This is a genomic window from Acinetobacter vivianii (assembly GCF_014635885.1).
Classification (GTDB): domain Bacteria; phylum Pseudomonadota; class Gammaproteobacteria; order Pseudomonadales; family Moraxellaceae; genus Acinetobacter; species Acinetobacter vivianii.
In genome coordinates this window covers 57,272-172,614 of the sequence record NZ_BMDR01000002.1, presented here as the reverse complement: position 1 = coordinate 172,614, position 115,343 = coordinate 57,272, and the positions used below count along the sequence as shown (strand labels likewise).

The following is a 115,343-nucleotide window of genomic DNA, read 5'->3' as shown; positions in this document are numbered from 1 at the left end:
CCCTTAGGCCAATGGATGAGTCTATGGGTCTATGGCTTTAGCCTAGTCCTCTTGCTTGCGAGTTCTATGCTGTATCACTTTGCTGTGGATGAACGTAAGCGCTATTGGTATAAAAAACTGGATCATACTGCGATTTACTATTTGATTGCAGGCACCTATACACCATTTCTCAGTATTGCGATTCCAACCGCCAAAGCCCATTATTTACTGATTGCGCTATGGGTGATTGCCCTCATTGGCACTCTTTTTAAACTGGTCTTTATCCACCGCTTCCAAAAGATTTCCTTGGCAGCTTACCTATTGATGGGCTGGTTAGCGATTTTGGTGATGGATGATATGCAACGTTATCTGAGTAAGGATGCGATACAACTCTTAGTTGCAGGCGGGTTGGCTTATACCATCGGCACATTGTTTTATGCTTTAAAAAAGGTAAGATATACCCACGCAATTTGGCATGTTTTTGTGCTACTAGGGGCAGGATTACACTTTTTAGCAATCTACTGTTATGTATTATAAGTCCATATATAGCATTCAGTTTTTCTAAGTAAAACTGCATATTCAAAAGGAATTTTTCAAGACAGACTTCTGTTTCTTGAACGAATAACATGAAGGTCTCTTGTATGTCGTCAAGCACTACGACTGCCACCCCAGAAGTGGCCAGCAATTCAAAAGTACGGGTATTATTTGCCAGCCTTGTCGGTACTACGATTGAGTTTTTTGACTTTTATATCTATGCCACAGCAGCTGTGCTCATTTTTCCACATTTATTTTTCCCAGAAAGTAGCGATGGCGCTGCGGTTCTAAAATCACTGGCAACATTTGCCATCGCCTTTATTGCACGCCCAATCGGCGCTGCTATTTTTGGCCATCTCGGTGATCGGATCGGACGTAAAGCAACCTTGGTTGCAGCCTTGCTAACGATGGGTATTTCTACGGTTTGTATTGGTCTGTTGCCAACTTATGCACAGATTGGTCTTGCAGCTCCCCTGCTTCTCGCGCTATGCCGCTTAGGTCAAGGTTTAGGTCTCGGTGGGGAATGGAGTGGTGCAGTCTTATTGGCTACAGAGAATGCACCAGAGGGCAAACGCGCCTGGTACGGCATGTTCCCACAACTCGGTGCGCCAATCGGCTTTATTCTCGCAACAGGTTCATTTTTACTGCTCAATGCTTTTATGTCTGAACAGGCATTTATGACTTGGGGCTGGCGTATTCCATTTATTGCCAGTGCAGTATTGGTCTTGGTTGGCTTGTATATCCGTCTAAAGCTGCATGAAACACCTGCGTTCCAGAAGGTATTGAATAAGCAAAAAGAAGTGAATGTACCTTTCAAGGAAGTCATGACCAAACATTTGCCAATGTTAATCCTTGGTACCATCGCAGCAATCTGTACCTTTGTGGTGTTTTACCTCACTACGGTTTTTGCCCTGAACTGGGGAACTACAAAACTTGGTTATGCACGCGGTGAGTTTCTAGTCTTGCAACTGGTTGCGACCTTATGTTTTGCTGCGTTTATTCCGCTCTCTGCCATTCTTGCAGAGAAGTTTGGTCGTAAGAATACATCGATTGCTGTCTGTGTCCTTTCAGCATTGTTCGGACTTTGCTTTGCGCCGCTTTTAGGCTCAGGTAGCCCATTCTTGGTATTCTTGTTCCTGTGTATCGGTCTTGCGATTATGGGTTTAACCTATGGGCCAATTGGGACTGTATTGTCAGAGATCTTTCCGACTTCGGTACGCTATACCGGCTCTGCACTAACTTTTAATTTGGCAGGTATTTTCGGTGCTTCTTTTGCGCCTTATATTGCGACAAAGCTGGCTGAAAGTTATGGTCTAGGTGCCGTCGGTTTATATCTCAGTTGCGCATCAATCCTTTCTTTAATTGCCTTTTTACTGATTCGTGAAACCAAGCATGATGATGTAAATAATCAAATTTAAGCGCTTAATTTCAGATGATCTGTGGATAACCGATCCCGATCATCTGAAATACCATTCAATTTGTGCCTTTTTATCTTATAAAGTTGCTTTTCTGACTGCATTCTTCCAAATATTTTTTGTGCTAAAATAACCGCCTTTATTTTTTCTTAGACGATTGTGTTATGTACGCAGTGATTATCGTTGCCGTATTTTTAATCAGCTTCTTATATACCTATTTACGCGGTAAAGAGCGCTTAAAAGCATCTCGACAATTATTTGACCATTCGACATTTTTAGCGCCGATCAACATGTTTATGACGGGCTTTTCCAAATTGCCGAACCAACCTTTCTTTGATGTGGCTCAGTTCCCTGAACTCAAACCGCTACAAGATAATTGGGAAGTAATTCGCGAGGAAGCCATTCAACTACAGAATCAGATTAAAGCCTCTGAAAAAAATAATGATGCTGGCTTTAACACTTTCTTTAAACGTGGCTGGAAACGCTTTTATCTGAAATGGTATCAAGATAGTCATCCGTCAGCACAACAACTTTGTCCCAAAACCGTTGCCTTACTGGAAAGCATTCCATCAGTAAAAGCAGCGATGTTTACCGAACTTCCTTCTGGAAGTTATCTAGGTAAGCACCGTGATCCTTATGCCGGTTCTGTACGCTATCATCTTGGCTTAGTTACGCCAAATAGCGATGACTGCTTCATTGAAGTCGATCAGGAACGTTATAGCTGGAGAGATGGTGAAGCGACTGTATTTGACGAAACCTTCGTACACTGGGCTGAGAATAAGACCGATGAAACGCGTATTATCCTGTTCTGTGATATTGAACGTCCAATGAAATGGGGCTGGGCACAAAAGTTCAACCACTGGTTCGGTCGTAATGTCATGTCAGCGGCAAGCTCACCGAATGATGATCAGGACAAAACTGGCTTTATCAATCGCATCTTCAAATATGGCTATGCGGTACATCATTACGGCCGTGGTTTAAAAGAACGTAATCGCCCACTCTACTACGCATCAAAGTGGTTATTATTTGCGATTATTATTGGCCTGATCTTGTTGCCAAGTTTTCTTTAAGGCCATTTTAGCCACAAAAAAAGAGATGCGATTGCATCTCTTTTTTATTTTAAAACGATGACTTATTGAATCGCTTGAGCTGTTTGTGCGCCGGCAGTTTGTGCAGAAGCAGCATTCGCAGCTTGAACAGCAGTCTCACCAATCAAAGCAATCTTCGCCTTCTCTTGGCTTTTTGCAGACAATGCCGGGTTTGATGCCACAATACGATTGATGTTTGCAGAGTTTGCTGGTGCAATTGCCGCAGTTTGCAATACGATTGGACGGTTACCTGTTTCACCCAACGTATAGCGAATACCAGTACGTGGACTCACGACAGTCGTCACTTCACGTTTGACTTGTGCTTCTGCTGTGTTACTACCTTTTGCTGCCAATACTTTATCGACAGTTGTAGTTTGTGGTGCTTCAGCTGCAAATGCAAAACCTGACACTGCAGCACTTGCTAAAATTAAAAGTTGTAATGGTTTTTTCATTGTCTTCCCGCTTTTAATGCGAATTCAATCAAGATCTGTAAGTTCAATAATGAAACTACAAAGCTGTCATTGACTCAAGTTATTTATCGTAAAAAAGCAGAGTCCAATGCTCTGCTTTTTTATTTTAGTGCAATCTAAAATCCAGCTTTAGATTTTACCGTGACATTGCTTGTATTTTAAGCCTGAACCACATGGGCAAGGCGCATTACGGCTTTCTGGTACTGGGAATGGTGCATTGTCTGTAAAGCCTTCTGTTTCCTCAGAAGCCGTTACTTCACCTGTTAAGCCATCCACATCATCATGTTCAAATGAAAGACGCATTGATTCAGCCTGACGTTGTTGCTGAGCTTCAAGTTCCGCTAATTCTTCCGCAGTCGGTACATGAACACGAGATAAGTCAGTTACGACATCAGATTTAATAATACCCAACATATTTACGAATAAGTTGAATGCTTCTTTCTTATATTCTTGCTCAGGGTTCTTTTGTGCATAACCACGTAAATGAATCCCTTGACGCAAGTAATCCATTGCCGCCAAATGATCTTTCCAATGGCGATCCAGCGAATTCAACATAAAGTGACGTTCAAGCATTGCTGCCGACTCATCACCCATTTGTTCACGACGCTGGCGATAACGAGCAACCACTTCATCTGAAATACGCTCAATCAATCCTTCTTCATCTAAACGACGATCTTGATCCAGCCATTGCTGTACTGGCAATTCGATACCGAGGTCAGACTGTAACGCACCTTCCAGACCTTCGATATCCCACTGATCATGAATCGATTCAGGTGGAATAAAGTTAGCGATTAAGCCTTTTACGACTTCGTGATGCATTTCTTCGATATAGTCTTGTAGCGTACTTTCTGCCAGAACTTCATCACGTTGTGAGTAAATGATCTTACGTTGTTCGTTATTGACATCATCGTACTTCAATAGGTTCTTACGAATATCGAAGTTACGTGCTTCAACTTTACGTTGCGCATTTTCAATCGAACGGCTCACCATTTTGTGTTCAATCGCTTCGCTTTCTTGTAAGCCCATCGCACGCATCATGCCTACAACACGGTCACCCGCGAAGATACGCATCAAATCATCTTCAAGCGATAAATAGAAACGAGAGACACCAGGGTCACCCTGACGACCTGCACGACCACGCAACTGGTTATCAATACGACGTGATTCATGACGCTCAGAACCAATGATATGCAAACCACCCGAACTTAAAACGTCTTCGTGATCTTTTTCCCATTGTGCCTGTAAACGCGCTTCATCTTCAGGCGTCGCATTTTCAATTTTGGCAAGTTTTGCTTTCCAGTTACCACCAAGCAAAATATCGGTACCACGACCCGCCATGTTGGTTGCGATCGTAACCGCATTCGGACTACCCGCTTGCGCAATGATATCCGCTTCACGCTCATGCTGTTTCGCGTTAAGGACTTCGTGATGGATACCCGCCTGTAATAACTTGGCAGATAAAATTTCACTGGCTTCAATGGTTGCTGTACCAATCAGGATCGGCGCAACACCTTGCTGACGAATCTTGGTAATTTCTTCAATAATCGCAGTGTATTTACCATTACGGTTTAAATAGATTAAATCGTTATGATCGACACGTACCATTGGACGGTGGGTTGGAATAATCACCACATCCAGACCATAAATTTCTTTCATTTCCGCAGCTTCAGTATCGGCAGTACCGGTCATACCTGACAGCTTTTTATAAAGACGGAAATAGTTCTGGAAAGTTGTAGTTGCAAGTGTCTGGTTTTCTGGCTGAATTTCCATGTTTTCTTTGGCTTCAACCGCTTGATGCAGACCTTCCGACCAACGGCGACCTGGCATGGTACGACCCGTGCTCTCATCGACAATAATCACTTCTTCTTTTTGCGTTTGAGGATTAATACCAATGATGTAATGCACGTTCTTTTGATACAAATAGTGTGCACGGATTGCAGCAGTAACATGATGAACCAGATTCAGGTTGGTTGCTGAATACAGACTTTCGCCTTCAGCCAACAGCCCCATTTCAATGAGTTTCTGTTCTACTGTTTCATAACCCACTTCAGTCATTTCAACTGAGCGCTGTTTTTCATCTACCCAGAAATGTCCGCCATCAGCCACTTTTTCTTCTTTCTGTGGACGTAATGTTGGAGGAATACTGTTGATGAGCTCATACAAATGAGATGAATCTTCGCTTTGACCAGAAATAATCAATGGTGTACGCGCTTCATCAATCAAGATCGAATCGACTTCATCGATAATGGCATAGCTTAGGCCACGCTGTTTTTTCTCTTGTAGAGAAAACACCATGTTGTCACGAAGATAATCGAAACCGAATTCGTTGTTGGTACCGTAAGTAATATCAGAAGTATAGGCTTGTGCTTTTTCATCAGGCATTTGCATTGAGTAAATCACACCAATGCTCAAGCCTAAGAATTCGAATAATGGACGGTTTAACTCGGCATCACGTTGCGCCAAGTAATCATTCACGGTAATCACGTGAACGCCCTGACCACTCAATGCATTGAGATAACAAGCCAAAGTACCCATCAGGGTTTTACCTTCACCTGTACGCATCTCGGCAATTTTACCTTCATGCAAGGTAATACCACCAATCAACTGCACATCGTAGTGACGCATACCCATGACACGCTTTGCCGCTTCACGACAAACAGCAAAAGCTTCTGGCAATAATTTATCTAAACTTTCGCCATTACTAAAACGTTGTTTGAATTCTGGAGTTTTTGCAGAGAGGTCTGCATCGTTAAGAGCAGATATCGTCGGTTCAAGCGCATTAATTTGTTCAACAATTTTACGCATGCGTTTGAGCTCACGCTCATTTTTTGTACCGAAGATACCTCCGATCAGACTTGCCAACATGAATAAACTCTCTAATCCTGTTTGTTATAAGGTTCGTCAATAACAACAAACCCTAGGTCGGTTAATTTTTTCTTAGCTGTTATTATGGAGTCAGAAATAAGAACTACAAGTGCTTTGCATCCAAACAGGTAAAAAAATCTGCGAGGCGATTCTGACATCACACAACTAAAGAGCGTTAATGTAGCAAATTTGCATTTAACTTACATCGACTTCAATGTGAATTTCTGCTCATTTTTTAACAAGATCCATAAGCAATATCTCAAAAGTTCATAACAAAATACAAAAACAATAATTTTATTTATAAAGTGAATGCTGCATATTGAATGGAGAAACGACATAGAAAAAAGTATAGAGGACTGATCATGACATTACGTTTAGGCGACACTGCCCCAAATTTCCAGCAAGAATCAAGCGAAGGTACTATTGATTTTTATGACTTTTTAGGCGATAGCTGGGGTATTCTATTTTCCCATCCCGCAGATTATACGCCGGTCTGTACCACTGAGCTGGGTTACACAGCCAAGCTGAAAGATGAATTTGACAAGCGTGGTGTAAAAGCCATCGCCCTTTCTGTTGATGATGTGAAATCGCACAAAGGCTGGATTCAAGACATTAATGAAACCCAGAATACCACGGTTAATTTTCCAATTATTGCAGATAAAGATCGTAAAGTATCTGAACTTTATGGATTTATTCATCCCAATGCCAGTGAAACCTTAACTGTTCGTTCATTGGTCATTATTGATCCGAATAAAAAAGTGCGTTTGATCATTACCTATCCAGCGTCAACAGGGCGTAATTTCAATGAAGTGTTACGCGTAGTCGATTCACTGCAACTCACCGATAATCACAAAGTTGCAACACCAGCAAACTGGCAACAGGGTGAAGATGTGGTAATTGTACCGTCATTGAAAGATGAAGAAGAAATCAAACAACGCTTCCCGAAAGGCTATAAGGCAGTTAAACCGTATTTAAGACTCACACCCCAGCCTGAGTGAGGATCAAACGAGCAACGCTCGTTCCTGAGAAGCGACTAAAGCTTCGCAAGAAGGTGAACAGCTATGCTGTGAGTTAAGAGATTAAAGCGAAAGCTTTAATCGCAGTGCAAGACAAACGCAATGCGTAGTAATCAAAAACGAGCAACGCTCGTTCCTGAGAAGTGACTAAAGCTTCGCAAGAAGGTAAACAGCTCTGCTGTGAGCTAAGAGATTAAAGCGAAAGCTTCAATCGCAGTGCAAGACGACATATCCAGCCTATCTCACTGATAGGCTTTTTAATGCCAGACTCAAATTTGTTTTGGTATTTTTTAATCAATACGTTATAAGAATAATTCGATCCGAAACACAATAAAAATCATCATGATCTATAACATTCATCATCTGCATTGTGGCAGCTTCTGCCCTGTCTGCGCACCCTTATTCGGACAAAAAGGCTGGAAAGCTCATCTGGTTTGTCATTGCCTGTTGATTGAAACTGATCGTGGACTGGTTCTGATTGATACAGGCTTGGGCTTACAAGACTATTTACATACTGAACAGCGTCTGGGCAACCTGCTGACTCAATTTGGTTCTATCGTGCCGAACCTGAAACTCAGTGCCATTCAACAGATTCAGCAACTCGGCTTTAGTCCCAACGATGTAAAACATATTTTTGTGACGCATCTGGATTTCGACCATGCGGGTGGTATCTCTGATTTTCCCCATGCAACCATACATGTGCTGGCCTCAGAATTTAATGCGACCCAGACATTATCTGCCAAAGGGAAACTACGTTATAAAACCGAGCAGTTTAAACAGCATCGACATTGGAGCTTTGCAGAACATAACGATGGTGAAGACTGGTTCAATCTCCAGCGTGTGAAAGGCCTTCCGTTGTTTCAGGATGAAATTCTCATGGTGCCGTTGCTCGGACATACACTTGGGCACTCAGGCATTGCAATTAAAAAACAGGATGGCTGGATTCTCTTTTGTGGCGATGCTTACTTTTCCCACTTAGAGCTCAACCCTAAAAATAAACTCAGAGCACTCGACCTCACCGAACGCTTATTGGCTGAAGATAACCAGCAGCGTATGCATAACCTGAAACGCTTACAATATCTGGCTCAACATGAACCCAAGATTGAGTTAATTTGTGCGCACGATCCCGTTGAATTCAGTCGCTATCAATCCATCTTATGAAAAAAACACTCATTGCCCTGACACTTATTTCCACCCTCAGCATGGGTGGTTGCATGAAACATCCAAGTCTGGATGATGAACAACGCCCTAAAAACTGGGGAACATTGATTTCCAATACACATAACTTCTATCAAATCAGCAATGATGTGTTTCGTAGCGATCAGCCGAGTAATGAATTAATTCCAAGCTTAAAACAGTACAACATTGATACTGTCATCAATCTTCGTGCTCGAAATGAAGATGCAAAAGTTCTCAAAGATCAACCCTTTAATCTGGTCCATATCCCGATTTATACCTGGGCAATCAATCGTGAAGACTTATTACAAGCGATGCGTGCCATTCAAACCGCGAAACAGCACAATCAAAAAGTATTGATCCATTGCTATCATGGTTCAGACCGTACAGGTGCGACCATTGCCATGTACCGCATTATTTTTGAACACTGGTCGATTGAAGATGCAGTAAAAGAAATGAAACAAGGCGGCTATGGCTTTCATGTGATCTGGAAAAATATCGACCACTTATTTACCCCTGAAAATGTAAAATGGATTCAACAACAACTGTCGAATCCATCTCGTTAAGACATTTATTTTTTTATAGACAAAATGCTACTGATTAGATGAAAAGGTTTATTTAATCAATCGCATTTTGTCAATCTGACTAACTTAAATTCAGTGATGATAATTACCCAGCAAAGCATACTTGGCTTAATTTTGTGGTTTTTCAAAAGCAGAACTGCTCAGCAATACTTTCAAAATTTCAGAATTGCCACCGTCACTGTCGGTGACCAATAAAAATACTTCGCCATCAGGTCGCGACTCAAGCCACGTAATCCCTTCAACTTTAATGGGTAGCGTTTTGCTTTCTACATCCTGAATTAAATGACTCGATAAAGCTTGACCATCTGGAGAGAACAACAAAATAAAACTGCCCAAGACATCACCATCATCATAGGTATTTAATGTTTGCTCAACCGCAGCCGTGGCAATAATTAGTTTTTTATCCAATAAAAAATAGGCATCAGAAATCCCGCTTGCAGCACCCTCAATCTCAGGCAAGTTGAGATTGAACGAATTTATAAGCGCATTTTCTAACGATTTCTCTTGTTGTATTTTGGCTAAATCAAAGACTAAAACACCATGATGGCGATTAATATTACCCCGTTGAAAGATATAAAGATGATGACTATCTGAGCATACCGCCTCTATATTGAGGTCAGCTCCATTCGTTAATTCAGCACTGTTTTCTAAAAAGTGATAATCCACCGCATCTAAAAAATTTTCGACCTGATCATTGGCAGGATTATAGAGTAATGCTTGTTTACGATTTTCCGTAGAACCCGAACCCATAATCAATAACTGTGGCTGTCCGTTAAAGATGAGGCAAGTTAATGCTTCAAAATCAGGCTTTTTTTCTTTGCTCAGTGGGATAAGTGATATTGGCTCGGATTGTTCAAATAATGGAATTTTTTCAAAGACCGTTGCACTGACCATGCTATTGTTTCGGTTAGTTTTGAGTAAGTAACGAACATCATCACCCACAAAATAAAGATCCTCCCCCATACAAGCAACACCAGATAGTGCACTAATCGCAGAATCAGATTCAAAAATAATCCGTTCTAATATCCGAACATCATTTATGTTCACATTGTTTCCCCAATTCAAGAGAATACTCGCAGGGTAGCTAACGCCTGCGAGATTTTTCAAATTTGTCTAGGGGAAGATCAGCATTTATCGCTGGTCAAGCGGAACCCAATCAATCACCCAAGCTGATTTCATATTCAGACTATCATCAGACGTAATTTTCTTACGGGTAGTATCTGCCGTATCACGATCTTTGGCTGGGCCAACCATGATACGAATCCCTTTAGATGTCGGGCTAGTTGTCACCTTATAGCCTTTGGCGCGTAACTTTGAAACGACAGCATCTGCATTGGCCTGATTTGCAGCCAGTGCCACTTGCACCATCCATTTCTTATCGCCATTTTCCATAAGATCGCGAGCTTTTTCAGCTTCTGCTTTCTTGTCTGCTTCAGCCTTACGCTTATCTTCAGCAGCTTTCTTGTCTGCTTCTGCCTTGCGTTTATCTTCAGCGGCTTTCTTATCTGCCTCGGCCTTACGTTTATCTTCCGCAGCTTTCTTGTCTGCTTCTGCTTTACGCTTGTCTTCCGCAGCTTTTTTATCCGCTTCTGCTTTACGCTTGTCTTCCGCAGCTTTTTTGTCTGCCTCTGCCTTACGTTTGTCTTCCGCAGCTTTACGATCAGCTTCCGCTTTCTTTGCCGCTTCTGCTTTACGTTTATCTTCCGCTAGCTTTTTGTCAGCGTCAGTCGTCTTTTGCTGGTCTGCTTTTAACTGTTCCGCTCGCTTCTTTTCATCCGCTTTGCGTTTGTCTTCAGCAATTCGTTTTGCTTTTGCTTTTTCATCTTCAACCAGTTCAGGTGGAATATTGTCTGAACTTTCTTGTGCAGCAGTACGGCGTGCATTAATTGCCGCGTATTCTTCAGCTGCTTTACGAGCCGCCGCTGCTTCTGCTTGCTGCTGCATTTTTAAAAATTCAGCAGCACGCGCCTCTTGTTCAGCAACCGCTTTTTCACGAGAGCGACGTTGTTCTTCAAGCAAACGTTTTTCTGTTTCAACATCAACCGCTAAAGGTTGTAATGAAACCATTTCACTCTCTTGGGCAGGCTGAGCAGTTTTTGGCTTAGACTCTGTTTTGGGAATAGGATGAGTAACGTTAGCTTGCGTATGATCTTGCTCTATTTCTTCATTACCTTTAAGAAGTAATGCGGCCAATAAAACACCACCTCCTAATAGAACAACGCCACCCATCCAACGTTGTTTGTTATTCATCGACATTCTTCTAAATACTCCCAGACCGCTTCTAAAGTATGAAACGAACCACAGACTAAAATCAGCTGATTGTTATTACCTTGTTTCAGCACAGTTTCAAACGCTTGCTGGATACTGCCGAACTCATGGACCTGTTGCCCTTGCAATGCGTCTTGAATCTGTTGCACTGGTGCGGCTCTAGGCACATCTAAATTAGCAATAAACCAATCTTTTACTGTTGTTTTTAGTAAATCAGTGACAGATGGAATGTCTTTATCTGCCAACATTGAAAATACTGCAACAACTTCTGTGTACTGTTTATTGTATTTTAAGAATTTTCGCAACTGCTTCAATAAAAATTCGACACCATGCGCATTGTGCCCAGCATCAAAAATAACCGTTTTATCCTGAATTTGTCTGATTTCAAAACGGCCTTGTAGACGAGCCTGCTGAATACCCGTTGCAATGGCGTGTTGTGATACTTCAATCCCACTCACCAGTACAGCGGCAACCGCAGTTGAAATATTATCTAAGGCAAGCTGTCCAACGGGAAGCTTTAAAGTGCTACCAGAAGATGCAAATGACCATGTTTGACCATCTTCATCTAGCTGATAGAAATAATCTTGATTGAGTGTATATAACTGCGCTTGGGTTTCAACCACTTTATCTTGAATGGCTTGCGGAAGTTGTTGTTGCCCTGCAAAAACCACTGGAATATTCGGACGAATGATTCCCGCTTTTTCAAATGCGATTTTTTCGACCGTATCGCCGAGCCAATCGACATGATCTAAACCGATATTGGTAATGACAGCAACGTCTGGATCAATCACATTAACCACATCAAGACGGCCACCAAGACCGACTTCAAGCACCCAGACATCACATTGTTGCTGTTTAAAAATCAAAAAAGCAGCCAAAGTAGTTGCTTCAAAAAAAGAAAGACTTAACCCACATTCACGGCGAGCCTGATCGACTTGTACAAAAGCATCCACCAGAGACTGATCATCAGCCTCGACACCCGCCAGCTTCACTCGCTCATTAAAACGGTAAATATGCGGTGACTGATAAAGTCCAACCTTATAACCTTGTGCATTTAAAATTGCAGCTAAAGTTGTCGTGGTCGAGCCTTTACCATTAGTGCCTGCGACTGTAAATACTTTTGCCTCAGGTTGCATTACGCCCAGCTTTTCAGCCACAGGTATAACGCGCTCTAAACCTAAATCAATGCCTGTAACATGAACATGGCCCCAATAATCGAGCCATGTTGTTAATGTATCCGTTGAATGTGGAGCGTGCGGTTTCAAGGTAAGTTCATCAGTTTTGCAACAAGTCTGTATACAGTATCACGTAATGCGTGACGATGAACAATTTGATCGACCACACCATGATCAAGCAAATATTCTGCACGTTGGAACGGTTCTTCCAGTTTCTCACGTACTGTTTGCTCAATCACACGTTTACCCGCAAAGCCAATCATCGCCTTCGGCTCAGCGATATGTACATCACCCAGCATTGCCAATGAAGCAGTCACACCACCATATACAGGATGGGTCAATACCACTACATAAGGAACACGAGCTTCTTTCATTTTCTGGATAGCAGCCGCAGTACGCGCCATTTGCATCAAGGACAACATACCTTCCTGCATACGTGCACCGCCAGAAGCAGCAAAACAGATCATCGGTTGATGCAATGCAATTGCACGTTCAGCCGCTTGTACAAAACGGTCGCCCACAACCGTACCCATTGAACCACCCATGAAATCAAAGTCAAAGGCACAGGCAACAAGGTCTAAACCTTTAAGCGAACCTTGCATCACCACAAGTGCTTCTGTCTCACCAGTTTTGTCTTGGGCTTCACGCATACGATCTGGATAAGGTTTGCTGTCCACAAACTTTAATGGATCTTTGGCATTAAATTCCTGACCTAATTCGCCATTCACCTGATCAAAGAACCAGTTCAGACGATCACGTGCACGCATACGTAAGTGTTCATCACATTGAGGACACACATAGGCATTAAATGACATGGCAGTACGTGTCACTAGTGCATGGCACTCAGGACATTCAATCGTAGGCTCAGTAAAGGTCGCTTTAAATGTTTGCTGTTGATCTGCAACCTGAATACCAGGGACATGACGCTCAGTCCAAGGTGTTGAAGGGTTAAGAACCTTCCCTGATGTTAACTCTTGACTCATACTAACTCATCGAGCGCAGCTCGAAGCTCCTTCACTTTATTCACCGTCTGTTGCGCAGCTTCATCGGCTGGCAATGTCGCAAAAGATTTAACGAAAGCACTTCCTACAATAACGGCATCGGCAACTTGACCCATCGCTTTTGCAGACGCTGCATCACTAATTCCAAAACCGACGCCGACTGGCACATTAGTTTTAGATTTAATTTTTGCAATACGCGCTGCTGCTTCAGAAGTATCTAAAGTTGCCGCACCTGTCACACCTTTTAATGACACATAGTAAACAAAGCCGCTTGCCTGATTTACCACATGTTGAATACGCTGGTCTGTTGAGGTCGGCGCGAGCAAGAAGATCTGATCCATTCCATTTTGTTTAAGAACTTCACCTAATTGCTGAGATTCTTCAGGTGGTAAGTCCACCAAAAGCACACCATCAACACCACAGTCTTTCGCATAAGCAACAAACTTTTCATAACCAATGACTTCAACAGGATTTAAATATCCCATTAATACCACAGGTGTCGTTTGATCTTTTTCACGAAAGGCTTTCACCATATTCAATGCATCTAAAGTATTGGTTCCACCTGCCAAAGCACGTTCAGCCGCTAAAGCAATCACGGGACCATCTGCCATCGGGTCAGAGAATGGAAGACCCAGTTCAATGACATCAACGCCCGCTTCTACCATTTGATGAAGCAATGGAACAGTTACCTGTGGATGCGGATCACCTGCCATTACATAAGAAACAAGCGCTTTACGTTGCTGAGATTTAAGCTGTTCAAAACGAGTGGCAAGACGTGACATAGGATTATGCTTTCCTGATTTATATAAATTAAGGAGTTGTTTGTGGTCATTTAAAAACACTGCATTGTAACGCTATTTTTTGTTCATTGAACAGAGTTTGACGTGAATGCGACAGCGAATCCTGAGACTTACAACTCCCCTTGTACATTTATCTATATTTTGAGTTTTTTCTCAATGATCAAAGATTCCTAATTTCAGGCTTATCACGTAGCATTTTAGAAATCCGCCAAGCTCCTTTATACTACCCGCAATTTTTAAGTTTCCTTTTTATTTTTATGTCTGCCCACTCTCCGGAAAAAGTACAAAGCAATGCCCTTGCTTTGCTGCCGCTATTGGTATTTTTGATCATCTTTCTCGGGAGTGGTCTGTATCATTCAATGATCGGAACAGAATTTGCCTTCTATCAGGTCAAAGCACCTGTGGCTGCAATTCCAGCGGTGATTCTTGCCCTTCTGCTCTATAAACAGAAACTCAATAAAGCCATTGACGAATTCCTGCAAGGTGCCAGCCATCCCAATCTAATCTTAATGTTTATGGTGTTTATGCTGGCAGGGGCTTTTGCCAGTGTATCCAGTGCGATTGGCAGTGTCGATGCAACCGTACAACTCGGACTCTCACTGATTTCAGCTGAATATGTGTTGCCTATGCTGTTTATCATTGCAGCGTTTATTGCGACTGCAATGGGAACCTCCATGGGCACCATTGCCGCTTGTGCACCGATTGCCTTTGGTTTCGCGCAAGCTACTGATATTGCACCGATCTATGCGATTGGTGCGGTGGTCGGTGGTGCCATGTTTGGCGATAATTTATCGATGATCTCGGATACAACCATTGCTGCAACCCGTAGCCAAAATGTTGAGTTAAGAGATAAATTTCGGGTCAATGTCTGGATCGCCCTTCCTGCTGCCATTATCACTCTATTTGTTTATATAGCATTGAGCCACGATGCAGAAGCCATTCAATCACAGCATTATGATTTATGGCTAATTCTGCCTTATCTTGCAGTATTCTTCCTCGCTTTTACCCGTTTACACGTGTTAGCCGTGCTAATGATTGGTGTGATTTTATCGGGTGTAATTGGTCTGGTTGAAAAGCCTGAGTTTGATATTTTGAAGCTCAATAGCTCAATCTATGATGGCTTTGTCAGCATGTTTGAGGTGGCATTACTTTCCATGTTGCTGGGCGGGCTATCTGCTTTAATGCAAAAAGAAGGCGGATTGCAGTGGTTGATTCAACGTATTTACGCCATTACTCGCCTGTTTAAATTTGGCCGACAACGTGCAGGTGAATTCGGCATAAGCTTTCTGGTGGTATTCTCGAATTTGTTTGTGGCCAATAATACCGTTGCGATCATTCTTTCTGGCGATATGGCACGTGAAGTGGCAAAAGAATATGGCGTAGATCCTAAACGTAGTGCAGCTTTATTAGATATTTTTTCTTGTATCATTCAAGGGATTATTCCCTACGGCGCGCAGTTACTACTCGCCTGTTCGATCGCCAAACTCTCACCTATTGAATTGATTGGTAATATCTACTATTGCTGGATTCTTGCGATTTGCGCAGTACTTGCCATTGTTTTTAATTATCCACGTTTAAAAACATGTTAAAACCCTGTACGAATATGAGACTCGAAAATGTCGTTCACAACCTGAGCAAGCCAAAGCGACTAAAGCTTTGGTGAAGCGCAAGAATGAGGAAGTGAACCTTGCGGAGCTTCAATCGCTCCTCATGTGAATGACAATGGTTTTGCCTACTTTTGCCAAAACAAAAGTAGGTCGAACCGAAGGTTTATCCAATAATTAGATGAGAATACAACATGACTCCGTTGAGCCTCCCCCATTTAAATAAGAATTATGCCTAGTGAAAAGATTCATTTTAAATCTACAAAGATTTTAAAAACTGTCTAGGCGTAACACCTGTCCAACGCTTAAAAGCCCTCCCAAACGCACTCTGATCCGCATAGTTCAACCGCTCCGCAATCTCAGACAATGACCGACCTTGTTGCAAATACAACTTACTTTGCTCCAAACGATACTGATCCAGCACATCCTGAAAATTCAGTTCATAAGCTTTAAGCTGACGTTGTAAAGTACGTTCCGAACAATGCAATCGCTTGGCAACATAACTCTGCAATACCTCTTCCTGCTGCAATAAACCCTGTTCAATCAGGCTATGTATTTTTTGTCTAAATTGTTGCTGCTGAATTTCAAAAGAACTGACACTATTCAATGATTGCTGTGCTTGAGTGGATAACACCTGATTCAACTGTTGATCTGCGGCAATACTTTTTGCTTTTAAAATCTGATTAGAAAAACGGATCGCATACTGCCCCTGCTGAATCTGAATCGGACAGCCATAAAATTTTTCAAAATGATACAGCGCAGTATGGGGCGCGTAACCAAACTGGATGGTCTGCGGCGGAATCAGGTCATCTTGGACAATGGATTGGGCAATCTTGAAGATCAGGGCCAGATTCAATTCATACATTTCCCGATAATCACGATAAGAGGCACTCCACACAATTTGAATATAGTCTGGAAACTGCTGGACATCGAGCTGTTCTAAATTGGTTTGCTTAAAGACCAGAGAATAATAACGCTGTAATAGCTGCAAGGCTTGTTGTAGATCAATACTGGTTGATGCCAGATAGCCCATCAAACCCAAGTCCTGCAAATTGGCATGCTCTGCCAAAACTAAGGTAATGGGACGAGTGAAATGTGGTTGAGCAGCCTGTAATAACAAGACATAACGCTCGACATCAAAGTCTTTTTCATCTGGATTATCTAAACAGGCTTGAAAGTCTTTCCACAGTTCAGGTGCAACAACTTTAGATAAATCAACTTGTTCCTGTTGCAGCACGCGACTAAACAAACGCAAGTATCCGATTATTATTTTAACTGACATGGGCCAATCTCATCCTGAGCTGTCGTTATTTGTATAAAAATTGGCTGTAACTGTCAAAACATTTCATCGGAGTTTTTCCATACTGGCGACATGAAGAAAAATAAGGAATCGTCAAAATGAATGCACATGTTTCCTATCAAGTTGATCCTGTGGTCAGAACCAAACTGGACTTCCATTTAGAACAAGCACCCCGCTTCTGGTTCGGTGGCGATCCATTCCGTACCCGTATGTTTGATGCCCTCAGCCTGACCTTCCCCGATGGTGAGCGTTATTTTATTGAATGTGTCCGTTTATTCCGTGACAAAATTGATGATCCAGACTTGCAGGAACGTGTCGCTGATTTTATTCGTCAGGAAGCACAACATGGCATTGCACATGACAAAATGAACCAGATCATGAAAGATCAGGGGATGCCTGTGGAGCAGTTCACCACTCGCTTAAAGAAAATCTTTCGCTTTGAGCTCAAGAATCGCTCTCCCCAATACAACATTGCCATGACCGCAGCAGCCGAGCATTTAACTGCGCTGATGGCGGATACCTTCTATAGCAAAAAAGAGACGTTGGCCGAAGCTGATCCTTTTGTTCGCGCACTTTTTGCTTGGCATGCGATTGAAGAAATGGAACATCGAGATGTCGCATTTGATGTGATGCGAGAAGTTGGTGAAGTGCCTGAAGCAACCCGTCGCTTTGCCTTGGTCTTTACCACAGTGATGATGTTTGGTTTTACTCTCTATCGTACCGATGTGATGCTCAAAACCGATGGTTTTAATTTAAGACAACGTTTTGATATGGCACGTAAAGGTTTACCGTGGTTCTTTGGTCGTAACGGTATTTTGACGGCGAAAAGAGCACAATATAGCGACTGGTTTAAAAAGGATTTCCATCCAAATCAACATCCTGTTATTCGCCAATACGATGTCTGGATTGATACTTTAGCCAAGACCAATGATCCAATTGCTGCGGGTGAAGCTTTTTGGCAAGCAGGGCTTTAGTTCATTATTAGACATAAAGAAATCCCCTTCCAATTGAGGGGATTTTTATTTCCATCATCACCACTTCGCATAATGCTGTTCTAACAAACCATATTCATTATCTAATGCCACCAATTCGACTTGGTCATGCGCAATCGTCCCACTGACTTTGGCCTGCCATTGATTGAACTGACTGCCGATCAAACGCAAGTTAATATTCTCAAAACGGCACCAGCCTGTTTCCACCACCAAGTTTAAACATCCACCTAAAGAACGAATTGACCAAGTTTTTTCATCTTTTTGCTCAAATAAAACATCCGTCAGCGGATACAAACGTCCATTGACCCACAAAGCATTTTCATTACCAAAACTTTCATTCACACCTGATGCCAGATTGATACCAATACGGCGATCTTGCGCATCACGGAACTGGCAAGACAACCAGAACCAAGCCGTTTCAGGTCGCAGAAAACCACAGGTATCATCTAAAGCAGCTAAACTCTGTGCATTAAATTCAATCTGTTGCTGAGCTGGACTAATAAAAAAGCCCTCAACTGCCAGCGTGGTCTGCTTTTGCGTATAAGTCCAACCATTAATTCCTGTTGGGCTACATAAACTGAGCGCATCCGTACCTGCACAAAAAATTCGTGCTTTTAACTGAATTTCACCATGTTTGGTGACCTGAATATAACGCACGCCATTGGCATGTTGCATATCGAATTGATAGGCTGATTTTTTAAAATGGCTTTGACTAAATAACGGCTGTTCATCAAGATGGGTTTTCAATGCCAGTGGCTGGATTGCATTCCATTCAATCACTTTTTGAGTTTGATGATCATAGACATAAAAGAAACCATGCCCTGCCCAAGATAGATCGACAATCGCCACCCCAATGCTGTAGTGCTCATGCTGCAATCCGCAGAATTTAAATTTTTTATATTTAAGTTGCTTGCGCCAGCCTGTTAAGACCTGTCCATACGGCGTTTTATAAATATAGTCATCCAGATTGATTCTCGATGGTACCTGATCAAAACGTCCATAACGTGGCTGACCATTGGTTTGTATCAAATCCATTATTTCATTCCATGATTACGGGTTTGCATCTGCCTCAATAATAAAGCTTAAGCGGACAAATTTCCTCATCGTTTTGTCTGTAAAAATGATGAATCCTTTGCATTTTTACCACTAAATCCAAGTTTCTTCCGAATGATTCTAGCTCATAATTTCATCAAACATTCATACAGAAGTTTTATTTTAAAAACAATCTTATACCACTCGATCAAAAAACATGATGACTCAACAATTATTAAAAGCAAATGTACTCTGTCTCATGATGCTGTCTTTAACGGCGTGTAATGATGACAATAATGATAACGAAGTACCAACGCCAGAACGCAAAAACCAAAGTATCAATATCCTCGCCTTCAATGATTTTCACGGTAATCTGGAACCACCCAAACGCTTTATCGAAGCAGATGATCCAAGCGATAGTAGTAAAACAGTACGTATTCCTGTCGGTGGGGTCAGTTACTTTGCAGATGCGATAAAAAAGTTACGCTCCCAATACCCCAACAATGCTGTGGTTTCAGCAGGTGACTTGATTAGTGCCTCCCCCCTCACTTCATCGCTATTTTTAGATGAGCCGACCATCGAAACCATGAACGATATCCAGATTGATTTCAATGCGGTGGGTAATCATGAATTCGACCGTGGAACCGATGAACTTCGTCGTTTGCAAAATGGTGGCTGTCAGCAATTCACCAGTGCCAAACCGTGTCAAATTAATAAAGAATTTCCTGGCGCTAAATTCAATTTCTTGGCTGCCAATGTCTCGATGAAGGCGGATCCAAACAAAACCTTATTCCCTGCTTATAAAGTCAAAACCTATGGTGGCATTCCTGTTGCCTTTATTGGCATGACCTTGAAAGCGACGCCGAGCATTGTGTCAGCTGCGGGTATTAAAGATGTCAACTTTAATGATGAAGCGGATACGGTGAATGCCTTAATTCCAGAGTTAAAGAAACAAGGCATTGAAGCGATTGTAGTGGTGGTGCATGAAGGTGTTGCACCAAGTACCAAATTTAATAAAAAAACCTGTGATGGCCTCAGCGGTCCGTTACTCGGTATCCTTGACCGTTTAGACCCTGCGGTTGATGTGGTGGTTTCTGGTCATACGCACCAATCTTATATTTGTGATTACTCAACCAAGAATCCACAAAAACCGTTCTTACTGACTTCTGCGGGACAATATGGCACGGCGATTACCAACATCCAATTAGAACTGGATGGCAAAACGGGTAATGTCATTAAAAAGGATGCCAAACAAGTTCCGATTCAAAGTGAAGCCTACACCTCTGGCTCAACCACAGTGAACTTAACTGATCTATATGAGAAGTTTAATAAAACGCCAAGCATTGAAGCGATCCTTGATAAATATCGCCAAGCTGTCACCACCATTTCGGCGCGCGTGGTGGGTACAGCCAACGGTGTCATTAATCGTAATGCAACAGAAAGTGGTGAAAGCGCTCTCGGTAATTTAATTGCCGATGCACAACAAGCCATGGCATTAACTGCAAGTAATCAAGGTTCAGACTTTACCCTGATGAATCCGGGTGGTGTTCGTGCTGACTTATTGGTGAACAGCAGTAATCAGATCACTTTTGGTGATGTCTTTACAGTACAGCCATTTGGCAATTCGATTGTGACGCTGAGCCTAACGGGCAAACAAATCCGCGATGTGTTAGAACAGCAATGGTCTGGTGCCAATGCAGCCACGGTACGTATCTTACAGCCATCCAAAGAGTTCAGTTATTCCTATAAGAAAGACAACTCAACGTCACCGCGTGCCAGCAATATTTTAGTTGCAGGACAAGCTTTAAATGATACGAAGGTTTATCGTGTTACGGTGAACAGTTTCCTTGCCGATGGCGGTGATAACTTTACGGTATTAAAAGAAGGTAAAAATCCTGTCGGTGGTGGACAAGATATTGATGCACTGGAAAAATATGTGTCTCAATATTCTCCATTAACGGCACCAAAAACAGATCGAATCAAATTACTGCCATAAGCAGTATCCATAATAAAAAAATAGGGAAGCCACTGCTTCCTTATTTTCATTTCATATTGGATTAATCCAAAGTCAGATAGGTATTTTCCCAAATTGTGGGCCTAAACTCGCCTTGAACCAAATGGATATAACGCCCTGCAACATGATCTATCGGAAGACAATCATCAACATCCACGACACGATCCGTATGCGGCTTATACCAGTGTTGCTCAATAAATTGTTTACCTAACTGTTTTGCAGTCACAGCATCAGGTGCAACGACAAGATGATAGCGATGTAACTCACCAAATGCATCTGGCGTATATCCACCCAAATTTATTAAATATAGTTTTGGATCAGACGCTGATGGTGCAGCTTCTGAGAACTGAATTCGATAATTCACACCTTGCGACTGCACACCTGTAAGCTGTGCCCAAGCATCAATATGTAAACCTTTGAGTTCACCAAACCAAGCCTGTTTCAATTGTGGTGTAAGCTCTGGCAATGTCTCACCAATCGCCATCACCACATCATGTACTTCCATATTGGCTTTGGCATGTCGACCACCCAACATCACCATAAACAAACTTGGCATAGGAACAGCTTACATCTCGACCATTTCAACGCCATCAATGCGTGCAACCGTCATTAAATCTTTATCACCACGACCTGAAACCGTAGCAATAATGATTTGATCTTTCGACATGGTTGGTGCCAGTTTAGTGACATAAGCCATGGCATGTGAGCTTTCAAGCGCAGGAATAATCCCTTCGATCTGCGTTAAATCACGGAAACCTTGCAGCGCTTCATCATCATTGATCGGCACATATTCCACACGGTTCATATCTTTTAAGAAACTGTGCTCAGGACCTACACCTGGATAGTCCAAACCAGCTGAAATACTATGTGTTTCAATGATCTGACCTTGCTCATCCGACATCAAATAAGTACGGTTGCCATGTAATACACCCACATGTCCTGCATTTAATGGCGCAGAGTGTTTGCCTGTTTCAATGCCAAAACCTGCCGCTTCAACACCGTACATTTTCACATCCTGATCATTCAGGAATGGATAGAACAAGCCCATCGCATTTGAACCTCCACCCACACACGCCACTAAAGCATCAGGCAAACGTCCTGCTTGATCTTGGATTTGCTGGCGAGCTTCACGACCAATAATCGACTGGAAATCACGAACGAGTTGTGGATATGGATGTGGGCCTGCCACGGTACCAATCACATAATAGGTACTATCGACATTGGTCACCCAGTCACGCATCGCCTCGTTCATGGCATCTTTCAAAGTTTTTGAACCGCTTTGTACTGGCACAACCGTCGCGCCCAACAAACGCATACGATATACATTCATGGCCTGACGCTTCACATCTTCAGCGCCCATGTACACCACACATTCCATACCCAAACGTGCTGCAATGGTCGCCGTCGCCACACCGTGCTGACCTGCTCCTGTTTCCGCAATGATACGCTTCTTACCTGAAAGCTTTGCCAATAAAGCCTGACCAATGGTGTTATTGACCTTATGCGAACCCGTATGGTTTAAGTCTTCACGTTTCAGGTAAATTTGCGCACCACCGAGGTGCTGAGACCATCGCTCAGCATAATAAAGCGGACTAGGACGACCAACATAGAACGCAAGATCACGATCAAACTCTGCCAAGAATTGTGCATCATTCTTCATACGACCATAAAGACTTTCGAGGTCTTCAAGTGCAGCCATCAGCGTTTCTGATACAAAACGTCCACCATGAATACCGAAATGCCCTTGAGCATCTGGAAACTGGGTGTAGTCAATCACTTGATTTTTTTGACTAAGGCTTTGCTGATCCACGTTGGACTCCTTGCATAAATTTTTCAATCAGTTGTTGGTCTTTTATACCTTTTGCGGACTCGATGCCTCCGCTGACATCCACAGCAAAAGCTGCTGTAGTATCAATAGCTTCACTCACATTTTCAGGGGTTAATCCGCCTGCTAAAATTAGAGGAATATCTAGTTGGGGGAATTGCTCCCAATCAAAGCGATGCCCTGTCCCGCCTTTTAGTTCAGGATGCCATGCATCTAATAAAACTGCACTGGCACCCACTGCTTGATAGCGCTGGATTTCAGCCACAACATCTAAATCGGGTTTAACCTGAATAGCCTTATACCAACGACGTTTGCATTGTGCTGCAATGAATTGGCATTGTTCTGGCGTTTCATCGCCATGTAGTTGTAATACATCCAAAGGAACTGAATCAAGCACCGTTTGAATTTCTTCAGCGCTTGCGTTTACAAATAAGCCGACCAACTGTACATAAGGAGGAACTTGTTGTGCCAATATTTGAGCGTGTTCAATGCTGACATGACGTGGGCTTGGCGGAAAAAATACAAAACCGATTGCATCTGCACCTGACTGTACAACTGCTTGAATATCTTGTACTCGGGTAATTCCACAAATCTTGGCGCGAGTTCGCATCTGGTTTTGGCGCATGAGCTGTCCAATTTAAACTGAATATTTTTGAAACTCTCGCATTGTAATGCAATTTGGCCCACTTTGGGCAAAGTTCATTCTGAAATGCAATTGTTTAAAAAACGTTATCACTTTATACTTTGCGTAATCTTGCAACAAGTCTAAAGCAAATTCTTTTGCTTATAGGGAAGTTGGTGGAATTCCAACACTGCCCTCGCAACGGTAACACCGAATCACTCATCTCAGCTCAACGCCAAATCACTGCATCGGTATGATGTGGGAAGATGATGAGTAATATCATTTGTTTGATGATTATAGTGAAGTCCGGAGACCTGCTTGTTGTTTATTTCCACATTATCATTCACGACGGGTGAATGTCTGGAGTGCGCATGTCTACTGCTTTTCAACCAACTCGTTTAGTTGGGGCTATCGCTATTGCGATGGGGTTTACTTCACCAGCTTTTGCTCAAGATCAATCAACAGATAAAACTGCAACGCTCGATACAATCGTTGTGACCGCATCTCGTAGTGAACAGAAAATCAGTGAAGTTCCTGCACGTATCAATATTATTGAACCTAAAATTCTTGAGCAGTCTCCGATTGCAGCCTTACCGCAGCTACTCCAGACCGATGCTTCAATCAATATGGTACAAACAGGTGGCTATGGGCAAGCTGCTTCTATTTTTTTACGTGGTACCAACTCGAATCACACTTTGCTTTTAAGAGATGGTGTTCGTCTAAACTCAAATACCTCTGGTGCAGCATCGCTTCCTTTTATTGATACTACAGATATTAAGCAGATCGAAGTTCTCAAAGGTCCAGCCTCTGTTTTATATGGTGCTGATGCAATTGGTGGTGTCGTTCAACTCATTTCCAAAACGCCTGAAAAAACCTCTGCTTTTGTAACAGGTGAAATGGGTGAAAATAAAACCTATAAAGCTGTAATCGGTGCAGATTTAGCCGAAGACGGATTCTATGCTCAAATTCGTGGACAACGCCTAGAAACCGATGGTACGCCTGTTACTGACGCAAAAAATAATAAAAAGGCGAGCTTTGATCAGAAAGGTTATAGTGCAAAAGTTGGGATTGATAAAGCGCAATATGCGGCTTCTGTTGATTATAGCGAGAACCAAGGTTATAGCGATTACGATAATTACGGTAACTTGGTTTCTCAAGATTTTAAAAATGAAGCAATTAACGTAAAAGGCCGTTTCAATGTTTTAGATAACGTTGCAGTACATGCCCGCCTTTCACAATACAAAGATAATATTGATCAGAATACTTCTTCCGATTATGTACATAGTACAACTCAAGAAACTGAACTCTATACAAAATGGCAAATAACGCCTGCCCAAAATATTTTAGTTGGTTCAACCTTTAAAGATATTAAAGGTGATGTCTACTCAAAAAATCTATACGGCGGACAAGATGTCAAATATAAAGAATCTGTAGATACCATTGGTTATTTTGCTCAACACCAATATCAGCACAATGGCTTAGACACCCAAGTTGGTGTTCGTGTTGAAGACAATGATAAATTTGGTACACATACAGTCGGTCAAGGGGCTATTCGCTATCAAATATTACCTCTTACCAGCATTTATGCCAATGTAGGTTCGGCGTTCCGTGCACCAACTACAAATGATTTATATGCTATGTCTTGGGGCGCAAACCCTGATTTAAAACCAGAAGAGAGTTTCTCTTATGAGATCGGTGTAGATCAGAAATTAAATCACAATATTGATCTAGGCTTATCTATTTATCGTAATAAAGTGGATAACCTTATTAGTTTTCAAGCAGGCAAACTGATTAATGTCAACAAAGCAACCTTTACTGGTGGTGAGGCCTCTTTTAAATGGCAACAAGATGAACTCTTTTTAAGTACAACTTATGCTTATGTTCAAGCCAAAGATGATGAGACTAAAAAGGATTTGACTCGCCGCCCTCGTCAAAGTTTAACGTTGACAACGGGATGGGATGACGGTGTTTATGGGGTTTCAGCTTCTGTTGTCGCAAAATCAAATTCAAAAGACTTTGCAGACTACCCATCTACTACTCCAACTACAACACCAGGCTATGTTTCTACCAATGTTAATGCGTATTGGCAGGCAACACCTACGATTAAGCTATTCACTAATATCGAAAATATTGGCGACGTAAATTATAAAACCGCTTATAACGGTAATGGTGTGTACTATATCAACGGTGGTCGTCAAGCTTCTGCGGGTGTCACATTCCGTTATTAATCGTGCGCTAAAATAATAAAAACATTTTCTTAACTCCAGTTTCGGGGTAATGTTCTGACCGACATTATCCCCTTTTTATTTTCAGGATCAGAGAAACAGAACTATGGGACATCGTTTAAGTAAAATCTATACACGTACAGGCGACTCAGGCACCACAGGTCTCGGAGATGGCTCACGTGTTGCCAAAGATGATTTACGCATCGCAGCTTTGGGTGATGTCGATGAACTCAATGCAACCATTGGTGTGCTTCGCGCACAGATCAGTGCCAGCCAAGTTGAAAATAAAGCACACTGGGATAAAAGTTTAAGCCTGATTCAACATTGGTTGTTCGATCTAGGTGGCGAAGTCTGTATTCCCAATTATCACTTGCTTCAACCTGTATGCATCGACTTTCTGGAAAAAGAAATCGACCACATGAATGAATCTTTACCGATGTTAAAAGACTTCATTTTGCCATCAGGCACTTTGGCTTGTAGCTATGCCCATCAAGCACGTGCAGTCTGCCGTCGTGCAGAACGCGCTTTATTGTCAGTACATAATCGTGACCAAAATATTCAAGCGACTGCACTACAATTATTGAATCGCTTATCAGACTGGTTATTCGTTGCCTCACGTGCTTTACAGCGTGCCGAAGGTGGTAGCGAAGTGCTATGGCAAAAGAATATTAACGACAGTATCGATCAAGCATAACTTTTCAATAAAGGCAGAGACAAATGCGAATTATTGGTCATCGTGGTGCGCGTGGTGAAGCCCCTGAAAATACGTTAGGCGGTTTTCGTTATCTGCATGATTTAGGCGTACGTGCAGTCGAGTTTGATGTACGCCAATTGAAAGATGATCAATTGGTCGTGATCCATGATGATGACTTTGTTCGCACGGCGGGCCGCTCACAACAGGTTGAAAGCTGTAATTTATTAGAAGCACAGCAGTTCGATCATCGTCATCAATGGCAGGCATGGGCCTTTGAAGAATATACGCCTAGTCTTCCCCATGTCCTTGAGTGCTTAACTGACTTTGAGCATATTGAAGTTGAAATCAAAGCAGTTACAGACGATGCAGCGGCTGAACGCTTGGTCTATCAACTGCATCAAGATTTAAAAGGGTTTGAGAATAGCGCAACCATTACCAGTTTTGATGTCAAAATTTTAGCTGCCTTACAGCGTCATCACAGTCATTTTAAGCGTGGACTACTGGTTGAAATTCCAATTGGGGAATATGCGATTGAACTTGCCCAGCAATATGACTGCTGTCAAATTGGTTGGGGCGATGCTCTAGCAACCGATGAAATTATTCAACGGACTCAACAGGCGAATCTTGCAATCAGTGTTTGGACGGTGAATGAGGTTGAACGTGCCAAGCACCTGCAGCAGCTGGGTATTCAAGGTTTAATTACTGATGTTCCAAGTACCATGTTGCAACATTTAAAATAAGAAAAGGCGGAATAAATTCCGCCTTTTCTTTTATTTCTTACGCTGGGCCTGAATCAAACGTTGCCCTTTTGCATCTAACAAATATAGGTTTGCGCCATCTAGCTGGAAACGCTCAACTCGTTGAATCGCATCCATCAAATCCGCCTCTTGCGCTAAAGCGCGGTTACAGCTTTGATGCTGTGCCATCACATCAAAATCCAGTTTACGCTGGGTGAAATCATATTTATAACGACCATAAATATTGTTACAGCCCGTATGCCCTGAAACCATCTTTGAAATGGAATTGAGCTGAAAACCTGGATACTGGTTAAAGAACAAAGCTCGCTTGCCTTGAATGGTGGTAATTTGCCAATCCACATCTTGTACACCATCGGTACTTTTACGTACTTGCATGGTGGGCGGCTGTGTCACCCGTTTCGGCTGCAAGGTATTCTTTTGCGCTGGCTGAGGTTGGCTTTGGCAGGCTGCAAGCATGACAGCAGCAGAGAATATTAAAGTTTTGTTAAAAAATGCCTTCAAAGAAAAAATAGGATTTTTCATGGTATTTTGCTCAGACATTGATTTATTTCACCTTTTAATTCATTGATCAAATTTACAAATGAATTCTGTTACTGTTCTTTCGATACAACTGTACAATAATACTAGTGCTAATCGATTTGGACATGCTAATATCAGTGATAAAATAGCAATATATCGTCATGATTGGTTTTGCTATCTCGTTTAGTTTTATTATCTTGTACAAACAAGGTTTTTAGGAGCGCTGACGGATATGACTTCCGCCCCACTCAAAAAAAAGGCACCCATTAACTGGACTGCTAGCATTACCTTAATTGGCACACCAATTCTTGCCGCTATTTTAATCCCTTTATACGCTTATTATTATGATTTTAGTGTAAGTGCTTGGGTGAGCATGATCTTCCTTTTGGCACTTAGTAGCCTAGGAATTACAGCAGGTTATCACCGTCTTTGGGCACATCGTGCTTATGAAGCAGCTTTACCACTTAAAATTTTATTGATGATTGGTGGTACCTTTGCTGTCCAGAATAGTATTTTATTCTGGGCTTCAGGTCACCGTACCCATCACCGCCATGTCGATGATGTGGATCAAGACCCGTATTCAATTAAACGTGGTTTTTGGTACGCGCACTTAGGCTGGATGATTCGCGATCATTCGCCATCTGAACCTGATTTTAAAAATGCACCTGATTTGCTCAATGACAAATTAGTGATGTTCCAGCATAAATATTATGTGCCAATGGTTATCGCAGTTCATGTCGGTGTATTAGGCTTAATCGGTTGGGCGACTGGCGATATCTGGGGAGTGATTTTACTGGGTGGTTTATTACGTTTAATCATCAGCCATCACGTCACCTTCTTTATTAACTCGCTTTGCCACATGTGGGGCAAACGTCCTTATACCGATGAAAATACAGCACGTGACAACTTTGTCTTAGCTATTTTCACTTGGGGTGAGGGTTATCATAACTATCATCACATCTTCCAGTACGATTACCGTAATGGTGTGAAATGGTGGCAATATGATCCAACCAAATGGTTAATCTGGACCAGCTCAAAACTTGGTTTAGCTAAAAATTTACGTCGTATTCCAAGCTTTAATATCAAAAAAGCTGAGCTTGCGATGAAGTTTAAATATGCTGAACGCGATCTTGCGATTTATGGTCATGATGTCAATACCGACATCGTGCAAATGAAACAACGTATTGCACAAGAATACGAAGCATTTACCCATACCTTAAATGATTGGGCGAAGCTGAAAGAACAAGAGCTTCATGCCAAGAAAGCAGCAATGGCTGAAAAAATCCATCAAATGGATCACAAGCTGAAGGTTGATTTCCAGTTACTTGAACACCGTTTAAGTCATCACCGTGAATGTTTAGAAACCTTAATGCGTAACATCAAAAAAGCGCCTGTTTCTGAATAACAGAATACCCATAAAAAATGGTCTCAAATCGAGGCCATTTTTTATATCTGCGGTTTCATCTCTGCGTTTTACCCTTCCCCATTACATCCGTTAATTTGCTATAGTCATGATTCAGCTCACCATGATGTTTCAGTTATGCAATTCAATTCTCGCTATGATTCTTTAAATCCGAAGCTTTATCATCAGCAACAGCCGAGTCCGTTGCGTGGTGCCAAAGCAGGCCATTTCAATGAAGCCTTAGCGGATGAGTTGCAGTGGAGCGAAGAAGATAAAGCCAACTGGGTTGAAATCTGTAGTGGACAAAAAACCTTTGCTGAATTTCCACCGCTTGCCATGGTCTATGCAGGGCATCAGTTTGGACAATGGGCAGGACAACTCGGTGATGGTCGAGGTTTGCTCATCGGACAAATCCTGAATAAACACGGCGAAACAATTGATCTACATCTGAAAGGTGCAGGCTCTACTCCCTACTCACGTATGGGCGATGGTCGTGCTGTGCTGCGTTCGGTAATTCGTGAATATCTCGCTGGACATGCGTTAAATGCTTTGGGCATTGCATCAAGTCACGCAGTCGGTTTTACCAGCTCAACTCAGGGCGTACAACGGGAAACCCTAGAGCTGGGTGCAATGTTATTGCGCACGTCTGAATGTCATATTCGTTTGGGACATTTTGAATGGATCAATCAATACTCTCCTGAACTCTTGGCTGAATTTACACAAAAATGCATCGAATGGCATTATCCAGAATGTCTTGAAGCTGAAAATCCAATTCTAGCGTTTGCTGAAGCCGTGATTGAGCGTACAGCCATCATGATTGCCAAATGGCAACTGGTGGGTTTTGCACATGGGGTGATGAATACCGATAATCTTAATATTACAGGTTCAACACTGGACTTTGGCCCTTACGGTTTTATGGAACGTTTCCGTCCAAACTGGATTAACAACCATTCCGATTATCAGGGTCGTTATACTTATCAGAACCAGCCAAGTATTGGACACTGGAATCTTTGGACATGGCTGAACAATCTGATTCCATTAGCATCGACCGAAGACAAAGAACAGTTCAAACTGGATCTGGCAACTTGCCTAGAAAAATTTGAACCCACCTTTTTGCAACATTATGGTCAGGGCTTATGTCAAAAAATGGGATTACCGCATTTCCATAAAGATAGTCTGGATTGCAGCTTTGCCTTCTTGAGAATTTTGCAAACCGAGCAACTGGATTACACTCAAAGCTTTATTCGTCTACAACAACAAGATTACAAAGCTTTAAGAGATGACTGTATTCATGTCCAGCAGTTCGATGATTTCCTGACGCATTACCAGAATATCCGTCAACATCAGGATACCGATGAATTAGACCAGCAGATGCAACAGATCAATCCACAATATGTCCTGCGCAATCATATGGCGCAGAAAGCCATTGAGCAGGCTGAACGTGGTGATTTTAGTGAAGTTGATCGTTTATTTAAGCTGTTGAATCAGCCCTATCAAAAACAGCCTGATCTGGAAACTGAAGCAGATACGGCACCTTTACCAAGTGATGTACCAGAGGTAATGGTGAGCTGTTCATCTTAATTTTGATTCGTTGTGATTCACTTGGGTCGCTATTAAGGCTCAAGTGAGTTACTTATTTTTAAAAGAAGAAAATAATGAAAACTGGATTGATTGCTGGATGTGTTGTTTTAATCATTTTATTGGCACTAGCTTTTTATCAGTATGGCAAGTTCATCCCAACATTTGCAGCAACACATACGCCGCTTTCAACCGAAGAAATACAGCAGCTCAAACAAAATAAACCCGTGACCTCAATTGAAGTCTTTAAGAGTCAGCGTATTTTGCAATTAAAACATCAACAGGAAGTCATTCGCAGCTATCCAATGCGTTTGGGCTTTAATCCGATTGGACATAAACAGTTTGAAGGTGATGGCAAAACACCTGAGGGAACTTATTCGATTGATTGGCGCAATCCACAAAGCGCTTACTATAAGTCATTGCACATCTCCTACCCCAATAAAACTGATACGACCTATGCCCAACAACATAATCGTTCTGCGGGTGGCGATGTCATGATTCATGGTACGGTTCCGACACGTGCCACCTCATTTGCTGCAAGTGCGCGCTATATGCCACGCAAAGACTGGACCTTAGGCTGTATCGCGGTGACCAACTCGGATATAGACGAAATATGGCAACTGGTTGCTGATCATACGCCGATTATCATTCACCCATAATAGGGATAGCGCTCAGGCGAGTTTGCGGATAAAGGCGGTGATCAAACCGAGCAAGGCTTATTCAGGGGATAAGTTTCTAATCCAGAAATAATCTCATTCCAGCAATCCAGCTCATCACAAGTGATTGTAAAGTAATGTAATCTTATTTATAGCAGAATCCAGTGATGGTTCACTTAAAACGGGAAAAGAAGATAATTTCTACAAAACCTATAAGAAACTATCCACATTTTCTGTGGATAACGCTGTGGTTATCCACAGGATAAAACTTTTTGCAGTGCTCTACCCTTTATCCTCATCAAAACTTATCTCATATCAGCCTCTCTATACGAAGGAAAAGAGACGAGTTTATCTATAGAAACTGTTCCATATTTTCTTGGATATGAGCCACCACAGATCAATTAAAGCTGATTACTCATCTGGATATTCAAAACGATAACCCACGCCATATACCGCTTGAATCCATTCATGACGATTACCCGTATCAGCCGCCTCTGAAATCTTACGACGCAGGTTTTTAATATGGCTATCAATCACACGGTCTGCCACATCAAAGCTGTCTGGATTGATATGATCAAGCAACTGTGCACGTGAATAGACCTGTCCAAGATGTTCTAAAAACAGCTCCAATAAACGGAATTCGGTTGGCGTCAAGGTCAATGCTTTTTGTTGATACCAAATCCGTTGCTGAGCTTTATCGATACGGAATAAATCGTTTTGTTCCGGTTCCGCTTTACGTTCTAAACGGCGCAAAACAGCTTGGACACGGGCAACCAATTCTTTTGGACTAAAAGGCTTACAGATATAGTCATCTGCTCCCATATTTAAACCTAAAACACGGTCAATTTCCTCAGTACGTGCCGTCACCATGATGATCGGCAGATCAGACTGCTCACGTACTTTACGGCAGATGGTTAAACCGTCCATACGCGGCACCATCAAATCCAGAATCATCAAGCTTGGTTTACGTTGCTGGAACTGGGTAAAAGCATCTTGACCATCATGGAACATACTGACTTCAAAACCAGCAGCTTCTAAATAATCACGAACCAACTGTGCCAGTTCAACCTCATCTTCAACCAACATGATATGTTTCATGGTCTTCATCCTATCCATCATCCTCAACCAGAGAGGATCTAAAAGTTACGTATTTTGTTTTGGGAAAGTCAGTACACAACGTAATCCACCTAATGGTGAATGATCGAAAGTCAGTGAACCACCTAAAGCTTGTGCCAGTTTACATGATAAAGCCAAACCTAACCCTGTACCGCCTGTACTACGTGTACGTGAATCATCGACACGGTAGAAACGTTCACCCAGACGGGCCAGCTGCTCATCATTCATCCCCAATGGGCTGTCATCTACATACAATATCCATTGTTGCTCGTTTTGTTGAGTATGAATCTGTATTTTTCCACCTTGTTCAGTATAACGAACACAGTTCCCAAGCAAATTGACAATAATTTGTTTAAAACGATCACGATCTAAGGAGAGTAAAGCCCCTTCACCAGACAAGCTGACGTCTAGCTGATTTTGCTCAAAGGTTGATCTGAAATTTTCGACTTCTTGCAGAACCACATCCCACGGATTAACTTCAGCAAAATAGCATTTCAACTGTTGTGCATCGGCCTGAGCCAGATCTGCCAGATCCTGAGTTAATTTTTTCAAACTGCTCACCTGACGCATCATGGCCGCAAGGTGTTCAGGTGTGGCTTTACGAATCCCATCCTGCATCGCTTCGATTTGTGCCTGCAACACAGCCAATGGCGTTTTCAGCTCATGTGAAGTATCGGATACCCATTGACGGCGTGATTCTTCATGATGGTGCAAAATATCAGCCAAATGGTTGATCTGATTAGACAAATCACCTAGCTCATCATTACGTCTGATCTTAACCTGATGCTGATAGTTACCCCGCGTTAATTCTAGCGTTGCTTTTAACAGGCGCTGAATTGGCTTTTTAAAATAGGTCGCCATTAGCAATGCTGCAATCAAACTAGACAGCACGGTTAATGCATAGACTAAAAGCAAATAACGTTTTTGATTACTAAAGAAGTTAATACTGGATGCATCATCCTGATCAAGTACAGGTTTTAATCCCAGATAGCCTACCACCCGTTCATCCACAATAATCGGACGAAACGAGATTTGGTCCGTTGCGGGCTCACCAACAATAAACTGCTGATTTTCATCATATAAAGATAAACGCGAACTCAAACCTAAACGATCTGGAATTGAGACAAAACGCTTTTTACCATGCTCAACAGGCGTATTTAACTTATGCTCCTGTTTATCGTCTTTATCATCTTTCTTTAAACGGAACTGACTTGGACTGAGCGGAAAACGTAATCCTTCAAAGGGTTGATATTCGGAAGGTAAATTCTGCTTCAGAATTTTGAGTTCTTCATCATTAAATATCTGACGATTTCTCATCTCAACATTATTTTGCGCCAAAGTCGGCGAAAGACTCAATAAAGTATGGTCATTAAAATAACGTTGCTGCAAAGCGATATCATACTGACGGCGTAACCACCATTGAGATAGCCGGTCGTAGTCATCTGGCGCTGCGGTGCCCTCGATTTGCAAGATCTGCGCCTGAATAGCATTGCCCCAGTCGTGATAAACGGTATAGACATTGCCTAAGTTGGCAATGAGCCGATCCAGTTTCTGCATTTCGACATCGGCCACATAGCGTGCAAAGTTCTTTTGCATCGTCCAGTGCAAAACACCTAAGCTGATCGTAGCGATCAGTAAGGTGGTCAGTAATACCGTTAAAAACAGGCGTAAGGCTAAAGGGACACGACGAACATTCAAAAGCTTAATCTCAATAGTGTTCTATTTATGGATTGTAACCAACATGGTTCAAAAAAACTCTCCATTGTTTCTTCATCTTTATTATCTAATCTTTAATCATCAAATCACAACTGCTTATGCTGGATAAAACAATGAACAAGACAAAAATTGTATTGATGACCACCTTACTCGGTTCTGTTTTAGGTTTGGCTGCCTGTCAGTCGACCACGCCAGCAGAACAGTCAATGAATCGTGACCACCATCGTCACAATATGCAACGCGCACCGCTTACCCCTGAACAGCGTGCTGAATGGCAAGCGAAACGTGAACAGCGTTCAGAACAACGCGAACAAATGCGTCAGGAACATCAGGCACAACGCGCTCAGATCGAACAGGCATGTCAAGGTAAACGTATCGGAGAACGCGTGAACGTTCAATGGAATAAACGTGTGATTGAAGGCACCTGTGAAGTTCGTTTTACACCAGACAAATCACAATTCAAGCGTCAAGCGAATCCAACAACATAATCACCCTCTCCTCTCAGGCGCTTTCAAAGCGCCTTTTTTTATGCGTTAAATGATTGATTTTTCATTTACACAGCTGCTTACGATTTTACATGAACAGTTTCACTCAAATGCTGGAAAACCACCTACAATCTAAGCGCTTAAGCAGGCTGACCAACAAACTTTGACTTAGCAGTCACTAAGAAATGACCTGCAAAAGCTTGTACCGAACTATAACTTGTTGCACGATTAGCGGTACAAAATGGTGCTCTTGGGCACATTTATCATTGACTAAGATTATAACTCTGGTTTAACCAGTATTGAGGAACCCGCTATGCCACAATACAAAGCACCCTTACGTGATATGCAGTTCGTATTGCACGAATTATTAAATGCTGAAGCACATTACGCAAAACTTCCTGCATTTCAAGACACTGTAAGCCGTGAATTGGTTGATCAATACTTAGAAGCAGCGGCTGATTTCTGCGAGAACGAACTTTCTCCTTTAAACCAAGTGGGCGACCGCGAAGGTTGTACTTGGAACGACGGTGTTGTTACTACCCCGACAGGCTTTAAAGAAGCGTATCAAAAATATATCGAACTTGGCTTCCCGTCTCTTTCTGCTGATGAAGAGTTTGGCGGTCAGGCATTACCAAACTCTTTAGGGATCGCAATCTCTGAAATGGTGGGTACTGCAAACTGGTCATGGGGTATGTACCCTGGCCTTTCTCATGGTGCTGTGCGTACTTTAGAACACCACGGTTCTGATGAGCAAAAAAATACCTACTTACCAAACCTTGTTTCAGGTGTTTGGACAGGTACGATGTGCTTGACTGAATCTCATGCAGGTTCTGACTTAGGTATCATCCGTTCTAAAGCTGAACCAAATGCTGATGGCAGCTATGCAATCTCTGGCGAGAAAATCTTTATCTCTGCTGGTGAACACGACATGGCTGAAAACATCATCCATATCGTACTTGCACGTTTACCGGGCGCGCCAAAAGGTACCAAAGGCATTTCATTATTCATCGTACCTAAATTCCACGTGAATGCTGACGGTTCTGTCGGTGAGCGTAATGCCGTACGTTGTGGTTCAATCGAACACAAAATGGGGATCCATGGTAACGCGACTTGTGTGATTAACTTCGACCAAGCAAAAGGTTACTTGATTGGCCCTGAAAACCGTGGCTTAAATTGCATGTTCACCTTCATGAACACTGCGCGTATCGGTACTGCGGTTCAAGGTTTATCTGCATCTGAATCTTCTTTCCAAGGTGCTTTGGCGTATGCGAAAGACCGTTTAGCAATGCGTTCGCTTTCTGGCCCTAAAGCCCCTGAAAAAGAAGCTGATCCTATTATCGTTCACCCTGCTGTTCGCAACATGCTTTTAACGCAAAAGTCTTTTGCTGAAGGTGGTCGTGCACTGGTTTACTTATTGGCTCAATATGCAGACATCGTTGAAAAAGGCGAAACTGAAGAAGAGCGTAAGTTTGCTGACAACATCTTGTCTTTGTTAACACCAATTGCAAAAGCATTCTTAACAGAAACTGGTTCTGAATCTGCGAAGCACGGTGTACAAGTCTTTGGTGGTCACGGCTTCATTTCTGAACACGGTATGGAGCAAATCGTACGTGATACACGTATCGCTTGCCTATACGAAGGAACAACCGAGATTCAAGCGCTTGACTTGTTAGGTCGTAAAGTATTGCAAACTCAAGGTGCAATGTTGAAAGACTTCACCAAGATCATCCATAAATTTGTTGAAGCAAACAAAGACAATGCGGCGATGCAAGAATTCGTTGCGCCATTGGCTGCTGCAAACAAAGAATGGGGCGATATCACCATGCAAATTGGTATGCGTGCAATGCAAAATCCTGATGAAGTTGGTGCAGCTGCGGTTGACTACCTATACTTCTCTGGCTATGTAACGCTTGCTTACTTATGGGCACGTATGGCACTTGTTGCGCAAGAGAAATTGGCTGAAGGTACAACTGATGTTGACTTCTACAATGCAAAAGTGACGACTGCTCGCTTCTACTTCAAGAAGATCTTGCCACGTGTTCGTTCGCATGTAGACGTACTTTCAACTGGCGTTGCTCCATTGTTTGAACTTGATGCGGAACACTTCGCTTTCTAAACATAGTTTAGAATGAGATGCAACGTTCATCACAGAAAAAGGACTGGTCAGTTTTGACCGTCCTTTTTTTGTTTAATCAATGCTAAATTTATACGATTCAATTTATTTGTTCGTTTTATTTGATCATTTTGCACATGACGCTGTGCGTAGAAAGGAACGATTATGCCAATTTACAATGCTCCTCTAGCAGACATGAAATTCATCTTAAATGATGTATTTAAAGCAGAACAATTTTGGCAGGCGAATGAAAACCTGGCTCATGTAGATGCTGCAACAGCTGAAGCAATTTTAGAAGAAATGGCGAAGTTTGCCCAAAACGTGACACATCCGTTAAACCGTACGGGTGATGAAGAAGGCGCACGTTGGGAAAATGGTGAAGTTTTCACCCCAGCAGGTTTTAAAGAAGCATTCCGTCAATACGCTGAAGGCGGCTGGATCGGCTTAGGTGCAGACGAAGAATGGGGCGGTCAGGCCATGCCAAAAATGCTGACTGTACTGTCTGATGAAATGCTATTCGCAACCAATCCATCATTCATGCTCTACCCGCTTCTTTCTGTGGGTGCAGGTATGGCTTTAAACAGCTATGCATCACAAGAGCAAAAAGAAACGTATTTACCTAAAATCTATTCGGGTGAATGGTCAGGTACGATGTGCTTAACCGAGCCACATGCAGGTACAGATTTAGGGATTATCAAAACTAAAGCTGAGCCGAATGAAGATGGTACGTATAACATTACTGGTACGAAAATCTTCATCACGGGTGGTGACAACGATCTAGCTGAAAACATTATTCACTTGGTACTTGCAAAAACTCCTAATGCACCTGCGGGTTCACGTGGCATTTCATTATTTATCGTACCGAAATTCCTAGTGAATGAAGATGGTTCTTTGGGCGAGCGTAACCCTGTTGGTCCAGGCTCAATCGAGCACAAGATGGGAATCAAGGCATCTGCAACTTGCGTGATGAACTTTGACGGTGCCAAAGGTTATCTTGTCGGTAAAGAAAACGAAGGTCTTGCTGCGATGTTCGTGATGATGAACTACGAACGTTTATCAATGGGTATCCAAGGTCTCGGTGCTTCTGAATTTGCTTATCAAAATGCGGCACAATACGCGACTGACCGTTTACAGGGTCGTAGCGCATCTGGCGTTCAATCTCCAAACAAACCAGCAGACAGCATTTTAGTGCATGGTGATGTACGTCGTATGTTGCTCAATGTACGTGCCAACAACGAAGCATCTCGTGCATTTGCGGTGTATGTTGGTCAACAGCTCGACATCACTAAATTCTCAACTGATGCTGAAGCCGTGAAGAAAGCCAACGACCGCGTTGCACTTTTAACACCAATCGCAAAAGCTTACCTCACTGACACTGCTTTCCAAGCGACTTTAGATGCGCAAATGGTCTTCGGTGGTCATGGTTATATCCGTGAATGGGGCATGGAACAATGTATCCGTGATCTTCGTATTGCTCAAATTTACGAAGGGACCAACGGCGTTCAATCTCAAGATTTAATTGGTCGTAAAACCATTAAATGTGGTGGTGCATTCATCGCAGAATACATCACAGAGATCCGTGACTTTGCCAATGATCTAGATACGGATTTAAACTTTATTAAAGATGCAACTCTTGACGCTGCAACTGAAATTGAAGCGATCACCCAGTTCATCATTGAACAAGCAGCTGAAAATGCAGAGTTCCCGAACTCAGCTGCGGTTGATTACCTACATGCTGTGGGTTTACTCAGCTTTGCTTATATGTTCGCAAAAATTGCGGCTGCTGCAAAAGACAAATCTGGTGATTTCTACCAAAACAAAATTGCATTAGCGCAATACTTTGTAGATCGTATCTTGCCTGAATTAGATGCACGTTTAGCGAAAATCAAAGCAGGTCCTGACTTGATCATGAACTTCAGCGAAGATTACTTCACCAATCAAGCTTAAGTCGCATTCAATCATAAAAACTGCCTCAATCTAGGTTGAGGCAGTTTTTTTATGCCTATAATAAAATGTGACTTTCTAATTGATTCTGCACTACAAGAAGATGGGATGACCTGGGAAGTTTCGGGATGAGGTGGGATGGAATGCTTGAGGCTTAATGGTTTCGGCAGATTTTTAAAGGGCAAAGCGAATTTTTTTACTTTGCCCTTTTTTCTGCACTAAATTTCTAATATTCGTCGATGTATAAATTTATTTATTATTTATTTTGCACTAGCCAGGGAGATTTAAAGACACTGTCTTTAAGCATGACTCTAAAAAATTATTAATTCCTGAAATATCACTACCATAAACGTCCATTTCTATCTTAACTCCATTAAATTCCACTTTTAACGATGTACGTTGCGTTTCTTGTTCCTCTGTATTTTGATTAAAAAATTTGAGGATGTTTGAATCAGGCATATTAAGCAGCACTCCTTATAAGATTTTTAATTGAAAGTTCCAGTGCTTCTACGTTCGAAGCGTTGTCAATATACAATGTGTAAATGGCAATAATCAACAAGGTTTTCTTGTCCTGCGACATAGTGCGTCGCTGACTAGACAGCTCGTTCTCTACTAAATAAATTGCTGTATTTAATAGCTTTTTATCAAAATTCTGTGTATGAGAATCTGTCAAAGCTGTGTACAACATCACAATAAACTCGGCCTTTGCGTCAGGCTTCATACTCTTATGCTGATCATGTAATGCTTGTTCGGTAGTTTCAAATGCTTGTTGCAATTTAGCTTTATCAATCGCTGTAGTAATTGTTAAGCCTTCAGATTCGATTTTATTATCCTGGCTAGACTCAGCACTAACGTTCGCAATAGAAGCGCTGTAAGGCTCTCCTACACCATTCTGAATCCAGATTTCATCCGCACCAGTAGCCGTAGCAATTTTACTGGCAACGGAATTATGCATTGTTCCATTGCCTTTGTTGAAAATTCCAAATGCTGTTGACCTAGAAAGCCCCACTCTACCAGTCCAACTATATAGGGACTCTTTTTCACCTCTTGGCATCTTGCTATGCACCTGAAGGAAATACATCCGCTTTTGAATTGGTGTCATTTCTTGTTCGTAATTAAATTCTTTGAATTGCGAACATTCATCAAAATTAAAATCCGAATAACGAACAACTAAATTGCTTTTATTATCAGTCATTTGATAGAAACACCCTTAAATTTGTTCGTAAATTCAATTACGAACTATTTACAACGAACTAATTACGAATTAATCTAGCGTTAGATTCAACAAACGTTGATTCTAACGATTTAAAAAAAAGCCTTAAAGGCACAGGTTATGGAGTTCTTATGGGTGCTATAGCAACCAACCCAAGCGAACAAATTTGGGATAAACATGCGATTAAAGCAGAAATTTGCCGTAAAGGTAAAAGCCTGTCCGCGCTCGCACGTGATCACAAAATGCCTGAATCTTCTATAAGAAGCGCTTTGATTAAGCCAACTTTAGAAGCAGAGCTAGTTATTTCTAACTTTCTTGAAAAGCCTTTATATGAGCTATTTCCAGACCGTTGGACGAAAGATAACAAGCGTATTTATCCACGTTATCGCAAGAGTGAATGTAAATGAAAGCCTATTACAGCATTGCTGATTTACAAGCACTTGAATTGCCAGGTTTACCAACGACCCGCCGAGGATTAGAAAAATACGTCCTAAACAAGCAATTCAAGTATAGAGAAGTTGCTAGTAGAGGGAAAGGTGGAATTAGAAAGGAATACGAACTAAATGATGAATTAAATCAACAAATAGTTCTAAAGCAGATGAAAAGCGAAATTCTAACGTCTCCTAATTACGAACAAAAATTAGAGGTTGTTGTAGCTGACAGTAGTTTGCCAAACGCTAATGACTTATTGAACTGGCAGCGTGAAGTAGCTGAGAACCGTTTGTTCGTAGTTCGTTTTATCCAGGGAAATATTCTCAATGGTATTAAAAAAACTAAAGCAGTCGAAATGTTTATCGAACAAGCTGCCGCTAAAAGTTTGCCTGAAGATATTCAAACGGCTGTTCGTAAAGCGAATGCTAAAGCTGGAGAAGAAAGAACAATAGGCCGCCGCTCTATTTTTGAATGGATGAAAGCTGTTGAAGATGCTGAGAAACACAAAATTAATTTGTTAAGCGTTCTCGCACCTAAACAACGCGTTACCACTATTCCAGCTTGGGCAAGTGCCTTACTTAAAGTTTGGGGACAACCACAGAAACCGACATTAACTGCCGCTTTGGAACTACTTCCAAACTATTTAGACGGCAAGACTGAATGTCCGACTTACTCCCAGGCTTACCGTTTCTTAAATGAAAAAGTCGGCAAAGTAGAGTTACAGAGGGGCCGTATGGGTACACGTGAATTAAAGAACATCAAGCCTTTTATTCGTCGTGATACTGAGAGTTTATTGGCTACCGATGTTTATACAGCAGACGGTCACTGTTTCGATGCGGAAGTAGCTCACCCTATTCATGGCAAGCCTTTTAGACCTGAAATCACATCAATTATTGATGTTGCTACTCGCCGAATTGTCGGCTGGTCAATAGACCTATCAGAGAATAAATGGGCTGTGCTTGATGCTATCCGCATGAGCGCTACTGAATGCGGAATTCCTGCAATCTTCTATGTTGATAACGGCTCAGGCTATAAAAATGAACTGCTGAAAGGTAGAGCTAACGGGATTTTAAGTCGCTTAAATGTGACCGTTACTCACGCTTTACCTTACAACTCTCAAGCCAAAGGGATCATCGAACGTAGTCACAGAACGTTATGGGTTAAAGCAGCCAAAAATTTACCTACTTATATGGGTAAAGACATGGACGCGGAAGCAGGGACAAAATCTCATAAATTGACGCGATCTGAAATCATTAAGTTCGGTCAAGCTAAAAGCTTGATGGCTTGGACTGATTTTGTGAACTACGCGGCAGGCATTGTCGAAGCTTATAACAACAAACCTCATAGCAGTCTAAAGCGTATTACTGACCCAGCAACTATGAAAACGCGTCACATGACACCGTTGGAAGCGTGGTCGGTAGCTGTAGACAACGAGTGCCCTATTGACCGCGTTGACAATTGGGATATTGAAAACTTCTTTAGACCAACTGAAGAACGAAAAGTGCGTCGCGGAGAAATCGAGTTATTCAGCAACCGTTATTTTCACCGCGATCTTGAGCAATATCACAATGAAATTGTGCAGGTCGGCTATGACATACATTGCGCCGAACGAGTAACTGTACGTGACTTAGACGGCAGGCTTATTTGCGTTGCAGTGTGGAATGACAATAAACGTGATTACTTCCCTAAAACGGTTGTCGAGAAAGCGCGTGAACAACGAGCTACAGGCCGTCTACGCAGATTAGCTGTTAAGCAAGCGGAAGCTGTTGCAGAACTAAACCCTCAACAAGTTATTGAACATATTGAGCAACAAAGCGTTATCAATTTCCCGTTACGTCGATCTGCGGATCAAATATTTGCGGAAATGGATGCTTTACCCGTTCGCCAAGAAAAGCAAATTTTCGATGTGAAACATCTCATTCCAGATGAACAAGGTGAACAACAGGCCGATGACAAAATCACTAGATGGATGCGTTTAGATCAACAAATTTTAACAGGAGAAGCGCTAACCCAGGAGGATAGAAAGTTTTGGGAGTTATTCCAACAATCGAAGAAATTCAAGCTTTTATGTAATGAAGATAAGCAGTTGCAACAGCACATTGAATCTACTGAGCAACTGCGTTTATCCAATGGCCTTTAGTCTTGTTGGCGCAAAACTAAAGTGATGACTTTGAACAAATTAAGGATGTATTAAATGAATATTTCTGTCAATAACGGCATTGCAAAGACTCGTAACATTGCTCAGTGCTACGACGCTGTAGTTCGGACTTTGGAGCGCAATCCTAACCTTCCAGGACTGGCGGGGTTATACGGGCCTAGCGGTTATGGTAAGTCATTTGCAGCTAATCACGTTGCAACTATGACAGGCGCGTTTTACGTGCAAGTTAAGTCAACTTATACGCGGAAATCATTCCTGCAAGCCGTATTACGCGAGATGTCTATCCCCGTTCCAACAACCTTAAATGAAATGATGGAGCTGGCAAGTGCAGAGCTTGCAAAGACACGAAAGCCATTAATTGTGGATGAATTTGATCACTTGGTGAATAGCTCGAAGGTTGAAATTGTCCGTGACTTATACGAGGCATCACAAGGCACTATTCTGGTTATCGGTGAAGAATTACTACCGAAAAAATTAGAAAAATGGGAACGTTTTCACGGGCGAGTTTTGAATTGGGCTGGTGCGCTTCCAACCGATCTGAATGATTGCCTACTTCTTAAAGAAATCTATGCGCCAGACATTCAAATTGAACAGCCAATCCTTGAGCAGCTTATAGCGGCTGTTAAAGGTTCGACCCGTCGTGTCTCAAGCAACCTAGAAATGATGAATGAGCTTGCCCTAGAAGAAGGCATAGACCTCATCACCACTAAAAACTTTAAACATGTTTTACATCATGGCTTCTTAACGGGCGAAAGCCCGAAGCCTCGCACATTTTGATAACGGATTATTGAACAGATGAACACTCATGTAAAAGCAGTTAAACAAGCTCCATACGCCGCACCACGTCAGCGTCTATGGACTGCTATTCGCAAAAGCGCCGCTGAATTTACAGCTAAAGCTGTCTGTGAAGAAGCGAAAATGAAATATGCGAGTGCTCATGACTATATCAAATCTTTAGAACTGGCTGGATTTATCCAGGAAACACGTAGAGAGCAAGTAGAAGGTCGCTCTAAAGCGATTCAGACGATCTTTTACAAGCTGATTAATGATGTCGGTTATACCGCGCCAATGGTGCGTAAAAATGGCGAGATTGTTCAGGAAATGTCTGCCCACCAAGCGATATGGAACACGCTAAGAATCACGGGCCATGCCTTCACAGCAGATGAAATTGCGAAGGTATCTAGCACTGACACCCTTGAAGTTAAAAGTGGTTCTGCATCGTTATTTTTAAAAGCGTTGCTTGATGCTGGCTATGTGCGCATTACGAAGCAATCGACATACCGCAAAAATGGGCAAGCAAAGTATCAATTAAAGCCGAACATGAATACTGGCGTTAAACCGCCCTCTATACGTCGAGCAGTCCAAGTTTTTGACTACAACTTAAACAAAATTATGTTTCAAGACACGCCGATTCTGGAAGAAGAACGCAAATACGGCCTGTCGAAGGATGAGGAATTAAAAAATGAATAACGCAATCAAATTTGAAACGCCAGCAACAGTAAACCCTGTGACCTATCAACATGGTGACCGCGCTCGTCTTGTTGCTGAGTTGGATCATCAACGTACACGTACAAGACTAGCTGAACAAGAACTCTTTCACAGCAAGCAGTTTTACCGCTGGTTTATTGCAATTTTAGTTCTTCTCATTGTCGCGATGTACGGGGGGCTTTGGTATGCAAAAACTATCTTGCAAACAGCTTGCTACTGACCCTCTACCGCTTTGGAAACAGTTAGTAAATGAACGGATTACTGAACTTAAAAGCATTCAAAAAGTTGCTGATGAAATTGGATATGCCCGTCCTAGCCTGTCACTCGCTTTAAGAGACAAATATATAGGCAGTACGGAGAAGTTAGAAAAGAAAGTTTTACAAGTGCTTGGGCAAGTTAATTGCCCATTCCTTGAAAAGTCGATTAGTCCAACCGAATGCAGAGTGTTTGAGACAAGAGATGCACCAACACAGAACCCTTCCGAGATGCGCCATTGGCGAGCTTGCCAGGGATGTGAAGTAGGTATTAACAAAAGGGTGAAAAAGTGACCGACAAAAAGTTTAAGTCTTGGACAACTAAAGAACTGAATGACCTAGTCGTAATGCATAAGGCAGGAGACACGGTAGAAAAAATTGCTGAATCAATGGGCCGTACTACCAGCGCAATTAGAGCGAAAAAGGAGTATCTGCGTACTCACGGGCTAATTGAATCAACTAAATCACATTGGACTACAACACAAGTTAAAACGGCAATTGAAATGCACAACGCTGGGATTACCCATAACGAAATTGCTAAAGCGATTTCACGTACCCGTTGTGCAGTAACCAACATGATTCAACGCCTTGTAGAACAGGGGCAAATTAAGAAGGAATTAACGCAATGAACCACGCTGTAAACCATATTCCAGAAGGATACCGCCAAGATATTCGAGGCCGTTTAGTTCCTATCACTCAAATCAAAGCAATTGATATTGAACGCAGTGATTTAGTGGAACGACTGATTAATGCAGCACGAGAAAAACAGTCGATTTTGCGCGAGTTTAAAGAATTGGTATTTGCTGATATTGCAGCCTTTATTGAACTTTCAGCCGAGCAATATGATGTTGTTATCGGGGGCAAAAAAGGCAACGTAACGCTTTATAGCTTTGATGGCCGTTACAAGATCATCCGTCAATGCCAAGACTACATTCGTTTTGATGAACGTTTACAAGCTGCTAAGGCCCTAATTGATGAATGCATTCAGTTATGGGCTGCCGATTCTAACGATAACGTTAAGGCTCTAATTAATGATGCCTTCCAAGTTGACCGCGAAGGGAAAATCTCTACTGGTCGAGTGCTTGGCCTACGTCGTTTGCAAATTGAAGACGACAAATGGGTGCGAGCTATGAAAGCCATAAGTGACAGCATCATCGTGACCGATAGTAAAGATTACGTTCGATTTTATGAACGTGATGATAAAGGTGTCTATCAGCCTATTTCTCTTGATTTTGCCAACGTGTAAAGCAAAGGAGAACTTATGGGAACCTCAGCCACTACCCAAGCTTTTAGACGATTGATCCGTGAGACGCGGTCAAAGAGCGAGAGCGCAAACGCCTTTGATTTTTTAATTGAGAATGACCTACGTGTTGAGCATGTATTTAACCTCAGCGGGTATTACGAATATCACGTTCTCAATAAAAATAATGAATGTATCGCTAAGAATACTGCCCGTCCATTAGCCATTCAATCAGCAATGAATATCCTTCGATAAAAGCGAAACACAGGCAAATGCCTGTGTCTGCCAGCCGTCGTGGGCTGGTACTGACGAGCAGCGAGGTCTTATGCAAACTTTTTTATTATGCGTTGTAGTTTCTATTGTTTTTTATCTTGTTGGATATTCCAGTTGTTTAAGTACCTATTACCAACGGGCTGAAAAAAAAGAACCTTTTGAAGCTAAAGGAAAAATCTATCGCATGGTTGAAATTCAAGTTAAGGAAACAGAATAGATGATCAAAATTGAAGATTTAGAAAATTTACCGCCTGAAGTGGTGGAAAGTTTGGGAGAAGTAGCGTGAAGACTATGAGGCTTACAGATCAGGAAGTTCGCAAGATTTTAGAAGGCCGTTCTGAGATACACCATCAAAAAGCTACACGGGCTTTCCAGCTTAAAGCTATTCGAGTTGCAAATGATTATTTCGAATGGTGTAAGGAGAAAGGATTCTATACGCCTGATTTCGGAACTTTTGTTAATTCATTTTGCTATGAGGAAGATGATTGCAAAATCATGTGCGAAGCAGTTAAACAAATTTGGAAGCTGGTATTTTCATTTCAAATTCCAAAGGAGAAACCTCAATGTTAATTATTGCGTATTTCGTTGTGTTTTTTATTGGTGTGGTTGCCTGTTTTAATGAGGCTAAAACTGATTTAGTCGCTCTTAAAAATAACGGCTTAACTGTATTTGAAAAACGAGCTTATGCGGCTAAAGCTGGGGTGGCAATTGTTTTAGCTGTAGCGGGCTTAGGTGGATTAATACAAGCGGCAATGAAGGTGATCTAATGGCTACCCTATCAAAAGAAGATAAAGCGTTTGTGCTTGAGCAGCTTAATTCACAGCTTAAAACGGTAAATTTAAAATGTGATGAATTTAAAATCAGCCTGGCACTTGAACGTTTTGAATTAAAACTGATTGTCGGAATTTATGTTAACGATAAACTTGAGGGCAAATGGTTTACCAAACCTGAAGATTATCCATTCACAAAATATTTGCCTGTCAAAAGGAAAAATAGATATTCCCCATTAAAAAAACAGAAAATTATTAAGCTCTATGGAAAACGTAGAGCTTATAAAGAATTTCCCGATCTTGATGAGGTTATAGAAAGACCCTGGCCTTTCTTTAATACGTCGCGAGCAGCTTTAAACCATTTGCTTAAAGTTAGTGATTCTATCGAATTAATTAAGGAGTCAACGGCTCGTGAAAGTCTTAGCAAAATTGCGTAAAAGCCGTATTGCTGCAATTCACATGGGTAAAAACAAGCTCGGACTCGATGAAGAAACTTATCGAGACTTGCTTGAGCAGGTCGCTGGCAAGCGATCTGCTAAAGACATGACCGATGATGAATTGGTAAAGGTTTTAAAGCACATGGAAACACTGGGTTTTTCTAAACCAGAGTTCGGGCAAAAGCCTAAAGCAGCACTTACCAAACAACAGCTTATTGATAAAATTGAAGCCTTGCTTGCTGATAGCGGCAAACATTGGAATTACGCTCACGGATGCGCGCGTAATATGTTTAAAAAAGACCAGGTTCAATTTTGTACTGAATATGAGCTTTGGAAGATAGTTGCTGCTTTAGAAATAAATAAAAAAAGGAGCGCTTCAAAATGAAACATGATGAGTTTCTTGACAAACTACCAGAGAATTTAAGGATTATTATTCAGTTAACAGACTATCGCACAGCTATGACTTTGATTAATCAATTCGGTGGGACAGATTATAAGTTTCCCCCATTGAAAACCATTAAAGAAGATCATGAGCTTGCAGAGTTATTAGGATTTAATAACTTGATTAAATTATGTCAGTTCTGGAATGGTGATACTGTTTATATTCCAAAGTCTGACCGCTATATAGGCTTATTGCGTGATGAGCGTATCAAACAAGATTTAAACGAATTAGGAGCATCAACCGATATACAAGATCAAATAGCCAAAAAGTACAAAGTTACTGCCCGTTGGGTTAGAAACGTTAGAAAGAAAATGTTAGATAAAGATGAAAGTAAAAAACCGAAAACAAACCAACTTGATTTTTTCTCATAAGCTGAGTAAGTCAAAAAATACCGCCTTTATAGGCGGTTTATTTTTGGAAATTGTTCCAATAAATAATTTATCAAAAGGCTCAAATAATAATCAAACGATAAATATGAGTTTTTATAAAAATGCAAGTTACGAAGAATTTCACAATTGCAGAATTATTACATAGTAATACTGCTGTTCGTAAAGGGCTGGATAACACCCCTTCTGTAGATCATCGAGCAAATTTAATCACTGCATGCCATGAGTTATTTCAACCCGTGCGCGACGCATTGAATAAACCAATGTTGATCAGTTCTGGATACCGTTCCCCTTCCGTTAACAGAGCTGTTGGCGGAAGTAAAACCTCGGCTCACTGTGTCGGCTATGCAATTGATTTTATTTCCCCTTCTTTTGGTGAACCCGCAGCGGTAGCAAAATTTCTTGCCAAAGAGTTGCCTAAACGTGGAATTAAGTTTGATCAAATCATTCTTGAGTTCGATCAATGGGTTCACATCGGGTTTAAGAATCAATCAGGCGAGCAACGCGGACAAGTTTTAACCGCTAAAAAAGTTCATGGTGTCACTCAGTATTCTAACGGGATCAAATAATCATGGCTAAAAAAATTAAACGTCCTATTCGCCCTCTGTTACAACTTAAACGGGTGGAAAAACACATTGCTGAAAATAAGCATATGTCGGGCTTAATTAGTAATCTATATAACGAGCAAAGCGGCAAACTCGATTACTCATGGAAAGACGGCTATAGCACTGGCGTAAAAGATACTGAGGGCCTTTATAAGCCTCAAATTAAAGAGAAAGACGCTAAACTGCTTGAACAGGCTGTAAAGCATCAAAAATCAATCACAAAATTAAAGTCGGAACTTGAGGCTAAAGAATCAACAAATCAAATAGCTATGGTTCAAGGAGAGACTTTAAAAACAGGCTTCTTAGTTCCAAATTGGAAACACGGGTGGAAATGGATTTCCACATGGTTATTTGCATTAATTGGATATATCCAGTTATACGGTATTCCACCCGAATTATTGCAGTTACTTCCTGGCTCAACACAGCCACAAATTACGGCCTTATTGGCTGTCATGGGCTTCGCTTTCCGCTTTGTTAATCAAAGTAAGCCTACCTCTTTAGAACCCCTTCCAGAAGATAAGGGGGGTGCATGACCCTTACCCTTGAGCCGTACCATGTTTTTCTGATTGTTACAGCAATCATTGGTGCATTTTTCACTATGTTCAAAATGCTGGGTTCGCAGATCAATGCGAACCTTCAGCACAATTTTGCGGCCACCAATGAACGCATTGAGCGGGTGTCTAAACAAAATGAAAAAAGCCAAGACGATTTACGAGAACTTGAACGGAAGTTTCACCAGTTCGAAGTCAGTCTACCTAAAAACTATGTGCATAGAGACGACTTTGTTCGTAGCCAATCAATCATTGAAGCCAAGTTAGATAGCGTGGCCTCAAAACTGGAAACAGTTCAAATCAGACAAGGGGTTTTAAAGTGAGTGACTTAGATAAAGCACGACGAGAAGGTACACGCTGGCTTTTACTTATTTCATTAAACAGAGCGCGTCCAATTGGTTGCTCGGATGCCATTTTATTGGATGTTGTAAATGCCCTTTACCCGCGTACTACGGTTGTGGAATTACATAGCCAGCTTGAATATTTGCAAAATAAAAAACTGGTTGAAATTGATCGTAAACCAGATGGTCACTGGAATAGCAAATTAAACAGTGAAGGCATTGACGTGGTTGAATACACGACAGAATGCCCGCCAGGTATTGCACGTCCTGCAAAGTATTGGGAAGGTAATTAACTATGGCGCGTGAATCTGCAATCGACTCATTAAATCCCGAAGATAAGCAGTGGCTTGATCGTCGTTTCATGGACTGTGGCTTTAATGGCTATGAAGAAATTGCAGCCATTCTTGCTGAACGTGGCTATAACATTGGTAAATCTAGCATCCACAGATACGGCCAAAAATTAGAACAAAAACTTTCAGCAATTACGGCCAGCACTCAGGCAGCTTTATTATTTAAAGATGCCATCAAAGATGACGGTGAGGCCCTAAACTCTGCCATGCTTTCAATGGTTCAATCTGGCTATTTCGAGTGTTTTATTTCTTTACAAGAATTGAATGACGAAATGCCACCTGAAGAACGTCTAAAGTTGTTATCAAAAGTTAGTAAAGGCGTTGCGGAAATTTCAAAAGCTTCTGTAAATCAGAAAAAATGGGAGCTGGAAGTTAGAGACAAAGTCGAAGCTGCTGCTAAAGCTGTTGAAAATATCGTTAAAAAAGGCGGCTTATCTCAAGAGTCAGCGGATGAGATTCGTTCAAAAATTTTGGGGATCACTAAAAAATGACAATGAACCCTACTCCTTTAGCTGATTTATTGCCTGATTTTAGCCGCGCTCCTGCGGTCTTATTGCCGTATCAGCAGGATTGGGTTGCGGATGAGAGTCCGTTAAAAGTAGCTGAAAAATCTCGTCGTATCGGCCTTACATGGGCCGAGGCCGCAGACGTGGCCTTAATCGCCTCAACCTCTCCCGAAGCTGGGGGGCAGAATATCTATTATGTTGGCTACAACAAAGATATGACTGTGGAATTTATCCAGGCGTGCGCTATGTGGGCAAGAGCCTACGACTTAGCCGCTGCTGAGATTGAGGACGGTATTTGGGAGGATGGGGATAAACAGATTCAAACGTTTATTATCCGTTTCCCTAAATCTAATCTGCGTATTGAGGCGCTTACAAGCCGCCCTTCGAACTTACGTGGCCGTCAAGGCATCTTGGTCATAGATGAGGCTGCCTTCCATGATGATTTAGATGAATTGATTAAGGCCGCAATGGCGTTCTTAATTTGGGGCGGTAAAGTTAGAATTATTAGTACCCATGATGGCGAAGATAATCCTTTTAATACGTTGATCCAAGAGATTAGGGCGGGTAAACGTAAAGGCACAGTACACCGAACAACATTTAGTGAAGCCGTTCAACAAGGCCTTTATAAGCGAGTTTGTTTACGGAAAAACATTGAATATGATCCTGACGTCGAGAAAGAATGGGTTGATGAAATTTATGCTTTCTATGGTGATGGGGCAAATGAGGAATTAGACGTTATTCCTAGTCGTGGCGGTGGCAAATGGTTAAGCCAATCACTACTAGACAATAGGAAAGACGCGTCCATTCCAGTTATTAGATTCTATCCGCCTGAAGGATGGGACAACTTTGACCAGATTAAAGAAGATACTCGTAACACGGAAGTAAAAGAGTTCTTTAATGAACATCTAAAGCCGCTTCTTGAAAAAATTGATCCAACAAGCAAAAACTTTTATGGGCTGGATTTCGCACGTAAAAAAAATGCCTGCTCAATGTGGATTTTGACCGAGGATAAGAACTCAAGAAAGTCATGTCCTTTTGTTTTTGAAATGTTTAAAACGCCATACAAACAACAGGAAGAATTTTTAAAACTCATCGTTAAGATGCTCCCCCATTTTTGTAAAGGCGCGCACGATGCTGGAGGTAATGGCGGCTATTTAGCGGAAGCCATGCAAGTAATTTACAGTGACCGCATTGAGGCCATTTCATTAACTGAAAGTTGGTATAGGCTCAATACGCCTCATTTCAAGGCTTCGCTTGAAGATGGGGACATTATCAATATGCCAGCAGATCAAGATATTCTCGAAGATCACCGCGCTTTCGTAATGATCAATGGTGTCGCCCGCATCCCAGCTACAGGATCGAATAGCAATAATAAAGATCGTCACGGTGATAGTGGAATCGCTCATTTACTTGCTGACTATGCAACTTGCCACCCTGAAGCACCAATCGAGTTCAAGGCAATTCCAACTGCTGAAGAACTTGAAACAATGGATGATGATGACTTTTGGGACTTGGGCGAAGGACTTTGGTCACAGATTATATTTGTGGAAATAATTCCATTTTTACTTTTTATCTTTGGATTTAAGCTGTTTAGAACGGGGTGACTATATTTGCTGACACAAATATAGCCTCCCTTGACAATCTAGGTGTCTCAAGCGCAGCCCCGTTGCTCTGTACAAAGCAACGTTAGGCTATCAAAAATTCTAACGCTTTTGCACAAGGTTCTAACATGCAGCTTATTAATTGCCGATCATGTGGTCGGCTTTTAGCCAAAGGGACTTATATTTCTTTAGAAATTAAATGTTCACGTTGTAAATCAATCAATTCTTTGAGCGTCCAGAACGCCCCGCTAGATTGCCTAGAGCAACTTTCGGAGTGTCATAATGACAAGCCTAAACCCAAAAGCCCCCGCTAAAAATGGCTATAAATATAAGCCTCAGTGGGGCGTTTTAATTCATTGCAAAGATGAAAAACATCAACAAGCCATCTATGAAAAAAATAAGTCTAAAGGACTTAAATGTAAGGTGCTGTCTTTATGAAAATAGATATTCATCATTCATGCAAAGATTTTGAAAGCTATCGTGCAGCGCGTGTAAAGAGCTTGTTTAATGTCGAATCTGGCGCTGACGTTTCTATTCAAGCCGACTTACCTATCGAGGACACAGGCTGGAAAATAGGTGTGATCGTCGGGGCAAGTGGTACTGGTAAAACCAGTATTGCAAAACGCATTTGGGAGAATGTAAATATCTATTCTCCAGATTGGTCAATTGATAAGGCAATCATTGATGACATTACACCAGATCAACCATTTGAAAGTGTGCCTGCTGCCCTATCCGCTGTGGGCTTAGGTACTGTCCCCGCCTGGTTGCGCCCTTATCATGTTTTAAGCAACGGTGAGCAATTCAGAGCTAACCTTGCCCGCGCTGTATGTGAAGCACCTGAACGGTTAATTATTGATGAGTTTTCATCCGTAGTGGATCGCCAGATCGCTTGTATAGGTGCTGGAGCATTTGCTAAAGCTTGGAAGCGAACCAACGGCCAAGCCGTGCTTGCTACATGCCATTATGATGTGCTTGATTGGCTAGAACCAGATTGGGTATTTGATACCAATACGGGCCAATTTTACGGGAGGTCGGAAAGGCGAAGACCTCATTTCAAAATGGAAATCTTCCAAACAAACTGGAAATATTGGCCTTTTTTTGAAAAGCATCATTATTTGAAAATGCCTCACATGATAGCTGCAACAAACTATGTCGCTGCTGTAAATGGAGAGCTGGTAGCTCATTTGGCTGTATCTACAAGACCAGGACTTATCGAGGCCCGATCTTGCAGATTAGTTGTTTTACCTGAATGGCAAGGTGCTGGTGTCGGTATGAGATTTTTAAATGCAGTTTCGGAAATGTGGCTGCAAGGTGAAAATCGTTATGAGAAACCCATGCGCACAATATTTCATACTTCCCATCCTGGCCTAGCATCCGCATTGCGTCGAGACCCAAAATGGACACAAATTAGTGGCCGCTTGATTGGTGACACCGCATCCAAAGCACTAAACGGTAACGCTAAATATGGTGGACATTGGCGGGCCGTACAGGGCTTTAGATTTTTGGGGAGCAATTACCATGATTAAAGTAATGGTTGTAGGCCAGAAATGGTTAGCCGAGCAAATACTTTTGCTCTGTATGGATGAAAGTTATGAAGTGGCGGCGGTAGCTCCCCCCTCTCATGATGACCGTTTAGCTAAGACCGCAAAAGGCTTTGATATTCCCGTTAGAATCGCGCCTAAGCGATTAGATGCTAAGGACGTGCCTGATGATATTGATTTAATTCTTTGCGCTCATACGCATTGTTATATCGCCGCTGAAGCAAGACAGAAATGTAAACTCGGCGCAATAGGTTTTCATCCAAGCTTGTTGCCAAGCTATAAAGGAAAAAATGCGATTCAAGATGCCATCAATGCGGGTGAAAATGAAACAGGAGGAAGTATATTTTTACTTGATGACGGCTGGGATACGGGACAAGTCTTATTTCAGCAAACTTGTATGATTGGCTCTCAAGATACAGCCCAAAGTTTATGGATAAATAAACTTGCTCCAATGGCCCTAAATATGTTTCGGGAGCTATTAATTAACCTGCAAGTTAAGGAAGCACTTCCAATGTAATTTAGTACCCTATCTATTCACCATTAAGCATGATTCGAATTGTGCTTAATGGTTTAGGTTATGGGAAAAAAAGACAAGAAAAAAACGAGTTCTAACGAAGCGTTAGAAACGCGTCAAACCTCTGATATAGGCTGGTTTTCTACTCAATTTCAGGAACACCCCGTTCGTGGGCTGACACCTCAAAAACTACACCAGTTATTAACGAATGCCGAAAGCGGTGATTTAAGTGCTCAGGCTGATTTATTCTGTGACATGGTTGAACGGGATGCTCACTTATATTCAGAATATTCAAAGCGTAAACGCGCGGTTACTTGTTTAAATTGGGGCGTAAGAACTAGAAGAAATGCAACCCCTGAAGACGAAAAAATTGCAGCAAATCTAGCTGATTATTTTGATGATTTTGAAGGCTTTGAACAAGTTTTACATTCTGCTTTAGATGCCATCGGACACGGCTATTCTGCTCAAGAAATAACATGGGAGAATCAGGACGGAATATGGCTGCCTAAATCTTTCGAATTTAAACTCCCGCGAATGTTCACAACAACTGCCGATAATCCTAATGAATTAAAACTTGCAACAACTGGCGGGGCTGAAACACTTTGGGCTTTTGGATGGTTCGTTCATAAGGCTCAGGCAAACAACGGCTATCTTGCTCGAACAGGACTGCACCGTATTTTAGCCTGGCCTTTCTTATTTAAGAATTATTCTGTTAAAGACTTAATGGAGTTTCTAGAGATTTACGGCCTGCCTATGCGAATAGGTAAATATGCTGTTGGAGCAACTGAAGAAGAAAAGACAACTTTACTAAGAGCGGTCATGACTCTTGGTAGAAATGCTGGAGGGATTGTTCCACAGGGCATGGACATCACTTTTGAGGAAGCGGCCAAAGGTACGGCTGACCCTCACATGGCAATGATCAAATGGTGTGAGCTGTCGCAGTCAAAGGCGATTCTTGGAAGTACGCTTACCAGCCAAGCTGATGGAAAGTCCAGCACAAACGCTTTAGGGAAAATTCATAATGAAGTTCGTTGGGAATTAACCGAGTCTGACGCTTTACAACTTGCGCGATCAATAAATGATTCAATCATCACTTATATCATGCAGATCAATTATCCAGACATACCGCCTCATCGTTACCCACAATTCTATTTTGACCTTACTCAAAACGAAGATTTATTAGTTTATGCGGAAGCCTTGCCTAAACTTGTTGATATTAATTTGGAAATTCCAATTGATTGGGTACATCAAAAATTAGGCATACCAAAGCCAGAAAATGAAAAAACAAAAATTCTAAAACGCTCTCCTGCTGTTAATTTGGCTGCAAATAGTTATCAGCCTTTTATGCAATTTGCTGGCTCGTCAGTGGTAAAGGATCAACCACAATTGCCGTTAGAAGAACAAGCTTTACTTAGTCTGCTTAATGAACAATCAGAACAAAGCCAGGAAGTCGCAGAAAAATGGCTAAGCGGGTTAATGGCAAATCTTTTAAAAGGTGAAACGCCTGAAGAAGCTTTAGAACTACTGGCAAATGCTTACCCTAATGAAGATGAGCCAGCACTCCAGGAAAGACTTTCAAAGCTGATTTTTGCTGCTGAAATATTCGGCAGATTAAGTATTGATGCGGAGGATAGTTGATGCCCACCCCTCAGAAACCTGAACTAAACGCATTGTTTAATTTGCCTCCAGCAGATGCTATCGACTATTTGAAAAAGAAAGGTTTTAAGCTTGGGTGGGATTGGCACGAGACTTTAGATAACGCCCATAGTCGAGCTTTTACAGTTGCAAAGATTGCAAAAATAGACCTTTTACAAGACATTCGAAAATCATTAATTACGGCATTGGAAACTGGTCAAAGTTTTGATAAATGGAAAGATCAGCTTGAGCCTACATTAAAAGAAAAAGGATGGTGGGGCCGTAAAACTGTAATTAACCCCGAAGGCCGTGAACAAGAAGTTCAACTAGGTAGCGTTAGAAGATTGCGTACTATTTACGATACCAATATGCAAAGTGCATTTGCTGCTGGAAGATATAAAGCCATGATCTTGGGGGCTGAACGCCGCCCATATTGGGAATGGAGACATATATCTGTTAAGAACCCTAGACTAGATCATAAGGCTTTAGATGGGCTATTACTTAGATACGATGACCCTTTTTGGAGTGTAGCTTATCCACCGTGTAAGTTCGGCTGTAAGTGTCGTGTTACTGCCCGATCCGCTCGTGAAGTAGAAGGAAAGGAAATTTTAAGCTCTGAGGGCCACCAATCAGAGGTTACGGAAATCATCGGTAAAGACCGCAATACTGGCGCTGATATTGTTGCAAAACGGACGCAATTTAATATACCGACAAAAGATGGAGAGTTATCATTTTCCCCAGCGCCAGGCTTTAACGGTTCTCCAGCTACTAGCCATCTAATAGATAAAGTTTTATCTGATCGGGCAATCAAGTATTTAGGTAATGAGCAAGGCTTAAATTTGATTGAAGAAATCGTCACTGCTCCCAATCGCTTAAAGGGACATGAAGCTTTTATTAATAACGCCTTGAGCTTTGGTAAAACGCAGAAACAAACAAGTACAGTGGGCGTAATCAAAAGCAGTGAAGTGGATTTTTTAAAGTCTAAAAATGTGACTGTAGAAAGTCCCATCATGATTATTAGTGATCACCTATTAGTGGGCCAGAAAGCGAATAGACATGGTTCGGCTGGTAATGCGCCAACAATACAAGAATGGTTAACGTTACCTCAGCACTTAAAGAAACCAGATCAAGTGGTGTGGGACGTTAGTAATGAAAGTGTCTTGTTCCTGCTTCCTGTTTTGAATGAGAACCAAACAGAGTATTCAGACGAGTTTTTGAAACTTTCAGTACGTTCAAAAAATGGAGTAATGGAGATTGTTAGTATTTTTAAAGTTCAGAAAAAAGCGATCAAAGATGGACTTAAAGCAAAATTTTATGAGGTTATCAGATAGGAAAGAATGGCGGATGACTTGCACATCATAATGCTGAACAGTGATGAACTGAACCGCAACCTTTCTATTAGGAAACTACCATTCTTCTATGAGTATAAATTATGAACAGTGTAAATTTCAACAATAGTGAATTAACACGTATGTTTAATGCTGCTGCTGACAAGCTCGATGATCCAACTGAATTGGGCCACGCTATAGCAAACAGCTTTTTAACGATTGTTGAGGATAATTTTGATTCTGAAGGACGTCCAGCCTGGCACAGCTTATCGCCCGTTACACTGGCAAGAAGAAAGCCAGGTAAAAAACTATTTCAATCGGGTTCATTGCGCCGCAGTGTAAGCACCAACGTAACGAGAGATAGTGTTGTGATTGGTACTAATGACCCCAAAGCGCCTACTCATCAATATGGCGCTAAAAAAGGTCAATACGGAAGAACTAAGCGAAATGCCCCAATTCCCTGGGGGAATATTCCAGCCCGACCATTCCTTCCAATGAATGAAAATAATGATCTACAACCAGAGGCGGAAGAAGCAATTTTTGATGATGTAAGTTATTTCTACGGAAAGTTATTCTGAAGGTGCACGTAAAAATACGTTAGATAGCCGTTAGATTCTTTTATTTTTGATACTTGGGAGCTGTGATAATGAATCATAGCTTTTCACCAATCCCCCCTCTTAAAACGCCTTAAAACTTAAAAATTAAAACCTAAAAATTAGGAAGCTTTTCCAGTCTTTTTTATCAGCTCATTTTTCCATACTGAAGTCTCTGAAATTTCATACTTCAAATTATGAATAAGACTTTACTTGCAGCGACATGTTCATTCGAATTACCAGATTTTCAGGATTACTTAGTTTTAATCCCTGAAGGCATCTTTCGAAGTGAAATTGACGGACGCCCTTATGATGCACCTCACTGGATTCTGACTCCAGAACGAGGCCATTTAATTGCGGCAGCTCTCAATCAGCGTGAAATAGATACTGTAATTGATTATGAACATGCCACTTTAAAGTCTAAAAATAATGGAGAGGCCGCCCCAGCCGCAGGCTGGTTATTAGCTGGCGGATTTATTTATAAAGAAGGAGTCGGATTATGTAGCTCTAAATTTGACTGGCTAGAAAAAGCAAAAGCTCATATCGAGGCCAAAGAATATAAATATCTATCACCCGTATTTTTATATAACAGTGCTGGTGAAATCATCACCCTCATTAATCTTGCTTTAACAAACACTCCTGCAATTGAAAATCTGCAAGCAAAAATTGCTGCCGCAGCTCAGGAGTTTTTTGCTCAAAATTTACAGGATTCCACAATGGATGAGTTATTAGAACATTTGCGCTGGATGCTTAATTTGCCTTTGGCCGCAACTCCAGAAGAAATCAAAGCTGAGTTGTCAAAGCTTCAGCAACAAATTACTGAAAAAACGGGTGTGGCTGTTGCAGCTAATAGCCAAAACCTTTTTGACGCTGTAGCCGCTATTGACCAACTTAAAGTTGCCGCTAATAGCCAATCAATAGACATGACTAAGTTTGTGCCAATGGATGTATATCTTGAGGCTAAAAATGAAGTTACCCAGGTGGCACAAAAAGCCCAAGCAAAAGAACTCGATGATCTGATTCTGGCCGCTTGCTCAGATGGCCGCTTAACAGGGACTAAAACAATTGACTGGATTAAAAAACAAGCTGTTGAAAATCCAGAATTTGCAAAGGCCCATATTGAGGGCTTGCCCAAAATGGCTGCTTTAACTCAGCAGCAAACAAAAATCAGCCCAACCACCCCACCTTCAACGGACTCGTCTGACCCATTGCAAGAAGAAGTTTTAAGTGCATTAGGCGTTAGTAAAGCAGACGTTGCCAAGTACGGAGCTTAAACATGACCGCTACTAATGAGCCAATCAATACCGATTACCGTGATGGAATTTTAATTCCAGTCGCCCTGGCAGCATCTACAGTCGTTCTTATGGGTACGTTTGCTGTCGTCAATGCTGAAGGTTACGGGTTAGCGTCTTCCGCAGTCGGTGGACTAGATCAAGTATGTGTTGGTGTCTGGGACGCTGATGCAGAGAATACTGGTGGAAATGGTGAGGCCGTTGGCCTTGTTCGCCGCAATAAGCAATTCCTTTTTGCCAACTCAGCCGCAGACCCAGTTACTCAGGCTGTTTTAGGAACGCAAATCTATATCGAAGATAACCAAACCGTCGCAAAAACTGATGGCGCTGGTACTCGTTCGGTTGCTGGGCGTTTTATGGGTTTTGATGAAAATAACAATGTTTGGGTGGAGATCCATTAATGAAATTTACAGCAGAGAATGCAAAACAGGTTTTGGCTCATTTATTCACGGGCATTAAATCTACTTTTAACAAGTCTTTGAATGAGACAGAAGCAACTTGGCAATTGATTGCCACTGAAGTTCCTTCTACTGGATCGGCAGAAAATTATGCCTGGTTAGGCAAGTTTCCAAAACTGAAAGAATGGATCGGTGAAAAGACAATTAAACGTCTGGAAGGACACGGGTACACAATCAAGAACCGAAGCTTTGAATCTACAGTTGCGATTCATAAGCATGAAATTGATGACGGTGAATTAGTAGGTGTCTCGACAATTTTTGCCTCAATGGGTGAAGAAGCAAAACAGTTTCCACAAGACTTGGTTTTTGAAGCTTTAACAACTGGCTTTAAAAATAAATGTTATGACGGCAAACCGTTCTACGCTACCGACCACCCTTATGGTGAAAAAGGTAAACAATCTTTTTCTAATAAATTAACGAAAAAATTGTCATACGCAAGTTTAGCCGACGCAGAGGCAAGCTTTGGCGCTGCCGTTGAGTTGATGACTGGCCTTAAAGATGAAAATGGTCGTAGCCTCAAAATTAAGCCTACGTTATTGGTTGTCCCGCCTACGTTAGAAACAACGGCTACAGCCCTTATGACTGTTTCAAAATTCGCAGATGGTACAGAAAACATCTACAAGGGCAAAGTCGAAGTCCTGGTCGATGCTGGCCTTGAAACAGATACCGAATGGCATTTATTGGCTACCAAGAAAGTGATTAAACCGATCATTTTCCAAAACCGTAAAAAGCCTGAGCTTGTTTCAAAAACAAGCTTGGAGTCTGACGACGTGTTTAATCGTGGCGAATATGCTTTTGGTGTTGAAGCTCGCGGCGCGGCTGGTTACGGCTTGCCACAGTTAGCAGTTGGATCAACTGGTACTACCTGATTGTAAGGGGATTAGGAATGGCTTATGTAACTCTTGAATTAATGATTGAAACGTTCGGTGAAAAAGAGCTAATCAGGCTTACTGACACTGAAAGACCTTATACCCAAGCAATCGTAATGCCCAAGCTTATGCGCGCGATTAATGCCGCAAATAGTGAGATTGACGGATATATGACTCGTTACCCTCAACCGTTAAAAGTCATTCCTCCTTCCCTTCAAATGACTGGCTGTGACTTAGCGCGTTACCACGCCTGTATTGGTAACGCAGTTATGAGCGAAGAAATTGAGAAGCGTTATGACAAAGGCGTTAAAAATTTAGAAAAACTTTCTAAAGGTTTAACAAGTCTAGGCGGTTCTCCAGCGGGTGAAAGTAAACCATTACCAAGCTCAAAAAATAGCGTGGTACTCAATGTGGGTAGACGCGATTTTGGAGGGAATAGCTGGTGAGTTCTGAACTTGATCTTGCAGTTATTGAACAAGCAATGAAAGACCTTATGGCCGAGCAAGTTAAGTCGGGCAAGTGGGACTGGTTATCTGAAGGCGCGATAGTTAGCTATGGCGGTGAATTTAATGATGACTTTGAGGAAGTCGTTAGATTATTTCCCGCTATTTGGGTGACGTTTAAAGGCAGCGGTAAACCCAAAAAGACTGGCTTTAACCAGACAGAATATCCAATCACTTTTGTTGTTCTAGTTGGCTCGCATTCCACAAAAAATGAAGAAGCCCAACGGCATGGTGACGCCGATAATATCGGCACTTATCAAATGCTGGCGAATGTTCAAAAACTGCTTATTGGTAACGATCTATCAAGTGAAGGTATTGAAGGACTTGCTCATTTTGAGCTTGGCCCAACCAAAACCATTTTTAACGCAAAAACTCAAGGATTAGCAGCCAGCGTTCTTGCTCAAGAATTTCATACTGAATACACAATCATTGCTTCAGATCGTGACCGCGAAGAAGAAGCAACCGAAGCTGAATTGCGTGTTGTTAATGTCGATTACTACTTTGCGCCGAATGACGGGATTAGTGACGAACAAGACACCGTGAATTTAAAGGAAAAATAAGCCATGACAATTCCTCAAATTAAAACGCCAGGGAATTATTTCGAAGTAAATACAAATACCCAGCGAACAGGTTTACCAGCAAATAACCATAAAGTGTTATTTATTACCAATGATATTCAGTCGCCCCCACTACTTGAACCTGATCAAGTAATGCCCACTCAATTGGGGGGCGGTAATTTAATGCCTGTAGATATTTATGACAAGGCTCAAGCTGATCGTATTTTTGGTAATGGGCCTGAAGCTCCACCAAGTGAAGCAGCACGCATGATTACAGCCGCAATTAAGACGAATAATCTTGTGCGAGTGCAATGCCTGGGAAAGCGACTACAGGTGTCGTAATAAGCTGTTCTGGCGCAACTAATTCTTTCAAGTTTGCAATGGCCGTTAGACAAAATACATCGCCTGCCCCCGACGCTCTAGTAACTATTGTTGACGGAGTGGAGCTGCCATTTGATACGCCACCATTGGACTGGAGTGCTTCAAGAATATTGGAGGAAAATTATCCCTATGAAGTGCCTGAAGGCTTCACTGTAGGTTCGGGAGTCTCACAAATCATCAACTTGGATAATATACCTCATCGCTTTGAGGTCAGATCAAGAAGTGATGATTTGCTGGTTTTTCTTTATGACAACCCGACAGCAATTAAATTGGATAATGCAAACAAACACGTTGGCGCGTGTATGGCTCCAGGCTTATCAACAAACATTAATTTTACAATTGATGATAATGGGTTATTTCCTGCTGATGGTATCTATTCTGGCACTCTTTCACCGCCTGTTCTCAATGCCGATATTTATTTCAAAATTGAGAAATACACATTAGACGGGATTTTTGCTGGAGTTATAGCCACTAATAGCCGCGATGAGGGTATCTATCTTAGCGAAGATGGTTCGCATTGGTATGCAAATTTAAACAATCCTAACGGCTGGATGCCACGACCAGACGCCAGTAGTTTTCAAGATGATGCTAAATATGTAATCGCCATAAACGGGAACCGCGCTCAACGTGAATATATCGTTGATTCATCTTTAAATTGTGAACCTACAATACTTGAAATTCCAGCTTTAACGATTCCAGAAGTCGGCAAGAAGTATACATATTCATATCGAGTTAATGGAGGCAACGTAATCACACTTGAAGAAACTGCTGGAGGTGCGCCTTCGCAAACAGTCTTCACAAACATTCTCGCTTATTACGGATTCTTTAGTGACTTAGTAACCAGCGATACAGGGCCAAGAGCTTTTAGAGCTAAATATGGTGAACCAGTCAAAGGCGGTTCACGTACTGACCCGAATTTTATCCAGGCTCAATCAAACACGATTGAATTTTTATTAACTGAAGGCGCAGAACACGACCTGATTAAAACCATTTTTGGTCAAGCGGTAACAATCCATTCTTGTGCGATTGTAGATTGGAAATAAAAAGGAATAGAGATGAGTACCATTCAAGAAGTAATTGCTCCACTCGGTCATACTATCATTGCGTTATCTTCCCCTCCTAATGATGAGGTAGGAGACAATACTATCCGTGCATGGATTGACCATATTAATTCTGTCGGAAACCCAATTAACCAAAAGCCTGTTATTTTGGTGATTCCCTTTTCTGATGTAGAAGAAGCGGAAAATTATGCAGCTCAAGTTGATGTTGAAACATCATATCGCGTGCTTTGTGTTTGCTATCATGGGGCGTATGGTTATGAACCAGAACTGGCAGCGGCAATGGCAGCGGCATTAGCAGATTCGAATGATCCTGCTGTCCCTTTTAATGGCGTTAATCTAGGCGGCATTCCCGCTGTTGAGGATCAATATCGACTTACTTTTGAGCGTATTGAAGCAGCTTTAAACAATGGCATTTGTATGATTGATACTGGCGCAGATGGTGTACCTGAAATCTTGCGAGCCATTTCAACTTATCGTGTTAATCCTGATACTGGAATTGAAGATGATTTAATGCTTGATATTAATGGAGCTTTAATTGTCGACTATACACGCAAAGTAATTCGTACTGACCTTTCAAAAGAGCGCCGACGTAAAAATACGGCTGCCCAGCGTCGAAATGTACGCTCAATTGTTCTAAAGCGTTTAATTCAGTTGGAAGATGCTGAAATATTACAAAATGTTAGAGCAAATGCAGACCAACTTACGGTAACTGAAGACCCTAATGATCGTTACCGAGCCAATGTTTCGATTCCTACTGATTGGGTGCGAGGTATGCACGTTATTGGTACAACTTTAAATATTTATTAACTCGTTAGAGTTATCAAAAAGGACTGCTTAGGCAGTCTTTTTTTATGGAAGTATTTCCACCTGTATTAACTGACCTATTCAAGAAAAATAGTCCTATCAATACTAGAGGTTAAAAAAATGGCTAAGAAGGCTGTTGGTTTAATTGTGATGAGTGTCGATGGCGAAGATTATGCTTGTTCAGACTTCGGATCGACTAAGGCTACAGGTAAAAAACCTGTACCAACAATGAACCGCACGGGAAAAATTCAGCATACCGCTTCAGGAATACAAACCTACCAGTTGCGTGTTTCTGTTGTGATCCCTGTAGGAAAGGACACCGTAGATTGGCAGAACATTGAAGATGCCCGTATCTCTGTCGAATCACCTGATGGCGGTTTCCGAGAGACTTACATTGATTGTTCTACAGTCGATGTATCGGATAGTTATAACGTTAATGGTGAAACAAGACGTGATTTAAACATGTTCTGTTTAGACTATTTAGATGAAACATTCTGAGGTTAATATGCAATTAGGCGTAACTGATTTTTTACCTGTGGCCCTAACTATTTTAGTAGAAGGTAAACCTTTAAGCTCTAATAAAGTTGAGCTTATTGACATTAATGCGACAGACCTTTTAAAAGCGCGTTCGGCTTCAGTTGGCGGGCAATTTTTACATTTAATTGATCTTTCTGCGAAAACTAAATTGATTGATGCGGATGGGAATAAACATAATATTCCTTACGAGGTTATCGCCAACGCCTCCAGTACAGTTCTCAATCAACTGGAAAGCATGGAAGGCGAGCTACTTGCAAAGCTGAAAGCCGAGAGTATAGAGACGTAATTAATACTATTAACTTATTACAAAGTTGCGGTATGGATATTCTAACTGCTCAAAAAATGCCAATGCTTCATGCATTGGCTTTTTTATCAGAACGAATGAATCTACAAAATATGCTCAATAGCGGGCGGCAAGACAATACCCGTGAAGACCCTAGTGCGGAATATGAAGCATTTCAAAAGCATTATAGTTCAGAAGCAAGACTACCCAAAGAAGGCGGTGAAGAATGAGTAATTATAACGTTTCACTCACTTTGCAGTTGAAAGGCAATGGCGGACAAGAATTAAAAAAAATCTCTGATGAACAAGTTAGAGCCGCAAATAATATTAATGCTCAGTGGATGCAAATTGGCTCTGCTCAGGCTAGATTTGTTAATACGGCAAGAACTGGTACACAAGTTACCCTTAATACAGTAAAGGTGAGTGATCAACTATTAAGGACTCACAGAACCGTAGAGCAAGTTTTAGAGCAGCAGACTAAGCAGGCATCCATTCAAGCCAAACTGTTGGCACAGCAAAAATCTAACGCTGAACAAATGGCTGTATTTATGCGACGGGTAGAAAAAGCTTCTGAAGGAACATCCGTACATGCCACAAGGACTTCAAATACCTGGAAAGAAACCGCTACTGCTGTTCTGAGTATATACGGCACTATGCAGGCCATTAATGCCCTTAAATCAACTGTTACCTCGAACCTAGACTTTGAGCGTGATTTAGTTGAGATGAAGCAGAACGCGGGCATGTCAAAAGCCCAAGTTGAAGAAATTAGAAAGCTGGCTATTTCTGCGGCCCCTACTACGTTACAAAGCCCGCAGGACATTCTGATGGGTGCAAAGTCATTTGCCAGAGCTGGTGATAAATACTCGGATATTAAAGGCAATACTATTGAGGCAGCACGTGCCGCGACTGTATTTAGGGCAAGTCCAGAACAGATCGCAAATATGGATTTCGATTTACGGACAAAAATGAAAGTTCCTAACTCAGAAATCCCAGCCGTGAATAACATGCTTTATTATCATGGTAATGCAGGACGTTTTGAGGCTCCAAGTTTTGCCCAATTTGCCCCTGAGATGCTGGCAGCAATGAGTAATGTCGGTGTAAAAGGAAAAGGCGGTATTAACTTTACTGGTGCATTGACACAAGTCTTAATGAATAATGCGTCAGTAAACGAGCCAGGTAAAGTTAAGACTTTTATCGAACAAGGTTTAGGCCATATCACGACACCACACTATGTAAAAGGCTTGGCGAAATACGGTATTGATGTGCCGAAATATATGCCTAATGGTCAATTCTACGGTGAAGATGGTACGCAGGGCCTCCTTGATTTAACTGAGGCTATGAAAAAGAAAGGATTAACAAACCCTTTTAAGCTTGCAAAAGCGGGATTCGCAGACCAAGAGACACAAAAGTTTTGGCGCGCGATGATGCAATATTCTGACGAGATTAGAGCGGCAATGAAGAAAGGTGACTTAGCCGCTAAAAATGATCAGATCGGGATTGACCTTAAAGAAATGCAGGACACTAATTTCGGGAAGGTTAAAAAGGCTCAAATCACAACTGAACAATTAAAGCTTGGGGACGCTGGACAGGACGTTACTCAAACAGCAGCTAAGGGCGCACAATTCTTTTCAAACAATCCGATCACGACTGGCCTGCTAACTGCGACGGCTGGTGTCGGTGGATACTATTCTTATTTACAGTTTAAAAATACTATTCCTCAAATGATGGATGATATTAAAGCTGGTTCAATTTATAAGAATATGCCTGACACAGTAGTGCAGAAAACAGCTCTTGGCATCAATGAGCGTGTCCCAAACACTGCTAAAGTTGTTCCTGAAATGGCGGGCCTAAAAACGGCTGCGAAAATTGCTGGCCGTGTAGCGACGCCTTTGACGGTGGGTGTAGGCGCTTACGATGCATACGACGCTTATAAAGACCCTAATCTTACTCAGAAACAAAAAGACGTTAGATATGGTAAAGCGGCGGGCGGTACTGCTGGCGCGTTAGCAGGCGCTTGGGCGGGCGGTCAAGGTGGCGCTGCACTCGGCACAGCTATTTTCCCTGGTGTCGGTACAGCTTTAGGCGCATTACTCGGAGGGATTGGCGGAGGTATCGGGGGCTGGTGGATCGGTGATCAAGCAGGTGGAAAAATTACTGAGACAATAACCAGCTCAAATGAAAATCAAGTTGATGCAATTAAGAATCAAACCGATGTATTATCACGCAAACTAGATACTTTGATCAGCGCGACAAATAATAGACCTGCGGCTAGTTTCCCTGGTTTATCAATGCAATCATTATCAAATAGTGCAGTGACCGAAGAAAAAAGGCACGGTGCAATACCATATAAATTAGGATAATTTTAAAGGGGACGTTATGCGGATATGGTTAACAATGGTTATTACTTGGAGCTGGTACTGCTTTATTAATAAAGAATATGCAGCTAATTTAAGTAAACCACTTTTGGAGCAGTTGGATATTATTCCAACTAATCATTTCTTTGCCTGTGTAATTGTTTTCGCTTTAATCTATCCAGTAGTAAATATGGTTTTGGGTTTTGTCGATACTTATGCCAAGAAAAAAGAGCTTTCTAAGACTTAAATTAAAGGAAGTGTTTCCACATGAATTGGATCAAGTTTTGACAAAAAATAACCTCACTATCAGTGAGGTTTTTTTATGGGCTGGAAAGATGATCTGCAAGATGCAAGTTTTAGAGGGGTAAAGTTTGCATGTACTTTAACCAGTGATTCTGGTTCCAAAACTCTTGCTATAAAACAGGCCCCTTATACTAATAAAGCAAAAATTGAAGACATGGGAAATAACCCTGATCGTATTCAAATTGACGCTATTTTTGAGGGGGATAATTATAAAGTATTCCTTGAGGCTTTATTGGCCGCAATAAAAGCGACTGGCCCTGGTGAACTGATCCACCCTATCTACGGTTTAAAGAATGTCTACGTTGATAATCATTCTGTTAATCATGTTGCGGATGAAATCAATTTTTGTCGTGTGTCGCTATCTTTTGTGGAAGCTGAAAGCAAAGACCGTCCTTTGTTTATACCTGTTTCAACCACAGCAAAATTAGACTCTAAAAAAATTATAGATTCGCCTTTGAAGACGTTAGAAAAAGAATTAGATAATTTAAAAAGAACGAATCCTAATAACTTTTTTACTGTCGTTAATAATATTAGGAAAGGTATAAATACTGCCCGTCAATATGTCGGTTTAGTAAAAAAGACTGTTAATAACCTTTTATCTCCATCCGAATTAATTACTGGCCTAGTGGATGATGTAACTAGGTTAGTAACTTTTGATACCAGCATTTCAGCTATTACAAAATGGAAGGATTTATTTAAGCGCATACAACGTTTTGAGAAGCTTTTCACAGGTGATGATTCCCCTGCCGAATTAAAGCACGTATGGCGCGCTGTTAGAGTTGCTAGTGTTGTTGGAGTAACCCAACAAGCCATTGAAACTTTGAAAAAAGAAATGGCTGATAACGACGATTTAAGCTTTACACCGATTGATCTAAATATTATCCGACAACAAAACCGATCTGTTCTACAACAGGCAATTAATGCTGAAAGAGAACAGTCGATAACAGATTTAGAGTTTGAATCAATCGCTCAAATTCAAATCTATAAAAATATTGCAGATCAAGTGCATTTGCAGATTCAAGAATTAATCGAAGTACGCCCGCCCTTGATAAAAACAACTGTCCGTGTGCCTTGCACAATGCATTTTTTAGCGCATTTTCTGTACGGTGATTTTGAACGCGCTGACGAAATACAACGCTTAAATCCTGACTTGCAACTTCCTTGCTTATTACAAACAGGTATGGAGCTTAATGTCTATGCACGATAACTCAGGAAAAGAAATCCGACTTCTTATCGGCGGTTATGAGATTAATGATTGGGACAATGCCTCAACAGATAGCCAGATTGAAACGCCTGCTGAAGACTGGAGTTTAACTCTATTTAGGAAAGAACCTAACGCCCTTCCGAAATCTATTCACGGGGGGATCGCAATTCAGCTTCTTTATGGGGATGAAATTATTCTAACGTCTGTTGCAGACAAGGTTTCTGAATCAATAACTCGTAATGGCTACAGCCTAACAATTTCTGGCCGTGATCTAGCAGGCCAGCTTATCGACTGCTCTGTTCCTATATTCAACGGTAAGCAACTAACCTTAGAAGAACTATTAAGCCGTTATATTCTCGCTGGCGACCTCAGTTCATTAATTCATGACATAAAAATTCAAAATGACAAATGGTTAAAAAATAAAGTATCTGTTGAGCCAGGCGAATCTATTTGGGACGCTGTTGCAAAAGCCGCCCAAGTTACGGGACAGCATGTTTGGCTTGATGAGGTAGGTACATTAAATATTGGTGATCCTTTTGCTAAACCTTATCAAGTCAAAGAAGCTTTACGCTTAATGTGGCCGTTAGATAATTTTAATAATGTATTAGAACTTCATTACGACAATGATGTTTCAGGTGTCTTTACCGACATTCATTTAATGGGGCAAGATGCTGATGCAAATAGCATCGTTTCAAAGGTAACCTCACCTACGCAGTACACTCATAAAAGACTCAAGATCATCACACTAAATGATATTGAGACCAAGTCAGAGGCAGATGCTACTTTAGAAAAAATAAAAAGAGACAACGATTTAGAAGCATTTAATCTCACAGCACTTGTGGACGGATGGACTATTGACGGTAAGGCTTGGAAAACGGGCTGGTTCGTAGACGTAGAAACAAATGCTCTTTCTAACGCCACTGCAAAATGGGCTGTTTTAGGACGTACTTTTAATCTCTCCAGAACTGACGGTAAAACAACAAGACTGACTTTAAAACGCCAGGGCGATTGGGCACAGCCTTTAATTTACAAAGAGCCGCAACCGAAAAAAAAGAAAAAAAACAAGAAAAAAACTGAGGAGACTGCTGAATGATTAGCGCTATCAAATCTCAAGTCCATAAAGCCATTAAACAGATTCGTTTACCTCTAAACGGACTGATTGCTCGCGGCGGCTCTAAAACTTTACAGGTTAAAGGTCACGAAGGCGAAGTACTCCAAGATATTGAGTTAATTCAGCAGATTGGATTCAACTCTTATATCCCTGATGGCGCAAAAGTCGTTGTTATACCTCTTCAGGGAAAGACCTCTAAATCCATTGTTATAGGCACTGCTGGCGGCACTGTAGTTGTCAATGTTGGAGAGGGAGAAACTTGCGTTTATGACCAGTTCGGACATCACGTATTGCTCAGGAAAAACGGCATACAAATGAAAGGTGACGTTGAAATCATCGGCGGCGGTTTAACCGTTGAAAAAGGCATTCAATCACAAGGTGATGTATCAGACAAAACAGGCTCAATGCAGCAGATGAGAGTCACTTATAACATCCACCTACATGGCAACAGTCCTCTACCTTCTAAATTAATGGAGTAATAAATATGGGAACTATAAATTTAGAAACTAAAGATTACGTCCTAATCAGTTTAGACGCAGCTTTTAATGACGATATTGTCCAAAGCGTTTGTTTAAGGTTAGGCGTACACCGAGGCAAATATTGGGCTGACCCTAACTTGGGAAGCCGCCTTTATCTTCTCAAAAGATCGAAAGATGTACCGAGAATGATTCAACTGACTCAACAGTATGCGGAAGAAGCTTTAGAAGACTTAGTACCTGGTCGCCTGCAATCTTTAACAGTGAAGGCCAGCCAATCCACCAAACAAGGGATTGATTTAGCTATTGATATTGTGCGCTTAACAGGCGAAGCGCAATCAATTCCATATTTCGTATCTTTAGGCGGTTAAAATGGCTTATTCAATTAGAACTTATAACCAGATTAAAAACTTAATTACTCAGGAAATCCGTAATAGAACTGGTTTAACTGTTAAAGATGATTCTGATGCGGGTATTCGCGCTGACGGAACGGCTTCCGTTGTAGAAGGACTTTATCATCATCAAATTTACATCCAAAGACAGCTTTTTATTGCCACAGCGGATGAACCATTTTTATATATTCATGCAGAAGAATTAGGACTCCCGCGTTCTGGAGGTGATCAGGCTTCAGGTACGGGCCTAGCAAAGTCAAATATAGACTTAGTAATCCCCGCAGGCAGCAAGCTAACGAATGGCAGATCATATTATTGGACTGTCGTTTCAGACGTAGAGTTACAGGCCAATATTCCTAAATCAATTGATGTGATTGCAGATCAAGTCGGTGCAAGCTGGAACGCTTCAGGTTCACTTACGTGGGTAAGCCCTCAAGCTGGACTTGAAGGGAATATTACTGAGGTATCTATTGGCGGGGGTACTGATGGCGAAGAACTTGAGGATTGGCGCACAAGATTATCTGAAAGAAAGCAATTGGGTATCTCACGTGACCGTAAAGCCGATTTAATCAAACTGCTTGAAGACATTGAAGGCGTACAAGACGTGTACCCATACCCTAAACGACGTGGACTAGGGACTTTTGACGTGGCTATTACAGCAGTAGGAAATCCGCCAACTTTGCCTAGCCAGGCTTTAATAGAAACTGCACAAGCTGCTTTAGATGAATACGCAGGCTTTTGGGTAGGCGGTGAGTGGAAAGTCTACTCTCCTTCAGAACAACTTGTTTCAGTTACAGCGGTAATAACAGGCAACGCTAATTTAGTCGACGTTCGAAATGTTATTAAAGACTATTTTGCTGAGCTTGCACCAGGGAAACCATATTTAGCAGCAATACTTTCCTCAAGAATCGTGGCATTGGCTGGGGTTACAGATTTGGCTTTAACTCCATCTCAAAATATCACCCCTTCTGTAGACTGGATGCACACACGCTGGTTGAGATTAGGTTTATTAACGGTGAGTGCAGCGTGATGACTTTAGAACAAACAATTAAGCAATATGCGCTGGTTTTACGGCAACTTTTACCTCCTGGCATGTACGACAAAGCACCGAATACAATCATTAATGACGATGTTTATGCGCATGCTAAAGCATTAGCTCAATGCGATTTAGACGGCAAACGCTTGTTAAATGTTTTGGAAGCAATTCCACCTGAATTGCTTGAGGAATACGAGAGAGAATATGGCTTACCGTTAAAATGCCAGACGAATGTACGGACATTCGATGAGCGATTAGAGCTGGTACGCTGGATCAGAAGTACAAAGAACGTGTTTAACAAAACTTACCTTGAACAGCTTTTAGCTATTTTTAACGTTCAATTAGTTGAGCTTGTTACTTTTAAACCATTCAAATGTATTAGTGCTTGTAATGCTCCCGTAAATACTGAGCAGCTTAGATATAAGGTCAAGTTAAAGCTTCGAGAACCTGTACTGGCTGATATGGACTGCATTATTGAAAACTATCTGCCAGCTTTTTTACGTTATGACTTGGAGTATGTTTAATGAATCGTATTGATGGAGTTGGTGCACGTCCCAATTTGAATGGTATTGGAAAAAATGGCTTTCATGACAATGCCGATTTACCCAATCAAGATGCTACACATTTAACACCAAAATGGTTAAACCAAGTACAAGAAGAACTTTGCAATCTTCTGGAAAAAAACGGTGTATCTTTAAACGACGGATTGCAAGACCAGCTTTATAATTTACTGGCTACTGAAGCTGATTTGTTGGCGCTTGCTACTGCTACGCAACAGAAATTAGACCAAGAAAAAATAGAACGGCAAGATGCTGTTAACTATGTTCAACAAAATTTGAATGATGCTATTAATGTCGTCCATGACAGAATTAATGCCATTAGCAGATTGATTATTAGGCCGCTTAGTAGCGCAACTACAAGATACCCTGTTCATTATCAAAACAACCCAATCAACTATGATGCTGTTTTAATTAGCGCGCATTATCAACCTGGTGGTGTGTTAAAGCAGACAATGAGAGTGCACTCTACTCTTGGAGATGCGAACTTACACGTTTATTTACCTGTCGCCTCGGCCGCGATTGTACATATCAACACGACCTACCAATCTGCTGGTTACGGCAGCAAGGGTGATGATGATAGTTATAGCCGTCTTGTTGATCTCTATGAAGAAGGCCCTGTAGGTGCAAAACAGAATGTGATAGTTGTTAGAACCGACTACGTTAGTCCAGAAGACCCTACAAGCATTCACCGCTGGATATGGATCGAAGTTACCAGCGCGGGATATACACAAGTCGTTAATGACTTAAATGACTATCCTTATAGTCGCAACAATTAAGTAAGGCCGTCGTTATGTTTAAAGAACGTGATTTTGAAACAGGGCAAGTTGTCCATAAGCTGAATAATTTAAGTCGAACGAATGAGTCCTTAGAATCCACGATAGAAGATTTATCAGAATCCAAACTTGATAAGATTGATTATAAGAAACTTCATCTTGGGACTTTCACCAGTAAAGCGGCGTTAGATTTAGCTTATCCTGTAGCAGAGGACGGCAATTCAGCAGATATTGATAGCGGTTCAGGCTTCGATATTATGCGCGCTATATGGGACGCTACAGATCAGAAATGGGTTGTTCGCGAGGTTAATAACGCATCTAATACAGATCAGGTTCCTGAAGGAAGTTCTAATTTATACTTCACCAGTGAACGCGTTAGACAAACGCCGATAGGCGCGTTAGATTTTTTAGATAGTTCACGCATCGGCCCTAACGATTCAATTAATACTATTGCCCGTAAACTGCAAGCGCAGCTTGACCGTTTAGCACCTAAATGGATTCCTATACAAGATATTAGTGAATGGGTTAACCCTGAACTAAATACTGCACATCCTGCGCACCCTTTACGCTTTGCTATAATCGGAGGGGTTTTATTTGTTAGTGGTATCTTCTATTTAGGCGGATCAGACTTCAACTTATGCAGGCTAAAGCCAGAATACAAGATGTTTAATAATGCTGGAGTAAATGGCAATAACAATTTAGAGTCTGTCAAATGCACGGTGTTGGTGACTGGTTCTGTTAATACCTTCTTTTCGCAATGTCCTAGCGGTCACGCCATCGGCAATATTGCTCAAACGTATGACAATATCCAGAACCTACGCACTTCTCGCGTCGGCGATTCAATGATCGTAAATGGATTTCTAGGTAAGCTGATACATTTTCAGTAAGATGATAAGCGTTAGAGTTAAAGTGCAAAATACACTTGCTCTAACATTTTAAAAAATATACTAATTTAGTGCAAAATAACCTATAAAATATTAGTGCAAAATCAAATATAATTTAGTGCAAAATTCGCCGAAAACTTACATAAAAACAGCATAAAACTTGCATATCATTCCAATCATCATGTTGAGCATATAAATCGCCATGTCGAATTCAAAAGATAAACTTGAAGGCTTACCTCGTCTACTTGATCGCTTCGGTCACTACGCAGTTGAAGCCTTTCATTATTTAGCCCTGTTTATTATCGGCTGTATGATTGCATGGTCAGCCGTACATACCGTGATTGAGATTCTGACGGTTAAACAATACGCCACCATTGATGATATCTTGCTGTTGTTTATCTATCTAGAACTAGGCGCCATGGTCGGGATTTATTTCAAGACCAATCATATGCCAGTGCGCTTTCTGATCTATGTCGCGATTACTGCACTGACCCGTTTGCTCATTGCTGATATTCAGCATAATCATAAAGCGTCGATGGATTTAGTCATTACCACAGGTTCGATCCTGATTTTGGCAGTTGCGATTCTGGTGGTGCGTTTTGCATCGTGGAACTACCCTTCTGTGATTCGTGGCAAAGATCAGGAGCAACAATTGCCTTCCAATAAAACGCCTCGACCGCAAGATGATGAATTGGCATAAATAAAAAAAGCAGGCGGATTGCCTGCTTTTCTCATATGAGGATTATGCCACTCGGAAGATACGATATTTGGAATCAACCAGTACATATTTGCCTTGTACCTGCATCCAATTATAGCCACGTGGTGGCTGATAAAGGCGATGGTAGCGATAATTGGATACCATATAACGATTACTACGGAATTCTGACGGTAAACGCTCACCACGTTTGAAGTTGATACGTTGACCATAATGATTACCGCGATCACCATTTGACCAGCGCGGTTGTTCACGGTGATCATGTCGATGGTCATAACGATCATAGCGCTGATCATAACGGTCTTTATGATCATTATTCCAACGGTTTGAATCTGCCATTGCTGATGCAGATACACCGAGCATGAGTGTTGATACAAGCAATACGACGGTCTTTTTCATTGTTTGATCCTCTGTTTTTTCGATCTGAAATCAGATTAAGAAAAACTCTAGGAGAAAGCATGAATAAAACTCGCGACATTGCAAAGCTTTGTAATGAATAGCGAGAAATTGTGGAGAATACTCTCTATTCAAAATTTAAAAACAGATGTCAAATCAGCGAATAATCTCAATGGTAAAGTTATCATTGGTCACTAAAAGATAACGTCCATCAACGACCACCCAATGTCGACCACGTGGCGGTTCACGCAAAGAATAATAATCCCAATCCCGCACTACATAGCGCTCGCTACGGAACTCACCCGGTAATTCATTTCCCACCACAAAGGACTCACGGCGATAGCTGCGGTCATATTGAGTCTCTGGATAATATTCAATCCGAACGCCGGGGCGATGGTTCGAATGAGGATAATAGTTATTTTGATTCGGCTGATAATAATAGCCTTTCGGTGGCGCAGTGGGTGTCGCGCGCTGATTCGAGAACGCAAATGGGTCTTGCGCAGGCGGCTGATAGGCAGGTGTATTCTGATGATAAGAACGGCGTTCTACCCCGCTATATCCACCCCACGCATTATCGGCATAGCTCATTACAGGGAGACCGCTGAGTAGGCAGACCAAGCCATAGATATAAAGTTTAGATTGCTGCATCATGATCTCCCAAAATCAGAGTATGCTTTTATTTTAGAATAAAAAATAAGCGCCACTGTTGTAATAATATTTTTTCAGACTAACTGTTTAATTCCATGGATAAAGAGCAGCTCGCTATAGCCTCTATGAGATATGTTAGAATCAATTTTTTGGTTTTGAGGCAACATCTGTGGCTGAAATGAATTTTGATCGTCTCTATCAATTTTTCTGTAAAGTTCCTAGCGTACAAGAATCCCGTATCGTGGCGCATGGTGCAGATGGTCAGCATGCATGGTGGTTTAAGTTCAATATTGATGTTGAACATCCATTAGCATGGCAAACAGTTCAGGAACTGGGACATGTCCTCAATTATTTATCGACGAATGAGCGTCTTCCCACCCAATTTTTCCCCGTATCACCACCGCCCTATATGAACGGTGAAGCCAAAGATTTTCTGGCTTGGGTGATCCAGTGTAATCATCCAGAATTTAGCCCAGATATCGTCTGTGACTGGTTAGAAGCGCGTTTACCTAACCCTGTCGATGATGACAGTCAGTGGAAAATCAAAACCGATTTAAGTGAACTGGATCAGTTAGCAGATAAAGATCTGGATCAATTAATTCCACCGAGTCCTTAATTTTTTATTGATCGTGTATTTCTTTCAACAAGCTGAATACCAAGTAAACCTCCAAATTCAGCTTCTTGAACTCTCGTTCTGAATCACGATAAGTCGTAACCCAAATATTCTTGTGGTGATTCAGAATAAGGTAAAATCAGATAATTATTTTTTAAAATCAAGTCTTTCATTGCCTTTTGATGAGATAAATCTAAAGGATAAATCAAAGCGAGATCCTGAATTAAATCTTCAATTTTTTCTGCATTAAAATCTGCTGTTTTGATCCAGCCTAACAACGCCGCTCCAAGTCCAATAAATTCGAAGCCATAATGCTGCATTTTCTGAATTAGCGCATAATTCTCAAAAGGATCAAAATCACAAGAAAAATAGCCATTCGGCATCATCGCCAACTTCAATGCTTCTGTTTCAACAACAGCCACTTTAACCATGATTTCAGTATGAGTAGAGATCAATAGATGTTGATTGAAATAAACGAGCGCCTCTAGATCACTTTCATCATAGTGCTGCATTTTTCCAGCCAAGCTTTCAAAGCTCCGCTGGTGATCTAGATGACTCAGCTGTTGCACATGATGTTGAAACAATAAAGGTGTGACAATATTACTTTCAATCAGAAGACTGTCTCGACTTCCAAGATCTTCGATTCCTTCAAAATATTGACGATCGTCGAAATAAAGTTGCTCACCCAATTGAGCATGCATAGATGTGTATTCTGCCTGTGCCCTATCATCCAGAACCAGAAACACTTTTTTAGGGTAAACCTCCTGTTTAAGGGAGCGATAGCATTCCAAGAGTTCTGCCCAACTTTGAATTTCAACAATATCTGCATAATGATTGAATTGATGTACATCTAAATCAATCTGCTCATCCTGTCTGATATTGAGTTTAATTTTCGCCATTGTGTAGAACTCTATTTATGCTGAATTAAAAAGTGGATAACCCTGACCATTCCATAAAACGATAGATCCAGTATTTTACTTTTGACTCATCAGCATATTTTGCATAATCCACTGTGATTTGACGTGCATTGGCATTACTCCATGCTGCATCAAAGTATTGCCCGGCATCTTTAAACACTGGCGCTTGTGCTGAACCAATCACACGCATATCAGTTTCAAGATTATAGTTTTTCAGATTACGTGCCGTTAAGTTGGCAGAACCCAGAATCATCTCAGCTTGCTGTGCATTGTATTTAAGCAACATCTTGCTATGGCACTGTTCACCACGAGTATCGCACCAACGAATTGGAATACCAGCAGCATTGAGCTCTGATGCAACTTGGCGATTCGGCATGCCATTCTTCTGACGGCCAAATGCATCTTTATTCGGATCGATCATGATACGGATGTTGACACCACGTTGCTGCGCTTGTTTCAGTGCTTCAATAATATTGCGTTCCGACAAATAGAACATCGCCATATCCAGATGCTCTTTACTCTTGGCTGTCTGAATCATCTTCAAGATGCCATCATAAATGGCTTTTTCAGTCAGCACTTGCACCTGCGGCAAGGTTTTGTCTTCGCTCACCCCACCCATAATCACAAAAGGACTAGACCCCTTTGACATGTTGGCAACGGCTTGTTCAGTCTGTAAGACATCAATCGCGGTTGGCCCATCCACCACCAGTGCAACATTACTATGATGCGAACTGCCATCATGCGGATTGGCAGAGGTCACCAAACTTTTCCAGCCCTGTTCGGTATCAACCACCAAAGTTTTACGATGATTGGCCTTGAAGTTGAATAACTCCAGATAACTACGCAAGGTAATTTTTTCATCACCAAATGGGCTACTTAACCAGCCACCTTCAGGATTATTACCCAAATTCTGACAGCAGATATACCAAAAACCTGACCAAAGCGGATTAGAAGCGCGCAATGGTTTTAAATCGGTTTCGATCACATCCACACCTGCTTGACGCAACTGTAGATAATGTTTCGGTGTCATCCCGCCATAAACCGAATTAATCGGATCGGTTATCACCACAACTTCAACATTTGGATGCAAACGACGCTTAACGATCAACGCATCTGTCAACTCTTGCATCAAAGGAAATTGCTTAACCTTTGACTTTCCCACTTCCTGATTAAACAGGAACATATCCAGCACAATCGTGGTCTGTGCCTGATCAATTAAATGGAAGACTTCCTTGAAAATATGCTGATCGACCTGTTGCTGGCCTTTTGCATCGATATAGGTCTGATCGGCTAGAAATTTCACATTGGCATGACGCAACTGCCCAGTAAAATCCAGCCCTTTCGGGAGTGGTTTTACTGTGTGGTAGACTGCCGAAGCAATGTACCCAATCGCAAAAATACTCAATATGACTGCCATGTAACGTCGACCTGACCAGTTTAATTTTCGATGGATTCGTTGGAAGATACGCATATAAACAAAAAAAGCCCTAGCCTAATGGTCTAAGGCTAGAGCTTATACTTTGATTTTTCAATAAGATTTAAGTGAAAAATTAGAAGTTAAAATTCACACCAACGGTAAAGTTACGGCCCACTTGTGGAATCGTTGATAAGAATGATGCATGTTGGTAAACCTGATCATCCAGCAAGTTATTGGCATTTAGATAAACACGATAATCACCGACATTGCTGTATTTACCTGAATAAGCCACACCCAGATTCAACATGTTATAGCTTTGCGTATCAGTTTCATAAGCTGCAATCTTGTCTTGCTGGAACACGTGGTAGTATTCAGCTGAACCGCTAAAGCCATCACCAAAGTCCGCATTTACTTTTGTTCCTAGACGACCTGCTGGAACACGCGGGGCATTTTCATTGTCGATTTTGCCGCGAACATAATCACCGAATACACCCACTTTATACATGTCCGAGATCTGATAACCCGCTTCTGCCTCAGCACCATAGAAACGTGCCTGATCCTGCGTATATTTGACCAAACGGAAATCTTTATAACGGTCTAAGGTTTGAGCGTAGATATAGTCATCAAACCAGTTGTGGTACACATGTACATGGTAGTCAAATTTGTCATTGTCATAATGGAAACCCAATTCAACATTATTTGACTTCTCTTTACTTAAACGATCATTACCCAGCTCATAAGTATTGGTCGCGAAATGTCCACCATTGGCATATAGTTCTTGTGCTAAAGGTAAACGCTCCTGATGTGAGGCAACCAACGAAAGTTTATAGTCTGGTGCAAACTCCCAGTTGGCAGCGCCTGAAACCGAGAAGGCTGAACCGTCAAAATCTTTTTTGCTTGAGTCATCAATATCAATTTTTTGTTTTTCTGCGCGTGCTGCCAGCTCAACATGGACATCATTAAATTGTGCATGCTCTAAGCCAAAGATGCTCCACTTCTTGGTGGTATTCGGTGCCAAGAACGCTTCTTCACCAGTGAGTTCCAGTTTCTGTTGACCATATTGCGTTCCAATCACCCCTTCCCATGGGCCAATTGGATTATGTACCAACTCTAAACGTCCATCATAGCCCTTGTTTTTAAAGCGCGTAGCGATGGTATCTTCTTCAATTTCATCGTGTTTATAATCGGTATAACTCGCTTGAGCACGTAACTTTTTAAAGCCTGCAAATGGATCATTCAGTTCTGTACGCACATCATAGCGCTCAGATTTTAAGTCAATCCAAGGTCCTGTGCCATGTTCATGGTCGTGATCCTCATGACCATGATCATCGTCACCCTCACCATGATCATGCTCGCCGCAATGTAAATGAGGGAGTCCAGAAAGATGTGCATGGCAGCTTTCATATTCATGGCTATGCCCCGGCAAACCATATTGATCTTGGCGATTGCTATAAGAAATGCCCGTAAAGCCACGATCATAAATCCAGGATAAACCGACATTCACGGTTTGACCTTTGGCAAAGGTATTGTCTACACGGCGCTCTCGCTCTCCTTCATGTACATAATCTGGAGCGATATAATCATTGGCTTCACGCTTTAAGCCCTCGACACGTAACGCAACCTGATCACCCAGACCAACGGTTACGCCCGCAGTTGCCAGCTTTTCATCACTTCCAGTGTTGTAACGTAAGCCAACATTACCTTCGTAACCTTTTCCAGGCATTTCTGTTGGAATCTTGCTATCGGTGACATTGACTAAACCACCGACTGTTCCTGCACCAAATAATAAAGTTGATGGGCCACGAATCACTTCAACCTGCTTTGCCAATGCAGGATCGACTGTTACCGCATGGTCAGGAGACAAGGTAGATACATCAATGTTTTCAGATGAGTTTTGCAGCACCTTAACGCGCGGCCCATCTTGTCCACGAATGACAGGACGGCTAGAACCAGCACCAAACTGATTTGAATAAATGCCAGGCTCACTGCTTAGCGCTTCACCAATGGTGACAGCCCCCTGTTGTAAACGTTTTTCATCTACCACAGTATCTGCAACAGCAAAATCTTTTGAGGTTTGCTCAAGCGGATGCGCTTTAATTCGTATGGTATCTAAGGTGGTAACTTGTTCATTTTCGGCTGCAAATGTAGATACAGATACAACAGCTAAAATGGATAAGGTCAAAATATTTTGCGGAAATGACATACCGTGTCCCGAATCAGTTGATCGTTATTTTTTGTTATATTATAACATTTCATTTAATTTGCAATAAAAAACAGTGGAACAAAGGACATTTGCTACACTGCTTATCCATGATTCAATGAATGGTCGTTTTCTAACGATATGCCTTTTACACTTTCCCATGCAGTTCTCGCTCCGCCTTTATCCAAATTAAGTCAGGGTCATTTGCCTGTTGCAGCACTGGCAATTGGTTGTATGACACCTGATCTTTATCGATTATTTACGCAAGAAAATACACCTTTAACACACCAATGGGCAGGTATCTTATTTCCGAGCCTGCCATTGGGCCTATGCTTTTGTTTAGTGTGGTATTTAATCTATCGTCCTGTGACTTATCGTTGTCTTGAGATTCAAGATCCTTTAAATATCAAGTCACTGGATGATTTTATTTCTTTCAGCTTTTTGAATTGCATTGCACTTATTATTGGAATTAGCACACATTTAATCTGGGATGGCTTAACCCATCTTGATTTTCGAACATTTGCTTTTAAAGGGATTCTGGCCCATAACATTTCATTTTGGGGTTTTAGTTATCCATTACATTTTGTCTTACAGATTGGCTCTTCAATTATTGCCTTGCCGTTTTTGATAAAAATGTGCTGGGATTATTATAAAACGCATAAACATCATCATCCCGTTCCCTCTAAACTCAAGGGATTTGCACTCATCAGTATGATTCTTTCCATCTTATATGGGCTGTTTTCAGTATTTGACTATAACCGTCATATCAATACTGATCTTTGGAATACTGAACGCTATTTTTTTATTGGCAAATCGATTAATGAATTTACACAAGCTGGCTTAACTGTCTTTACCATGGCTTGTCTATTATTCTTGTTTTTGGATCGGACTAGCCGTATGAAAGCATTTTAGCAAAAAGCGTCTGTTTAAAATTCGCTTGAAAACATTAAGACTTGAGACTATACGTTCAACAAGGCATAATCTCCCCTTCATTGGTGCTGCGCTGTTTACGCATTCACCTTCTACAGCCAATATAGTTTGGATAAATAATTCAATATGATGCGCACTCATTACTGTGGCTCTTTAACTGAAGCCCAAATCGATCAAACAGTTACTTTATGCGGATGGGTTCATCGTCGCCGTGACCATGGCGGTGTGATTTTCCTTGATATGCGTGACCGTGATGGTCTTGTACAGGTTGTTATCGATCCAGATACCCCTGAAGCATTCGCAACAGCAGATAAAGCACGTTCAGAATTTGTTTTAAAAATTACAGGTCGTGTTCGTCGTCGCTATGAAGGTACTGAAAATGCCAACATGGTGAGTGGCCAGATTGAAGTTTTAGGTAAAGAGATCGAAGTTCTTGCAGCTTCTGATACTCCGCCATTCCCATTGAATGACGAAAATACCAATATTTCAGAAGAAATTCGTTTGAAATACCGTTTCTTGGACATCCGCCGTCCAGAAATGTTAGAGCGCTTACGTTTCCGTTCTAAAGTGACCAACTTGATCCGTAACTATTTTGAAGATCATGGTTTCCTTGACGTTGAAACACCAATTTTGACACGCGCAACGCCAGAAGGTGCACGTGACTATTTAGTACCAAGCCGTGTTTCAAATGGTAGCTTTTATGCGCTTCCACAATCACCACAGTTGTTCAAACAGTTGTTGATGGTTGGTGGTATCGATCGTTATTACCAAATTGCTAAATGTTTCCGCGATGAAGATTTACGTGCGGATCGTCAGCCTGAATTTACCCAAATCGACGTTGAAACATCGTTCATGAGTGACGATGACATCATGGATTTAATGGAAGGCTTAACCGTTAAAATGTTCAACGAATTATTGAATGTAAAATTCGATAAGTTTGAACGTATGACTTACGCTGACGCAATGCGTGATTATGCATCTGACAAACCAGATATGCGTATTCCATTGAAACTTGTTGACGTTGCAGACTTGATGCAAGACGTTGAATTCAAAGTTTTCGCAGGCCCTGCAAAAGATCCTAAAGGCCGTATCGTTGCTTTACGCGTACCGGGTGCTGGTTCTTTACCGCGTAGTGCAATTGATGAATACACCAAATTCGTAGGCATCTACGGTGCAAAAGGCTTGGCTTACATTAAAGTCAACGAACTTGAAAAAGGCATCGAAGGTCTTCAATCACCAATCGTTAAATTCATCGAGCCAATCGTACTTGATCTATTGAAACGTGTTGGTGCCGAGAATGGCGACATCGTTTTCTTTGGTGCAGATAAAGCCAAAGTTGTAAACGATGCGATGGGCGCACTTCGTGTGAAAATCGGTCATGATCTTAATCTTGCAACTTGTGAGTGGGCACCACTTTGGGTTGTTGATTTCCCAATGTTTGAAGAAACTGATGATGGCAAATGGACCTCTGTTCACCACCCATTCACACTTCCAAAGTCAAGCGTTGAAGAAGTGAAGAACAATCCAGGTGAAGCACTTTCTGTTGCCTACGACATGGTATTGAATGGTACTGAAATCGGTGGCGGTTCACTTCGTATCTATACTTTAGAGATGCAAAAGGCAATCTTTGAAGCTTTAGGTATTGGCGAAGAAGAAGCAGAAGAGAAATTCAGCTTCTTACTCAATGCATTACGTTATGGCGCGCCTCCGCACGGTGGTTTGGCATTCGGTCTTGACCGTTTGATCATGCTCATGACAGGTGCATCTTCGATTCGTGATGTAATTGCATTCCCGAAAACCAAGACTGCTGAATGTCCATTGACTCAAGCACCTGCGCCAGTTGAAGCAAATCAATTGCGTGACTTGGGTATTCGTTTACGCGAAAAGCCAAAAGCTGAAGAAAAATAAACCTTGAGTTTATGCTTCAACAAAAACCCTGCACTCTGCAGGGTTTTTTTATAATCCCTAGTTTTGCTTTGAGATCATGGCCGCTAATGGCATAATAGACTGCTTTTTATTGAGAGGTCAGTCTTATGGCAATGCGTCCTGATGTACGTCGACATACAATTATCATTATTGTGTTTTCACTTGCTCAATGGTTCTTTATGCGTTACATCCTGGCAAATGAACTTTTCAATATGGATACCAACCAACGCATTTTATATTTCTGCGTAAGCAGTCTGGTAGGCGCTTTACTAATTTTTGTTGCACTGATTTATATGGTGCTTAAAGGCAACGCCGATAAATAAGACCCATTAGAATGTCTTTTTACCCTACTCTGCTCCGTATTTTACCCCTCCCATTTTTGCGTAGTATCGCAAAAGTGGCGGCTTACTTTATCAATCAAAACCCGAATAAAAGTATGCTGTGGAAAACCAGAGTCAATCTTGGGCTGGCTTACCCTGAACTCAGTCAAGAGCAGAAAGAACGGCTTGCACGAGAAAGTGTTACCAAGCAATGTTTCAGTTATATCGAATCTGGAAAATGCTGGGCAATGCCACCCGAATGGAGCATTCAACAGATTCATACTGTGCATCATCTGGAAGTCCTGACCGATGCGCTGAGCGATCCTCGCGGTGCACTGATCATTACTCCGCATCTGGGTACATGGGAAATGATGAATGCATGGGTACATCAATATGGCATCCCGACCATCATGTATAAACCCATGAAAGATTCAGGATTCAATGCTTTTGCATTGCATGCACGTCAACGCCTTAATGCAACCTTAGTGCCGACAGATGCTTCAGGTGTCAAAGCGCTATTTAAGAATCTAAAACAAGGTGGTTTCAGTGTGATTCTGCCTGATCATGTTCCCGATCCGTCTGGCGGTGTCGTGGTTCCTTTTTTCGGAATTCCCTGCCTAACCAGTACACTGGCCAGCAAAATGGCTCAAAAAACCCAATGTCGTCTGGTGGGATTAAGCTGTTTCCGTCGTGAGGATGGTGAAGGATTTGATGTGTATTGCGATGATCTGAATGATCCAGCACTTTATGATCGCGACATCGAAGTTGCAACGACTGCACTCAATCAAGCAGTTGAACAGATGATCAACCGCTTTCCTGCTGAATATATGTGGGGTTATAAACGGTTTAGGGGTGGTGATAAGACTGTCTATAAATGAATTACAGACAGCTCACGTAGATTCATAAAAATCTAATTATTTAAACTTTACCGTTCGATAAGCAGAGAGCTTCGTCAGCTTCAAGATTTGCGAAACTAATCTGAAAAGTTCTCTTTTAACTTTTAGAGATAGACTTAATTTCTTCTTTTGTTGCAGTCGGGCTAACTTCTCAGCTCTATGGCGGACTGAACGGTCTTCTTCCAAATGACTTGGTAAATTATCATATTTATTATAAACATAGAAATCTTGAGCACAAATCGCTGGAGTGATTTGATAAGTTTCATACTTCCCATATTTAACATCACAACCAAACAGGATGTGATCTACAGGTACCAATTTTGGCATATTCGCAATAAGTGCAAGATAATGTTCAGCTGCTGCTTTTGATAAAATATAACCAGCTCCACCTAAATGCATCGCCTTAAGGTGATATAAGCTTCTACCATCTTTTGATAATTTTGGGAAAAAAGCCATATCAACTTTTTTATCGAAAGCTTCTAATTTAATGATATGGACGTCTTCAGGGATCCATGAAAAATCACTAAAAAAATTCTGTATATTTTCACCAAGATAAATATCATCTTCGAAAATAGCCATATACTTCAGATCAAGATCAACAATCTTTTTCCATAGCATGACATGGCTTAACAAACAGGCAACCTCCCCTTTTGTTAAGTCTCCACGTCGACTTAAATCAATCTCGACACTTTTTGCAGCTTCGTCAGATGTGACTGGGGTGATTGCATCATAAAAGTTGAAATCAACTAAATATTTTTTAAATTCCGCTTCAATATGTTGTCTTCTCTCAACCGCAGAATCCAAACTAATGACAAAAATACTCACTTAGACAACCATCATGCTTGAGAATAAAAATCAGGATTATACAACTAAACAGTATAAAATGAACTACAAGGAAATATTCGCACTATGCGAAATCAAAAATAAGCCCTGATTAAACCAATATAACGCTAATTTACTGCTTATTACGCTTCATGAATTTTAGCTTGGTTTTATAAGGAGACTCTTTCAACTGAGTTAAAAAGCGGTTCAGTTCGCGCAATAACTTCTTCAATCCTTTGACCTTAATTTTTTCTTTATTACGCCATTGCAGACTGGTTTTAAATTTTTGTTCTTCAGGATTTAGAATATAGTCCTGAATACATAAAGCTGGATTCAATTGATAGATTCCAAGCTCGCCTTCATGAATATATTTTCGGAAAACAATTTGGTCAACATGATCAAGTTCATTCTGGCTTTTCATATAATCTAGAAGCGCCACCGCTCCTTGATACGACAAGATATAGCCAGCAGCACCTAAATGAGGTTTTTTTAACTTCCTCAAAACGAACTCTTTATCCTTGAAAACTTGTATTTTTTCCAAGTCTAGAATCACACTTTTATATGATTTTTCCAGCTTAACAATATCACACCGCAACCAGCTTGAATCTGTTAGGAACAGCTCTGCATCATGGCTCAAATGTACATCATCTTCAAAAATTGCGATCGCAGGAATTTTTTCATCAATAACTTTTTGCCACAAAGACACATGGCTCAATAGGCATGCCAATTCATTTCGGCTGAGATCACCTTGACGAAGAATCAGTCCGATTTTTTCAGCTTGAAGATCAACCTGAGGAGGTTCAATCGCATCAAAAAAATCAAATGCAATTCCCTTATCCCCAAACTGTTCTTCAATATGCTTCCTACGATCAGAAGCCGATTTTAAGCTAATAACAAAATTTTTCACTTGAAAGTCACTCGACGAGCAAACAGAGTAATTTTCAATTGTGTCGTAATTCGAGATAATTCGACCAGAATTTTTTGTAAACCGTTGGCCTTGTTTGCGTGCATTCTTTTCTTTCTTTCAGAGGTCAACTGGCTTTTCAGTTGAATACTGGTAGAACGATAATGCAAGATGGTATCTTGAATGCATAATGCAGGCTGCATTTGATACATCATAAAATTATGATTTTTAACAGCATATTCGAACATAAAATTATCTAATGGAATAATATAATCCATTTTCTTAATTTCATTTAATAGAAATTTTGCCCCATCAAATGAAAGGATATAACCTGCCGTACCTAAGTTTTTACCTGTTAATTTATAGATCTCACGCCCTTCCTGAGGAAATTGCTTCTGCTTAGGGCCAAGTATTACTTTGGGCGTAAATGCTTCTAATTTGACTAAATGCCAATCTTTCTCAATCCAATCGAATTGATTTAGAAAGAAATCTGCTTTTTCACCCAAATGAATATCATCTTCAAAGATAGCCATGTAAGGAATATCTTCCTCAACAATTTTTTTCCATAAATGGACATGGCTCATAAAACAGGCAAGCTCCCCCCGAGCAATATGATTTTCATGCACACTGAGTTTCATTGCTTGCGCATCCGAAGCTGCAATATCAGGTGTTACAGCATCGAAAAAGCTAAATTCTATGCCCTGTCTCTCAAATTGAGCTGAAATATGCTTACGACGCTCGATTGCGCTTGAGAGACTTACAACAAACTTTTTCATATCGGGATAGTAATAATTCATACAAATTAGGCCACATGCCTGTAGGCGCTAAGAATACTTGTTTTTGATTATGATGTACATTATTTCAGATACACATCAATCGAGATGAGAGGGAATCTCATAAATACTGGATAAAAAATAGTTTTTTAGCTTTAAAGTACATTCTTCACAAACAAGAGTTACGCTTAATTTAATTAAATTCAATTACTTAAAAAACATTAAATATTAAGTTCTAATACCAAGATTACTCAACACGTCCTTTTCTAAACAAAAATACGCATCAAAACTAAAGCTTCTTTCTCTCATTTGAGCCATAAAAGCAATATACTGAAGCAGGCTTAACAAAGCCCAAGTCTAAGTACTATGCTTTTTATGATCACCTAAGCTCAATTGAACCGAAAAACGCTTAAACAGTGATAAGGTCCATAAGAAATATCGAACTTTAAGATATGGGAAAAAGTTGATTTTTATTTGCTTGGTCTGTTTACTTTTTATTTTTACTGGCTTAAGCATATGTAAAACAAATGATTGCAGAGGTGTTCTCCACGTTATAGTTTTTAACAGATTCAGAGTGGCTTTCGGTTTTTTTAAAAAATCTAGCCATGAAGTCTTCATCGCAAATAAAGGCACACTACGACGATGTGATACATCGACAGCCAATTTGATCTCCGCCATTTCCTTAATGTCATGACTATTGGGATGATCACAAAAAATATTCACCCAAGAAACAAGCTCCTGCCCTTCAAGATAAATAGGTGTTTGCCCAAACATAGCTTTCACATCAGCAAAGAACATTTCAGCACCTTGCACAATCTGAGCATAATTATCTTTAATGATTCGCTCATCTGTACTTGGTTTATCCTTATAGATCGCTTGGCCTTCTCGTGTAACACCCTGAATTGAAAACTCAGGCGCACTTAAAAGTAGCTCCACAAATTTCCAGTTTTTAGTAAATACATTCGGATCGAGTATATTTAAATTATTCGGTATAAACGTCTCAAATGCATATTTCTTGGTTCGATAAGGCAAAAACGTTGACCAATAGAAGCCTTGAATTGGTCGCTGTAAAACATCTTCCAACATTTTTTGTGAAGTAAATGCGACGGTCTTACTATCAATCAGACCAACGCTTTCCTGTTTATTCACAATTGCATCGATATAGACATGATAATCTGCATACATTTCTTTGGCATAAGACTCAAACTTAAGCTTATGTATTTGAATAAATTCGTGATAATCATTTGCTTTGATCAGAGAGTTTGCATCTCTTAGCTCCCGAATATCTGCATATTTCTGGCTATAGAAATCAACAATTGGTTGGGCATGCTCAATATTACGCTTGTCATAATCCAATCGATAAACCAGATTCAGTAAACGTGGTGCATAAACATAACTTGTCTTTATCTCACCACAATGGAAATGTTCAAAAGCTTTTTGTAGTAAAAATCCATCTCGAGCAACAAATAGAAGATGGTCGAGTTGTTTCTGCTGAGCTGTTGTTTCAATCCATTTGGTATAACCATAAGCCAGAGGGGCTGCATAGGCATAACCAATGTCGTCCCAATATTGACTACTGTCTTGTTGCAAAGTTTGCTTACGCCATCTTATTGCCAACATGGCCACCAGAATGCTTTTGCCTAAACTTGGGACATTCTGTTCAGCAAATCGTCTTGCTCGCTCATTTATAGCTAAAAACTGATGTGCAACCTGTTTATATAAAATTGCCTGAATACCTAATTTTGCTGGGGTTCTAAAATCACCCTTTTTATTGTCCCCAATATGTACAATATCCTGCGGTTTCACTTGTAGATCCTGAAAGACCTGTTCAAATAAGGTCCCTTTTTTCTTAGTTTTGCCATAGCAGCTAGACACATAGAGATGCTCAAAAGCATGAAATTCATTTTTAATGAGTAATTGACTAAGGTCTTCATATGAGTGATACATGTCTGAAATGACGATCACTTTTTTGTTTAACTCAAGCGCATAATCCCAAAGTATTTTCATCTCAGGATTCGATTGAAGAACCATAAGTTCCCAATTTAATTCAATTTCTTTTGCGCTTGCAAAACGTGCTTCAATTTCATTATAAATGTCGTCATAACAAATCTCCTGTTTATCAGGATTTTTCTTTCGGGCACTGAGTTCTGCCTCTCTTCGGGCAAATGCAAATCCCTCTAGACATTGATCAATCTCAATGTGTAAGAATAAATCACGAGGAGAGAGATATGGACGTAATAACAAAGTATCAAATATATCAAAAGAAACAACTTCAGCTCTGGCAATCTTTTTTTTGGTTTTTTCAATAAATGTATTTGTTATCACTACATTGCCTCACATAAACACTTTACAAACTCATCACGACCAGAGAAATATTTCAAAAATCGTCACTCTTTTTAGACTATAATTATGAATACAGCCTTAAAGATGGAAGCTAGGAATGTCTAACTCCACAATTAAAATTTTTGTCGGTTGCGATCCCAATAACTGTGATCTAGAACAAATGATGGTACTGGACTATAGTGTCCGCAAGCATACCAAACATCCCGTTGAAATCATATGGATGCAACTCAGCCACGACCCAAATAGTCCATGGTATACCAATCAACAGACGGGTGAAGGCTGGCATACTGAGCATTGGGCGACTCCTTTTTCAGGTTTTAGATGGGCAATTCCAGAGTCATGTAATTTTCAGGGCCGTGCCATTTATATGGATGCGGATGTGGTCGTGTTATGCGATATCGCAGAGTTATGGGCACATCCTAAAAAAGACGATGCCATGGTGATTGCCAAAGGTGGAAAGAACGCTGCCCGATTGTGTACCTGTGTCTGGGACTGCGAAAAGGCGAAAGCGTATCTACCGCCATTAAAAGAAATACAGGCAGATCCAGAAAGTCACAAAAAATTGATGCGTTTGCTAAAAGATAAACCGAAACTGGTTCAGCCTTATCAAGATTCGTACAACAATATTGATGGAGAAGAATTAGCAATTGAACAGATCAAAATTCTTCATTATTCAGATATGGGAACTCAGTTCAGTCATAAATATTCTTTACCACGCTTAGAAGCTGCAGGTCAAAAACACTGGTTTGACGGTAAAATCATGCCTCATCCGAGAAGTGATCTGACACAGCTCTTTGATCAATATTATGAAGAAGCATTAGCAGCGGGCTATCGTCCAGAAAATTATCAGATTGAACCATTTGGTGATTTTTCTAAAGCCACTCAAATTCATTATCGTGGAAACAAAGTGACACGTCCTGAAGATAAAAACTGGTTTGCCCGTTCTGTACATAATTTAAAAGCCAAGTTTAAAAAGAAAAGTTTTTCTTTAGATGACTAACATAAATGGAACTAGGTCGTCTCCCACGGGCATCTAGTTCCATTCTTCCTGATGATATTTTATAAATGGTTTTTTTAAATGATCCACTTCTTCTCAGGTTCTATTTCCAGAAGTATTTATAAATTAATTTATAAAATTTTCTTTCCTAAAGCGGCAAAGCATAACCGCCGTTACTGGCCTCTTTATAGCGTAACAAGAGATCAATACCATCGTATTGAACAGATTTATTATAAAAAACAATTAGTTTCTTACAATCTTGCACCACATCAGATTAACCATAAGAAATGCATGCTAGTGGCGGCTGGCCCATCTATTCAGCAACTAGATCGCGAAATTTTGCATCGTACTGACATTGATTATATTGGGGTCAACGGCGCAATCGCATTTGATTCAATCAAATTTTCCAGCTATATCATTATCGATCATAACTTTGTTGGCTGTCGCTTTGATCTTGTTCAGAAAGTCCTGAATACAGAATGTACATTTTTCACGACACCACGTTGTCTAGATATAATTCTCAGACAAGTTCCGATAGAAGATATTCGCTGTCAGATCAAGACGATTGAAACCATTACAGATAATGTCACTGAAGTTTTTTTAGATCGCGCAAAGCATTTCGATCAAAATGAAAAAGACTTTTTTATTCAGAATGGTTTTGGATTTTCACAAGATATTTTCAAAGGAACCTTCGACTACTTTACGGTAGCGTATGTGGCTCTTCAGGTGATCTACACCCTAAGTTATAAAGAAATTTATATTGCTGGTCTGGATATGAATAACTTCACACAACCGCGTTTTTACGAAAGTAGTGAACGTCAACAACCCACCACCTTAAACCGCCATGTTAACGAGGTATTTCAAGCCTTCGATGTTGCTGCAAAGCTGTTTCAAGAAAAAGAGATTAAAGTTTTTAATCTATCTCAAACCAGCGCCATACATGCCTTTGAGAAGATTGATCCAAAAACCTTGCTTTAAACTGTGACAGATCTTGTTTTAGATATCGAGTAATGAACCTTCCAGATACATCCCTTTTTCATAATAATGACTGAGGGTTTTTCTTTCCTTACCTGCAAGCTTGATCAGTTTTGGCATTTCAGTTGGTGGATAGTGAATTGCCATATCAATAAGTACTTTTTCTTTGACCCATTGGTGCTTGACCTGAAAATACAGCGCATTCTTATCGCAGTTAATTAAGCACATACTTGGTAAATGATTACGCATCACTTTCTGACAAGCCACATACGCGACCAGATATTCCAGCCGGCCAATATGCTGAATCAAGTCCTGATAATCAGGCTCTGTTTCTTTGAGTTTTTGCAGATAAGCTTTGGGCGTTAATTCAATCGCCGTAACCAGTTCATCAAACCAGTACTTAAAAAATGGATTTTTTGCAGCACTTGCCAACAACCAGTTTTCTAAAACAGGAGAAGTTTTGATGGTCGTGTTCTTGGCACGATAATAAGCAAAACTATTGGTCTGGGTCTTTTTAACCAGATCCTGAATCCAGTCTAAAGACTCATATACAATCGTACTGGCATCTAACCAAATACCACCATATTGATAAATCAATTCAAAACGGAGTAAATCGGCCTTTTGTTGCGGCGTTGCCTTAGGAAAGCGACCAAAATCAATATCACAAAAGCTTTTCACGGTATCTGGTGTGAGAAAATGAACCTCATAATCAGGATTGGTCTTTTTAACCTGTTCAACACATTTTTCCACAAATCCAGCCAGTGGCCCTTCCCAATACATCCAGATTTTCTTTGGGATGATCGCATCAACACTTGTTGGATTAAGCACAATCAGATCAGCTTCATTGTCTATGGCTTCATTCACCCCTCTCTTTTTATTCGAATACATCGTATAGAACTTCAAGAGATAGAATATTTTTTTAAATATTTTCATACAGGTCACTCAGCCATATTTTTAAATCACTTCAGTTCATCTTTGCACTGAAGTGATTTGCCTCGACAATGTTAATTAAAAGTAAAGATGCTTGAATGCGTAAAAACGATCACGCCACATACGTTTCTGTTTTTTTAGGCCATGAGAGGCATCACGTTTTTCCAGATCTTTACGCTGAATTCCCTGTGTTGCAACCGTGCCCAGAATATCACTGTCCAGACCAGCAGGTTTCACGAACGGCTGCCAGACTCCGAGTCCTTTTCCGTTTTTACTGAGCCAGCCCTGAAAGAAAATATCGACAGGGACATGAATCTCTTTCCCGAGTCTGACAAACTCCTCAGCGCCTTTTCTTGACCAGACCAGTCCCACACCACGGATCGGGAAATAGTAGGCATGCCACAAGTTATAATGCTCCATCTGAACAATATCCTTGGCAAGTTTCTTCTTTTTCGCTGCCAGATTCACGACATACCAGTCCAGCGCTTTATGCTGATCTAGATAATTGAGAAGTGATTGCAGATTACTCTTAAAATTCGGTAGAACATGTATATCATCCTCCAAAACCACCAGATAATCGGCGTCTGTTTCGAGAAATTTTTCAACACAACCATAATGGCTCAAATAGCAACCCAGCTCTGAGTTGATCAAGCTACGGCCCAAAATCCGTTGCGCCTCAGCATCATCGTATTGTTTAAACTCAGAGAGCGCTTTGCCACGACCATCGTAGGCAGAAAAACGAATAAATGGCCAATCTTGTTGCTGTAACTGTGCTGTTGCACTCGCCAGACGTTGATCACTACCATCCAGATTAATCAGATAAGTTACGACTTTCATTATTTATCCTTCGGCTGTTTGAGCCAATAAAACGTGTGGTAAGTAGCCCGCCAATTTCTGATTTAAAGCATGATAAATCTGCTGGGCTGCTGTATCACTCAACTGATCCAGACTTTGCATACAACCATATTTAATCTGTTCATTGCCCAAGCTTTGCAAGAAACTGTTTAAACTGCCTTCATTTTTCAAATAAGCAATTTCAAGATCAGGTTTTAACACGGCCTCATTAGACTTAATTTTTAAGTGATTCATCAATGAAATCGGGTTAATTTGCTCTACACTGCGGAATTTATACTGAATCTGTTTTTCCAGAAACTCAGGATGAGCAAGCAAATAGTCTTGCAGAATTTTACGATCTACTGCATGTGGATAATGGTGAATTTCAAAAAACTTTTTAAATCCAAGTCTATCGGCCCCTAACATTTGCGCAATCATATGTTTGGGTTGAATCGGCTTGGCAAAATACTGGTTTAATAATTGGCGATACCAGAGCTTGGCCTTAAGCACAAAACTACTTTGCCAATGTCCGTAAATCACCATTTTCTGATCGATAACAATATCTTCTAGTTGCGCAGGCGCATTAAAGAAAAAGTCATCATTTAAATAGAAAAAGTAATCCGATAAGCCCTGAATATTCCATAACATGGTTTCAATGGAACGGGTATTAAAGGTCGGAAGATATTGTTCATAACCAGCAAAAATTTCACGATGGTCAACAATACGAATCTTGCCTGCCTCACAAATGCCATCTGTTACGAAGTCATCAATCCATTGTGGTTGCTGAGCATCCGTCACAATGTAAATATGACGGCAAAATGGAACGTACTTTAAAATCGATGCAACGTTATAATAAATTTCATGGTTACTGGCAAAGCGGGTATCGCTCACTGCATCAGAAGCTTGTTTTTTACCCTGATACTGGAGGCGTTTTTGCTTTAACTTTGGATCATTACCATCTACCCAGGCAATCACCACATCAACCAGTTGCATCATTTCACTCATCAATTCACTCTTAAACAATTAGAAAGCCCGAAAATACGGCTAAAGATGTTTAATCTAATGACCTATGATAACACCACTGATCTATTTACCGTCAGCCTCTTTTCGTAATAGCTTCCAGAGCGAACAAGTCAATCATTTCTTATAAATCAATATATTATATTTATTCAGTATTTTACTGTCTTAGATGAAGCATGCCGTCTATCTTCTTATCGTATTTTTCCTGTACATAAACATCAGCTTAAAAATCACAATCTTTAACAAAATCAAACCTTTTGGAATCAGTTAGTAAAAAAATATATTACATTTTAATTAGACGAATTTAAGCATTTTTACTATAATTATCGACTACTTTTATGGGATTAAACCTTTTTTTAAAATGATTAACTATGACTATTTTGAATATCAAGCAAAAGTAATTAGAACTAAATTTGTCTCAGATAAAAAGTATCTCACCAAACGTTTTATGTGTAAGTTGGGCTATACACCCGACTTTGGCGCGCCCAAAAGCTTTAATGAAAAAGTCACGGCGCGCATGATCTACGAAAGAAGTCCGTTATTGACTAAACTGGCAGATAAATGTGCCGTCAGAGATTTAATTTCAGCAAAAGTCGGAAATGACTATTTGGTTCCTCTGGTTGGCGTCTATGGCTGTGCTGATGAAATCGATTTTGAGCAACTACCCAACCAGTTTGTTCTGAAATGTACCCATGACAGTGGTAGTGCCAAGATTTGCCGTGATAAAAGCAAACTTGATGTCACCACGGTCAAGGCGAAAATCAAAGATCACTTGAAAAAGAACATGTATTTCAGAAAACGTGAATGGCACTACAAAGACATTTGCCCCAAAATTCTGATTGAACAATATGTTGATTTATATGTCGATCCAGCAACCCAGTCAGTCATTACCACCTGTCGTGTTCACTGTTTTGAAGGGCGTCCAGAATATCTGGAAATTGATGTACAAGATACCCAAGGTAATGACTATTCAAACATGTATGATACTGAATGGAACTTACAGCCATTTCGTGTCGACCTGAAAGATAACTCACCCGATGCTTTAGCCAAGCCACCACAATTGAAAAATATTATCGAATTGTCAGAAAAACTCTGTTTTGCGTATGGTTATAGTCGAGTAGATTTCTTATTATCTCAGGATCACGTTTACTTCAGTGAAATTACGCTCACCCCAAATGCAGGACGAATGGTGATCACACCAGTAGAATGGGATTTAAAACTCGGTTCACTCTGGCTATCCTATTAACCGTCCATCATGTATTTCGAATCTGTTAGGTACTTATGAAAATAGCTATTGCTGGAACTGGATATGTGGGGTTGTCAAATGCGATGCTATTTGCACAACACCATGAGACCATTGCACTTGATATCTTAGAAAGCAAGGTAGAACTACTAAACAATAAAGTATCACCGATTCAAGATCATGATATTTCGCTATTTTTAAAAGAAAAAAACTTAAATTTTACAGCAACAACCGACAAGCAACACGCTTTTCAAAATGCTGATTTTATTATTATTGCAACCCCCACTGATTACGATCCACAGACCAATTACTTCAATACACAAAGTGTTGAAAGTGTGATTCAGGATGTGCTCGCGATTAATCCTGCCGCGACCATGATTGTTAAATCAACCGTTCCTGTGGGTTTTACCGAGCACGTTAAAAACAAATACCAGACTGAAAATATTATTTTTTCGCCTGAATTTTTACGTGAAGGCAAAGCACTGCACGATAACCTCTACCCATCCCGCATCATTGTTGGAGAGCAATCTGAACGTGCCCAGCAATTTGCAGACTTACTGGTAGAGGGTGCAATCAAACAGGATATTCCTGTACTTTTGACTCATTCAACCGAAGCTGAAGCGATTAAGCTGTTCGCCAATACCTATCTGGCCATGCGTGTTGCTTTCTTCAATGAACTGGACACCTACGCGCAAAGTTTCGGTTTAGACACCAAGCAAGTGATTGACGGGGTTTGTCTTGACCCACGTATTGGCAGTCATTATAACAATCCATCGTTTGGCTATGGCGGCTATTGCCTGCCAAAAGACACCAAGCAGTTGCTCGCAAACTATAACAATGTTCCAAGTAACCTGATTAAAGCAATTGTCGATGCCAACCGTACCCGTAAAGATTTTATTGCCGATTCAATTATCGCAAGGAATCCAAGTACCGTCGGTATTTATCGTCTGGTAATGAAAAGCGGTTCTGACAATTACCGCGCCTCAGCAATTCAAGGCGTGATGAAACGTCTGAAAGCCAAAGGTATTGAAATCATCATTTACGAGCCAACTTTTCACGAAGATAGCTTCTTTAAATCGAAAGTTACGCAGGATCTAAATGAATTTAAGCAATCATGTGATGTGATTATTGCCAATCGCCTCTCCAATGAATTGCTAGATGTACAAGATAAAGTTTATACACGAGATATTTTTGGAGGCGATGAATGAAAGTTCTAGTCACAGGCGCTGCTGGATTCATCGGCTTTAGTGTTGCACAGAAACTGCTTGAACGTGGTGATGATATAGTCGGTTTTGATAATTTTAATGATTATTATGATCCAAGCCTTAAAGAAGCTCGTGTCAAACAATTACAACAAGTGGCTGAAAAGAGTGATACCGGTAGCTTCACACTGATCAGAGAAAACCTGGCCAATAAAGCAGTGGTTGACCAGTGTTTTAAAGAACATGCTTTTGATCGTGTTATCCATTTAGCCGCACAGGCAGGCGTGCGTTACTCGCTTGAGAATCCGCATAGCTATGTGGAAAGCAACCTGATTGCCTTTACCAATATCTTGGAAGCATGTCGCTACGCAGAAACACCTCACCTGACCTATGCAAGCACCAGTAGCGTGTATGGGGCCAATACCACTATGCCATTTAGCGAGCAGCATGGTGTTGACCACCCTCTACAATTCTATGCTGCAACCAAACGTGCCAATGAATTGATGGCGCATAGCTACAGCCATTTATTTAAACTTCCAACGACAGGTCTACGTTTCTTTACCGTATACGGGCCATGGACACGTCCAGATATGGCACTCTTTAAGTTCACCAAGCATATTTTTGAAGGTAAACCTATTCCAGTGTTTAATCATGGCAACCATACCCGTGATTTCACCTATATCGACGATATTGTGGAAGGGATTATCCGTACCAGCGACAAAATTGCGACACCTGATGAAAACTGGGACAGCAATCATCCAAACCCTGCAACCAGCAATGCGCCATTTAGAATTTTCAACATTGGCAACAATCGCACAGTGAAGTTGATTGAATATATTCAGGCGATTGAAAAAGCTGCTGGTAAAGAAGCAATTTTAGACTTGCTTCCGCTTCAGCCTGGTGATGTCCCAGATACCTTTGCGGATAGTTCGGCACTGGAAGACTATGTTAATTATAAGCCCGCAACCTCGGTTGTGGACGGCGTGAAAAACTTTGTGGATTGGTATCGTCAGTATCACAACATTTAAGTAAGCACCCTAAATGCAAAAAAATCAGGCAAAGCGCCTGATTTTTTTATTGCTATCATCACTAATTTTAGCAATGACACCTATTTAGCTTACTGCCAAGATTCTTTGATCCAATCCGATGGCAAGACATAACGATACCATTTACCGCCTCCACCACTGATCGCATCAGGTGGATTGATCTCGCCATGGAAAATAATAATTTTTGCACCTTTAGGCTTAACGGGTGGCTGGAAGTAAGCAAAAGGAACTTTTCTTAAACAATGGTATTTATAACTCTTACACCAGTCTTTATCCCAATAGCTGAGCTTGCCTTCTTTGTGCATAAACCAAGACAGGTATTCCTGCTCGTTACGGAACTTCTCGCGAATTTCATTAAAGTTCTCGCGGAAATATGGCAGAACGTCAGGGAAAGCACCCAGTTTAAAACGATACACTGAACTATTGCCGGTAATTCGCCATGGACGTTTCCAGTCATGAATCACCAGAAACTCACCTTCGGCCTGAAAGAAGCAATCAATATTATCGACAATCACCACGTCCAGATCGATAAACAACGCATTGCCTTTTAAACCATATAAATCAGGTTCAAAGGTCGAAAGCTTGTTCCAGCCCCGTTCAGGGCTACCTGCAGGCAGATCCAGTGATGGAATCGGAAAACATTGAATATTAGGATCAATCCCATCAGTACGGTCAGTCAAACATACCATTTTAAATGGCAAAGTCAGATGACGTTTGACCATGTTATAGAGACGGTTAACGTACTCGGCACCATATTTGGTTCCCCATTTCATACACAAAATGACATTGTCTTCAGGAGTTGCCGAATCTTGTTGAATATCTACCATCTGATAACCTTAATTGCTTGAGATATGCTGTCCCGCTTTAGATAAAACTTAAAAACGTTCAGACATATGCACTGAATATATTGCCATCTTAGCATAGAGCCTAGGCTTTTTTTTACTATTAATTCGTCAATAAAAAAGCGAAGCCTAAGCTCCGCCTTTGCGCTGATTTGAACTTATTTGATATAAGTTAACCAGTGTGCATATTTCTCATTACGGCCTTGAACCGCATCAAAGAAAGTCTTCTGGATTTCAGTGGTAATCGGGCCACGTGAACCACAACCGATTTCACGGTCATCGTATTCACGAATTGGTGTGACTTCAGCCGCTGTACCTGTAAAGAATGCTTCATCTGCAATGTAGAATTCATCACGCGTGATACGACGCTCAACTACTTCATAACCCAAATCTTTGGCAATGGTAATAACTGTTTGACGGGTAATCCCTTCAAGTGCACCACCAGCCAGATCAGGTGTATGTAACACACCATCTTTGATCAGGAATACGTTCTCGCCCGCACCTTGGCAAACAAAGCCTTGTGGGTCAAGCAACATTGCTTCGTCATAACCTGAGCGAGCAACTTCCTGATGCGCCAGAATCGATACCGTATAGTTACCACATGCTTTTGCTTTACACATGGTCACGTTAGGATGATGGTGCGTAAATGAAGAGGTTTTTACACGAATACCACGTGCCATTGCCTCTTCACCTAAATATGCGCCCCAACCCCATGCCGCAACTGCTGCATGAATGGTGTTTTCTGTCGCTGCAATGCCAAGCTTTTCAGAACCAATCCAGATCAATGGACGTAAGTAGCAAGAAGCCAGTTTATTTTCACGCACAACATCAATTTGTGCTTGTTCTAATGTCGCTTGATCAAATGGAACATTCATTTGATAAATTTTTGCTGAATTTAATAAGCGCTTAGTGTGATCTTGCAAACGGAAGATTGCGGTACCATTCGGTGTTTCATAAGCTCTGACGCCTTCGAAGACACCCATACTGTAGTGTAATGTGTGAGTCAGGACGTGAATTTTTGCATCACGCCAATCAACCAATTTTCCATCTTGCCAAATAAAACCATCACGATCAGCCAAACTCATCGCACATACTCCATTTTCTTTTTTACACAATTATTCACTTTCCAATGCTATCGCAGTTGGATCAATTAATCTTTGCCATAACTTGCAAACGATCTCGCGGGTATCGTGCCAATCCGCAGCATTAACTTGCATAGATTGGTTTGCAAGTGCTAAACGGTGGCTCTCAGCTCGTTCACGGAGATAAGCGTGTATTAATGCTGTGGCATCTTCACTGGATAAGCAGCCTGCTTTAGCAGCATCTTCTAGAATTCTTACATTATCGGAAAAATGGGCGAGATCTGTATTCGTCCCACTCCATGCAAGTACAGCATACTGTGCCATAAATTCGATATCAACGATACCACCTGAGTCCTGTTTTAAATGAAAAATACCATGTTTTTTTTGCTCAGAAGATGATCCCAAATGATCTTTCATCTTTTGACGCATTTTTAACACTTCTTCACGCACTTCATTTTCATCACGAACTTGCGTCAGGATCTGGCAGCGAATCTGCTCAAATTGCTGGCATAAACTTTGATCACCCGCAATTGAGCGGGCACGGACTAAAGCCTGATGTTCCCATAACCATGCGTTTTTCTGTTGATACTGTTCATAGGCTTTTAAACTGGTGACCAGCATGCCTGCTTCACCCGAAGGTCGCAGGCGCGTATCAATTTCATAGACACGTCCATCAAGAGTTTGCGTGGTCATCAGCGACATAAACTTCTGTGCCACCCGAATGGCAAACTCTGCCCCACTAATACCTTTGCGACCATCCGTTTCACTTTGCTCTTCAAGCGCATGAATAAATACCAGATCCAGATCTGAGCCATAACCCAGCTCAATACCACCTAATTTCCCATACGCAATCACAGCAAAGCCTTTACGATCCAGACTACAACGTTGCCCATCATTGCCCAAAGGATAACCATGCCGCGCAGCGACAGCTTCATAGGCCAAGCGTAAGGTTGCCTGTACGCTGACTTCGGCAATATCGGTAAGTGCATCCGACACTTTCATTAAAGGACTTTCGGCCAACACATCACTGGCAGCGACCGTCAATACATTGCTCTTTTTAAATAAGCGCAATACCCGCATCTGATCTTCGACTTGGTCAATCTCAATCCGCAGTAATTGCTGACGCAGAGAATCTTCCAGATCCTGACGCTGCGGCAGACCAAAATCCATGGACAGGAATTCATCTAAAAGTACGGGATACTGTGCCAGTTCTTCACAAATCCACGGGCTGACAGTCGACATTTTTACCAGTCGTTGTAACGCACCACGGCTTTCCATCAGCATCACCAGATACACGGTACGGCGTAATACAGATTCGACTAAAGGCATTAAACGTAATAAAGCCACTTGCGGCTGATCAGACTGTAAAATCGCTTCAATCAAATGTGGCCAAAATTTCTTTAAGCGCTCTAAGGCACTGGCAGGAATTTTACGTAAGGCTTGTCCATGCCAGAAATTTTGAATCAGGTTCTTGGCATTGTCATCAAGTACCGCATTGAGTTTTTGCTCAAGCTGAACGAAATCATCCACAGGTTCAGAAAATTCTTTTTCTTGAATCAATTGCTTAAACTGGACTTTGACCTTGTCACGCTTCTTATTCAATACCTCTAGGAATGCAGGCCAATCTGAAAAGCCTAATGTATCCAGCATCCGTTGTCTCAGTTCAGGTTCCGTTGGCAAAGATTGGGTCTGCTGATCATTCAAGGCCTGAATTGCATGCTCCACCCGTCTTAAAAATAGATAAGCATCTTCCAGATCAATCACCGCTTGCTGATCCAGCAACTCCGCTTCACCTAAATGATGCAAATTGACCAGACATTGACGATCTTGCAGTTCACGCTTCGATCCACCGTAGATGAGCTGGAACACCTGCACAATAAATTCGATTTCACGAATCCCGCCTGCACCAAGCTTAATATCCTCTTCGATATTACGGCGCATGACTTCACGCTCAATCATCGCCTTCATTTCACGCATAGCTGCGAAAGCGGAATAATCAACATAACGGCGAAATACGAATGGCCGCGACATGTCCAGTAACTCTGCACCCGCTTTGCCGCCCGTAATCACGCGTGCCTTAATCCATGCATAGCGTTCCCATTCACGCCCATGCTGGCTCAGATATTTTTCCAAACCACTATGGCTAATTGCCAAAGCCGAGCCATCGCCCCACGGACGCAAGCGCATATCGACACGGAATACAAAACCATCGGCAGTGATGTGATCCAATAGGTAAATTAATTTCTGTCCCCACAAAATGCAGAACTGCTGTACATCAATACATTTACGCCCATTGGTTTCACCCTGTTCATCAAAGGCAAATATCAAATCGATATCACTAGACAGATTCAGTTCTTGAGCGCCCAGCTTACCCATGCCAATGACAATCAGATCCTGCAACTGGCCTGAATAACCGATCGGTTCGCCATGCTTGGCGAGTAAAGGTGGTAATGCAAAATCTTTGGCGGCACAAATACTGGCATCAGCAAAATCAGATAGTTCTCGCGTCAGTGTGACCACATTGGTTAATTGATTGGCATCTTGCCAAATCCAGCGAAACATCAACTTGGCACGTAAAACACGTAAAGCCTTCATCCATGCTTGTTCATTACTGCATTCAGCCACAGCCTGCTGAACTTTTTGATAGATGGTTTCAGTCGACAATGCATCAAGGAATTGATCTTGGTTATAGTCTTGTTCTAGTTCTGCTTGGTATAAATTTAAAACTTGTTCAGCGTATTGGCTTGCGACCAAGGTTTTTTGTAGCTGTTCCGCATTCATATAAAAAGGCTCGACTGATGTCATCTCATCTTGGTTAGTTATATCAGTTACAAGCTTATCTTTAAAATCTCTTTAGACTAATTTTGCTTTGGTTTTTGCCTGACTTGTACATAAATCAACCTGCTCACGTTCTATCGGAAGCAGCACTGTAAATACTGTGCCTTCCCCTTCATTGGAAGTCACATTGATTTCACCCAGATTCATTTCCACAAAGCGCTTGCATAAACTTAAACCGAGTCCAGCACCCTTTTCTCCTGCGGTACCTTTATAGCTCATGGTAATGCGTGGCTGAAACAAATCTTTAATTTGTTCTTGGGTCATACCTAAGCCTGTGTCTTTGACATAGATTTCGACATAGGTGCCCTTATGTTGCGCCTGAATATAAACTTTGCCAGAACCATCGACATCGGTAAATTTCAAGGCATTGGAGACCAGATTCTGAATCACCGAAGTAATCATATTCATATCGGCATAGACTTTCAGGTTTTCATCGACTTCGTTAATCAGTTGAATATTCTTTTTAATCGCCAAAGTTTTCAGGATATCGGTCACAATATTGGTGATCTGACGTAACTTAAAGTTAATGGGATGATAGACAAAACGACCTCCCTCTGCCATCGCCCAATTCAGTAAGCTTTCTAATAAGTTATAAGTGGACTGCGAGGTATCGTAGAGATAATCAGCAATATTCTGAATACTTGACTCATCCAAGGTATCACGCTCTTTCGCGAGTATTTCCGAAAAGCCTAACAAGCCATGAAATGGTGCACGTAAGTCATGGGAAATAATGGAAAAGAATTTGGTTTTACTAAAATTCAGTGCGGCTTCTTGTTCGTATAATTCTTTAAGTTCATCATGGTTAAACTTCAATTCCAGCTGTTGCATGAAATTGACACTATGCTCTTGCAGCAGTTGTTTTTGTAATTCGCTAAAGCCTTGTGCAGCTTCATCAAACAAGATGATATAACCGAGTGAGGTTTGGTCTGGATGCCTGAGGTGTAAGGCAATTGCCGACTGGACTTTCTTTTTGATCGGATGTAAAAATGCCAACAGGGTTTGATATTGCGGATGGTCACAGTCGACCAGATCACCATTTACAAATAGGGTATTTAAGCTTTTGGTAATCTTGGAAGTATCAATCGCTTGTAACTTTTCAGGACAACGATGCCAAAGGTAAGGTTCCTGATGAAAAGCGAGTAATGCCGTACTGGCTTGCATCAATTTACGGTTAAACTGTAAAAATTGCTCAAGCAGGTTCTGCTCTGAGTTTAGCCCCAAAGAAAGAGAGATTTTACAAGCACTTAACTTTTCGGCTTGCTGTAGTTCTAATAATTGAATCGCCATTCCCGCCTCTCGAATATTATCGTTATACGGTTCTTTACGTTTTATAGAAAAAATGTGAAAACTATCACTTAGTATTAACAAACTTTAACAGAAAAGGCAATTGTTGATTCAATCAATTCGCAACAAAACGTGAAATTTCATTAAATTTTAACTTGGAGTAGTTCCAACTCTGCAATGCTTTAAAATCATTTGCTTAAGTCAATATGCAACTTCAAGTATTTTCGAAATCCATCATTGTGCTAATAACCCCAAAATATTTTCTTCTTTCCATAAGCCATACAAACATTTCAATCTCAGCTCTAATCCAGTCAATTATGTTCAGTCTCTTAAATATTATTTGATCAACCCAGATCCACAAATTCTTTAGCACACTTCAATCGTTGATACTTTACGACATGTGATGCACCAATAAATAAAAATAATATAGAAAAGCAAAACATTAAAATAAACTCTTTATAATAAGCACTTATATCCGAATTATATTTACTTGAAAAAACGCCCATCACTCCTACAGCTAGAGCTGTATAAAATATATATGCAGCGATAGACTTTTCTTTGACAGTTAATTCAGAATTGTCAGATTTATTTTTATCAAATATATATTGCTTCCCATCTTTGATTTCAACAGTACTGTTTTCCATACTGTAAAAGATGTTGTCTTTAGCAATGTTGTATAGCTTAATCGCTCGATGTTGATCACTTCTTGAGAGAATAAAATCCAGTACATAATCTGGGACATTTCGTAATCCTAGAAAGCGATTTCTTTCATGATTTTTCTGAAAAGCAATCAGGCTATCATCAAGATTCTCACCACTAGCAAAGAGTTCTTCATATTGATCATAGCTCTTGTTTGCAAAGAAAAAATTAAGCAAATTATTCGCTATTGAATATAAAAAAATTGAAATAAAAACAATTAAAAGAGATAAATACATTTTTAAATCAACCTCGATTTGCTTCTGATTGGTTTGTACTGTTACTCGGTATGACACTGGTAGAGCTTTCTTTAGTCTTTGTACCTGCAACTGATAGTGAAGCTGCCGCTTTGACCAGTTCACTACTTGTTTTTAGTTGTTCTTGCGCTATATCACTAATCTTTTAATAACCACTAACATCAATTTCTTTTCCAAAATATTTCAAAGCTAACTGTTCTTTGATTTCTCTTGATTTCTCTTCTCCTAATTCTGCTGCATATTGAGGGAATGCAAGTAGTTCAAGATGTGTTTGCTCGGCTTGATCCGCTAATCGGCGATAGTGAGTAGATATTTTCAAGTAGTAAGCGATCAAAATCCCGAAAAACACCACAATCATAATTTTGATAGAGATAAATTGAGAAAAATCTATTGCTTTAAAGATAAAGGCAATAATCGTTAGTACAGATAAAAATAAACTTAATGCTGTAACAGCGATAAATTTATTCTCGCTATATTTTGATCTAGCAGTATTTTTATGATAGGCATTCAAATATACATTTTCAGTTTTAATTTGCTGAATTCTTTTCCAATCAGTTTGGATTTTATGAAAATATTCTTCAAAACTTTGAACTATTCCATCTTTTTCTACTTTAATCTCACTAATTATTTTTTCTTTTTCTTTCAATGTTTCATCAATTACAAAATCTTTTTCCTCTCGATATTTTCCAATGAAATCACTAAAAATTTTATCTCTAGATCTTTTATCTTCATACTCACTATTTTTGACCGCTTTAAGCTGATCCTCATAAAAATCAAACAAATTTTTCAAAGTAGTGTCATTATTTTCAGTAATTGTTTTCAATTTCAACCGAAGTTCTTTCAGTTCTGATTCATATTTTTGTTTACTTTGCTGAAGTGTTTTATCAAAATTTTCTTTTAATTGCCCTAACTCCAATACTATTTCTTTTTTACTATCCAATAAAAAATTATTTTTTAATTCATTAAATTTATTATTGAAGTTTTCATCAAGTGTATAAATCAACCTTAAATCACGACGTACATTATAAGTATTTTTAACTTGAATTACGAAATCCCTAATCTTTTCATTAATTTCACAATCATGTAGCCTAATCTCTTGGATATTCACATCAATTGAATTCAATCCTTCATATATAATTTTAAAAATTACTTCATCGTTTAAAATTTTTTGTTTCACACCTATTTCATTTTTAAAAGCAGGTAAAAATGACAAACTGTAATTTTTAAGAGTATTAATTTCATTAATTTTTTGATCGTTAGATTCTGAGCATTTATCTAATAAATAGTTAATTTGAGCTATAATACTATCAATAACTTTGTGTATTTTTTTTAACTTTAAATCCATAATACTTATCTACTTTTAAAAATTTTCCCCCATGCATCGACTCATCATGATCCGATCCATCTGCTCACAATGAGCCAACCCATTGTATCAAAATGGACTAATTTTTCTATCCATAAATAAAATAACAACTAGAAATATAAAAAGAATGCCAAAACCAAAAACGCTTACTTTAAAAAAAGATATCGTTATATTTTAAAAATCACAGCAAAATCTGTGATCAGGCGTAGAAACCTGAAAATATTTTTCGCATGAGATGAAAAGACAATCCTAGACTTTCTTGCATAAAATATTTTCATGCAAAATAAAAATTTCAATCATTTTTTATAAAAATAATTCAACCAGCGAGTTAATCACTATTTATTACCCTATTTATAATCTTTTATTTTCCCATTAAAAAACCCCAAGCCTTTAATACCAGCTTGGGGTCTTTGAATCTTGGTCCCGAGGGTCGGACTCGAACCGACACGTCATCTCTGACAGCGGATTTTGAGTCCGCCGCGTCTACCAATTTCACCACCTCGGGAAGAGTGCGATGCTTTGTGTTGCGTATAATAACCTGTTTGATTTTATTGTCAAACACTAACTATCGCTTATTGCTCACTTTTAAATCACTCAGATATTTTTCTGCTTATAAACACACGAACTCAGCGAGAAAACGCAAAAAAGACTATACTACGCCCAATTTTTGCAATGTTTTAGATGTATGCAACTCTCCGACTTTTCGTTTGATCTCCCTGATGAACTTATTGCTCGCTATCCGTTAGACAGCCGTAGCGCATCTCGCCTGCTGCATATCGATAGCCAAGGTCAATATCATGACCATGCCTTTACCGATATTCTCGACCTACTCGAAGACGGTGATTTGCTGGTACTGAATGACACCAAAGTCATGAAAGCACGCTTAAAAGGCAAACGTGCTACAGGGGGCGCAATCGAAGTGCTGGTTGAACGCATGTTGGATACCCACACTGCTCATTGCCATATCAAATCAAGTAACTCACCAAAAGCAGGCGCAGAACTGTATATAGGTGAAGATGCTGTACCTGTCACCGTACAAGGTCGCCATGAAAATCTGTTTGTGGTGAAGTTTTCACAACCGATTTTGTCGGTACTGGATCAATATGGTCAGCTCCCGATTCCACCTTATTTCAACCGTGAAGCCGAAGAGATTGATACTGAACGTTATCAAACCGTGTTCCATGATCCTGAAAAAATTGCCAGTGTTGCTGCGCCAACAGCCAGTCTACATTTCGACCAAGGCTTATTAGAAAAATTAGAAGCAAAAGGCGTGCAAAAAACATTTGTGACCTTACATGTTGGTGCAGGGACTTTTATGCCTGTACGTACTACAGACATTACCAATCATATTATGCATAGTGAATGGTGTGATGTACCGCAAGCCACGATTGACCTGATTTTAGCAACCAAAGCACGCGGTAATAAAGTGATTGCGGTAGGCACTACGGCGACTCGTGCGCTGGAAAGTGCAGCTCAAGCCAATCAAGGCAAAATTGCAGCGTGGACAGGTGATACACAGATCTTTATTTATCCAGGTTATCAGTTCTGTATCGTGGATCGTTTGATTACCAACTTCCATTTACCAGAATCGACCTTATTGATGTTGGTTTCAGCTTTGTCGAATCGGGATAATATCTTGGCTGCTTATAAACATGCAGTGGAACAACGCTATCGCTTTTTTAGTTATGGCGATGCGATGTTGGTGGACAAGCTCGACGCTTAAAACAGATCAATAGGCTAAATTCAGGTTTAGCCTATTTTTTTCAGAATAGATTAAACAGACCACTATTTATTAAAATAAAAAAGATTGCCAGATTCAGATTATATACTTCTTAGTTTCTGAAATTTAAAGCATAATTCAGCTCATACAAAGCAATTATAATGACATAAAACCTCCATGCCGATCGATACAGTACAACAAGCTCTCCATATCCGACGTAAAAAAAATGCGCAGGTGTTCCGAAATATCGCCCGTTTGTGGGAGGCTGGACAAAAATCGCATAGCGATCAGGATTTGTTAGATGCGCTGCATCCTTGGCGTGAAGACCATAATCTGTGTTTCTTTAATGCCCTTCCCTACCTGCTGGGCATCATCAGTATCGGAACGCTGGTCTTTGGTTATTTTCTCCATCCGCATATTCAATATATCTGGAGTCTGCTCGGAGCATTTCTGACCGGTTTTCTCGCTTATCTATTGTATGAACCGCAAGAACCACTGACTCGTGTGATTCGTTATTTAGAAGAACGTATTACCGTGCTACGTTATGGTTTACAGTTCCAGCAACTGCCTGCTTATTTACCCATTCAGGCGCAACCACTGCTAGTGATAAGTAAATTAAAGCAACATTTTCCCTTATTTAATCGTGGTAGTGAATCCAACGAAATCACCCACTATGCATCAACGACGTGGAATGATGGCACGACCACGCATCAAGTGCTGCTTTTTCAATATCACTACGTCAATGAAATGCCGATTTTGCAAGATCAAAGTAACGATAAAAAAATCGTCAAAGAAATTCACAAGGATTTGTGGGGCGCCTTTATTTTTCAAATGCCCAACTTGGGGATTGCTGTCAGTAATCAGCGTTCCCGTTTTTTTGAACCCTATACCAGTTCATGGCAAAGCAGCGATATTTTGATTAATCAGGAATTGAATATTTTTGGACTAAATCAACATCAGTTAGCCAAGGAAATCAGCCCGAGTTTAACCTTAAAATTACATGATTTTTTTCAACATTTTACAGGTGATTTAATTTATCATCATCAAGAGCAAATCCTGTGTTACGTGGGCGAACAAAATCTTTTCCAAACCGCCAGTAAACGCAGTGAAATTCATGATATTCCAGCATTACGCGGACACTTGCGCACCATGACCATGCCGCAATATCAGAGATTTCAACAATTGATGCTAAATGTAATTCAATAATTCTCCCAAGCTCTCTTTTAATAAAGCGAGAATTTAAGGGAAATAACAATAAGGGGAATGTGATGACAGGTTTACTGATCTTTTTGGGGATTTTTGTAGTACTGATCGTATGGGGCGTTTCTATTCGCAACAACATCGTACGATATTTTAATGCCACCAAACGTGCGTGGTCAGAAGTGGCTAACTTCGAGCGTCAGAAAGTAAAAACATTGGAAGCTCTCGAAGCGACGCTGGATCAATATACCCAGTTTGAAAAATCAACTTTGGAAAAAGTCACTGAGTTACGTCAACAGATTCTGAATCTTAATGTCAATGATACGGATATTTCACAATTACAACAGATTGAGAAAATGAGCAAAGAGCTGATCCGCAGCTTAAATGTGGTGGTTGAGAATTATCCTGAACTGAAAGCGGATGCGTTGTATAGCAAAATGATGGATGACATTCAGGAACAAAATGAAAATGTCGGTGCGGCAATCACGATATTTAACCGTAACGTGGAATTGTTTAATAACCAGATCGAAGTGTTTCCAAACAACTTGATCAATACCCTGACTTTATCCAAGAAGACGATTCGTCCGTTTAAGGATAATCTGGCGACTGAAAATTTTGACTATAAGCCGAATTTTTAGTGCGGTAGTTAAACATATTAGCGTCTTATAGTTATCTCACTCATTTCAGTAAAAACCTTCGGTTGGAGTTACTTTTGTTTTGGCAAAAGTAACCAAAACCATTTGTTAGACTGACGGTACATCCCTGCTACCGCAGTCTAACGCGGCGGCATCCATGCCGCCATCTCGATAGCAAATTTCCTCACAAATGTCGCATTACAAAATGCAAAAACCTTATTCACGTAAATCAGTATTTGCTCATCAACATTCGAGCAAATATCACCAAAAACTTATCAAACTAAATCTATTTTATCTCTCGCTACATTTAGTAGTAGAACTGGACGCCATAATCAAGGAAAATAGCCGCTTTTGATCAGCGAACTGTTTTTTCGCCTTGATGGATAGTGTCATGAAATTTGAAAAATTAGGCCAGTCGGGGCGCGCCCGTCGTGGTCGACTCACTTTAGAGCATGGTGTGGTCGAAACACCTGTATTTATGCCGGTCGGTACTTACGGTACTGTGAAAGGCATGTTGCCACGCGATATTGAAGACATTCAGGCACAAATTATTCTGGGTAATACCTTCCATCTTTACTTACGCCCTGGCTTGGAAGTCATTAAAGAGCACGGCGGTCTGCATGAGTTTATCAAATGGGATAAGCCGATTTTGACCGACTCTGGCGGTTTCCAAGTCTTTAGCTTGGGCGCAATGCGTAAGATCAAAGAAGAAGGCGTTACCTTCCGTTCGCCAATCGATGGTTCAAAAGTATTCCTGTCTCCAGAGATTTCAATGGAGATTCAACAGGTACTCAATTCAGACATCGTAATGATTTTTGATGAGTGTACCCCTTACCCTGCGACACATGAAGAAGCGCAAAAATCATTGCAGCTTTCTTTACGCTGGGCAAAACGTTGTAAAACCCACCACCATGATGAGCTCAAGAATAAAAATGCTTTATTCGGCATCATTCAAGGTGGCATGTACGAAGACCTACGTGATGAGTCACTGAAAGGCTTGTTAGAAGTTGGTTTTGATGGTTATGCGATTGGTGGCTTGTCGGTAGGTGAACCGAAAGAAGAAATGATCAAGGTACTTGATTATTTACCAAACAAAATGCCACAAGACAAACCACGTTACTTGATGGGTGTAGGTAAACCAGAAGATATCGTGGAAGCGGTGCGCCGTGGTGTCGATATGTTTGATTGCGTGATGCCAACCCGTAACGCACGTAATGGCCATTATTTTGTGACCGATGGTCTGGTTAGAATCCGTAACAGCAAATATCGTCATGATAAAGGGCCATTAGACCCACATTGCGATTGCTACACTTGTAAAAACTTTACGCGTGCCTATTTATATCATTTAGAGAAGTGCGGTGAAATGCTGGCATCAATGCTCGGCACAATCCATAACTTGCGTTACTACCAACGCCTTACGCAAGGCATACGTGATGCACTGGATAACGGCACATTTGATGAATACGTTCAGGACTTTTATGCACGTCGTGGATTAGACGTTCCACCTTGCCCTGAAGATTAATTCATCAAGATTTGCGCCTGATCGCAAGACAAGGTACATTGCAAAACGAATTGGAATTTATTGTTAATTTTTTGGCTTTTTAATTTTAGGAAAACGAAATGAGTCTTTTCATCTCTACTGCTCACGCTGCCCCTGCTGCGACACAAGGTCCAAGCTTGATGGCTAACTTGTTGATGATCGCGGTATTTATCGCAATTTTCTACTTCTTGATCTGGAGACCACAAGCGAAACGTGCCAAAGAACATCGTTCTTTAATCGAAAGCTTGGGTGTAGGCAGCGAAATCGTGTTTGCTGGTGGTTTAATGGGGAAAATTATCAAACTCGAAGGTGACTTTGCAGTTGTTGAACTCACTCGTGGTGTTGAAGTAAAAATCCAGCGTGCGAGTGTCATTTCAGTATTACCTGAAGGCACATTAAATAACCTTTAATCATAAAATAGTCGTGCCTCAGCACGACTTTTTCATTTAAGAAGAAAGCGAATGCGTTACCCTGCATGGAAATATTTACTGATCCTGGTTGTCCTTGTGATCAGTACGTTATATGCACTTCCAAGTCTGTATCCAGATGAACCTGCTGTCCAGATTTCTGGGGCCAAAGCAGGCACCAAGATTGATCAGACCATCGTGCAAAAAGCTGAGCAGATTTTAAAAACTGCCGATATTAGCAGTCACGACAATAGCTTCACCAACAACGCGGCATTATTACGTTTAAGCTCTTCTGAAGCGCAGTTAAAAGCGAAAGAAGTCCTTCGTCGTGATCTCGGTGATGACTATGTAGTTGCACTCAACCTTGCGCCGACCACACCTGAGTGGTTGCAGAAGATTGGTGCGAAACCGATGAAACTCGGTTTGGACTTACGTGGCGGTGTACACTTCTTGCTCGAAGTCGACATGGATAAAGCAATTAGTCAGCGTATGGAAACATCTGCGACTGATTTGCGTCGTCAATTCCGTGATAACAAAATCAAATTTAACAACTTGGCGTTAAACAACAACACCATTACTGTCCAGTTTGCAAACAATGCAGACCGTGATGCAGCGACTGATTTCTTGCGTCGCAATGGGAATGAGTTTACACAACAGGCTGTTGCGACTTCATCTGGTGCAACCTTAAGACTGAATTATACCGATACACGTCGTCAGGAAATTCAATCTTATGCAGTGAACCAAAACTTAACCACCTTACGTAACCGTATTAACGAACTCGGTGTGGCAGAAGCTTTGGTACAAACACAAGGTAGCAACCGTATTGTGGTTGAATTACCCGGTGTCCAAGATACAGCAGAAGCAAAACGTGTCTTGGGTCGTACAGCAAACTTAGAGTTCCGTCTGGTTGCGGATAGTAATGATCAATATATCGATCCATATACGGGTAAATATAACGGTCAGCCACTTCCTCCAGGCACTGAAGTGTTCGCTTACCAATCACTTGATAGCGGTCGTCAATTACTGTTGCAACGTAACCGTATCTTGACGGGTGAACGTGTTCAGAATGCAAGCTCTGGCTTTAGTCAGGACTCAGGCGGCGCCGAAGTAAACATCACGTTAGACACTGCGGGCGGTAAGCTCATGTCAGATGCGACACGTGGTGCTGTCGGCAAACGTATGGCGGTACTGTTTATTGAAAATAAACAAAAAATCTCTTACGTTGCAGACCCGAATACTGGCGTTCAAACCGAAGTTCGTACCCCATATACTGAATCTGTCGTGATCAATGCTGCAACCATTCAGGCGGTGCTTGGTTCACAATTCCGTATTACAGGTCTAGATTCACCACAAGAAGCGGCTGAGCTTGCTTTAATGCTTCGTGCAGGTGCACTTGCTGCGCCGATGTACTTCGTAGAAGAACGTGTGGTTGGTCCAAGCTTAGGTCAGGAAAACATTGACAAAGGTGTGTTATCGACTCAGATCGGCTTCTTACTGGTTGCGATCTGGATGGTTGTATTCTTCCGTTTATTCGGTTTAATCGCAAACTTTGCCTTGGTCTTTAACCTTGCCATGATCTTAACCGTGATGTCTTGGATTGGGGCTTCCCTCACCCTGCCAGGTATTGCGGGTATCGTCATTACCATCGGTATGGCGGTCGATGCCAACGTCCTGATCTGTGAACGAATACGGGAAGAAATGCTCTGGGGCGCCTCGCCAAAACAGGCGATTGTGGCGGGTTATGATCGAGCCTATAACACCATTCTTGACTCGAACTTAACCACATTCCTGGTTGCGTTTATCTTATTCGCTATTGGTACAGGCCCGATTAAAGGCTTCGCTGTGACCTTGATGATTGGTATTGTGTGTTCGATGTTTACTGCAATTACCGTAACTCGTGCCATCGTACAGCTCATTTATGGCAAACGCCGTAATTTGAAAAAGTTGAGTATTTAAGGAGATTCACATGACTGATCTGACTCAACAAGACTCAAAACAATACGGTCGCCCGGATAACCTGAAAATTATCCCGTTCATGAAGATTGCCAAACCTGCGGCTATCTTCTCGATCCTGCTGACGATTGCGAGTATCTTCTTTATCGCGACCAAAGGTCTAAACCTCGGTTTGGACTTCACTGGCGGTATTTCTGCTGAATTGAACTACAAGCAAGGGGTTCAGCCATCGCAAGTGGTGCAGGCACTTGATCGTGCTGGCTTTAAAGATGCAGTGGTACAAACTCTAGGAAGTAATACGGATCTGATCGTCCGTATGCCTGTACAAGAAGATCTGGACGTCGAAGATCTGAGCAATAGCATCACCAAAGCGGTGCAATTGCCAAATAACACCGTAGAAGTTCATAAAGTGGACTCTGTCGGTGGTGCAGTAGGTAATGAACTTTATGTTCGTTCTGCGGGTGCAGTGGCGCTTGCATTGATCTTGATGCTGATCTACGTGACCATCCGCTTCGAGTTTAAACTCGCAATGGGTGCGGTCATGTCGTTATTCCACGACATCATCATTATCATCGGTGCATTCGCATTGTTCCAATGGCCTTTCGACTTAACCGTATTAGCTGCGGTACTTGCGGTGATTGGTTTCTCGCTCAACGATAACATCGTTGTATCGGATCGTATCCGTGAGAACTTCCGTAAGATTCGCGGTGCCACACCTCGTGAAATCGTTGATATTGCACTGACAGAAACCTTACGTCGTACCATCCACACCTCGATGACCTTATTACTCGTGGTACTTGCCATGATGTTCTTGGGTGGTGATGGCTTACACTGGTTCTCTGTTGCCATGTTTGTCGGTGTATTCGTGGGGACTTACTCATCGATTTATATCGGTACAGCATTCGCTTTATGGCGTGGTCTGAATCGTCAGGACTTTATTGTTCAAGTTAAACCTGAATTTGAAGAAGAAGAGATTCCTTAAATCCCTCTCCTCTTGGATTCAAATAAAATGCCAGCAATTGCTGGCATTTTTTATCGCGTTAAAATCTGATATACCTATCGGCCTTAATGCTGAACAATCTGAATTTTTGGAAACTGAAAACCTCGGCAAGACTGCTCTGCCCGCCATGCGATAGTCACCACGATTTTCTGGTTCAGGATAAAGTTCTGATACGCAAAAGTTCCAATCAATGGATGTGAACACATGCCGCCCTGATTTGAGGGATGAACCTGCGTATTCAAGCTATTCAGATCCAGACGAATCCCTAAACCAGAGGCTTTTAAAATCGCTTCTTTGGTGGTCCAAACTCTAAACCAATATTCCAGATCCTGATCTTGCTGTTGCCAAATATGGTATTCCTCGGGATGAAATGCATGCTGCGCCAAAGCATCGTAACGGACTTTTCGATCTAGCTCCTCAACATCAATACCGATATCTTGAACACGCTCACTCATTGCCAACGCATAATATTGCTGACTATGCGAATGATTAAAATGTAAGGAATGAGAGCTTAAAAAAGGTTTGCCATGCTCATGTTTGGCAAAAATCAATTTATCTATGCAGCAATCCAGTTGATGGGAAAGCAACTGATTACGTCGGGCCTGAATCTGCTGTTTTTTATAATGATTAAAGCTTCTTAAATCAGCAAAATCTGTTTTATTCTTTTCAAGCAGTTGAGCCAATGCCTGAACATGGATTTCAATTTCACGTGTCGTCATTGGCTTAACCTGATCTTATCTATGCTTAAAATTTAACAAGATCGCCTTTGAGCGCAACACTCGCTACCGCCATGCCTTTATAGCATTGATAGGTGGTTGAGCTTTGTGCTTCATTCTTTTTAAAATAGCTCACAATATTCGTCACAGCATTGGCGCCACGTGCTTTCGCAGCTTTGTCTAACTGTATCAATGCAGAACGAAGCACCCAGTCACATGACTTTTCAGCAGACTTACCAAAGCCATTGGTCTTCTGATTGGTCACGATATCTTGTTCTAACA

The 115,343-nt window shown here is 41.1% G+C and carries 121 protein-coding genes, 1 tRNA gene, 1 other RNA gene and 1 riboswitch (2 of these 124 running past the window's edge); of the genes, 85 read left to right on the top strand and 38 right to left on the bottom strand.

Annotation, left to right across the window (positions count from 1 at the left end):
• From trhA to lpxO, 3 genes are all read left to right on the top strand, one after another.
• Positions 1 to 516: the 3' portion of a PAQR family membrane homeostasis protein TrhA gene (gene trhA, locus IEV36_RS04625; protein WP_032864105.1), read on the top strand. 126 nt of this gene lie to the left of the window's left edge; only the last 516 of its 642 coding nucleotides appear in the window; the start codon falls outside the window, past its left edge; its stop codon occupies positions 514 to 516.
• A gap of 104 nt (positions 517 to 620) precedes the next feature.
• Positions 621 to 1,931, top strand: a complete 1,311-nt coding sequence (locus IEV36_RS04620; protein WP_004775433.1) for an MFS transporter — start codon at positions 621 to 623, stop codon at positions 1,929 to 1,931.
• 161 nt (positions 1,932 to 2,092) lie between these two features.
• On the top strand, positions 2,093 to 2,998 hold the full coding sequence (gene lpxO, locus IEV36_RS04615) for a lipid A hydroxylase LpxO (RefSeq protein ID WP_004775434.1): 906 nt from the start codon (positions 2,093 to 2,095) through the stop codon (positions 2,996 to 2,998).
• A gap of 62 nt (positions 2,999 to 3,060) precedes the next feature.
• Here lpxO and IEV36_RS04610 read toward each other — a convergent pair whose 3' ends face one another.
• Positions 3,061 to 3,468: a hypothetical protein gene (locus tag IEV36_RS04610; RefSeq protein ID WP_005259435.1), complete on the bottom strand. Its 408-nt coding sequence runs from the start codon at positions 3,466 to 3,468 to the stop codon at positions 3,061 to 3,063.
• 147 nt (positions 3,469 to 3,615) lie between these two features.
• Positions 3,616 to 6,351, bottom strand: coding sequence for a preprotein translocase subunit SecA (secA, locus tag IEV36_RS04605; protein WP_004775436.1), 2,736 nt, complete (start codon positions 6,349 to 6,351; stop codon positions 3,616 to 3,618).
• 362 nt (positions 6,352 to 6,713) lie between these two features.
• Between secA and IEV36_RS04600 the strand changes: the two genes are divergently transcribed.
• The 3 genes from IEV36_RS04600 to IEV36_RS04590 all read left to right on the top strand — a co-directional run bounded on the left by IEV36_RS04600 (position 6,714) and on the right by IEV36_RS04590 (position 9,109).
• Positions 6,714 to 7,349 carry a peroxiredoxin gene (locus IEV36_RS04600; protein ID WP_005259436.1) on the top strand — a complete coding sequence of 212 codons (636 nt, stop codon included), beginning with the start codon at positions 6,714 to 6,716 and terminating at the stop codon, positions 7,347 to 7,349.
• A 360-nt stretch (positions 7,350 to 7,709) separates the two neighbouring features.
• Entirely contained in the window at positions 7,710 to 8,528 is an 819-nt protein-coding gene (locus tag IEV36_RS04595) for an MBL fold metallo-hydrolase (RefSeq protein ID WP_005259437.1), read from the top strand.
• Entirely contained in the window at positions 8,525 to 9,109 is a 585-nt protein-coding gene (locus tag IEV36_RS04590) for a dual specificity protein phosphatase family protein (RefSeq protein WP_005259439.1), read from the top strand. Before IEV36_RS04595 ends, IEV36_RS04590 begins: the two co-directional genes overlap by 4 nt.
• A 126-nt stretch (positions 9,110 to 9,235) precedes the next feature.
• Here IEV36_RS04590 and IEV36_RS04585 read toward each other — a convergent pair whose 3' ends face one another.
• The 5 genes from IEV36_RS04585 to trpA all read right to left on the bottom strand — a co-directional run bounded on the left by IEV36_RS04585 (position 9,236) and on the right by trpA (position 14,353).
• Positions 9,236 to 10,174 carry a DUF6929 family protein gene (locus tag IEV36_RS04585; RefSeq protein WP_005259447.1) on the bottom strand — a complete coding sequence of 313 codons (939 nt, stop codon included), beginning with the start codon at positions 10,172 to 10,174 and terminating at the stop codon, positions 9,236 to 9,238.
• An 84-nt stretch (positions 10,175 to 10,258) separates the two neighbouring features.
• Positions 10,259 to 11,383 (bottom strand): SPOR domain-containing protein, encoded by a 1,125-nt coding sequence (locus IEV36_RS04580; RefSeq protein WP_005259449.1) that lies wholly within the window; start codon positions 11,381 to 11,383, stop codon positions 10,259 to 10,261.
• Positions 11,374 to 12,660, bottom strand: a complete 1,287-nt coding sequence (folC, locus tag IEV36_RS04575) for a bifunctional tetrahydrofolate synthase/dihydrofolate synthase (protein WP_005259450.1) — start codon at positions 12,658 to 12,660, stop codon at positions 11,374 to 11,376. The genes IEV36_RS04580 and folC overlap by 10 nt, the downstream gene beginning before the upstream one ends.
• Complete coding sequence (accD, locus tag IEV36_RS04570; RefSeq protein ID WP_004775442.1) at positions 12,657 to 13,553, bottom strand: acetyl-CoA carboxylase, carboxyltransferase subunit beta; 897 nt, start codon at positions 13,551 to 13,553, stop codon at positions 12,657 to 12,659. The genes folC and accD overlap by 4 nt, the downstream gene beginning before the upstream one ends.
• Positions 13,550 to 14,353, bottom strand: coding sequence for a tryptophan synthase subunit alpha (gene trpA, locus IEV36_RS04565; RefSeq protein WP_005259451.1), 804 nt, complete (start codon positions 14,351 to 14,353; stop codon positions 13,550 to 13,552). Before trpA ends, accD begins: the two co-directional genes overlap by 4 nt.
• A 275-nt stretch (positions 14,354 to 14,628) precedes the next feature.
• Between trpA and IEV36_RS04560 the strand changes: the two genes are divergently transcribed.
• On the top strand, positions 14,629 to 15,960 hold the full coding sequence (locus IEV36_RS04560; protein WP_005259452.1) for a Na+/H+ antiporter NhaC family protein: 1,332 nt from the start codon (positions 14,629 to 14,631) through the stop codon (positions 15,958 to 15,960).
• Between the two features lie 274 nt (positions 15,961 to 16,234).
• Here the strand turns inward: IEV36_RS04560 and IEV36_RS04555 are convergent, their stop codons facing one another.
• Complete coding sequence (locus tag IEV36_RS04555; protein WP_005259453.1) at positions 16,235 to 17,257, bottom strand: AraC family transcriptional regulator; 1,023 nt, start codon at positions 17,255 to 17,257, stop codon at positions 16,235 to 16,237.
• A gap of 116 nt (positions 17,258 to 17,373) precedes the next feature.
• Here IEV36_RS04555 and IEV36_RS04550 point away from each other — a divergent pair, with 116 nt between their 5' ends.
• A complete protein-coding gene (locus IEV36_RS04550; protein WP_004775447.1) occupies positions 17,374 to 18,249 on the top strand; it encodes a metal-dependent hydrolase in 876 nt (291 codons plus the stop codon).
• A 57-nt stretch (positions 18,250 to 18,306) separates the two neighbouring features.
• Here the strand turns inward: IEV36_RS04550 and IEV36_RS04545 are convergent, their stop codons facing one another.
• The gene (locus tag IEV36_RS04545) at positions 18,307 to 19,302 is read right to left on the bottom strand and encodes a DUF2804 domain-containing protein (protein ID WP_005259454.1); all 996 of its coding nucleotides are present in this window, start codon (positions 19,300 to 19,302) and stop codon (positions 18,307 to 18,309) included.
• Between the two features lie 214 nt (positions 19,303 to 19,516).
• On the opposite strand from IEV36_RS04545, the gene IEV36_RS04540 reads away from it, so the two are divergent.
• Positions 19,517 to 21,295 carry a bifunctional metallophosphatase/5'-nucleotidase gene (locus tag IEV36_RS04540; protein ID WP_005259455.1) on the top strand — a complete coding sequence of 593 codons (1,779 nt, stop codon included), beginning with the start codon at positions 19,517 to 19,519 and terminating at the stop codon, positions 21,293 to 21,295.
• Between the two features lie 61 nt (positions 21,296 to 21,356).
• Here IEV36_RS04540 and IEV36_RS04535 read toward each other — a convergent pair whose 3' ends face one another.
• Genes IEV36_RS04535 through IEV36_RS04525 form a run of 3 tightly spaced genes read right to left on the bottom strand, consistent with a single transcriptional unit; the run spans position 21,357 to position 23,763 of the window.
• On the bottom strand, positions 21,357 to 21,869 hold the full coding sequence (locus IEV36_RS04535; protein WP_005259456.1) for a DUF1543 domain-containing protein: 513 nt from the start codon (positions 21,867 to 21,869) through the stop codon (positions 21,357 to 21,359).
• A gap of 9 nt (positions 21,870 to 21,878) precedes the next feature.
• Positions 21,879 to 23,123 (bottom strand): tryptophan synthase subunit beta, encoded by a 1,245-nt coding sequence (gene trpB / locus IEV36_RS04530; protein WP_005259457.1) that lies wholly within the window; start codon positions 23,121 to 23,123, stop codon positions 21,879 to 21,881.
• Complete coding sequence (locus IEV36_RS04525; protein ID WP_005259458.1) at positions 23,104 to 23,763, bottom strand: phosphoribosylanthranilate isomerase; 660 nt, start codon at positions 23,761 to 23,763, stop codon at positions 23,104 to 23,106. The genes trpB and IEV36_RS04525 overlap by 20 nt, the downstream gene beginning before the upstream one ends.
• A gap of 119 nt (positions 23,764 to 23,882) precedes the next feature.
• A riboswitch (cobalamin riboswitch) is annotated at positions 23,883 to 24,096 on the top strand.
• Positions 24,097 to 24,131: 35 nt separating this feature from the next.
• Between IEV36_RS04525 and IEV36_RS04520 the strand changes: the two genes are divergently transcribed.
• The 3 genes from IEV36_RS04520 to IEV36_RS04510 all read left to right on the top strand — a co-directional run bounded on the left by IEV36_RS04520 (position 24,132) and on the right by IEV36_RS04510 (position 27,419).
• Entirely contained in the window at positions 24,132 to 25,988 is a 1,857-nt protein-coding gene (locus tag IEV36_RS04520) for a TonB-dependent receptor plug domain-containing protein (RefSeq protein WP_005259459.1), read from the top strand.
• 103 nt (positions 25,989 to 26,091) lie between these two features.
• Positions 26,092 to 26,679, top strand: coding sequence for a cob(I)yrinic acid a,c-diamide adenosyltransferase (locus IEV36_RS04515; protein WP_005259460.1), 588 nt, complete (start codon positions 26,092 to 26,094; stop codon positions 26,677 to 26,679).
• Between the two features lie 23 nt (positions 26,680 to 26,702).
• Complete coding sequence (locus IEV36_RS04510; RefSeq protein WP_005259462.1) at positions 26,703 to 27,419, top strand: glycerophosphodiester phosphodiesterase; 717 nt, start codon at positions 26,703 to 26,705, stop codon at positions 27,417 to 27,419.
• A gap of 30 nt (positions 27,420 to 27,449) precedes the next feature.
• On the opposite strand, the gene IEV36_RS04505 is transcribed toward IEV36_RS04510, so the two are convergent.
• Entirely contained in the window at positions 27,450 to 27,977 is a 528-nt protein-coding gene (locus tag IEV36_RS04505) for an META domain-containing protein (RefSeq protein WP_005259463.1), read from the bottom strand.
• Between the two features lie 211 nt (positions 27,978 to 28,188).
• On the opposite strand from IEV36_RS04505, the gene IEV36_RS04500 reads away from it, so the two are divergent.
• The 3 genes from IEV36_RS04500 to IEV36_RS04490 all read left to right on the top strand — a co-directional run bounded on the left by IEV36_RS04500 (position 28,189) and on the right by IEV36_RS04490 (position 31,595).
• The gene (locus tag IEV36_RS04500) at positions 28,189 to 29,361 is read left to right on the top strand and encodes an acyl-CoA desaturase (protein ID WP_004775465.1); all 1,173 of its coding nucleotides are present in this window, start codon (positions 28,189 to 28,191) and stop codon (positions 29,359 to 29,361) included.
• Positions 29,362 to 29,496: 135 nt separating this feature from the next.
• Positions 29,497 to 30,939: a protein adenylyltransferase SelO gene (locus tag IEV36_RS04495; RefSeq protein ID WP_004775466.1), complete on the top strand. Its 1,443-nt coding sequence runs from the start codon at positions 29,497 to 29,499 to the stop codon at positions 30,937 to 30,939.
• A gap of 74 nt (positions 30,940 to 31,013) precedes the next feature.
• Positions 31,014 to 31,595 carry a L,D-transpeptidase family protein gene (locus IEV36_RS04490; RefSeq protein WP_005259464.1) on the top strand — a complete coding sequence of 194 codons (582 nt, stop codon included), beginning with the start codon at positions 31,014 to 31,016 and terminating at the stop codon, positions 31,593 to 31,595.
• 408 nt (positions 31,596 to 32,003) lie between these two features.
• Here the strand turns inward: IEV36_RS04490 and IEV36_RS04485 are convergent, their stop codons facing one another.
• Together IEV36_RS04485 and baeS are read right to left on the bottom strand one after the other, a co-directional pair.
• Entirely contained in the window at positions 32,004 to 32,690 is a 687-nt protein-coding gene (locus tag IEV36_RS04485; RefSeq protein WP_004775485.1) for a response regulator, read from the bottom strand.
• Positions 32,691 to 32,735: 45 nt separating this feature from the next.
• Entirely contained in the window at positions 32,736 to 34,406 is a 1,671-nt protein-coding gene (gene baeS / locus IEV36_RS04480) for a sensor histidine kinase efflux regulator BaeS (protein WP_004775486.1), read from the bottom strand.
• A gap of 131 nt (positions 34,407 to 34,537) precedes the next feature.
• Here baeS and IEV36_RS04475 point away from each other — a divergent pair, with 131 nt between their 5' ends.
• The 3 genes from IEV36_RS04475 (at position 34,538) to IEV36_RS04465 (ending at position 38,969) form a co-directional block, all read left to right on the top strand.
• On the top strand, positions 34,538 to 34,912 hold the full coding sequence (locus tag IEV36_RS04475) for a hypothetical protein (RefSeq protein WP_005259465.1): 375 nt from the start codon (positions 34,538 to 34,540) through the stop codon (positions 34,910 to 34,912).
• A 310-nt stretch (positions 34,913 to 35,222) separates the two neighbouring features.
• Positions 35,223 to 37,025: an acyl-CoA dehydrogenase C-terminal domain-containing protein gene (locus IEV36_RS04470; RefSeq protein ID WP_004775488.1), complete on the top strand. Its 1,803-nt coding sequence runs from the start codon at positions 35,223 to 35,225 to the stop codon at positions 37,023 to 37,025.
• 162 nt (positions 37,026 to 37,187) lie between these two features.
• Positions 37,188 to 38,969, top strand: coding sequence for an acyl-CoA dehydrogenase C-terminal domain-containing protein (locus IEV36_RS04465; RefSeq protein WP_005259466.1), 1,782 nt, complete (start codon positions 37,188 to 37,190; stop codon positions 38,967 to 38,969).
• A gap of 267 nt (positions 38,970 to 39,236) precedes the next feature.
• Here IEV36_RS04465 and IEV36_RS04460 read toward each other — a convergent pair whose 3' ends face one another.
• Positions 39,237 to 39,425, bottom strand: a complete 189-nt coding sequence (locus tag IEV36_RS04460) for a hypothetical protein (RefSeq protein ID WP_005259467.1) — start codon at positions 39,423 to 39,425, stop codon at positions 39,237 to 39,239.
• 1 nt (position 39,426) lies between these two features.
• Complete coding sequence (locus IEV36_RS04455; protein WP_005259468.1) at positions 39,427 to 40,161, bottom strand: hypothetical protein; 735 nt, start codon at positions 40,159 to 40,161, stop codon at positions 39,427 to 39,429.
• Between the two features lie 149 nt (positions 40,162 to 40,310).
• On the opposite strand from IEV36_RS04455, the gene IEV36_RS04450 reads away from it, so the two are divergent.
• The 50 genes from IEV36_RS04450 to IEV36_RS04205 all read left to right on the top strand — a co-directional run bounded on the left by IEV36_RS04450 (position 40,311) and on the right by IEV36_RS04205 (position 74,161).
• Entirely contained in the window at positions 40,311 to 40,586 is a 276-nt protein-coding gene (locus tag IEV36_RS04450) for a helix-turn-helix domain-containing protein (RefSeq protein WP_005259469.1), read from the top strand.
• Positions 40,583 to 42,751 (top strand): Mu transposase C-terminal domain-containing protein, encoded by a 2,169-nt coding sequence (locus tag IEV36_RS04445; RefSeq protein WP_005259470.1) that lies wholly within the window; start codon positions 40,583 to 40,585, stop codon positions 42,749 to 42,751. Before IEV36_RS04450 ends, IEV36_RS04445 begins: the two co-directional genes overlap by 4 nt.
• A 54-nt stretch (positions 42,752 to 42,805) precedes the next feature.
• Positions 42,806 to 43,546: an AAA family ATPase gene (locus IEV36_RS04440; protein ID WP_005259471.1), complete on the top strand. Its 741-nt coding sequence runs from the start codon at positions 42,806 to 42,808 to the stop codon at positions 43,544 to 43,546.
• Between the two features lie 18 nt (positions 43,547 to 43,564).
• Positions 43,565 to 44,239 carry a hypothetical protein gene (locus tag IEV36_RS04435; protein WP_005259472.1) on the top strand — a complete coding sequence of 225 codons (675 nt, stop codon included), beginning with the start codon at positions 43,565 to 43,567 and terminating at the stop codon, positions 44,237 to 44,239.
• The gene (locus tag IEV36_RS04430; protein WP_005259473.1) at positions 44,232 to 44,477 is read left to right on the top strand and encodes a hypothetical protein; all 246 of its coding nucleotides are present in this window, start codon (positions 44,232 to 44,234) and stop codon (positions 44,475 to 44,477) included. The genes IEV36_RS04435 and IEV36_RS04430 overlap by 8 nt, the downstream gene beginning before the upstream one ends.
• Positions 44,443 to 44,805 (top strand): hypothetical protein, encoded by a 363-nt coding sequence (locus IEV36_RS04425; protein ID WP_005259474.1) that lies wholly within the window; start codon positions 44,443 to 44,445, stop codon positions 44,803 to 44,805. The genes IEV36_RS04430 and IEV36_RS04425 overlap by 35 nt, the downstream gene beginning before the upstream one ends.
• On the top strand, positions 44,802 to 45,140 hold the full coding sequence (locus tag IEV36_RS04420) for a hypothetical protein (RefSeq protein ID WP_005259475.1): 339 nt from the start codon (positions 44,802 to 44,804) through the stop codon (positions 45,138 to 45,140). Before IEV36_RS04425 ends, IEV36_RS04420 begins: the two co-directional genes overlap by 4 nt.
• Positions 45,137 to 45,757 carry a DUF3164 family protein gene (locus tag IEV36_RS04415; RefSeq protein ID WP_005259478.1) on the top strand — a complete coding sequence of 207 codons (621 nt, stop codon included), beginning with the start codon at positions 45,137 to 45,139 and terminating at the stop codon, positions 45,755 to 45,757. Before IEV36_RS04420 ends, IEV36_RS04415 begins: the two co-directional genes overlap by 4 nt.
• A gap of 15 nt (positions 45,758 to 45,772) precedes the next feature.
• On the top strand, positions 45,773 to 46,006 hold the full coding sequence (locus tag IEV36_RS04410) for a hypothetical protein (RefSeq protein ID WP_005259479.1): 234 nt from the start codon (positions 45,773 to 45,775) through the stop codon (positions 46,004 to 46,006).
• Positions 46,007 to 46,073, top strand: an RNA gene (locus IEV36_RS04405) — hammerhead ribozyme type II.
• Positions 46,074 to 46,076: 3 nt separating this feature from the next.
• Positions 46,077 to 46,241: a hypothetical protein gene (locus IEV36_RS04400; protein ID WP_005259480.1), complete on the top strand. Its 165-nt coding sequence runs from the start codon at positions 46,077 to 46,079 to the stop codon at positions 46,239 to 46,241.
• 74 nt (positions 46,242 to 46,315) lie between these two features.
• Positions 46,316 to 46,594: a hypothetical protein gene (locus IEV36_RS04395; protein ID WP_227591680.1), complete on the top strand. Its 279-nt coding sequence runs from the start codon at positions 46,316 to 46,318 to the stop codon at positions 46,592 to 46,594.
• A complete protein-coding gene (locus IEV36_RS04390) occupies positions 46,588 to 46,791 on the top strand; it encodes a hypothetical protein (RefSeq protein WP_005259482.1) in 204 nt (67 codons plus the stop codon). The genes IEV36_RS04395 and IEV36_RS04390 overlap by 7 nt, the downstream gene beginning before the upstream one ends.
• Positions 46,791 to 47,231, top strand: a complete 441-nt coding sequence (locus IEV36_RS04385; protein ID WP_005259483.1) for a hypothetical protein — start codon at positions 46,791 to 46,793, stop codon at positions 47,229 to 47,231. The genes IEV36_RS04390 and IEV36_RS04385 overlap by 1 nt, the downstream gene beginning before the upstream one ends.
• The gene (locus tag IEV36_RS04380) at positions 47,206 to 47,616 is read left to right on the top strand and encodes a gp16 family protein (protein ID WP_005259484.1); all 411 of its coding nucleotides are present in this window, start codon (positions 47,206 to 47,208) and stop codon (positions 47,614 to 47,616) included. The genes IEV36_RS04385 and IEV36_RS04380 overlap by 26 nt, the downstream gene beginning before the upstream one ends.
• A complete protein-coding gene (locus IEV36_RS04375; RefSeq protein ID WP_005259485.1) occupies positions 47,613 to 48,044 on the top strand; it encodes a Mor transcription activator family protein in 432 nt (143 codons plus the stop codon). The genes IEV36_RS04380 and IEV36_RS04375 overlap by 4 nt, the downstream gene beginning before the upstream one ends.
• 119 nt (positions 48,045 to 48,163) lie before the next feature.
• On the top strand, positions 48,164 to 48,628 hold the full coding sequence (locus IEV36_RS04370; protein ID WP_005259486.1) for a D-Ala-D-Ala carboxypeptidase family metallohydrolase: 465 nt from the start codon (positions 48,164 to 48,166) through the stop codon (positions 48,626 to 48,628).
• A gap of 2 nt (positions 48,629 to 48,630) precedes the next feature.
• Complete coding sequence (locus IEV36_RS18760) at positions 48,631 to 49,197, top strand: DUF7940 domain-containing protein (protein WP_005259487.1); 567 nt, start codon at positions 48,631 to 48,633, stop codon at positions 49,195 to 49,197.
• Positions 49,194 to 49,538, top strand: a complete 345-nt coding sequence (locus IEV36_RS04360) for a hypothetical protein (RefSeq protein ID WP_005259488.1) — start codon at positions 49,194 to 49,196, stop codon at positions 49,536 to 49,538. Before IEV36_RS18760 ends, IEV36_RS04360 begins: the two co-directional genes overlap by 4 nt.
• A complete protein-coding gene (locus IEV36_RS04355) occupies positions 49,535 to 49,849 on the top strand; it encodes a hypothetical protein (protein ID WP_005259489.1) in 315 nt (104 codons plus the stop codon). The genes IEV36_RS04360 and IEV36_RS04355 overlap by 4 nt, the downstream gene beginning before the upstream one ends.
• 2 nt (positions 49,850 to 49,851) lie before the next feature.
• Positions 49,852 to 50,397, top strand: a complete 546-nt coding sequence (locus tag IEV36_RS04350) for a DUF3486 family protein (RefSeq protein WP_005259490.1) — start codon at positions 49,852 to 49,854, stop codon at positions 50,395 to 50,397.
• Positions 50,394 to 52,016 (top strand): hypothetical protein, encoded by a 1,623-nt coding sequence (locus IEV36_RS04345; RefSeq protein WP_005259491.1) that lies wholly within the window; start codon positions 50,394 to 50,396, stop codon positions 52,014 to 52,016. The genes IEV36_RS04350 and IEV36_RS04345 overlap by 4 nt, the downstream gene beginning before the upstream one ends.
• A gap of 125 nt (positions 52,017 to 52,141) precedes the next feature.
• The gene (locus IEV36_RS18940) at positions 52,142 to 52,327 is read left to right on the top strand and encodes a Com family DNA-binding transcriptional regulator (RefSeq protein ID WP_081402416.1); all 186 of its coding nucleotides are present in this window, start codon (positions 52,142 to 52,144) and stop codon (positions 52,325 to 52,327) included.
• Between the two features lie 120 nt (positions 52,328 to 52,447).
• Positions 52,448 to 53,539 carry a GNAT family N-acetyltransferase gene (locus IEV36_RS04335; RefSeq protein ID WP_005259495.1) on the top strand — a complete coding sequence of 364 codons (1,092 nt, stop codon included), beginning with the start codon at positions 52,448 to 52,450 and terminating at the stop codon, positions 53,537 to 53,539.
• Positions 53,532 to 54,071: a formyltransferase family protein gene (locus IEV36_RS04330; protein ID WP_005259497.1), complete on the top strand. Its 540-nt coding sequence runs from the start codon at positions 53,532 to 53,534 to the stop codon at positions 54,069 to 54,071. Before IEV36_RS04335 ends, IEV36_RS04330 begins: the two co-directional genes overlap by 8 nt.
• Before the next feature lie 60 nt (positions 54,072 to 54,131).
• Positions 54,132 to 55,706, top strand: coding sequence for a DUF935 domain-containing protein (locus tag IEV36_RS04325; RefSeq protein ID WP_005259498.1), 1,575 nt, complete (start codon positions 54,132 to 54,134; stop codon positions 55,704 to 55,706).
• Positions 55,706 to 57,034: a phage head morphogenesis protein gene (locus IEV36_RS04320; RefSeq protein WP_005259501.1), complete on the top strand. Its 1,329-nt coding sequence runs from the start codon at positions 55,706 to 55,708 to the stop codon at positions 57,032 to 57,034. The genes IEV36_RS04325 and IEV36_RS04320 overlap by 1 nt, the downstream gene beginning before the upstream one ends.
• Before the next feature lie 101 nt (positions 57,035 to 57,135).
• The gene (locus IEV36_RS04315) at positions 57,136 to 57,609 is read left to right on the top strand and encodes a phage virion morphogenesis protein (protein WP_005259503.1); all 474 of its coding nucleotides are present in this window, start codon (positions 57,136 to 57,138) and stop codon (positions 57,607 to 57,609) included.
• Positions 57,610 to 57,821: 212 nt separating this feature from the next.
• Positions 57,822 to 58,898: a phage protease gene (locus IEV36_RS04310; protein WP_005259505.1), complete on the top strand. Its 1,077-nt coding sequence runs from the start codon at positions 57,822 to 57,824 to the stop codon at positions 58,896 to 58,898.
• 2 nt (positions 58,899 to 58,900) lie between these two features.
• Positions 58,901 to 59,317 (top strand): hypothetical protein, encoded by a 417-nt coding sequence (locus IEV36_RS04305; protein WP_005259507.1) that lies wholly within the window; start codon positions 58,901 to 58,903, stop codon positions 59,315 to 59,317.
• Entirely contained in the window at positions 59,317 to 60,243 is a 927-nt protein-coding gene (locus IEV36_RS04300; protein WP_005259508.1) for a Mu-like prophage major head subunit gpT family protein, read from the top strand. Before IEV36_RS04305 ends, IEV36_RS04300 begins: the two co-directional genes overlap by 1 nt.
• 17 nt (positions 60,244 to 60,260) lie before the next feature.
• Complete coding sequence (locus tag IEV36_RS04295; protein ID WP_005259510.1) at positions 60,261 to 60,689, top strand: gp436 family protein; 429 nt, start codon at positions 60,261 to 60,263, stop codon at positions 60,687 to 60,689.
• 35 nt (positions 60,690 to 60,724) lie between these two features.
• Entirely contained in the window at positions 60,725 to 61,306 is a 582-nt protein-coding gene (locus tag IEV36_RS04290; protein ID WP_050560028.1) for a phage protein Gp37, read from the top strand.
• Between the two features lie 3 nt (positions 61,307 to 61,309).
• Positions 61,310 to 61,645, top strand: a complete 336-nt coding sequence (locus IEV36_RS04285) for a hypothetical protein (protein ID WP_005259513.1) — start codon at positions 61,310 to 61,312, stop codon at positions 61,643 to 61,645.
• A gap of 38 nt (positions 61,646 to 61,683) precedes the next feature.
• Entirely contained in the window at positions 61,684 to 62,727 is a 1,044-nt protein-coding gene (locus IEV36_RS04280; RefSeq protein ID WP_155757693.1) for a hypothetical protein, read from the top strand.
• A 12-nt stretch (positions 62,728 to 62,739) separates the two neighbouring features.
• Complete coding sequence (locus IEV36_RS04275) at positions 62,740 to 63,552, top strand: phage tail sheath C-terminal domain-containing protein (protein ID WP_005259517.1); 813 nt, start codon at positions 62,740 to 62,742, stop codon at positions 63,550 to 63,552.
• Between the two features lie 117 nt (positions 63,553 to 63,669).
• Positions 63,670 to 64,047 (top strand): hypothetical protein, encoded by a 378-nt coding sequence (locus tag IEV36_RS04270; RefSeq protein ID WP_005259519.1) that lies wholly within the window; start codon positions 63,670 to 63,672, stop codon positions 64,045 to 64,047.
• Between the two features lie 7 nt (positions 64,048 to 64,054).
• Complete coding sequence (locus tag IEV36_RS04265; protein WP_005259521.1) at positions 64,055 to 64,372, top strand: hypothetical protein; 318 nt, start codon at positions 64,055 to 64,057, stop codon at positions 64,370 to 64,372.
• 32 nt (positions 64,373 to 64,404) lie between these two features.
• Positions 64,405 to 64,599, top strand: a complete 195-nt coding sequence (locus IEV36_RS04260) for a hypothetical protein (protein ID WP_005259523.1) — start codon at positions 64,405 to 64,407, stop codon at positions 64,597 to 64,599.
• A gap of 188 nt (positions 64,600 to 64,787) precedes the next feature.
• On the top strand, positions 64,788 to 66,728 hold the full coding sequence (locus tag IEV36_RS04255) for a phage tail tape measure protein (protein ID WP_188393542.1): 1,941 nt from the start codon (positions 64,788 to 64,790) through the stop codon (positions 66,726 to 66,728).
• A 16-nt stretch (positions 66,729 to 66,744) separates the two neighbouring features.
• The gene (locus IEV36_RS04250) at positions 66,745 to 66,969 is read left to right on the top strand and encodes a hypothetical protein (protein WP_005259527.1); all 225 of its coding nucleotides are present in this window, start codon (positions 66,745 to 66,747) and stop codon (positions 66,967 to 66,969) included.
• A gap of 75 nt (positions 66,970 to 67,044) precedes the next feature.
• Entirely contained in the window at positions 67,045 to 68,232 is a 1,188-nt protein-coding gene (locus IEV36_RS04245; RefSeq protein ID WP_005259529.1) for a DNA circularization protein, read from the top strand.
• Positions 68,222 to 69,322, top strand: a complete 1,101-nt coding sequence (locus tag IEV36_RS04240) for a phage baseplate assembly protein (protein ID WP_005259531.1) — start codon at positions 68,222 to 68,224, stop codon at positions 69,320 to 69,322. Before IEV36_RS04245 ends, IEV36_RS04240 begins: the two co-directional genes overlap by 11 nt.
• Positions 69,319 to 69,819, top strand: a complete 501-nt coding sequence (locus IEV36_RS04235) for a phage baseplate assembly protein domain-containing protein (RefSeq protein ID WP_005259532.1) — start codon at positions 69,319 to 69,321, stop codon at positions 69,817 to 69,819. Before IEV36_RS04240 ends, IEV36_RS04235 begins: the two co-directional genes overlap by 4 nt.
• 5 nt (positions 69,820 to 69,824) lie before the next feature.
• Positions 69,825 to 70,187 carry a phage GP46 family protein gene (locus IEV36_RS04230; protein ID WP_005259534.1) on the top strand — a complete coding sequence of 121 codons (363 nt, stop codon included), beginning with the start codon at positions 69,825 to 69,827 and terminating at the stop codon, positions 70,185 to 70,187.
• Position 70,188: 1 nt separating this feature from the next.
• Positions 70,189 to 71,238 carry a baseplate J/gp47 family protein gene (locus IEV36_RS04225; RefSeq protein WP_005259536.1) on the top strand — a complete coding sequence of 350 codons (1,050 nt, stop codon included), beginning with the start codon at positions 70,189 to 70,191 and terminating at the stop codon, positions 71,236 to 71,238.
• Positions 71,238 to 71,768 carry a DUF2313 domain-containing protein gene (locus IEV36_RS04220; protein ID WP_005259538.1) on the top strand — a complete coding sequence of 177 codons (531 nt, stop codon included), beginning with the start codon at positions 71,238 to 71,240 and terminating at the stop codon, positions 71,766 to 71,768. Before IEV36_RS04225 ends, IEV36_RS04220 begins: the two co-directional genes overlap by 1 nt.
• Positions 71,768 to 72,580: a hypothetical protein gene (locus IEV36_RS04215; RefSeq protein ID WP_005259540.1), complete on the top strand. Its 813-nt coding sequence runs from the start codon at positions 71,768 to 71,770 to the stop codon at positions 72,578 to 72,580. Before IEV36_RS04220 ends, IEV36_RS04215 begins: the two co-directional genes overlap by 1 nt.
• A 14-nt stretch (positions 72,581 to 72,594) precedes the next feature.
• Complete coding sequence (locus IEV36_RS04210) at positions 72,595 to 73,464, top strand: hypothetical protein (protein WP_005259542.1); 870 nt, start codon at positions 72,595 to 72,597, stop codon at positions 73,462 to 73,464.
• 199 nt (positions 73,465 to 73,663) lie between these two features.
• The gene (locus tag IEV36_RS04205) at positions 73,664 to 74,161 is read left to right on the top strand and encodes a phosphate-starvation-inducible protein PsiE (protein WP_004775490.1); all 498 of its coding nucleotides are present in this window, start codon (positions 73,664 to 73,666) and stop codon (positions 74,159 to 74,161) included.
• A 42-nt stretch (positions 74,162 to 74,203) separates the two neighbouring features.
• Here the strand turns inward: IEV36_RS04205 and IEV36_RS04200 are convergent, their stop codons facing one another.
• Both IEV36_RS04200 and IEV36_RS04195 read right to left on the bottom strand, forming a co-directional pair.
• Positions 74,204 to 74,575, bottom strand: a complete 372-nt coding sequence (locus IEV36_RS04200) for an RcnB family protein (RefSeq protein ID WP_004775491.1) — start codon at positions 74,573 to 74,575, stop codon at positions 74,204 to 74,206.
• 153 nt (positions 74,576 to 74,728) lie between these two features.
• Positions 74,729 to 75,220, bottom strand: coding sequence for an RcnB family protein (locus tag IEV36_RS04195; RefSeq protein WP_005259547.1), 492 nt, complete (start codon positions 75,218 to 75,220; stop codon positions 74,729 to 74,731).
• A gap of 178 nt (positions 75,221 to 75,398) precedes the next feature.
• Between IEV36_RS04195 and IEV36_RS04190 the strand changes: the two genes are divergently transcribed.
• Positions 75,399 to 75,836 (top strand): hypothetical protein, encoded by a 438-nt coding sequence (locus IEV36_RS04190; RefSeq protein ID WP_032864114.1) that lies wholly within the window; start codon positions 75,399 to 75,401, stop codon positions 75,834 to 75,836.
• 83 nt (positions 75,837 to 75,919) lie between these two features.
• On the opposite strand, the gene IEV36_RS04185 is transcribed toward IEV36_RS04190, so the two are convergent.
• From IEV36_RS04185 to znuD, 3 genes are all read right to left on the bottom strand, one after another.
• Positions 75,920 to 76,732: a hypothetical protein gene (locus IEV36_RS04185; RefSeq protein ID WP_005259550.1), complete on the bottom strand. Its 813-nt coding sequence runs from the start codon at positions 76,730 to 76,732 to the stop codon at positions 75,920 to 75,922.
• 25 nt (positions 76,733 to 76,757) lie between these two features.
• Positions 76,758 to 78,221, bottom strand: a complete 1,464-nt coding sequence (locus IEV36_RS04180) for a phospholipase D family protein (RefSeq protein WP_155757694.1) — start codon at positions 78,219 to 78,221, stop codon at positions 76,758 to 76,760.
• A 79-nt stretch (positions 78,222 to 78,300) separates the two neighbouring features.
• Entirely contained in the window at positions 78,301 to 80,370 is a 2,070-nt protein-coding gene (znuD, locus tag IEV36_RS04175; protein ID WP_005259554.1) for a zinc piracy TonB-dependent receptor ZnuD, read from the bottom strand.
• Between the two features lie 138 nt (positions 80,371 to 80,508).
• On the opposite strand from znuD, the gene IEV36_RS04170 reads away from it, so the two are divergent.
• The 4 genes from IEV36_RS04170 (at position 80,509) to IEV36_RS04155 (ending at position 84,421) form a co-directional block, all read left to right on the top strand.
• Complete coding sequence (locus IEV36_RS04170; protein WP_005259555.1) at positions 80,509 to 81,279, top strand: DUF4184 family protein; 771 nt, start codon at positions 80,509 to 80,511, stop codon at positions 81,277 to 81,279.
• 144 nt (positions 81,280 to 81,423) lie between these two features.
• A complete protein-coding gene (gene aspS / locus IEV36_RS04165) occupies positions 81,424 to 83,205 on the top strand; it encodes an aspartate--tRNA ligase (protein ID WP_005226864.1) in 1,782 nt (593 codons plus the stop codon).
• 125 nt (positions 83,206 to 83,330) lie between these two features.
• Positions 83,331 to 83,546, top strand: a complete 216-nt coding sequence (locus tag IEV36_RS04160; RefSeq protein WP_005226863.1) for a hypothetical protein — start codon at positions 83,331 to 83,333, stop codon at positions 83,544 to 83,546.
• Positions 83,547 to 83,557: 11 nt separating this feature from the next.
• Entirely contained in the window at positions 83,558 to 84,421 is an 864-nt protein-coding gene (locus tag IEV36_RS04155; RefSeq protein ID WP_005259558.1) for a lysophospholipid acyltransferase family protein, read from the top strand.
• Between the two features lie 36 nt (positions 84,422 to 84,457).
• Here IEV36_RS04155 and IEV36_RS04150 read toward each other — a convergent pair whose 3' ends face one another.
• The 4 genes from IEV36_RS04150 to IEV36_RS04135 all read right to left on the bottom strand — a co-directional run bounded on the left by IEV36_RS04150 (position 84,458) and on the right by IEV36_RS04135 (position 89,263).
• Positions 84,458 to 85,264 carry a glycosyltransferase family 25 protein gene (locus IEV36_RS04150; protein WP_005259560.1) on the bottom strand — a complete coding sequence of 269 codons (807 nt, stop codon included), beginning with the start codon at positions 85,262 to 85,264 and terminating at the stop codon, positions 84,458 to 84,460.
• Positions 85,265 to 85,394: 130 nt separating this feature from the next.
• Positions 85,395 to 86,168, bottom strand: a complete 774-nt coding sequence (locus tag IEV36_RS04145) for a glycosyltransferase family 25 protein (protein WP_005259561.1) — start codon at positions 86,166 to 86,168, stop codon at positions 85,395 to 85,397.
• Positions 86,165 to 86,962, bottom strand: coding sequence for a glycosyltransferase family 25 protein (locus IEV36_RS04140; RefSeq protein WP_005259563.1), 798 nt, complete (start codon positions 86,960 to 86,962; stop codon positions 86,165 to 86,167). Before IEV36_RS04140 ends, IEV36_RS04145 begins: the two co-directional genes overlap by 4 nt.
• Before the next feature lie 333 nt (positions 86,963 to 87,295).
• Complete coding sequence (locus IEV36_RS04135; protein ID WP_005259565.1) at positions 87,296 to 89,263, bottom strand: HAD-IA family hydrolase; 1,968 nt, start codon at positions 89,261 to 89,263, stop codon at positions 87,296 to 87,298.
• Positions 89,264 to 89,378: 115 nt separating this feature from the next.
• On the opposite strand from IEV36_RS04135, the gene IEV36_RS04130 reads away from it, so the two are divergent.
• On the top strand, positions 89,379 to 90,281 hold the full coding sequence (locus IEV36_RS04130) for a hypothetical protein (RefSeq protein ID WP_005259567.1): 903 nt from the start codon (positions 89,379 to 89,381) through the stop codon (positions 90,279 to 90,281).
• A 78-nt stretch (positions 90,282 to 90,359) separates the two neighbouring features.
• Positions 90,360 to 91,256, top strand: coding sequence for a WaaZ-like lipopolysaccharide core biosynthesis protein (locus IEV36_RS04125; protein WP_005259570.1), 897 nt, complete (start codon positions 90,360 to 90,362; stop codon positions 91,254 to 91,256).
• A gap of 18 nt (positions 91,257 to 91,274) precedes the next feature.
• Here the strand turns inward: IEV36_RS04125 and IEV36_RS04120 are convergent, their stop codons facing one another.
• From IEV36_RS04120 to IEV36_RS04110, 3 genes are all read right to left on the bottom strand, one after another.
• On the bottom strand, positions 91,275 to 92,186 hold the full coding sequence (locus IEV36_RS04120; RefSeq protein WP_005259571.1) for a glycosyltransferase family 32 protein: 912 nt from the start codon (positions 92,184 to 92,186) through the stop codon (positions 91,275 to 91,277).
• Positions 92,187 to 92,261: 75 nt separating this feature from the next.
• Entirely contained in the window at positions 92,262 to 93,020 is a 759-nt protein-coding gene (locus IEV36_RS04115; RefSeq protein WP_004775525.1) for a glycosyltransferase family 25 protein, read from the bottom strand.
• Positions 93,021 to 93,023: 3 nt separating this feature from the next.
• Complete coding sequence (locus IEV36_RS04110) at positions 93,024 to 94,022, bottom strand: stealth family protein (RefSeq protein WP_005259573.1); 999 nt, start codon at positions 94,020 to 94,022, stop codon at positions 93,024 to 93,026.
• Positions 94,023 to 94,398: 376 nt separating this feature from the next.
• On the opposite strand from IEV36_RS04110, the gene IEV36_RS04105 reads away from it, so the two are divergent.
• From IEV36_RS04105 to IEV36_RS04095, 3 genes are read left to right on the top strand one after another with little or no spacing between them, the layout of a single operon-like run.
• Positions 94,399 to 95,283, top strand: coding sequence for an ATP-grasp fold amidoligase family protein (locus tag IEV36_RS04105; RefSeq protein WP_005259575.1), 885 nt, complete (start codon positions 94,399 to 94,401; stop codon positions 95,281 to 95,283).
• Positions 95,284 to 95,318: 35 nt separating this feature from the next.
• A complete protein-coding gene (locus IEV36_RS04100) occupies positions 95,319 to 96,488 on the top strand; it encodes a nucleotide sugar dehydrogenase (RefSeq protein ID WP_004775531.1) in 1,170 nt (389 codons plus the stop codon).
• Entirely contained in the window at positions 96,485 to 97,510 is a 1,026-nt protein-coding gene (locus tag IEV36_RS04095; protein ID WP_005259577.1) for an NAD-dependent epimerase, read from the top strand. Before IEV36_RS04100 ends, IEV36_RS04095 begins: the two co-directional genes overlap by 4 nt.
• Positions 97,511 to 97,599: 89 nt before the next feature.
• Here IEV36_RS04095 and IEV36_RS04090 read toward each other — a convergent pair whose 3' ends face one another.
• From IEV36_RS04090 to IEV36_RS04060, 7 genes are all read right to left on the bottom strand, one after another.
• A complete protein-coding gene (locus IEV36_RS04090; protein WP_005259579.1) occupies positions 97,600 to 98,355 on the bottom strand; it encodes a hypothetical protein in 756 nt (251 codons plus the stop codon).
• Between the two features lie 173 nt (positions 98,356 to 98,528).
• Complete coding sequence (locus IEV36_RS04085) at positions 98,529 to 99,455, bottom strand: branched-chain amino acid transaminase (protein ID WP_004775537.1); 927 nt, start codon at positions 99,453 to 99,455, stop codon at positions 98,529 to 98,531.
• 30 nt (positions 99,456 to 99,485) lie between these two features.
• On the bottom strand, positions 99,486 to 102,233 hold the full coding sequence (gene glnE, locus IEV36_RS04080; RefSeq protein WP_005259581.1) for a bifunctional [glutamate--ammonia ligase]-adenylyl-L-tyrosine phosphorylase/[glutamate--ammonia-ligase] adenylyltransferase: 2,748 nt from the start codon (positions 102,231 to 102,233) through the stop codon (positions 99,486 to 99,488).
• Between the two features lie 72 nt (positions 102,234 to 102,305).
• Positions 102,306 to 103,577: a sensor histidine kinase gene (locus IEV36_RS04075; protein WP_005259584.1), complete on the bottom strand. Its 1,272-nt coding sequence runs from the start codon at positions 103,575 to 103,577 to the stop codon at positions 102,306 to 102,308.
• Positions 103,578 to 103,918: 341 nt separating this feature from the next.
• A complete protein-coding gene (locus IEV36_RS04070; protein WP_005259587.1) occupies positions 103,919 to 104,509 on the bottom strand; it encodes a hypothetical protein in 591 nt (196 codons plus the stop codon).
• A 163-nt stretch (positions 104,510 to 104,672) separates the two neighbouring features.
• Positions 104,673 to 105,872, bottom strand: coding sequence for a hypothetical protein (locus tag IEV36_RS04065; protein WP_005259588.1), 1,200 nt, complete (start codon positions 105,870 to 105,872; stop codon positions 104,673 to 104,675).
• A 436-nt stretch (positions 105,873 to 106,308) separates the two neighbouring features.
• Positions 106,309 to 106,395 (bottom strand) — tRNA-Leu (locus IEV36_RS04060).
• A gap of 180 nt (positions 106,396 to 106,575) precedes the next feature.
• On the opposite strand from IEV36_RS04060, the gene queA reads away from it, so the two are divergent.
• The 7 genes from queA to secF all read left to right on the top strand — a co-directional run bounded on the left by queA (position 106,576) and on the right by secF (position 114,327).
• Positions 106,576 to 107,613: a tRNA preQ1(34) S-adenosylmethionine ribosyltransferase-isomerase QueA gene (queA, locus tag IEV36_RS04055; protein WP_005259590.1), complete on the top strand. Its 1,038-nt coding sequence runs from the start codon at positions 106,576 to 106,578 to the stop codon at positions 107,611 to 107,613.
• Between the two features lie 174 nt (positions 107,614 to 107,787).
• Positions 107,788 to 108,816 (top strand): hypothetical protein, encoded by a 1,029-nt coding sequence (locus IEV36_RS04050; RefSeq protein ID WP_005259592.1) that lies wholly within the window; start codon positions 107,788 to 107,790, stop codon positions 108,814 to 108,816.
• Between the two features lie 62 nt (positions 108,817 to 108,878).
• Entirely contained in the window at positions 108,879 to 109,448 is a 570-nt protein-coding gene (locus IEV36_RS04045) for a LemA family protein (protein WP_004775583.1), read from the top strand.
• Between the two features lie 388 nt (positions 109,449 to 109,836).
• Positions 109,837 to 110,967: a tRNA guanosine(34) transglycosylase Tgt gene (gene tgt / locus IEV36_RS04040; protein ID WP_005259594.1), complete on the top strand. Its 1,131-nt coding sequence runs from the start codon at positions 109,837 to 109,839 to the stop codon at positions 110,965 to 110,967.
• Positions 110,968 to 111,065: 98 nt separating this feature from the next.
• Complete coding sequence (yajC, locus tag IEV36_RS04035) at positions 111,066 to 111,395, top strand: preprotein translocase subunit YajC (RefSeq protein WP_004775585.1); 330 nt, start codon at positions 111,066 to 111,068, stop codon at positions 111,393 to 111,395.
• Between the two features lie 51 nt (positions 111,396 to 111,446).
• Positions 111,447 to 113,348: a protein translocase subunit SecD gene (secD, locus tag IEV36_RS04030; protein ID WP_005259597.1), complete on the top strand. Its 1,902-nt coding sequence runs from the start codon at positions 111,447 to 111,449 to the stop codon at positions 113,346 to 113,348.
• A 10-nt stretch (positions 113,349 to 113,358) separates the two neighbouring features.
• The gene (secF, locus tag IEV36_RS04025; protein WP_005259599.1) at positions 113,359 to 114,327 is read left to right on the top strand and encodes a protein translocase subunit SecF; all 969 of its coding nucleotides are present in this window, start codon (positions 113,359 to 113,361) and stop codon (positions 114,325 to 114,327) included.
• An 83-nt stretch (positions 114,328 to 114,410) separates the two neighbouring features.
• Here the strand turns inward: secF and IEV36_RS04020 are convergent, their stop codons facing one another.
• Together IEV36_RS04020 and IEV36_RS04015 are read right to left on the bottom strand one after the other, a co-directional pair.
• Positions 114,411 to 115,064, bottom strand: coding sequence for a 4'-phosphopantetheinyl transferase family protein (locus IEV36_RS04020; protein WP_005259601.1), 654 nt, complete (start codon positions 115,062 to 115,064; stop codon positions 114,411 to 114,413).
• A gap of 25 nt (positions 115,065 to 115,089) precedes the next feature.
• On the bottom strand, positions 115,090 to 115,343 hold the 3' portion of the coding sequence (locus tag IEV36_RS04015; RefSeq protein WP_004775590.1) for a hypothetical protein. Its footprint extends 181 nt past the window's final position; only the last 254 of its 435 coding nucleotides appear in the window; its start codon lies off the right edge, out of view; it ends in the stop codon at positions 115,090 to 115,092.

Bases quoted from the DNA above. Each gene is read 5' to 3' on its own strand.
- secA (WP_004775436.1), bottom strand. From the start codon at position 6,351: ATGTTGGCAAGTCTGATCGGAGGTATCTTCGGTACAAAAAATGAGCGT.
- IEV36_RS04245 (WP_005259529.1), top strand. From the start codon at position 67,045: ATGGGCTGGAAAGATGATCTGCAAGATGCAAGTTTTAGAGGGGTAAAG.
- IEV36_RS04505 (WP_005259463.1), bottom strand. From the start codon at position 27,977: ATGTCTGAGCAAAATACCATGAAAAATCCTATTTTTTCTTTGAAGGCA.
- IEV36_RS04185 (WP_005259550.1), bottom strand. From the start codon at position 76,732: ATGGCGAAAATTAAACTCAATATCAGACAGGATGAGCAGATTGATTTA.
- IEV36_RS04385 (WP_005259483.1), top strand. From the start codon at position 46,791: ATGGCTACCCTATCAAAAGAAGATAAAGCGTTTGTGCTTGAGCAGCTT.
- IEV36_RS04195 (WP_005259547.1), bottom strand. From the start codon at position 75,220: ATGCAGCAATCTAAACTTTATATCTATGGCTTGGTCTGCCTACTCAGC.
- IEV36_RS04620 (WP_004775433.1), top strand. From the start codon at position 621: ATGTCGTCAAGCACTACGACTGCCACCCCAGAAGTGGCCAGCAATTCA.
- tgt (WP_005259594.1), top strand. From the start codon at position 109,837: ATGAAATTTGAAAAATTAGGCCAGTCGGGGCGCGCCCGTCGTGGTCGA.
- IEV36_RS04425 (WP_005259474.1), top strand. From the start codon at position 44,443: ATGCAAAAACTATCTTGCAAACAGCTTGCTACTGACCCTCTACCGCTT.
- IEV36_RS04020 (WP_005259601.1), bottom strand. From the start codon at position 115,064: ATGACGACACGTGAAATTGAAATCCATGTTCAGGCATTGGCTCAACTG.
- IEV36_RS04475 (WP_005259465.1), top strand. From the start codon at position 34,538: ATGAACAAGACAAAAATTGTATTGATGACCACCTTACTCGGTTCTGTT.
- IEV36_RS04190 (WP_032864114.1), top strand. From the start codon at position 75,399: ATGAATTTTGATCGTCTCTATCAATTTTTCTGTAAAGTTCCTAGCGTA.
- IEV36_RS04370 (WP_005259486.1), top strand. From the start codon at position 48,164: ATGCAAGTTACGAAGAATTTCACAATTGCAGAATTATTACATAGTAAT.
- IEV36_RS04325 (WP_005259498.1), top strand. From the start codon at position 54,132: ATGGGAAAAAAAGACAAGAAAAAAACGAGTTCTAACGAAGCGTTAGAA.
- IEV36_RS04510 (WP_005259462.1), top strand. From the start codon at position 26,703: ATGCGAATTATTGGTCATCGTGGTGCGCGTGGTGAAGCCCCTGAAAAT.
- IEV36_RS04205 (WP_004775490.1), top strand. From the start codon at position 73,664: ATGTCGAATTCAAAAGATAAACTTGAAGGCTTACCTCGTCTACTTGAT.
- IEV36_RS04395 (WP_227591680.1), top strand. From the start codon at position 46,316: ATGAGGCTTACAGATCAGGAAGTTCGCAAGATTTTAGAAGGCCGTTCT.
- IEV36_RS04450 (WP_005259469.1), top strand. From the start codon at position 40,311: ATGGGTGCTATAGCAACCAACCCAAGCGAACAAATTTGGGATAAACAT.
- IEV36_RS04540 (WP_005259455.1), top strand. From the start codon at position 19,517: ATGATGACTCAACAATTATTAAAAGCAAATGTACTCTGTCTCATGATG.
- IEV36_RS04085 (WP_004775537.1), bottom strand. From the start codon at position 99,455: ATGAGTTTGGCTGATCGTGATGGTTTTATTTGGCAAGATGGAAAATTG.
- IEV36_RS04065 (WP_005259588.1), bottom strand. From the start codon at position 105,872: ATGGATTTAAAGTTAAAAAAAATACACAAAGTTATTGATAGTATTATA.
- aspS (WP_005226864.1), top strand. From the start codon at position 81,424: ATGATGCGCACTCATTACTGTGGCTCTTTAACTGAAGCCCAAATCGAT.
- secD (WP_005259597.1), top strand. From the start codon at position 111,447: ATGCGTTACCCTGCATGGAAATATTTACTGATCCTGGTTGTCCTTGTG.
- IEV36_RS04140 (WP_005259563.1), bottom strand. From the start codon at position 86,962: ATGAATTATTACTATCCCGATATGAAAAAGTTTGTTGTAAGTCTCTCA.
- IEV36_RS04555 (WP_005259453.1), bottom strand. From the start codon at position 17,257: ATGTCAGTTAAAATAATAATCGGATACTTGCGTTTGTTTAGTCGCGTG.
- IEV36_RS04580 (WP_005259449.1), bottom strand. From the start codon at position 11,383: ATGTCGATGAATAACAAACAACGTTGGATGGGTGGCGTTGTTCTATTA.
- znuD (WP_005259554.1), bottom strand. From the start codon at position 80,370: ATGTCATTTCCGCAAAATATTTTGACCTTATCCATTTTAGCTGTTGTA.
- IEV36_RS04280 (WP_155757693.1), top strand. From the start codon at position 61,684: ATGGCCGTTAGACAAAATACATCGCCTGCCCCCGACGCTCTAGTAACT.
- IEV36_RS04535 (WP_005259456.1), bottom strand. From the start codon at position 21,869: ATGCCAAGTTTGTTTATGGTGATGTTGGGTGGTCGACATGCCAAAGCC.
- trpA (WP_005259451.1), bottom strand. From the start codon at position 14,353: ATGTCACGTCTTGCCACTCGTTTTGAACAGCTTAAATCTCAGCAACGT.
- IEV36_RS04335 (WP_005259495.1), top strand. From the start codon at position 52,448: ATGAAAATAGATATTCATCATTCATGCAAAGATTTTGAAAGCTATCGT.
- queA (WP_005259590.1), top strand. From the start codon at position 106,576: ATGCAACTCTCCGACTTTTCGTTTGATCTCCCTGATGAACTTATTGCT.
- IEV36_RS04070 (WP_005259587.1), bottom strand. From the start codon at position 104,509: ATGTATTTATCTCTTTTAATTGTTTTTATTTCAATTTTTTTATATTCA.
- IEV36_RS04230 (WP_005259534.1), top strand. From the start codon at position 69,825: ATGGGAACTATAAATTTAGAAACTAAAGATTACGTCCTAATCAGTTTA.
- IEV36_RS04200 (WP_004775491.1), bottom strand. From the start codon at position 74,575: ATGAAAAAGACCGTCGTATTGCTTGTATCAACACTCATGCTCGGTGTA.
- IEV36_RS04250 (WP_005259527.1), top strand. From the start codon at position 66,745: ATGCGGATATGGTTAACAATGGTTATTACTTGGAGCTGGTACTGCTTT.
- IEV36_RS04515 (WP_005259460.1), top strand. From the start codon at position 26,092: ATGGGACATCGTTTAAGTAAAATCTATACACGTACAGGCGACTCAGGC.
- IEV36_RS04485 (WP_004775485.1), bottom strand. From the start codon at position 32,690: ATGAAACATATCATGTTGGTTGAAGATGAGGTTGAACTGGCACAGTTG.
- IEV36_RS04155 (WP_005259558.1), top strand. From the start codon at position 83,558: ATGTCTTTTTACCCTACTCTGCTCCGTATTTTACCCCTCCCATTTTTG.
- IEV36_RS04285 (WP_005259513.1), top strand. From the start codon at position 61,310: ATGACAATTCCTCAAATTAAAACGCCAGGGAATTATTTCGAAGTAAAT.
- IEV36_RS04130 (WP_005259567.1), top strand. From the start codon at position 89,379: ATGTCTAACTCCACAATTAAAATTTTTGTCGGTTGCGATCCCAATAAC.
- IEV36_RS04375 (WP_005259485.1), top strand. From the start codon at position 47,613: ATGAAACATGATGAGTTTCTTGACAAACTACCAGAGAATTTAAGGATT.
- IEV36_RS04435 (WP_005259472.1), top strand. From the start codon at position 43,565: ATGAACACTCATGTAAAAGCAGTTAAACAAGCTCCATACGCCGCACCA.
- IEV36_RS04160 (WP_005226863.1), top strand. From the start codon at position 83,331: ATGGCAATGCGTCCTGATGTACGTCGACATACAATTATCATTATTGTG.
- IEV36_RS04595 (WP_005259437.1), top strand. From the start codon at position 7,710: ATGATCTATAACATTCATCATCTGCATTGTGGCAGCTTCTGCCCTGTC.
- accD (WP_004775442.1), bottom strand. From the start codon at position 13,553: ATGAGTCAAGAGTTAACATCAGGGAAGGTTCTTAACCCTTCAACACCT.
- IEV36_RS04315 (WP_005259503.1), top strand. From the start codon at position 57,136: ATGAACAGTGTAAATTTCAACAATAGTGAATTAACACGTATGTTTAAT.
- IEV36_RS04075 (WP_005259584.1), bottom strand. From the start codon at position 103,577: ATGGCGATTCAATTATTAGAACTACAGCAAGCCGAAAAGTTAAGTGCT.
- IEV36_RS04210 (WP_005259542.1), top strand. From the start codon at position 72,595: ATGTTTAAAGAACGTGATTTTGAAACAGGGCAAGTTGTCCATAAGCTG.
- IEV36_RS04460 (WP_005259467.1), bottom strand. From the start codon at position 39,425: ATGCCTGATTCAAACATCCTCAAATTTTTTAATCAAAATACAGAGGAA.
- IEV36_RS04110 (WP_005259573.1), bottom strand. From the start codon at position 94,022: ATGAGTGAAATGATGCAACTGGTTGATGTGGTGATTGCCTGGGTAGAT.
- IEV36_RS04275 (WP_005259517.1), top strand. From the start codon at position 62,740: ATGAGTACCATTCAAGAAGTAATTGCTCCACTCGGTCATACTATCATT.
- IEV36_RS04520 (WP_005259459.1), top strand. From the start codon at position 24,132: ATGTCTACTGCTTTTCAACCAACTCGTTTAGTTGGGGCTATCGCTATT.
- IEV36_RS04560 (WP_005259452.1), top strand. From the start codon at position 14,629: ATGTCTGCCCACTCTCCGGAAAAAGTACAAAGCAATGCCCTTGCTTTG.
- IEV36_RS04235 (WP_005259532.1), top strand. From the start codon at position 69,319: ATGATTAGCGCTATCAAATCTCAAGTCCATAAAGCCATTAAACAGATT.
- IEV36_RS04310 (WP_005259505.1), top strand. From the start codon at position 57,822: ATGAATAAGACTTTACTTGCAGCGACATGTTCATTCGAATTACCAGAT.
- IEV36_RS04320 (WP_005259501.1), top strand. From the start codon at position 55,706: ATGCCCACCCCTCAGAAACCTGAACTAAACGCATTGTTTAATTTGCCT.
- IEV36_RS04470 (WP_004775488.1), top strand. From the start codon at position 35,223: ATGCCACAATACAAAGCACCCTTACGTGATATGCAGTTCGTATTGCAC.
- IEV36_RS04125 (WP_005259570.1), top strand. From the start codon at position 90,360: ATGATCCACTTCTTCTCAGGTTCTATTTCCAGAAGTATTTATAAATTA.
- IEV36_RS04170 (WP_005259555.1), top strand. From the start codon at position 80,509: ATGCCTTTTACACTTTCCCATGCAGTTCTCGCTCCGCCTTTATCCAAA.
- IEV36_RS18760 (WP_005259487.1), top strand. From the start codon at position 48,631: ATGGCTAAAAAAATTAAACGTCCTATTCGCCCTCTGTTACAACTTAAA.
- IEV36_RS04050 (WP_005259592.1), top strand. From the start codon at position 107,788: ATGCCGATCGATACAGTACAACAAGCTCTCCATATCCGACGTAAAAAA.
- IEV36_RS04220 (WP_005259538.1), top strand. From the start codon at position 71,238: ATGACTTTAGAACAAACAATTAAGCAATATGCGCTGGTTTTACGGCAA.
- IEV36_RS04590 (WP_005259439.1), top strand. From the start codon at position 8,525: ATGAAAAAAACACTCATTGCCCTGACACTTATTTCCACCCTCAGCATG.
- IEV36_RS04390 (WP_005259482.1), top strand. From the start codon at position 46,588: ATGTTAATTATTGCGTATTTCGTTGTGTTTTTTATTGGTGTGGTTGCC.
- glnE (WP_005259581.1), bottom strand. From the start codon at position 102,233: ATGAATGCGGAACAGCTACAAAAAACCTTGGTCGCAAGCCAATACGCT.
- IEV36_RS04550 (WP_004775447.1), top strand. From the start codon at position 17,374: ATGAATGCACATGTTTCCTATCAAGTTGATCCTGTGGTCAGAACCAAA.
- IEV36_RS04045 (WP_004775583.1), top strand. From the start codon at position 108,879: ATGACAGGTTTACTGATCTTTTTGGGGATTTTTGTAGTACTGATCGTA.
- IEV36_RS04490 (WP_005259464.1), top strand. From the start codon at position 31,014: ATGAAAACTGGATTGATTGCTGGATGTGTTGTTTTAATCATTTTATTG.
- IEV36_RS04440 (WP_005259471.1), top strand. From the start codon at position 42,806: ATGAATATTTCTGTCAATAACGGCATTGCAAAGACTCGTAACATTGCT.
- lpxO (WP_004775434.1), top strand. From the start codon at position 2,093: ATGTACGCAGTGATTATCGTTGCCGTATTTTTAATCAGCTTCTTATAT.
- IEV36_RS04240 (WP_005259531.1), top strand. From the start codon at position 68,222: ATGCACGATAACTCAGGAAAAGAAATCCGACTTCTTATCGGCGGTTAT.
- IEV36_RS04455 (WP_005259468.1), bottom strand. From the start codon at position 40,161: ATGACTGATAATAAAAGCAATTTAGTTGTTCGTTATTCGGATTTTAAT.
- IEV36_RS04500 (WP_004775465.1), top strand. From the start codon at position 28,189: ATGACTTCCGCCCCACTCAAAAAAAAGGCACCCATTAACTGGACTGCT.
- IEV36_RS04305 (WP_005259507.1), top strand. From the start codon at position 58,901: ATGACCGCTACTAATGAGCCAATCAATACCGATTACCGTGATGGAATT.
- IEV36_RS04260 (WP_005259523.1), top strand. From the start codon at position 64,405: ATGGATATTCTAACTGCTCAAAAAATGCCAATGCTTCATGCATTGGCT.
- IEV36_RS04410 (WP_005259479.1), top strand. From the start codon at position 45,773: ATGGGAACCTCAGCCACTACCCAAGCTTTTAGACGATTGATCCGTGAG.
- IEV36_RS04445 (WP_005259470.1), top strand. From the start codon at position 40,583: ATGAAAGCCTATTACAGCATTGCTGATTTACAAGCACTTGAATTGCCA.
- IEV36_RS04290 (WP_050560028.1), top strand. From the start codon at position 60,725: ATGAAAGACCTTATGGCCGAGCAAGTTAAGTCGGGCAAGTGGGACTGG.
- IEV36_RS04300 (WP_005259508.1), top strand. From the start codon at position 59,317: ATGAAATTTACAGCAGAGAATGCAAAACAGGTTTTGGCTCATTTATTC.
- IEV36_RS04095 (WP_005259577.1), top strand. From the start codon at position 96,485: ATGAAAGTTCTAGTCACAGGCGCTGCTGGATTCATCGGCTTTAGTGTT.
- IEV36_RS04430 (WP_005259473.1), top strand. From the start codon at position 44,232: ATGAATAACGCAATCAAATTTGAAACGCCAGCAACAGTAAACCCTGTG.
- IEV36_RS18940 (WP_081402416.1), top strand. From the start codon at position 52,142: ATGCAGCTTATTAATTGCCGATCATGTGGTCGGCTTTTAGCCAAAGGG.
- IEV36_RS04345 (WP_005259491.1), top strand. From the start codon at position 50,394: ATGACAATGAACCCTACTCCTTTAGCTGATTTATTGCCTGATTTTAGC.
- secF (WP_005259599.1), top strand. From the start codon at position 113,359: ATGACTGATCTGACTCAACAAGACTCAAAACAATACGGTCGCCCGGAT.
- IEV36_RS04120 (WP_005259571.1), bottom strand. From the start codon at position 92,186: ATGAAAATATTTAAAAAAATATTCTATCTCTTGAAGTTCTATACGATG.
- IEV36_RS04090 (WP_005259579.1), bottom strand. From the start codon at position 98,355: ATGGTAGATATTCAACAAGATTCGGCAACTCCTGAAGACAATGTCATT.
- IEV36_RS04360 (WP_005259488.1), top strand. From the start codon at position 49,194: ATGACCCTTACCCTTGAGCCGTACCATGTTTTTCTGATTGTTACAGCA.
- IEV36_RS04350 (WP_005259490.1), top strand. From the start codon at position 49,852: ATGGCGCGTGAATCTGCAATCGACTCATTAAATCCCGAAGATAAGCAG.
- IEV36_RS04270 (WP_005259519.1), top strand. From the start codon at position 63,670: ATGGCTAAGAAGGCTGTTGGTTTAATTGTGATGAGTGTCGATGGCGAA.
- IEV36_RS04525 (WP_005259458.1), bottom strand. From the start codon at position 23,763: ATGCGCCAAAACCAGATGCGAACTCGCGCCAAGATTTGTGGAATTACC.
- IEV36_RS04215 (WP_005259540.1), top strand. From the start codon at position 71,768: ATGAATCGTATTGATGGAGTTGGTGCACGTCCCAATTTGAATGGTATT.
- IEV36_RS04545 (WP_005259454.1), bottom strand. From the start codon at position 19,302: ATGGATTTGATACAAACCAATGGTCAGCCACGTTATGGACGTTTTGAT.
- IEV36_RS04465 (WP_005259466.1), top strand. From the start codon at position 37,188: ATGCCAATTTACAATGCTCCTCTAGCAGACATGAAATTCATCTTAAAT.
- IEV36_RS04415 (WP_005259478.1), top strand. From the start codon at position 45,137: ATGAACCACGCTGTAAACCATATTCCAGAAGGATACCGCCAAGATATT.
- IEV36_RS04100 (WP_004775531.1), top strand. From the start codon at position 95,319: ATGAAAATAGCTATTGCTGGAACTGGATATGTGGGGTTGTCAAATGCG.
- IEV36_RS04495 (WP_004775466.1), top strand. From the start codon at position 29,497: ATGCAATTCAATTCTCGCTATGATTCTTTAAATCCGAAGCTTTATCAT.
- IEV36_RS04180 (WP_155757694.1), bottom strand. From the start codon at position 78,221: ATGCGTATCTTCCAACGAATCCATCGAAAATTAAACTGGTCAGGTCGA.
- IEV36_RS04600 (WP_005259436.1), top strand. From the start codon at position 6,714: ATGACATTACGTTTAGGCGACACTGCCCCAAATTTCCAGCAAGAATCA.
- IEV36_RS04265 (WP_005259521.1), top strand. From the start codon at position 64,055: ATGCAATTAGGCGTAACTGATTTTTTACCTGTGGCCCTAACTATTTTA.
- IEV36_RS04610 (WP_005259435.1), bottom strand. From the start codon at position 3,468: ATGAAAAAACCATTACAACTTTTAATTTTAGCAAGTGCTGCAGTGTCA.
- IEV36_RS04400 (WP_005259480.1), top strand. From the start codon at position 46,077: ATGCAAACTTTTTTATTATGCGTTGTAGTTTCTATTGTTTTTTATCTT.
- IEV36_RS04295 (WP_005259510.1), top strand. From the start codon at position 60,261: ATGGCTTATGTAACTCTTGAATTAATGATTGAAACGTTCGGTGAAAAA.
- yajC (WP_004775585.1), top strand. From the start codon at position 111,066: ATGAGTCTTTTCATCTCTACTGCTCACGCTGCCCCTGCTGCGACACAA.
- IEV36_RS04115 (WP_004775525.1), bottom strand. From the start codon at position 93,020: ATGAAAGTCGTAACTTATCTGATTAATCTGGATGGTAGTGATCAACGT.
- IEV36_RS04105 (WP_005259575.1), top strand. From the start codon at position 94,399: ATGATTAACTATGACTATTTTGAATATCAAGCAAAAGTAATTAGAACT.
- IEV36_RS04330 (WP_005259497.1), top strand. From the start codon at position 53,532: ATGATTAAAGTAATGGTTGTAGGCCAGAAATGGTTAGCCGAGCAAATA.
- IEV36_RS04225 (WP_005259536.1), top strand. From the start codon at position 70,189: ATGGCTTATTCAATTAGAACTTATAACCAGATTAAAAACTTAATTACT.